Source organism: Mycolicibacterium rhodesiae, assembly GCF_002086695.1.
In the GTDB taxonomy this organism is placed as follows: Bacteria; Actinomycetota; Actinomycetes; order Mycobacteriales; family Mycobacteriaceae; genus Mycobacterium; species Mycobacterium rhodesiae.
Genome location: NZ_MVIH01000011.1, coordinates 55725 through 169253 on the forward strand (window position 1 = coordinate 55725; position 113529 = coordinate 169253).

A 113529-nucleotide genomic window follows, 5' to 3' on the forward strand; every position below is an offset into this window, starting at 1 on the left:
GGCCGTCCTGCGCGACTGGGTATAGTCCCCAACCAACCAGTAGGTCGAGCTATCTGAAGTATCTGAAAGGAAACCATTCGTGGAGATCAAGGACGCCGTAGCCGTCGTCACCGGCGGAGCCTCAGGTCTGGGCCTGGCCACCACCAAGCGGCTGCTCGACGCGGGCGCCTCGGTGGTCGTCATCGACCTCAAGGGTGAAGAAGTCGTCGCCGAGCTGGGGGAGCGGGCCAAGTTCGTCGCCGCCAACGTCACCGACGAAGAGGCCGTCACCAAGGCGCTCGACATCGCCGAGTCGCTCGGCCCGGTACGCATCAACGTCAACTGCGCAGGTATCGGCAACGCCATCAAGACCCTGGGCAAGGACGGTCCGTTCCCGCTGGACGGCTTCAAGAAGGTCGTCGAGGTCAATCTGATCGGCACGTTCAACGTCCTGCGCCTGGCCGCCGAGCGGATCGCCAACACGGACCCGCTCGACGACGGAAAGGGCTCAGCGGAGCGCGGCGTCATCATCAACACCGCCTCGGTCGCGGCGTTCGACGGCCAGATCGGGCAGGCCGCCTACTCGGCGTCCAAGGGCGGCGTGGTCGGCATGACCCTGCCGATCGCACGCGACCTGTCGCGCAGCCTGATCCGGGTGTGCACCATCGCCCCGGGCCTGTTCAAGACCCCGCTGCTGGGTTCGCTGCCCGAAGAGGCCCAGCGCTCGCTCGGCCAGCAGGTGCCGCACCCGGCCCGCCTCGGCGATCCCGACGAGTACGGCGCGCTGGCCGTCCACATCGTCGAGAACCCGATGCTCAACGGTGAGGTGATCCGGCTGGACGGCGCGATCCGCATGGCCCCGAGGTGATGAAGCGATGACGATCAAAACGAAGTTCACCGAGACCTTCGGGGTCGAGCACCCGATCGCCCAGGGCGGGATGCAGTGGGTCGGTCGCGCGGAACTCGTTGCCGCCGTTGCCAATGCCGGCGGACTCGGCTTCATCACCGCGCTCACGCAGCCGACCCCGGCGGATCTGGCCAACGAGATCGCCCGCACCCGGGACATGACCGACAAGCCGTTCGGGGTGAACCTGACGATCCTGCCGGCCATCAACCCGCCGCCGTACGACGAATACCGCCAGGTGATCGTCGACGCCGGGATCAAGATCGTGGAGACCGCCGGATCCAACCCGGCACCGCACCTGCCGATGTTCCACGACAACGGCATCAAGGTGCTGCACAAGTGCACATCGGTGCGCCATGCGGTCAAGGCCCAGAGCCTGGGGGTCGACGGCATCAGCATCGATGGGTTCGAGTGCGCCGGACACCCCGGTGAAGACGACGTCCCAGGTCTGGTGTTGATCCCGGCCGCCGCCGAGAAGATCGAGATCCCGATGATCGCCTCGGGCGGCTTCGCCGATTCCCGCGGCCTGGTGGCCGCGCTGGCGCTGGGTGCCGACGGCATCAACATGGGTTCGCGGTTCATGTGCACGGTGGAGTCGTGCATTCACCAGAACGTCAAGGAAGCCATCGTCGCCGGCGACGAGCGCGGCACCGAGCTGATCTTCCGCAGCCTGCACAACACCGCCCGGGTGGCGTCCAACGTCGTATCACGTGAGGTTGTGGAGATTCTGAAGGGCGGCGGTCAGTTCGAAGACGTCAAGGACTTGGTGGCCGGTGTGCGTGGCCGCAAGGTGTTCGACGACGGCGACATCGATGCCGGTATCTGGACCGTCGGCACCGCGATGGGCTTGATCAACGACATCCCGACCTGCGATGAGCTGATCTCGAGGATCGTCTCCGAAGCCGAAGAGATCATCAGCGGACGGTTGGCGGGAATGATCGCCGGCCAAGACGCAAAAGTGCCCGCCTGATCCCAGGCGGGCACTACCCACATCAAAGCTCCGGACGGCGCGTCACCGCATCATCGGTGGGGCGCCGTTTGGCGCTGAGCGCTAGCTCGCGTTGGCGAGCGGGGGCTTGTCCTCGAACTGCTCGGAGGTGTCACCCTCCACGAGGAAGTCACCGTGATACAGCGCGTCGAAATCGATCTTGATGACATCGGCACTGGTGTCGTCGATCCACATACCCAGGACTCTATGAGCCACCATTAAGGAATCTTTGAGCCCCGATTCGGAGTTTCCTGGCAATTGTTACTCGCGAGTCAGGTTGTGCCTTACTCAAAAGTCAGGTTGGTCACACGTGCGGCCAAAAACCACCTGCGACTAGGGTGGCTCTGAGCAGGGAGGACATCACAGATATGTCACAGCAGACCGTCGACAACCCGTTTTTCGCCCGCTTCTGGACCGTGCTGTCCGCGCACGAGTCGCAGGCCATGCGCAGGCTCCGCCGAGAGAATCTCGCGGGGCTGCACGGGCGTGTCCTGGAGGTGGGTGCGGGCACCGGAAGCAACTTCGAGTTCTACCCCGACACGGTGACCGAAGTCGTCGCGCTCGAGCCCGAGACCCGCCTCGCGCCGCTGGCCGAACAAGCTGCCGCGGCGGCCCGGGTCCCGGTCACCGTGATCGAGTCCACCGTCGAGACCATGCCGGCGGCCGAGCCGTTCGACGCGGTGGTGTGCTCGCTGGTGCTGTGCTCGGTCGCCGATCCCGAGGGGGTGCTGCGGCAGCTCAACTCGGTGCTGAAGCCGGGCGGCGAGCTGCGCTACTTCGAGCACATCGCCGAAGGCGGATGGCGCGGTCACGTGCAGCGGGTGGCCGACGCCACGATCTGGCCGCGGTTCGCAGGCAACTGCCACACCCACCGCGACACCGAGCTTGCGATCTCCGGGGCCGGGTTCGTCATCGAGACCGCACGCCGTGAAGCGCAGTTCCCGGCGTGGGTGCCGCTACCAGTGCACGAGGTCGCCTTGGGCCGGGCGACGAAGAACTAGTTCTTCAACAATTCGGGCAACTGCGCAAGCAGTGTCGGCAACGCGGTGCTGGCCGACTCCCGAATCGTGAGCGTCGCATTCGCCGACAGCGGCGTCGGCTCGGGGTTGACCTCCACGACGACGGCTCCACGGGCCAGCGCCACATCCGGCAGGCCGGCCGCCGGATAGACGATCCCGGACGTGCCGACCACCACCAGGACGTCGGAGGTGGCCGCCGCTTCAACGGCGGCCTGCCACGGCTCGTCGGGCAGCTGCTCGCCGAACCAGACGATGCCGGGACGGATCAGCCCGCCGCATTCGCAGTGCGGTGGCATCTTCTCCAGCTCGGGCTCCGGCATGTCCGGCAGCGGACCGTGGTAGCGCGAACCGCAGGTGTCGCACCAGAACTCGAACAGGCTGCCGTGCAGGTGGTGGACCGGGCCGCTGCCCGCCCGCTCATGCAGATTGTCGACGTTCTGGGTGATCACCGAAACCTCGGCGTAGTCCTGCCAGCTCGCCACCGCGCGATGCCCTTCGTTCGGTTCGACCTGCTGCACGAGGTGATGTCGCCACAGATACCAGGCCCACACCCGTTCGGGGTGGTTCTGCCAACCGTCGGTGCTCGACAGTTCGTAAGGGTCGTACTTGGCCCACAAACCGGTCTTGTCGTCGCGGAACGTCGGCACGCCGCTCTCGGCGGAGATCCCCGCCCCACTCAGCACCGCGATACGCACATCCCCCAAAATAGCCGGTCTAGGCGATACTTAGCATGTGTCGGATTTGGGGGTCTGGTTACGCGTCGACGGGCAGGCCACGCGTCCGCTGTTTGATCAGCTCAGAACACAGATCATCGAGGGGATCCGGGACGGGCGCCTTTCGCCCGGCACCAGACTGCCGACGGTGCGCGAGCTGGCCGGTCAGCTGAATCTGGCCGTCAACACCGTCGCGCGGGCCTACCGGGAACTGGAAACCGCAGGCATCGTCGAAACCCGCGGCCGCTTCGGAACGTTCGTGGCCCGCGCCGATCCCGCCGACGCCGCGATGGCCGCGGCGGCCCACGCCTACGTGGAAGCCGCGCGAGCGCTGGGATTGGGCAAGCAGGAGGCGCTGCAATACCTGGACAACGCGTTCGGCTGAGCCGTCAGCCGAATTCCAGCAGGGTGTAGGAGCCGCGGAAGCGCTTCGTCGGGCCGAAGTTCCAGATCGCCGGCCACACCTTGTCGAAGAAGAAGCCGCGGCCTTTCGGCATCGGGATGTCGTGGACCGCGGTGATCCCCGGCACCGTGTTGACCAGGTCGGCCAGTTGGACGGTGGTCAGGCTGAACGGCATCGGCGGGACGCGGTAATGCTTCGAGGACTTCATCCCCTTCGGTGCAAGCTTCTTGACGAACACCGGCGGCACGTCGAAGAACATCTGGCCGCCCGGAAAACGCTTGGCGCACTGGGCAATAAGATCCATCGCCTCGTTCGGCTGCAGATACATCAGCAGGCCTTCGGCGGTGATGAACACCCCGTTGGCGGTATCGACCCGGTCCATCCAGCTGTAGTCCAGCGCGGACTGCGCCAGCGCGGTGATTCGCGGAGACGGCGGAAGCAGGCGCTCGCGCAGTTCGATCACCGGCGGCAGGTCCACCGACATCCAGTGGAATTGGGGATCGGGGATGGCGTCGCTCAACCGCCAGAAGCTGGTCTGGAAGCCTTCGGCGAGCGCCACGACGGTGGCCTGCGGGTGCGCGCGCAGATAGCTGACCGCGCAGGAGTCGACGGCCAGCGACCGCAGCGCCATCTCCTGGCCCTTGCGGCCGAACTTGTCGAAGTCGAAGTCGATGGAGTCGACGACCTTGATGGCCATCGGGTCGCGCAGGATCGCGCCGGGCAGGCTCGCCTGATGTGCGCGGCCGTTGAGGGTCAGCAGCGCGGTTTCGGAGACACCACCGAGCTGGCTGGCGTCGATCTTCTGCGTTGTCATTTCAGTACCTTCGCCAGAGTGCGCAAGTTGCGCGTGGTGGTCGACGATTTGTAACGCTTCTTACCCATCGTCTTACCGACGGCCGAGTCCAGCGTGGAGGACTTGGGAACCTGCCAGTACAGGACGCCGTCACCGCGTTCGATCTTCTCGTCGGGTCCGGCGTCGCCGGCCAGATCGGCCAGCTCGTCGAGAACTTTCTCGTCGCTGACGAACGTCACGTACGAGTGATGGCCCTCGACCTCGCGTTCGAACGGATAGCCGTCGGCGATCGCGCGAAGAGTCTCGAGGTCGTAGACCAGAACCCAGGCTTCGTACCCGAACGCATCCCTAAGTGCCGCTTCGGCTTTCGTGCGCACCGTCTTGGCGGCGGCACCGCTGTCGAGCAACACGTTGCCGCTGGCCAGGATGGTCTTGACTTCTGTGAAGCCGGCGCCGGTGAGCGCCGCGGCGACGTCGGCCATCTTCATGGTCGTTCCGCTCACGTTCACACCGCGCAGGAAAGCCGCGTAGCGGGTCATGTTCTCGATGCTAGCGACGTAGGCTCGGGGGATGTCCCGTCAGGTGTTCGACGACAAACTGCTGGCGGTGATCGCGGGCAACTCACTGGGCGTGCTCGCGACCATCAAACGTGACGGCCGCCCGCAGCTGTCCAACGTGACGTATCACTTCGACCCACGCAATCTCGTCGTCGAAGTCTCCATCACCGAGCCGCGCGCCAAGACCCGCAATCTGCGCCGCGACCCGCGCGCTTCGATCCTGGTGTCCTCCGACGACGGCTGGTCCTATGCCGTCGCCGACGGCAACGCCGTCCTCAGCCCGCCCGCCGCGGAACCGCACGATGACACCGTCGAAGCGCTCGTCGCGCTGTATCGCAACGTCGCGGGTGAGCATCCGGACTGGGACGACTATCGACGCGCCATGGTCACCGACCGCCGGGTGCTGCTGAAGTTGCCGATCTCGCACCTCTACGGAATGCCGCCCGGCATCCGCTGACGCACCGGTTAGTCTGACCGCATGGCCGAATCAGAGTCCGAACCGCAGGACGACAACAAGCGCAAGTTCCGTGAGGCGCTCGAGCGCAAGAAGGCGAAGTCGGCGGGCGGCTCAGCGCACACCGACAGCGGCCCCAAGCAGCCCCGCTCGCACGGGCCGGCGGAGAACCGGCGGGAATTCCGTCGCAAGAGCGGCTAGCCGGCCGCCTGCTCGGAAAGCTCTGCCGCAGGGCGTGATTCCTGCCAGAGGATAGCCGCCAGGCAGGCCAGGGCCAGCACCCCGACCGCGACCGCGAACACGGTGCCGCCGGTGCGCAGCCCCCACGCCTGCGCGGCGAAACCCTCTCCGATCACCGGGATCGAAATCGCGATGTAGGCCACCACGAAATAGGTGGAGCTGACCTCGGCTCGTCGCTCCGCCGGAGTGCGTTCGGCGACCGCCGCCAGACCGCGGCTGAAGCTGATGCCTTGACCGGCGCCGGCCACCACGGCGGCGGCGATCAAGCCGGGCAGTGACGAATAGTGCAGGGCCACAACCAGAATGCCCATGCCAACTGCCAGGATGGCGCAGCCCAGCGCTACCGCACGCTGCGGTTCGATACGGGTTCCGGCGATCTGCGCGATCGCCGAGGCGCCGAAGATCGAGCCGGCCATCAGACCGGCCAGCGCATGATTGCCGATCCCGATGACGTTGGTCAGCAGCGACGGCGCCACCGAGGTGAACAGCCCGGTGACGGCAAAACCGGCGAAAGCCGCCAGCGCCGCGGTGATGAACACCGACCGCACCTCGGGCGGCACCGAAAGCCGTTGCAGGCCGAGCTTTCCGGTGCGGCTGGACGTCTCGGGCACCGACAGGATCGCGACAGCGGCCAGCACCATCAACCCGATGTGGACGAGGTAGGTGAGCTTCAGCGGGCTCGGCGCGTACTGCGCAAGGATGCCGGCCAGGATGGGCCCGGTGCCGAGGCCGCCGATGTTGGCGATGGTCGCCACCGCCGCCGCGCGGGTCCGCCAGCTCGCCGGCGCGGCTTCGATGACCGCCGCGGTGGCAGTGCCGGTGAACACGCCCGCCGACAACCCGGAGAGCACCCGGCCCACCAGAAGCTCGGGCACCGAGTCCGCGAACAGGAACATCACCGCACTGGCCAACGCGGCGCCGACACCGGCCAGCAGCACCGGGCGTCGGCCGATGGCGTCGGACCAGCCGCCGAACACCAGCAGCGCGAACAACACCCCGCCTGCGTACGTGGCGTAGATGACCGTCGTCGTCAGTACCGCGAAGTGCATCTGCTCGGAGTACAGCGCGTACAGCGGAGTCGGCAGCGTGGTGCCCACCATGATCGCGGCGAACGCGTAAGCCAACAGGGCGAAGGCGAACGATGTGCGGGTGGATGCCATGCGAATAGTCAACGCGAGCGCGCTGTGCACATTCCTGGCGAGCAGACACAAACTCGGGCGGATCGGTCCTCTGAAGCCCGAGTTTGTGTCTGCTCGGCGCTAGTGGTGCGTGGCTTTCTCCGCACCCACACCGGTCAGCGAGCGGACTTCCATCTCCGCATTGAGCTCCGGATCGCCGGCGTCTTTCGACGTCAGCGTTCCGACAACGCCGAGGATGAACGCCAGCGGAATCGACACGATGCCCGGGTTGGCCAGCGGGAACCAGTCGAAGTTCGCGCCGGGGATCATCGCGGCCTTGTTGCCCGAGACGGCCGGCGAGAAGATGATCAGCACCAGGCAGCTGATCAATCCGCCGTACATACTCCACAGCGCACCGCGGGTGTTGAACCGCTTCCAGTACAGGGAATACACGATCGTCGGCAGGTTGGCCGAGGCCGCGACCGCGAAGGCCAGCGCCACCAGGAACGCGACGTTCTGCCCGTTGGCCAGGATGCCCAAGCCGATCGCGGCGATACCGAGCACCACCGCGGTGATCCGGGAGACCTTGACCTGCTCCTCCTCGGTCACCTTGTGACTCTTGAGAACGCTGGCGTAGACGTCGTGGGCGAACGACGCCGATGCGGTGATCGTCAGGCCCGCGACGACGGCCAAAATGGTGGCGAACGCGACGGCGGAGATGACACCGAGCAGGATCACCCCACCGAGCTCGAACGCCAGCAACGGTGCGGCCGAGTTCTGTCCGCCCGGTGCGGCCAGGATCTTGTCCGGGCCCACCATGGCCGCCGCGCCGTAGCCCAGCGCCAGGGTGAACAGATAGAACGCCCCGATCAGGCCGATCGCCCACACCACCGACCGCCGTGCTTCTTTCGCGGTCGGAACGGTGTAGAAGCGCATCAACACGTGCGGCAGGCCGGCGGTGCCGAGCACCAGCGCCAGACCCAGCGACAGCAGGTTGATCTTCGAGGTGGTGTTGGCGCCGTACTGGGCGCCGGGCGCCAGCACGTCGCGGCTGGACACGCCCTTGGTGGTGGCCTGATGCACCATGTTCTGCGCCGAACCCAGAATGTCGGAGAAGTTCAACCCGAACTTCGCCAGCACCATCACGGTCATGATGGCGGCGCCGGCGATCAGCAGCACGGCCTTGATGATCTGCACCCAGGTGGTGCCCTTCATTCCACCGACCAGGACGTAGACGATCATCAGGACGCCGACGACCGCGATCACCAAAGATTGGGCGGTGCGGCCGTGCACGTCGAGCAGCAGTGCGACCAGGCCTCCCGCGCCGGCCATCTGGGCCAGCAGATAGAACAGCGACACCGTCAGCGTCGAGGTGGCCGCGGCCACCCGCACCGGGCGCTGCTTCAACCGGAAGCTCAACACGTCGGCCATCGTGAATTTGCCGGTGTTGCGCAGCAATTCGGCGACCAGGAGCAGAGCGACCAGCCAGGCCACCAGGAAGCCGATCGAATAGAGGAAGCCGTCATACCCGTACACCGCGATGGCGCCTGCGATGCCGAGAAAGCTTGCCGCAGAGAGATAGTCACCGGCGATGGCGATGCCGTTCTGCGGTCCGGAGAACGCCCGGCCACCGGTGAAGAACTCGGTGGCGTTGGTGTTGGTGCGGCTGGCGCGGATCACGATGAACAACGTGATGAGCACGAAGGCCACGAAGATGCTGATGTTGAGGACCGGATTGCCGATGCGGGCTGCCTCGGCGAGGACGGTGGTGCTCACTTGGCCGCACCTTCCATCTCGGCGCGGATGGCCTCGGCGCGCGGGTCGAGTTCCCGATTGGCGAACCGCACGTACAAGCCCGTGATGACAAACGTCGTCACGAACTGGCCCAGACCGATGAGCAGTCCGACGTTGACGTTGCCCCACACCTTGATGGCCATGAAGTCGTGGGCGAACGCGCCCAGCAGCACATAGGTGGCGTACCAGATCAGGAAGAACGCGGTGGTCGGGAACACGAAGCGGCGCAGCGTGCGGCGTAGCTCCTGAAACTCGGGACTGGCTTGCATGGCCAGGTATTGGGCGCCGCTGGGATGGGTCTCCCGTGGCGGCAGGTCGGTTGTGGACACCGCGTGCTCCTCAGCTCGAAAAGGTGTGAACTCCGGTCGTGTTCACAGGCTATTGAGAGGCACATCACAGTCCTAGAGCTCGCGCGGGCCATGCGTTGAACGGTTGGCGGTCGGCGCTGAACGGTTTGTGGTCAGCCGCGAGGGACTCGTTCCAGGCCCATCCCCAGGCGCTCCGGCACATGCATGCGGGCGAAGATGCGCGCCACATCGGGTGGTACGTCGGTCCGGGTGACGCGGCTGACGAGCACCATCGTCGCGAATGCCAGCGGAACGGTGATGGCGGCGGGGTAGCCGATCAGCGTGGTCAGCCAGCCGCCGAGCACGTCGTCGCCGACCCAGCCGGTGATCGAGATGAGGATGGCCAGACCCGAAGCCAGTGCGCCGACCACCAACCCGGCGATCGCCCCGGTCGCGGTCAGCCCGCGCCACCAGATCCCGAGAACCAGCAGCGGGCACAGGGTGGAGGCCGCGACGGCGAACGCCAGACCGACACCGCGCGACAGTTCGAGGACCGGCGCCACGACCGACAGGGGAATCGGGATGAGACCGGCGATCAGCGCCACCATCCGGAAGTCGCGGACTCGCCCGCGCAGCACGTCGGTGGACAGCGCGCCGGCGATACTGACCAGCAGACCCGACGAGGTGGCCAGGAATGCCGCGATCGCGCCGGCCGCGACCAGCGCGCCGAGCAACTCACCAGGGAGTCCGGCGACGGCGGCCGACGGCAGCAACAACACCGCGGCGTCGGCCTTGCCGGTGATGAGCAGCTGGGGCACGTACAACCGGGCGAACACCCCGAGCAGCACGGGGAACAGATAGAACAACGACAGCAGCGTGATCACGCTCAGCGCGGTGCGGCGCGCGGCGCGCCCGTCGGGGTTGGTGTAGAAGCGGACCAGCACGTGGGGCAGTCCCATGGCGCCGAGGAATGTCGCAACCATGATGGAAAAGACTTGGTAGAGAGGATGTTTCCCGCCCAATCCGCCGCCGCTGACGATCCACGCCGATCCGCTGGCGGGCGTGCCGACCACGACGGGGGTCTGCGCTCCGGCGGCCAGCGTCAGGGTGGTGCCCTTCTGCAGGCTGTACTCGCCGGGGCTGTGCAGGGCGCCGCTATGGGTCGGGCCGGTCACCGTCACGCCGGCCGGGTCGGCGACCGTGACCACCACGTCGGTGTCGATGCTGACGACGGTCGCCTGGTCCACCGTGGGTGGCAGCGGGCCACCGAGTGCGGGGTGTTCGTGCCCGAAATGCATGAGCAGAGCCAATGCCGGAATTGCGACCGCGGTCAGCTTCAGCCAGTACTGAAACGCCTGGACGAACGTGATCGAGCGCATGCCGCCACCGACGACGTTGGCGATCACGATTCCGCCGACCGCGAGCGGTCCGATCCAAACAGGCACGCCGAGAAGAGTTTTGAGGGCAAGCCCGGCCCCCTGATACTGGGGAATGAGGTAGAAGATGCAGACGGTGACGACGACGAGCATCGCGACCCGGCGCACCCTCGGCGAACCGAGGCGGAACTCCGCGAAGTCAGGGACGGTGTAGGCGCCGGAGCGGCGCAGGGGAGCGGAGACGAACAGCAGCAGACCGAGGTAGCCCGCGGTGAAGCCGACCGGATACCACAGCGCGTCGGCGCCATACTTGGCGATCAGCCCGGCGACCCCGAGAAATGAGGCCGCCGAGAGGTATTCACCGGAGATCGCGGCGGCGTTCCAGCGTGGGCCGACAGTGCGGGAGGCCACCAGGAAGTCGGATGTGGTGCGCGACAACCGAACCCCGTAGGCGCCGACGGCCACCGTGGCCACCGCGGCGGCGATCAGGCCGCCTGCGGTCAGGGCCGTCGCCGTCGATCCGCTCACGGCGGACTCTCGTCGTCGACCACGCCCATGAAGTCGCGTTCGGCTTGTTCGGCCAGTCGGATGAACAGCCGGCCGATGGCGTAGAGCGCCGGGTACACCAGGAGTGCCAGCGTCAGCCAGTTCAGCCGCATCCCGAATACGCTGGCATTCGACAACTCTGGGAACACCGCGTTGATCAATGGCAGCGCGGCCATCCCGCCGGCCACCACCGCCGCCAGTCGCAGCGCCAGCCCGAGCTGGGCCCGCACCAGCCCGCGCACCAGCGCGTCGCCGACCTCGGTCTGCTCCTGCACCTCCACCCGGGTGTGCACCAGACGGCTGCCGCGCCGATGGGCCAGCACGACGCGCTCGCGCTGCGGGCGGCCCGGCCTAGTCATCGGCCGCCCCCGGCCGGAAGGTCCGCATCGGATCACGGATCAGCCGGTCGCGGAGTTCCCGGGCCTGGCGGCGGCTGACCGGAAGCTCGACCGGCGCAGAGGCCCCGTTGGCGCGCAAGCGCACCATGGTGGACGCGCCGGAGGTGCGCAGCCCGGTCACCATGTTCAGCGCGACGAGATAAGACCTGTGCACCCGCTGGAACCCGCGGCTGCGCCAGCGGTCTTCCAAGGTGCTCAACGGAATTCGCACCAGATGCGAGCCGGAGGCGGCGTGCAGGCGGGCGTAGTCGCCTTCGGCCTCGACCCAGCCGATGGTGTCGCAGCGCACCAGCTGGGTGACCCCGCCGAGCTCGACCGGAATGGTGTCGGACTGCGGCTCGTCGGCGGGTGGGGCCGGCTCAGCGGCGCGCGCAGACACCACCCGCCGGATCGCCTCGTCCAGGCGCTCCTTGCGGATCGGCTTGAGCAGATAATCCAGTGCGCCGACCTCGAAGGCGGCCAGCGCCTTGTCGTCGTGCGCGGTGACGAACACGACCGCGGGCGGGTGAGCGAAATTGGCGAGCACACTGGCCAATTCGAGGCCCGACAGTCCCGGCATGTTGATGTCCAGGAAAATCGCATCCACGGTGCGCTCGTTGATGATGCGCAACGCGGACGTGGCGTCGCCGGCTCCGATCACCTCGGCGACGTCCGCGTGCTCGCCCAGCAGGTAGGTGAGCTCGTCGAGCGCCGGGGCTTCGTCGTCGACCGCCAACACCCAGAGCTGCACTGCCACTTCACCTCCTAGACGTGGACGCCCGCACGAAACTTGGGCACTCGCATGATCACCTTCGTGCCCGCCCCCGGGGCGGTCTCGACCACCAGACCGTAGTCGTTGCCGAACGCCGCGCGCAGGCGATGGTCCACATTGCTCAGCCCGACGTGGGCGGTCTGCTCCCCGTCGCCCAGCACGTCGCCGTGCCCGGAGCGCAGGGCGTGCGGATCCATGCCGACGCCGTCGTCCTCCACGCTGATGACGCAGTCGGAACCCTCGTTGCGAGCGATGATTTCGATCGATCCGCCCTGCCGTCCGGCCAGGCCGTGGCGCACGGCGTTCTCGACCAGCGGCTGCAACGCGAGGAACGGCACCACGACGGTCAGCACCTCGGGAGCGATCTGCAGAGTCACCGACAGGTTGGGCCCGAACCGGGCACGTTCGAGGGTCAGATAGCGATCGATGTTGCGCAGCTCGTCGGCGAGCACCGTGTAAGGGCCCGCGGAGCGGAACGAGTAGCGGGTGAAGTCGGCGAACTCCAGGATGAGGTCGCGGGCCCGATCGGGATCGGTCCGGACGAACGAGGCAATCGTGTTGAGCGCGTTGTAGATGAAGTGCGGGCTGATCTGGGCCCGCAGCGCGAGCACCTCGGCCCGGTCCAGGCGGGCCCGCGATGCGTCGAGTTCGGCGAGCTCGAGCTGGCTGGCGGCGTACCGCGCGACCTCGGCGACCGCACCCAGCATGCCCGGCGAGGGTTCAGCGGTGTTGACGACGACGAGCACGCCGATCACCACGCCGTCGTCGTCGAGCAGCGGCTGGGCCACCACGGCGGGGATCTGGTCGCGGGCGAGCACGCGGCGCTGCCCGGCTATCGCGTCCCGGGCCGTGTGGTGACAGACCTCGAGGATGGCCGGCGTCCACAACGCGGCCTCGGGCGGATCGAGCGCCAGAAGGGCGGTATCCCCGTCGTACAGCGCGACACCGTCGGAGCCGGTGAGGCCGCGCAGGTGCGGAGCGGCGCCGGTTGCCGAGTCGGCGTCCAAACCCTTACGCAGAGAGCGTGCCGCCAGCGAGGCGGTGTGCAGCGCGGCGTGCACGGTCCGCTCGGCCGGTGTGGTGACCACGCTGCGGGTCAGGACGGCGATCGCGCCGACGATCGATGCGACCGCGGCGAGCGCGACCGCCAGCGCGAGCGCTACCGCTCCCGACATCTCGGCGCCTCGCCTACTGGACGGGACAGGCGTACTTCCGGGCTACGTCGAACACCCGCTCCTGCGCTCCGGGACCGATCACGCCTTGGGCGGCAAGCTCCAGGCCGATGTATCCCGGTATGCCGCCGATGCACGCCTGGTGTGCGACGCGCCAGGCGGTGTCGGGATTCAGGTTGTAGCCGTTGCGGGCCAGGCCCTGCATGTACAGGTCGAATTCGGGGGTGCCCTGGTCCGGTATCGCGTGCGCGGCGCCGGCCAAGGCGAGAGCGGTCACGACCGCCGCGACCGCAGGAGCAATCACCCGTCTCATGCCGTTCACGATCGCACACCTGAGCGGCCCGGATACCCGAACCGATCCGATCGTCGTCCTAGACTGTCGCCATGGCGAGACTGCAGCTCACCGGAGATCCCGCGTCGGACGAGCTTTTGAGCGAGGATCCGTTCGCCCTGCTGACCGGGATGCTGCTGGATCAGCAGATACCGATGGAGACGGCGTTCGCCGGGCCCCGCAAGATCGCCGAGCGGATCGGCGGCATCGACCCCCGGCTGATCGCCGACTGCGACCCCGAGCAGTTCACTCAAGAATTCTCCAAAACTCCTGCCGTGCACCGATTTCCGGGATCGATGGCCAAACGTGTTCAGGACCTGGCCCGCGAGATCGTCGACCGCTACGACGGCGACGCCGCCCAGCTGTGGCTCGACGGCGATCCCGACGGCGCCGAGGTGCTGCGCCGGCTGAAGGCGCTGCCCGGCTTCGGTGAGCAGAAGGCCAGGATCTTCCTGGCCCTGCTGGGCAAGCAGTATGGCGTCACCCCGACGGGTTGGCGCGAGGCGGCCGGCGACTACGGCAAGGCCGGCACTCACATGTCGATCGCCGATGTGGTCGACAAGGGGTCGCTGGAGGAAGTCAGGGCGTACAAGAAGAAGATGAAGGCCGCAGCGAAGAAATAACCAGGAGGAACCATGAAGACTCACATCAACTGCCCGTGTGGCGAAGCGATCAGCGCCAAGGACGAGGACGAACTCGTCGACCTCACCAAGCAGCACCTCGCCGCAGCGCACCCCGGCATGGACTACGGCCGGGACGAAATCCTGTTCATGGCCTACTAGGCACTTCATCGAGTCAGAACTGAGAGCGACGATTCGCCGAGATATTCGCCCTCGGTTCTATCTCGATGCGATCAGGCCACCCCGACGGCGGCCTCGAGTTCCGCGAGCGCGGTTTCGGTCAGCGGAATGAGCTGGTCGACGTCGGCCATCACCTCACGGTCGGCGATGTAGCCGACGCCGATCTGGTCGGCGTAGGAGCACAACGTCACGTTGAGCGCCATGCCGTCGTACACCACTGACACGGGGTAGATCTCGTCGACGCTCGCGCCGTTGAGGTAACTCCGCCTGGGCGGCCCCGGCACATTCGAGATCGGCAGGTTGTAACTGGGCCGCACCCACGAGCTGAACGGCAGCAGCGGTCCCAGCGCCGTCGGTACGACTGACGGCATCAGGACCATCAGCATTGCGCCCGGGCCCCGCGCCGCAACCTGGTGCTTGACCCCCGCCATCGCCTCGTGCACCAGCCGTAGCCGCTCCGCGGGGTCGTCGCGATTAGTGGCCAGCGGACACAGCCCGAGGCCGAACTGGTTGCCGTGCCCGTTGTCGCCGGCGGTCGCGTCGCGGTCGCGCACAGTCACCGGGCACAGCGCCACGAGCGACTGCTCGGGCAGTTCGTCCTGCGCGGTCAGCCACTCCCGAAGCACACCGGCGACCAACGTCGTCACGACGTCGTTGCCGGTGACACCTGCTGCGTGCTGGATAGCTCGAATTCTGTTGTGGTCCAAGCTGGTTGCCGCAAAGGCGCGCTGGTGGCCCAGCTTGGTGTTGAACCGGGTGTGCGGCGCGCCGAACGGCGCCGCGATCGTGGGCGTGATCAGCCCGCCGACCAGGTTTGTCACTTCCGCCGATGCGACGTTGCGGGCCAGATTCAATCCGGACGCCGCGACACCCGCGACGTCACGCACCACCGACAGTGGATTGAGGCCGCGGCGGCGGGGCGGTTCGGGGGACGTGGCGTCGGCGTAGAACGGCGGCATGTCGCGCCGGTCCGGATCTTCCGACAGCGAGTCGGCGATCATCTTCATGCCCGCGACCCCGTCGATCACGATGTGATGGATCTTGATGTACAGGGCGAGCCGGCCGCCCTCGAGCCCGTCGATCAGATATGCCATCCACATCGGTGCCGACCGGTCGAGCGGCTCAGCGTGCAACTCCGACACCAGCTCCCAGAGTTCCGTCATGCCCGCATCGGGCGCCACGGTAAGCCGACGCACGTGGTGGCGCATGTCCAACTCGTCCACCTCGCGCCACACCCACAAGCCGCCGGTGTCCACGCCGCGGTACGGACGCCGGCGCAGCCGCGGGTCGACCGGGTCGGCGGCGGTCAGGGCCTGGTCGTAGAGCTCGTCGACGAACGCCGTGCTCGAGGTGCCGGCCGGCGGGGTCATGATCAGCGCGACGGCGACGTGCATCGGGCTGGAGATCAGCTCAGCCGTCAGCATCATCGCGTCAAGCGGGTCGAGCGTCTCCATGTGGTACCGACCCCCGTCGGGTTGGAATGCCGATCCCCAACCCTAGCGCGGCTTTTCGCGCATCATGGCACGACGGTCGAACCGATTGTCGGCATGAAGGTGCACTGCTTGTCGACAGTGGTGACCTGGCCGAAAATCGTCGACATGATGCTGCCGGAGCCGGTGTCGGCGATGGCGGTCAGCGTGGTCGGGCCCGCGGAGTTGATGTCCGGGTTCGGCTTCAGCGTGACGCTGCCCGACTTGCCGGTGGTCAGGTTGACCCAGGTGACGTTGAGCGGAAGCTTCTGCTCGGCGGCCGGGGCGGGAGTGCCGACCGCGGTGAAGACGTAGGCGGTCTGCCCGGCGGCCGGACCCGGGGTCGGGATCTTGGCCGGACCCGCCACGGAGATCGCGGTGGCGATCACATTGCCACCGTCCTTGAGACACCCGTTGCTGATCGACGGATACATGAAGTCCTGGGTGGGCGGGGTGGCCGGGTCGTAGTTCGGCGGGGTCGCCGCCGCGGGCGCCGGGGCCGGTGTCGCAACGTTGACCGAATTACCGGCAGGCGTCGCCGACGGGGTCGGCGGCGCGGCCGGATTCACCACGGTCACCGGGGTGGGCACCTCGGGCATCGCCTCCGGAGCAGGACCGACCGCATGCGCAGGGTCGATGCCGACCGGCAGGTGTGCTTCGGTGCCGAAGATCGAGCTGGGCGCGGCGCCGTCGGGCAGGTGTTCAGGCAGGGGAGCGGGGCCGTTACCCGTGCCCGGCGTCATCAGCGGCGTGGTGCCGTGTGCGACGCCGAGCGCCTGGGGGGCGGCGGGGGCAGCCGCCGCAGGCAATGCGGCCGACGGGCCTGCGGCCCCGCCATCCTGCACGAACTTGGTCACTTGCTGGGCCAGTGCCGCCGAGCCGCCCGGCGTGGTGGCACCACCAGCGAGTTGTGAAGCAGCCGCGAGTAGCAGCGACTGCGCCGATGAGGGGTTCCCCGCGGCCTGCTGGACGACCGGTCCGAGCATCTGCATGGCGTCGAGGCCGGGCAGCTGACCGGGGTCCAGCGGGATGGCCGGGTCCGCGGCCCCGACCGGGCTGAACGCCAGGCTGGTCGCGGCCACGAACGCGGCAGTGGTCAGCAGAAGAGCCGGCTTGGCGATCTGCGGCACGGTGAACTCCCTCATCGGGTGGTGGTTGGTCAGGGCAGAGCGGACAGCGGCAGCAGCTGGCCGAGGCCGGCGCCACCCGGTGTGGTCGGCGCGACCGGCGCGCTGGCCGGCGGTACACCGGCAGGTCCGGCGACCGCGGTGGCCACAGGGGCCACTGGCGCCGGGCTGCCGACCGCCAGGTTGTCGCCGACCTTGACCGGGAACGGCACATCCGACGGCGTCAGGTTGGCCAGGTCGCCGGGCACGCCGAGCTGGTTCAGCAGCGGGGCGACCGCTCCGGTGATCCCGCCGGGGGCGGGAGCCGCCGGTGCGGCCGCGGGCGCGGCCGGAGCAGGCATGCCCGGCAGCGTGGCGGTGGCCGGAGCGCCGCCGATCGGCGAGACCGGCAACGTCGACGGTGCGCCGGTGAGCGCCGACGCGCCGCCCAGTGCGGTCGCGGCGGATTGCAGGATCGCCGCGGCGCTGGCCGGGTTCGTGACGAACTGCTGCAACATGTTCAGCGCGGGCACGCCGGGAACAGCCGGCGAGACACCGGGGTCGGCGCCAGCCGACGGGCTCAGTGCGAGCGCGACCGAGCACAGCCCGGCAGCACCAATTATGTTGGCGGCGAATAACTTTGATCTACGTGACATGGTCATCCCAATCCCTCGAGTGCAGGTCTAACCCGAAGGTAGTCCGTTACTAGAGTTACTCAAGTGACACGTGTGGTGTTTATTCAACCGTTACGGCAGTGATGGTCTTGTGTGATGCCCGAGCCCGTGTGGGCCCGCTCGAAGTTCGGCGCGATAACCGGTGTACAGCCCCGGTTAGCGCGCCGAAGTTGGGAGCGTCGCTACAGTCGCCACGTGGACACGAAGGCCCGGGCGCGGCCAGTCTGGCTGGCCCCGGTTCTGCTGATCGTCAGCGTGGCCGCGCGGCTGGGGTGGACCTACCTGGCGCCCAACGGCGCCAACTTCGTCGACCTGCACGTCTATCTCGGCGGCGCCGGAGCGCTCGCCCACCCCGGCACGCTGTACTCCTACGTCTACGCCGACCAGACCCCCGACTTCCCGCTGCCGTTCACCTACCCCCCGTTCGCGGCGCTGGTGTTCTATCCGTTGCACCTGCTGCCGTTCGGAGTGGTCGCGTTCTGCTGGCAGCTGGGCATCATCGCCGCGCTCTACGGCGTGGTCCGAGTCAGCCAGCGGCTTCTGGGCACGCCAGCGACCGATGGCCGCGGCGTCGCGATGCTGTGGACGGCCGTCGCGATCTGGCTCGAACCACTGCGCAGCAACTTCGACTACGGCCAGATCAACGTGATCCTGGTGTTGGCGGTCCTCTGGGCGGCTTACAGCAGCCGCTGGTGGCTGTCGGGTCTGCTGGTCGGGCTCGCGGCAGGCATCAAGCTGACGCCGGCCGTGACCGGGCTCTACTTCCTGGGCATGCGCCGCTGGGGCGCGGCGGTCTTCTCCGCGGTGGTGTTCGCAGGCACCGTCGGGCTCTCGGTGGCGGTGATCGGTCAGCAGGCCCGCTTCTACTTCACCGATCTACTCGGTGACGCCCGGCGCGTCGGCCCGATCGGAACCTCGTTCAACCAGTCATGGCGCGGCGCGATCTCCCGCATCCTCGGCCACGATGCCGGTTACGGACCGGCGGTGCTGGCCGCGATCGCGGTGACCGCGGTGCTGGCGGTCCTGGCGTGGCGCGCGCTGGACTCGGACCGGCTGGGGTGTCTATTGGTGGTGCAGCTCTTCGGTTTGTTGATCTCGCCGATCTCGTGGACTCATCACTGGGTGTGGTTGGTGCCGCTGATGATCTGGCTCCTACAGGGACCGTGGCGAAATCGATTGGGCGCCAAGGTGCTCGGCTACGGCTGGCTGGCACTGACAGTGATCGGGGTGCCGTGGCTGCTCAGCTTCGCCCAGCCGACGATCTGGCAGATCGGCCGCCCCTGGTACCTGGCGTGGGCGGGGTTGATCTACGCCGTGGCGACGTTGGCCACGCTGGCCTGGATCGCGGCTACACCTCGCCGAGAAGCTCGTTGATATCGGCGGCCATCTGCACATCCTTGTCGGTGATTCCGCCCTCGGAGTGCGTCACCAGCACGAAAGTAACTGTGCGCCAACGGATATCGATATCAGGATGATGGTCTTTGCGCTCGGCGTGTTCGGCGACCCGGCGCACTGCCTCGATCCCGTCCAGGAACGACGGGAACTTCACCGAACGGCGCAGCGCACCCTCGGCATGCTCCCAGCCGTCGAGCTTCATGACAGCGGAGTTCACGTCTTCATCGGTCAGCACGGCCATACCGCGAGTCTTCTCCGGTCTGAACGCTGACGGAAGACCGAAAGAAAATCAGGGACATCTGTCTCAAATTCGGGACTCGACTCTCATTTGGATGTTAGGTTGCCAAAGTTGCTCGACCTGTCGTTCGCGACGCGTAGGCCGGCATCCAAGCAAATCGCACAAGCGACTCGGGGGCGCTGATGATTTCCACTGCCATGTCCACGATCACCGACGGCCGTCCGGATCTCCGGCGGCCTTTCTGGTTGCGGGCGCTGCCCGTGGAGTTCGGCGGCCTGGGTGTGCCGAAGCCTGACGCCCGCGTGCTGGCCTGGCTGGGTGCCTCGGCGATCACGCTGGGTGTGGGTGCGGCGCTGGCGTCGACGCCGGCGACGGCCGCCGCCGACGCCACCGGCTCGGCCGGCGGCAAGGGCCCGAGCACGTCGAGTGCGTCATCACCAACGGGTGCAACGAAATCCACCGGTCAGCATGGCCCGAAGACGCGGCTGAAGTCGCCGAGCGGATCGGCGGCGAGCAAGTCGTCCAGCGCGCGCGTTGCGACGCCGGCCGGCGCGGTCACCGAACCTGCCGCCGACCAAGTGGACACCACCGTCAAGTCCACGGTGAAGGCCAAGTCCACCTTGCCCAAGGCGGCGGCGGCGATGCCGACCCCGGATGCGGTGGTCAACTTCTTCTTCGGCAACGGAACTGCTGAGCATCCCAATGGCGGGATCATCGTCGGCAACGGCTACTCCTGGACGGTCGACACCTGCACCGGCGGCAAGGTTTGCCGCGGCGGCAACGGTGGCGCCTTCGGCAACGGCGGCAATGGCTTCAACGGTGGCAACGGTGGCGCTGCCGGATGGTTCGGCAACGGTGGCGCGGGTGGCGACGGCATCGCCGCGGTCAACGCAGGCCGGGGCGGCAAGGGCGGCTCCGGCGGGATGATCGCCGGTAACGGTGGCGCCGGTGGCCAGGGCGCCGACATCGTGTCGGCCGGCGCGACCGGTGGCGCAGGCGGCTCTGCGGGCCTGTTCGGTGTCGGCGGCCAGGGCGGTGACGGCGGGCAAGCCGCCGACTCCGTGATCGCGGGCGGAACGGGCGGCACAGGTGGTCGCGGCGGGGCCGGCGGTCTGCTGGCAGGCAACGGCGGTGCCGGTGGTGCCGGCGGTGCGGCGATACCCGAGGCCGGCACCGGAGGCGTCGGCGGGCACGGCGGCAACACCGGGTTGATGTCGATCTACGGCACCGGCGGCAAGGGCGGGGTCGGCGGTGACGCCGCGACCGGCGGGCGTGGCGGCGCCGGAGGAAACGGTGGCGCGCTGGCGATCTTCGCGAACGGTGGCGACGGCGGTGCGGGCGGCAACAGCCCAGACCAGGGCGACGGCGTCTACCTCGGTGGGCGGGGCGGTGACGGCGGCACCGGCGGTCTCTGGGCGGGCAACGGCGGCGACGGCGGCGTGGGCGGTCACGGCGGAGGCAACGGCGGCGACGGCGGCAACGTCGGGCTGCTGTCAGTTGTGGGCGCCGGCGGCGGAGGCGGTGACGGTGGCGTCGGCCAGAGCGGCACCCCCGGCAGCAACGGCGTGATCAATCGCATTGACGGACTTGACGGTGCGCCCGGTGAGAAGGGCGGCTCCGGCGGCAACGGAGGTAACGGCAGCCTCATCTTCGGTGCGGGCGGCGACGGTGGCTCCGGCGGCTCCGGCGGCACCGGCGGCAGCGGCGGCAAGGGCTACAACGTGACGAGCGCCGAATCGGTCAGCGTCGGTGACGGCGTGCCCGGTGGCGCAGGCGGAACGGGCGGACGTGGCGGTGACGGGGGAGCCGCAGGTGGCAGCGGCGGCGTCGGCCGGTACTTCTTCGTCTTCGCGTCGAATGGCAGCGCCGGTGCGGCAGGTGCCGGCGGTGCGGGTGGCGCCGGCGGCCTCGGCGGCTGGGGTGGCTCGAGCACGGACACGACCGCGACCGGCGGCAGCGGCGGCACCGGCGGCCAGGGCGGCGCCGGCGGTGACGGCGGCGCGGCGACCGCGATCAATCCCGCGGGTGAAGGCGGCATCGGTGGTGTCGGCGGCAACGGTGGTGCCGGCGGTTATGGATACGGCACCGGCGGCGCCGCGGGCACCGGAGGTCGCGGCGGCGACGGTGGATCCGGCGGGGCCGGCAGCACCACGCAAGACGGCGCCGACGGTGGCGCGGGCGGTGCCGGCGGCACGGGCGGAACCGGTGGCAACACTGTGGAGAACGGCACCGCTGCTGTCGGTGGTGGCGGCGGTGACGGCGGCAATGGCGGCGCCGGCGGACCCAACGGCGGCACGGGCGGCGACTTCGGCCAGGGCGGCCAGGGCGGCGAGGCCGGCCAGGACGGACCCCGGGCCGACAGCGGCCCGAACGGCACGGCCGGGCAGCCCGGAACTCCTTCCGCCGCCGCGGCATCGGCGAGCGCGGCCCGGCTCACCGCGGCTGCGCCGACGGCGTTCGCCTCGGCATCGGCACAGCCCACGTTGCAGTCGCTGTGGTCCGGTCTGGTCGACCGGCTCAACTACATCTTCTTCAACAGCTCGCCCACCTTCTCGAACGAGACCGATCCCCAGGACCAGGCCACCGGCGCCATCAACGGGCGCCTCGACGGGGTCAGCCACAACGGCTACAAGGTCACCTACTCGATCGGGACCGGACCCAAGTACGGCGAGCTGACGAACTTCGATCCGGAGACCGGGACCTACACCTACACGCCCAACTCGGCACTGGTCACGCCGGGCGTGACCGATAGCTTCACGATCGTCGCCGACAACGGTGCCGGTGCTCAGCTGTCCGGACCGCTGGGCTTGGTGCAGGTCACGCTGCACCAGTTGGCCATTGCGCTGGGACTGGCCAAGCCCGACACCGTCGAGGAGACGTTCACCGTCAAGGTGCTCGGCGACGGTGTCTACGGGCTGACGTCCAACTCCGAATACGCGATCGTCAACCAGAGCTACGAGAACTGCACGCTCAACGCCACCGGGGCGGCGATCGCGCAGGCAACCGGGGGACGCGAGCGGCCGACCGAGATCGACATGGTCAGACTGGCTCAGGCCACCAACAGTGTGGTCCGGCCTGGCGCGAAGATGTATCTGGACGAGAACACGGCCGACGGTGTCGCGGTGAAGGACGCGGTGGCGCTGATGGCCAAGGAGTTCGGGCTGACCGCGAACACCACGCATTACGACGACAGCCCGGACGCCATGGGTGATCTCCAGGCGAACCTCGCCTACGGCAACGCGACCATGGTGACCGTTTCCGCGTCCCTGATGTGGAATGCGATCCCGAACTCGTCGGAGTCGGCCAACCCGAACTACACCGACCTCGACCACGAGATCGTGGTGATCGCCGTTGATCTCAAGCGCGGCGTCGTGACGGTCAACGACAGTTCGGCGACCAACGCTCAGGACGAGCCGATGGGCGCCGGCATGGAGGTCTCACTGGCTGCTTTCCTGTCGTCCTGGAAGACCAGCAAGTACGAGCTCACGGTCGTCAACGCCAGCCTCGGGTAACCGGGTCACGGGCGGCGTGACCGTATACCGTTGCACGCCATGGCCGCCCAGATCGTCGTCGCCGGAGCGCTGATCTCCGGCGCGACGCTTCTGGTCGCCCAGCGACAGCGTCCGCCCGACCTGGCGGGACTGTGGGAGCTGCCGGGCGGGAAGGTCGTGCCGGGCGAGCTCGAAGCCGACGCGCTGGTGCGGGAGCTCAATGAAGAACTCGGGGTCGACGTCGTCGTCGGGGAACGTCTCGGCGCCGACGTGCCGATCGGTGAGTCGATGATCCTGCGGGCCTACCTCGTCACCCACACCGGCGGGGCCCTGCACCCGCACGACCACCGTGCCCTGCGGTGGGTCAGCGCCGCCGAGCTGGAATCGCTGGCCTGGGTGCCCGCTGACCGGGCGTGGCTGCCGGAGCTGGCGAAACGCCTTGGCGGGTGAGCCGGCCGCCCTATGATCTGGGGCGTGCTCACGGACGTCACCGCCGACGTTGATCTCACCGACGGCCGGTTCTACGCCAGCGGCCAGGCCCGCGAGGCGTATCGCTGGATGCGTGCCCATCAGCCGGTCTTCCGCGACCGCAACGGCCTGGCCGCCGCAGCGACGTACCGCGCGGTGATCGACGCCGAGCGGCAGCCGGAACTGTTCTCCAACGCGGGCGGGATCCGCCCGACGACCCCGCCGCTGCCGCACATGATCGACATGGACGACCCGCAGCATCTGCTGCGGCGCAAGCTGGTCAACGCCGGGTTCACCCGCAAGCGGGTCCGGGACAAGGCGAAATCCATTGACGCGCTGTGCGATACGTTGATCGACGCGGTGTGCGAACGCGGTTCCTGCGACTTCGTCCGCGACCTGGCCGCGCCGCTACCGATGGCGGTCATCGGCGACATGCTCGGGGTGGCCCCCGAGGACCGCGACACCCTGCTGGGGTGGTCCGACGACATGGTGGTGGCGCTGAGTTCGGTGGCCACCGAGGAGTCGCTGCTGGCCGCGGCCACCGCACTGACCGCCTACAACGAGTTCATGGCAGGCTTCGTCGCGCAGCGCCGCCGCGAACCCGCCGACGATCTGGTCAGCGTGCTGATCGCTGCCGACGTCGACGGTCAGCAGCTCACCGACGAGCAGATCTACGCCGAGACCCTGCTGATTCTGATCGGCGGTGACGAGACCACCCGGCACACGCTGTCCGGCGGAACCGCCGAACTGAGCCGACATCCCGAGCAGTGGCAGGCGGTGCGCGACGACCCCGACCTGTTGCCCGGGGCGGTCGAGGAGATGCTGCGCTGGACCTCACCGATCAAGAACATGTGCCGAACTCTGACCACCGACACCGACTTTCACGGCACGGCGCTGCACCAGGGCGAGAAGATCCTGCTGCTGTTCGAATCGGCCAACTTCGACGAGACGGTCTTCGATGATCCCGATACCTTCCGCATCGACCGCAATCCCAACAACCACGTCAGCTTCGGCTTCGGCACCCATTTCTGCCTGGGCAACCAGTTGGCCCGTCTGGAGCTGACCGCGATGACCCGCCGGGTGCTGGCCCGGCTACCGGATCTGCGGTTGGCCGACGGTGCGGAGCTCCCGCTGCGGCCGGCGAATTTCGTCAGCGGGTTGGAGGCCATGGAAGTCGAATTCACGCCGACCGCACCGGTTTTCCGCTGAGGAACCGTCGTGAGCGTGCTCCGGTTCGTCTGGCAGCGCGTCCTGGCGTTCGACTGGATCGGGTCCCGGGTTCCGCAACTCATCCAAATCTGGCTGCTGGAACTGTTTTTCGCGATGCCGCTGGCATTCTTCATCGGTAAGGCCATCGACATTCACGGCGCGCTCGGCGTGCCGGGCACGGGGGAGTCGATGCCCGGCGCCTTCTGGGGAGCGCTGGTCGTCGCCCTGATCGCCGGCTTCTTCTTCGTGCGCACACTGCTCAAACCCAGAATCGTGAAGGGTTCGTGGGCGCCGGTGGTGCACGCCGACGTCGGCGACGTCACGGTGTACGCCGCCAACAATCAAGCCCGGGTCGATTACGTCTACCTCAGCAGCCACCCGTCGTACGCGCTGCTGCTCCTGCTCACCGCACCCATCCCGGCGGTCATGGTCGCGGCCACCACCAATCAGGGCGACAGCACCTTCTACTGGCGCATCACCGGCATCGTCGGTCTGATCATTCTCGGCTGCATGGCGCTGGCGCGGGTATTGGCCTGGTACGTCTTGCGATTCGGTCGACGTCAGCTCGACGATCAGCTGTCCGGTCTGCGGGTGTCGGCACGCAGGCTGGGCTGGGAGATCGCCTGGAAACCGGTGCTGATGCTGGTGGTGCTGATGTACGCCATCGTCTGCATCCCGCTGGGCTGGATGTGGATCGCCGAGAAACGCACCATCGCGGGGCTGCCCGAGGTGACCGTTGCGGACGGCCGGGACCACGTCGGCGACTATCGCCGGGTGCGGGGCACACCGGCGTCGGCCCCGCAGTACTGGGCGCCTCGCGGTACCGGACGCGGCGGCAACAACTATGCCGGGGCCGGGATCCTCGTCGACCTCGACGCCGGAGGGCAGGCGCTGCTGCTCGCGGAATCGATGTCGGTGCCCGACTTCCGCGGCGTCATGCAGCACACCGGCGACGGCCGGCTGAAGGCCACCGGCAAGGTGATCGACCAGATCACCGACGACCAGCGCACGTATTACGGCTTCGACCCGGACGTGTTCGGCGCGGCACCGCCGGGCGGGCGCGTCATCCTGCTGCTGTCCTACCCCTAGTACTTGAGGGCGTCACCCGCGACCCGCACATCGGCGAACTGCCGCGGGTGATGCGCGGCATGCACCGGGTGCATGAGGACGGGGTGGCGGCAGTGGGGGCACGTCTCCGGCTGCCGGCGATCCGACGAGACCGTCAGGTGACGGCAACCCGCACACCGTACGACGTACGCCGCACCGATCCAGTTGAGCAGCCCGAGATAGATGGCGGCGGTGGCCGCTGTGCCGAGCACCACGATGAGGGCAACAGTGAGAACTTCATAGACCGTCATGTCCGAACCTCCTTTGACGGTATGCATTCACGGTAACTCCGCCGAGTTTGCGAATGGTGTGGAAAGCCTGTTGGAATGCCGTACGTGGGGACGCTGGCGACACTTTCGCGGCAATGTTGGCTGTTCGCGGTGGGTTCGGCGTTCTTCGCCGCAGCGACCGTTCCCGGTTTCTCCGCCGTTGCCGGTGCGGGCGCCGCCAACTGGCTCTGCTTCGCCGGCTCCTGCTTCTTCACCGCTGCGGCCTGGATGCAACTGATTCTCGCCACACCGCCCTGGAAGCTCGAATGGCTCTCGGCGGCAATCCAATTCGCGGGCACGGTGCTGTTCAACATCAGTACCGGTGCCGCGGTGTGGGCGCACGCGACCGGGGTGCGCCGGCACTACGTGTGGACGCCGGACGCGTTGGGGTCGGTCGCCTTCCTGGTGAGCGCGGCGCTCGGGGTGGCTGCGGCCACGATCGCGGTGGGGCTGATCGCGCTCGGTTCGCGCGACTGGCAGGCGGAGTGGATCAACATGATCGGCTCGATCGCGTTCGGTGTCTCCGCGGTGGGCGCATTCGTGCGGCGAACCGGAATCACCGAGGACGCGCTGGTAGCGAACCTGGGAACCTTCTTCGGAGCGCTGTGCTTCCTCGGCGCGGCGCTGCTGGTGCTTCCTCGTTTTCGCAAAAGGGCACCTGCGCTGCGAGAATCAGGGCCGTGAACAACCGAGACTTCCGCAATGTCGCCATCGTGGCGCACGTCGACCACGGCAAGACCACGCTGGTGGACGCCATGTTGCGGCAGTCCGGCGCCTTGACCCACCGTGGTGACGACACCATCGAACGCTTGATGGATTCCGGTGACCTGGAGAAAGAAAAGGGCATCACGATCCTGGCGAAAAACACCGCCGTGCATCGTCATAACCCCGACGGGACGATGACAGTGATCAACGTCATAGACACCCCCGGTCACGCTGACTTCGGCGGTGAGGTGGAGCGCGGCCTGTCGATGGTCGACGGTGTGCTGCTGCTGGTGGACGCCTCCGAGGGCCCGCTGCCGCAGACCCGGTTCGTGCTGCGCAAGGCGCTCGCCGCGCACCTGCCGGTGATCCTGGTGGTCAACAAGACCGACCGTCCCGACGCCCGGATCGCCGAGGTCGTCGAGGAAAGCCACGATCTGCTGCTCGACGTCGCCTCCGATCTCGACGAGGAAGCGCAGGCGGCCGCCGAGAAAGCACTGGACCTGCCGACGCTGTACGCCTCGGGACGGGCCGGCATCGCCAGCACCACCCAGCCCGCCAACGGTGAGAACCCCGACGGCGAGAACCTCGATCCGCTGTTCGACGTCCTGCTCGAGCACATTCCGCCGCCGCAGGGCGATCCGGAGGCGCCGCTGCAGGCGCTGGTGACCAACCTGGACGCCTCGGCGTTCCTGGGCCGGCTCGCGCTGATCCGCATCTACAAGGGCCGCCTCAAGAAGGGCCAGCAGGTGGCCTGGATGCGCGAGGTCGACGGCCACCCGGTGATCACGAACGCCAAGATCACCGAGCTGCTCGTCACCGAAGGCGTCGAACGCACCCCTACCGAGGAAGCCGTCGCCGGCGACATCGTCGCCGTGGCCGGCATCCCCGAGATCATGATCGGCGACACCCTCGCCGACCCCGACCACGCGCACGCGCTGCCCCGGATCACCGTCGACGAGCCGGCGATCTCGGTGACCATCGGCACCAACACCTCGCCGCTGGCGGGCAAGGTGTCCGGCCACAAGCTCACAGCGCGAATGGTCAAGAGCCGCTTGGACTCCGAACTGGTCGGCAACGTCTCGATCAAGGTCGTCGACGTCGGCCGCCCGGATGCCTGGGAAGTGCAGGGCCGCGGTGAGCTGGCACTGGCGGTGCTCGTGGAGCAGATGCGCCGCGAGGGTTTCGAGCTGACCGTCGGCAAGCCGCAGGTGGTCACCCGCACCATCGACGGCAAGCTGCACGAGCCGTTCGAGGCGATGACCATCGACTGCCCGGAGGAGTTCGTCGGCGCCATCACCCAGCTGATGGCCGCCCGCAAGGGCCGCATGGAAGAGATGGCCAACCACGCAGCCGGATGGGTGCGGATGGACTTCATCGTGCCCAGCCGCGGCCTGATCGGATTCCGCACCGACTTCCTGACGCTGACCCGCGGCACCGGAATCGCCAACGCGGTGTTCGACGGGTACCGACCGTGGGCGGGGGAGATCCGGGCCCGGCACACCGGCTCGTTGGTGTCCGACCGCTCCGGTCAGATCACCCCGTTCGCGATGATCCAGCTCGCCGACCGTGGGCAGTTCTTCGTCGAGCCCGGGCAGGAGACCTACGAAGGCCAGGTCGTCGGAATCAATCCGCGCGCCGAGGACCTCGACATCAACATCACCCGGGAGAAGAAGCTCACCAACATGCGGTCCTCCACCGCTGACGTGATGGAGACACTCGCCCGGCCGCTGGAGCTCGGCCTCGAACAGGCCATGGAGTTCTGCGCCGAGGACGAGTGCGTCGAGGTGACGCCGGAGATCGTGCGGGTGCGCAAGGTCGAGCTCGACGCCACGAGTCGGGCGCGGGCGAAATCCCGGGCCAAGGCCAGGGGCTGACCTGCGACCTATCGCTACTCTGAGGGGCGTGCCGAGGAGACTGCGCAGCCTTCGAGTGCTGGCTGTGCTGTTGTCCGTGCTGGTCACGGCCGCTTGCACGGTCAGCCCGCCGCCGGCTCCGCAGAGCACCGAGACGACGAACGTGCCCCCGCCGCCACCGGCCCGGCCAACTCAGATCATCATGGGCATCGACTCGATCGGCGCCGGGTTCAACCCGCACCTGCTCTCCGACCAGTCGCCGGTGAACGCCGCGATCAGTGCGCTGGTGCTGCCCAGCTCGTTTCGCCCGGTCCCGGATCCGGCGACGCCGACCGGCTCCCGCTGGGAGATGGACCCGACGCTGCTGGTCTCGGCGGAGGTGACCAACCAGAACCCGTTCACCGTCACCTACAAGATCCGCCCCGAAGCGTCGTGGACCGACAACGCCCCGATCGCCGCCGACGACTTCTGGTACCTGTGGCGCCAGATGGTCAGCCAGCCCGGCGTGGTCGACCCCGCCGGCTACGACCTGATCACCGGCGTGCAGTCGATCGAGGGCGGCAAGACCGCGGTGGTGACGTTCGCGCAGCCGTACCCGGCGTGGCGGGAGCTGTTCAACGACCTGCTGCCCGCGCACATCGTCAAGGATGTGCCGGGCGGGTTCCCGGCCGGCCTGGCCCGCGCGATGCCGGTGACCGCCGGCCAGTTCCGGGTGGACAACATCGACCCTCAGCGCGATGAGATCCTGCTGGCCCGCAACGACCGATTCTGGGGACCGCCGGCGCACCCCGACCAGATCCTGTTCCGCCGCGCCGGCGCGCCCGCCGCACTGGCCGACTCGATCCGCAACGGCGACACCCAGGTGGCGCAGGTGCACGGTGGCGCTGCCGCGTTCGCTCAGCTGTCGGCCATCCCGGATGTGCGTACCGCGCGGATCGTCACTCCTCGGGTCATGCAGCTGACGTTGCGGGCGAACGAGCCCAAATTGTCGGATCCGGCTGTCCGCAAAGCGATTCTGGGGCTGCTGGACGTGGATCTGCTGGCCGCGGTCGGCGCCGGCAGCGACAACACCGTCACCCTGGCGCAGGCGCAGGTGCGTTCGCCGAGCGATCCCGGCTACGTGCCCACCGCACCGCCGGCACTGGGCATGCAGCGGTCGCTGGCACTGCTCGAGCAGGTCGGCTTCCAGATCGACCGGACTCCCACCGAGTCGCCGGTGCCGTCGCCGCCGTCGGCCGGGTCGCGCACCGAGACGCCGCAGCCGGGTCCGCCGGAGATCACCCGCGGGCGGGTCAGCAAGGACGGCGAGATCCTGTCGCTGGTGATCGGCGTGGCCGCCAACGACCCGACGTCGGTTGCGGTCGCCAACACCGCCGCCGACCAGTTGCGCAGTGTCGGCATCGCCGCGACGGTGCTGGCGCTCGATCCGCCGGTGCTCTACGGGGATGCGCTGGTGAACAACCGCGTCGACGCCATCGTCGGCTGGCATGCCGCCGGCGGTGACCTGGCCACCTCGCTGGCCTCGCGCTACGGCTGCCCGGCCCTGGAGGCGACGCCCGTCTCGACGGCGGCTCCGACCAGCACGACCGCAAGCCCGTCGCCGACGGCCTCGTCCAGCCCGTCGCCGGTCACCACGACCATGACGCCGACAAGCCCGCCGCCGCCCGCGCCCGAGTCGGGTGCGCTGGTTCAGGCACCGTCGAACTTGACCGGGATCTGCGATCGCAGCATTCAGCCCAATATCGAAGCGGCCCTTGATGGTTCGGCCAAGATCGACGACGTCATCAACCTGGTCGAACCGCGGCTGTGGAACATGTCGACGGTCCTGCCGATCCTGCAGGACACCACGATCGTCGCAGTGGGCCCGAGCGTGCAGAACGTCAGCCTGAGCGGAGCGGTGCCGGTCGGCATCGTCGGTGACGCCGGCCGATGGGCCAAAGCCGCGCAGTAGACCTACCGGCCGGAGGCGGCCTTGTGCGCGCGCTTCGAACCGGCGACCCCGCCCTTCTTGGCGGTGGACGTGGCGCTGCCGGCTGTGGCCGGCTTCGTGGTGGTGGACTTGGCCAGGCGGCTTGCCGCTCCGCTCGGGGCCGGCACGGTGGGGATCGGCCGGGTGGTGGCCCCGGGGCCGGCGATGAGGTCGGCGTAGACCCGCGCTCGTCCGGTATCGATCTTGAAGGCGAGGTCGTTTGCCGCGGCGGTGACCGCCTGCTGGATCGGTGCCCGGCCCGCGGTCAATGCGGTGACGACATCGCCGGTTTGGGCCAGTGTCGAGGCGAACGCCGTCGCCCCGGCCACGGCGCCGCCGAGCACTGTCAACGGGCCTTGCACCAGCGCCTGGGCGGCGATCTGATACCCGGCGACGAGGGCGTCCTGGGATGCGGTGAAGGTTCGTTCGAGGGTGGCCTGCAGCTCGAAGCCGCCGAAGGGGATGCGCGATGCGGTGAGCAGGCTGAAGGTGTTGGTGATGGGCACCTGAATCGCGAGCAGTGCCACGCCGAGAGCTTGGGCGACGTCTCGGCCGGCCTGCAGCGCGCCGATGAACGCGACAGGGCTGCTGATCAGCCCCTTGCCCAGCCCGACCAGACCCCACCCGGTGAACGGCGCGTAGGTCGGCAACGGCGCCGGAGTATTCGGTCCCAGGCAGTAGGTGTCGCACTGCTGGGTGCTGCCGATCAGGATCGGGGTCGCGGCGAGGATGTCGCCGAGCAGGTTGATGCCGATCTGGTAGGGGATCGCGCCGAGCGCCGGGACGGACAAGTCGGTGAGCTGGATCTGGGGTAGGTGCACCGAGGTGACGGGCGCGCTGTGGCTGGGGATCAGCGGGCTGACGGCAATGACGCCCGCCCCCGCGAGCGCGATGCTGGTCCGGTAGAGCGAGGTGACAGCGGTAGGCATTTCTGGCTCCTTCGCCGAGGTGTACCGACCAGGCGAAACTTACCTGACAGCAAACTGGGAAACTGCGAGTTGGCAGAAGTTATGACCGGTGCTTGAGCGGTGAACCAGTTCGGCCCGCCCTGGGGAGTCAGTCGGCCGACGAGCCGCCGCTGGAAGAACTGGAAGAGGAGCTCTTCGAGTCCCGGGCCGAGCCCGCCGTCGAGCGTGTCGTCCCCGTCGACGCCTTGCTCTCGCTGCGGCCCTTGGTCGGGGTCGCCGAGCCCGTGCCCGAGTCGCTGGAATCGGTCGACTTGCTCGTGATGGTCGGCCGCAGGCTGGCCGCCGTCGGTGTCGTGTCGGGTTTACGAGCGGAGCCGGCCTTGGTGTTCAGGCCGGACGGAGCCGGTGTCGCGGTATCGGTGGCCGGCTCGCTGGTGACCGGTTTGGCCTCGGTCCCTGCGCCGGCAGTCGCCGAGGCGACCAGCTTCTTGAGTGCGGTGGGCGGCGGGATGGCCGGCGCCCGGCGTCCGTACAGAACGTCCCTGATGCCGTCGAGAATGATCAGCCCTGGACCCCAGAACGCCCGGATTGCGGCCTTGACGGTGTCCAGCGCACCGGTGATGTCGCCGTTGAGCAGGTCGAGGGCGGCGGTCACGACGAATTGCGGAACGCGGATGATCACCGCCACCACGGCGTAGGCCGCTTCGACGACTTTTCCGCCGAGATATGAGGTGTCCAAGACCAGGCCGTTGAGCGCCTGCACCACGTCGGAACTGACGACTGACGTGACGAATCCTGTGGTGGATGGGGCAGGAGTGGCGTTGGCCGACTCGACGAAGCCAGAACCTATAGGGTCGGGCCGATAAGCAGTTTGCTCGGGGAGGGCCGCGACCATCGACGGCTCCGGATTGATCGCCGAGCTGACCTCGCGGCTGATGCGATCGGCGTCCGCGGCCAGGGCGGCCAGGATCTGTGCGAGCGCAGGACCGATATCGGAACTCGGCAACTTCGGCGTCAGCGCGCTGAGCAGGGATTTATCGGACGGGCTGAGCAAATCGGGGCTGGTGGACAGCTGCGTCGTGGAGATCTGCATGTCCCTGGATGGAGGCGCGAGGGGGTTGGCCACGACCACAGTCGCCGCCACGAGTGCCACTCCTGTAGTAAGGAATGGCCCCAACGCCCGTCGCATGCCGTCTCCCTAATCCGTGTTTGCGGCACCGGCTAGGAGAACGATACCTGAGAATAGGCTGATAAGGGTAAAGACGCCGCCTGAGAATTTTTTTTAGCGAAAATTCCTGATGACCTGGGTGGGGGCCAGAAAATCGTTGCGGGCCAACCCAATTAGCACGGCCGGTACCTTAAGAGCGCCTGAGGAAATTTGCGTACGCACAGACTGGCTAATTTTGGTGCGTCATACCGGCAGCGCGCCCGGTTTTTCGTACACCAGCCACCGCATCTCGATGGGGCGTTGATCGCGGGGAACGTCGAACACGTCCTGTCCGCTGACCCACTCGGCGTACCAGCTCGTCGGCGGCCACGTGCCTGCAGGCAGATGGTCCTTCTCGTAGTCGTAGACCGACACGTCCGACACCAGTGCCAGCGACGACCCGGCCAGCGCCGCCGCCATCTGGGGTTGGGTGAAGATCGTGGTGTAGCACTGTTGGCCCAGTTGGAGCGCCCCGTCGTCGGGGGTGTAATCGCGGTGCGCGACGAATGCGTTGAACACCAGACGACCGCCCGGGGCCAGGCAGCGCGAGGCCAACTCGAAGATCCCGCGCAACTGATCCGTCGACCGGAAGTCCGACACCACCTCCGACAGCAAAATCAGGCGGTAGTCGCGACGCAGATCCTCCAGCGTCGCGAAGATGTCGCGCTGCAACACGCGGACGGCCAGTGACTCGCTCTGCGCGGCGGCGCGGATGCTCTCGGCGAACGACGCCGTCATCTCCACCACGTCGACCTCATGGCTGCGCCTCGCCAGCGCCAATGCGTTGCGGCCGGTTCCGGCACCCAGGTCCAGGATCGGACACGAGCGGGGATCGCCCGCTTCGCTCGCCAGTGCCCACACCCGGGCGTCGGGCTCGGATCCGAACAACGGCGGTTCGCGGGTGGCGATCCAGTTCTCGTACGCGCCCTCGACCGTCCACCAACGGCTTTTGACGTGATAGTTCAGCACCGTTCCCACCGGGGCCTCATACGAGATGACGATCTCCGAGCGCGGTGACGCGCCGAACGCCTCGGTCAGCTGCTCGTCCAGGATCGCGCGGAGTTCGTCGATCTGCTCGGCGCTGAATTCGCTGCCCAGCGCCGCGAACAGGGTGGCGCACATCGTCACGTACGCCTCGAGCAAGCCGGGTACGGCGGGCAGGCTGATCTCGCCCGTGGCGACCGAACGCCGCAGCAGCCGGCGCGTCATCGCGCTCCGAAGCGTTGGATCAGCGGTCGGGGACAGCGGCACGTTCTCCACCTGAGTCCTTCTACCCGATCCGGCGGCACTTGTCAGTGATCGGTTTGCTCGTTCACCTGAATTTCGCGGCGCCGCTCGAGCAGACGGTCGAGCACACTGGCGGCGCCCGCGGCGGCGGCGAAGACGATCAGCAGCCACCACGGGGGATGGGCCAGCTCCCACACGAACAACGCGGCCCAGGTGGGAGCGCCCTGAGTGACGGCCAGTACGCCCGCGGCACAGGCCAGGGACACCGCCGGGATGCTGACCGTCACCGGTGTCCAGGTATTGATCGCCAGCGCCACCAGCGAGCCGGTCGCCGCGCCGGTGGCCAGTGCCGGAGTCAGCATGCCGCCGACCGCACCCGCGCGCAGGAACAGCGCGGTCACCAAAGGTTTGAGCAGGAGTAGGGCACCGGCCGAGGCCAGTGTCAGCCCGGAGCCGACGCTCACGGTCAGCACGCTCCTGCCGTTGCCCGGCAGTTCGGGCCACCAGTGCGACAGCACACCGACGAGCAGGCCGGCGGCGGCGATGGCGGGGATCAGCAACCACGAGTCGCCGACCCGGTGAGCCTTGGCGTACTGCATCAGCCGGTTGAACCCCCGACCGACCGCGAGCGCCAGCGGGGCGATCAGTACGGCGAATCCGGTCAGCAGGTAGGACAGCTCGGGATTGGGCCAGTGCAACGGCACCTCCAGATGGGTGACCGGCGCGGCCACCGCCACCGCGATGCTGGAGGTGATCATCGCCGTCCCGACGGTGCGCAGGCTCCAGCTGCGCAGCACGATCTGGATGGCGAACAGGGCACCGCCCATCGGCACGCTGTACACCGCCGCCAAGCCTGCACCGGCCGCGCAGCCGAGCAGGACCCTGCGATCGCCCGCGGTCAGTGCCCACCTCGAGGTGCCCAGATCGCCGAGTACGGCGGCGAACTGGCGCGGCGCGCCCTCCCTGCCGAGCGACGCGCCGGCGCCCACCAACAGCACCTGCAGGCAGGCGTCGAGCGACAACGCGAGCCGAGGCAAGGGTCGGGGAGACGCGATGGCGTCCGACAATGACGGCACCCGGGTGCGTCGCCGCAGCAGCCACCAGCCGAGGCCGGCGAGCGCACCGCCGATCGTCGGGCCGACCGCTCGGCGCACCGGGCTCGAGCCCGTCACCCCGTCGAGCAGGGTCCCGAAGCTGTAGTGGAACGTGAGGTGCTCGACTGCGTGCAGCAGCAGGGTGGTCGCGGCGCCGGCGAGCCCGGCCAGCAGCCCGATCGCGACGACCGCACAGCCGAACTCCAGGGGGCGCCGGGTCACGCGCCGAATCTATGCCACCTGCGGCGGTAGGGTGGCCGACGTGGCTGAGCAGGAGACCCCGCGGTTGTTGTTCGTGCACGCCCATCCCGACGACGAGACGATGAACAACGCGGTCACCATTGCGCGCTACGTGCAACGCGGCGCCGAGGTCACCGTCGTCACCTGCACCCTCGGTGAAGAGGGCGAGATCATCGACGACCGCTGGCTGCGCCTCGCCGTCGACGAAGCGGATCAGTTGGGTGGCTACCGAATCGGCGAACTGACGACGGCCCTTGCGGCGCTGGGCCTGTCCGGTCCGCGCTTCCTCGGCGGCGCGGGCAGGTGGCGCGACTCGGGCATGCCCGGCACGCCGGCGCGCAAGCACACCAAGTTCGTCGACGCCGACGTCGACGAAGCCGTCGGTCTGCTGGCCGACGTCATCGACGAACTGCGCCCGCACGTCGTCGCCACCTACGACCCGGGCGGCGGCTACGGCCATCCCGACCATGTGCAGACCCACAAGATCACCACCGCCGCGGTCGCGGCCGCGACGTGGACTGTGCCGAAGTTCTACTGGGGTGTCATCTGCGCCAGCGCTTTTCGCGACGGCGTCAACGCGCTGCGGCCAGACGACGTGCTGGCCGACTGGATCATGCCGCCCGCGGATGTCGAGTTCGGTTTCCCCGACGACAAGATCACCACGATCGTCGAGGCGCCCGAGCATGTCGAAGCCAAGGTCGACGCGATCGCCGCGCACGCCACGCAGATGCTGGTCGGTCCGACCAGGCGCGCGTTCACGCTGTCCAACAAGCTCGTGCTGCCCGTATTGGCCGCCGAACACTACGTGCTCGTCGAGGGCACAGCGGGCCCGACCAACGAGCGCGGTTGGGAGACCGACCTTCTCGGCGGACTCGGCTTCGGCCAGTAGGTTGAACCGACCTCGATCGCGACCGGCAGGACCGGCCCGCACCACACCTTCCGTCGCCGACGATCCGGGCACGACCGATCCGGCCGTCCGCACGGTGGTGCTCGCCCTGCTGGCCGTCGACGGTGTCCTTTCGGCTGTCGGCGGCGCACTGTTCCTGCCGCTCTATCTGGGCGGCGTGCCGCTGCCGATCAGCGCGCTGGTCAGCGGTCTGGTGAACCTGGCCCTGGTGTGGGCGGCCGGGTACTGGACGGACTCCGACCGGCTTGCCGCGCTGCCGCTGATGACGTGGCTGGTCACTGTCGCCGCGCTGACCCTGGGCGGGCCAGGTGGCGACATCGTGTTCGGCGGCCCTGGAGTGATGGCCTACTCGGTGCTGATCTTCCTGGCGCTGGGCGCTACGCCGCCCGCGGTGTTCCTGTGGCGGCGCACCCGCAATTAGCTGCTGCCCTTCGCGGCTTTGCTTCGCGCCGAACCGCCCGTCGACTTCTTGGCGCCGGAATTGGTGCCCGACTTGGTCGAGCCACCCTTGGCCGAGCCCGCGCTGATGCCGGCCTTGGCGGACTTGTTGGTGGTGGCGGCCTTCGGGGCGGGGGTGTCCTGCGATGCGGTGGTGTCGGTGACCGCTTGGGCGGTGACCGTGGTGTCGTCGGCTGGGTCGGCCTTCTGGGATGCCGCCTGCGGACGGGCGGAATGGGCGAGGCCGGACTTGGCGGTCGTCGTTTCGGTCTTCTGCTCGACGGCGGCGCCTGCGCTCGCGGCCGCGGCGGGCGTCTTCAGCGCGGCGAACGGCAGCGGCGGCAACGGCGGGAGGGGGAACGGGAACCACTGCAGGCTCCAGAAGTACGCGACCTCCTGGGTGCCGACCACGCCGAGGCTGTTCAGGGTGGTCTGGGCGATCGCGGTCAGCCCGTTGCGCCAGACGGTCGGGTTCCAGAAGTCGTTGACCACCGGGTCCAGGAAGTCGTAGACGAAGCTGTTGGCCACCGGGACGGTGAAGTTGGGGTACCAGATGTAGATCTGGTCGCTGATCAGATAACCGAACGGGATCCATCCGAGTAAATACGGGCCCAGGTCCAGGGCGAAATAATTGCCCCAGTAGAGGACCCACTGATAGGCCGCATCGATGGCGTCCGAGACGTTGTTGTTCGCCTGCGCAGTCTTGGCTGCTGCGGGCTGGCCGGGGGACGGGGCGACGTGGGGCGCGCCGATGGTGGCTGCGGCGGTATTGACCTGGTTGACCAGCGGCTCGACCGCGGCTGACAGGCGGACGGAGTCCAGCGACATCGCGGTCGGCGCCGAGGGCTGCACGGGAGTCAGGGCCACGGCGCCGACGACTGCCGCGGCTATCCCAGCGGTCAGATATGAACGGACGGACACGGTCATGGCGAACCCCCTGCTTCAGGCACAGCTAATACTGACAATTTACGTTGCGTGCGCGTAAGTGTTACAGATTTCGCGGCCGTGTCCCGGTCACTGAGCGGGGCCGACGGGCACGGCCGCGCGGCCAGGCGCGAGGACTACTGTGTGCAGCATGTCGGTCGCCGGAGTTTCAGATTGTGGGACGTGCGGATGATTTCTCTGCTGTCGACGGTTACCGGGGAGTGGCCCTGAACTCGCAGCCAAGTAGCCCGTTGCCCACACCGGTGGTTCCGCAGCGGACTGATGCTCCGTCGCCCGCTGCGCTGAGGCGCGTCCTGCGTCGCGCCCGGGACGGTGTCGCCCTCAACGTCGACGAGGCGGCGATCGCCATGACCGCCCGCGGCGACGACCTTGCCGACTTGTGTGCCAGCGCGGCCCGGGTTCGGGACGCCGGCCTGGACTCCGCAGGCCGCCGCGGCCCCAGCGGGCGCCTGCCGGTCACCTATTCGCGCAAGGTGTTCATCCCGGTCACCCATCTGTGCCGCGACACCTGTCACTACTGCACGTTCGTGACGGTGCCGGGCAAGCTGCGTGCCGAGGGCAAGGGCATGTTCATGGAGCCCGACGAGATCCTCGACGTGGCACGTCGAGGCGCGGAATTGGGTTGCAAAGAAGCCCTTTTCACCCTCGGTGACCGTCCTGAAGCGCGTTGGGACGAGGCCAAGCAGTGGCTGGACGAGCGCGGCTACGACTCCACCCTGGACTACGTGCGTGCCATGGCGATCCGAGTGCTCGAAGAGACCGGCCTGCTGCCGCACCTGAACCCCGGGGTGATGAGCTGGACCGAGCTGTCGCGCCTCAAGCCGGTCGCGCCGTCGATGGGCATGATGCTCGAGACCACGTCGCGGCGGCTGTTCGAGACCAAGGGCCTGGCGCATTACGGCAGCCCGGACAAAGATCCCGCGGTGCGGCTGCGCACGCTCGATGATGCCGGCAGGCTTTCAGTTCCCTTCACCACGGGTCTGCTCGTCGGCATCGGTGAGACGCTGACCGAGCGCGCCGAGACGATGCACGCAATCCGGCGCTCGCACAAGGCGTTTGGGCACGTTCAGGAAGTGATCGTGCAGAACTTCCGGGCCAAGGACCACACCGCGATGGCGTCGGTACCCGACGCGGGCATCGATGACTTCCTGGCCACCATCGCCGTCAGCCGCCTGGTGCTCGGCCCGAAGATGCGCATTCAGGCGCCGCCGAACCTGGTGTCGCGGGAGGAATGCCTGGCGCTGGTCGGGGCCGGTGTCGACGACTGGGGTGGGGTGTCGCCGCTGACGCCGGACCACGTCAACCCGGAGCGGCCGTGGCCCGCCCTGGACGAGCTGGCCGATGTGACCGCCGCGGCGGGTTACGAACTGGTGGAACGCCTTACCGCGCAGCCGTCGTACGTGCAGGCGGGTGCGGCGTGGATCGATCCCCGGGTGCGTGGACATGTGGATGCGCTGGCCGATCCGGACACCGGATGGGCGCTGGACACCAAGCCGGTGGGCAGGCCCTGGCAGGAACCCGACGAGGCGTCGGAGTCTTTGGGCCGCACCGATCTTCATTCGGCCATCGACACCGAGGGCCGGCTGACCGAGACCCGCAGCGATCTCGGCAGCGCGTTCGGTGACTGGGAATCCATCCGGGAGAAGGTCTCCGAGTTGGCGGCCCGCGCTCCCGAGCGCATCGACACCGATGTGCTGGCTGCCCTGCGGTCGGCCGAGCGCAACCCGGGCGGCTGCAGCGACGACGAATACCTGGCCCTGGCCACCGCCGACGGCCCGGCGATGGATGCGGTTGCCGCCCTAGCTGATTCGCTGCGCCGCGAGGCGGTCGGTGATGACGTGACGTTCGTGGTGAATCGGAACATCAACTTCACCAACATCTGCTACACCGGCTGCCGGTTCTGCGCGTTCGCCCAGCGCAAGGGCGACGCCGACGCGTACTCGCTGTCCACCTCCGAGGTCGCCGACCGTGCCTGGGAAGCGCACGTCGCCGGAGCCACCGAGGTCTGCATGCAGGGCGGGATCGACCCCGAACTTCCGGTCACCGGCTACGCCGATCTGGTGCGGGCGGTCAAGGCGCGGGTGCCGTCGATGCACGTGCATGCGTTCTCGCCGATGGAGATCGCCAACGGGGTGACCCGCAGCGGCCTATCGGTGCGGGAATGGCTGACCTCGCTGCGGGAGGCCGGGCTCGGTTCCATTCCCGGTACCGCTGCGGAGATCCTCGACGACGAGGTGCGCTGGGTGTTGACCAAAGGCAAGCTGCCCACCTCGGAGTGGATCGACGTGATCACCACCGCGCACGAGGTGGGCCTGCGGTCGAGTTCGACGATGATGTACGGGCACGTCGACACCCCCAAGCACTGGGTGGGACACCTCAACGTGCTGCGGGGAATCCAGGACCGCACCGGTGGGTTCACCGAGTTCGTGCCGCTGCCGTTCGTACACCAGTCGTCGCCGCTGTACCTCGCAGGCGGCGCTCGTCCCGGCCCGACGCACCGGGACAACCGGGCCGTGCACGCCCTGGCGCGAATCATGCTGCACGGCAGGATTTCTCACATCCAGACGTCGTGGGTGAAGCTGGGGGTCGAGCGCACGCAGGTGATGCTGCAGGGCGGCGCAAATGACCTGGGCGGCACCCTGATGGAGGAGACCATCTCGCGGATGGCCGGCTCGGAGAACGGCTCGGCGAAGTCCGCGGAGGAGTTGATGGCCATCGCCGCCGGTATCGGCCGCCCGGCTCGTCAGCGCACCACCACCTACACCGACCTGGCGGCCTGAGGCTCACGCCTCCAGGTTCTGCGCTTTCAGCCAGGTGAGCGCGACGTCGGCGACTTCCGGCCAGTCTCGGTCGATGGTGAGCGAATGTCCCTTGCCGGTGAATTCGTGGAATTCGGTGACCGCCGACGATTTCGCGTACCGCTTGTAGGCGCCTCGTGCGGTGACCAGGGGCACGGTGTGGTCCTCGGTTCCCCCGGTGATCAGTAGCGGCCCGCGTGCGGTGTTCGCGGTGTCCGCGGTGGCGGCCGACTTCGGCACAAAGTTGGCCGTCCCCACTTCAAAGAGTGGCTTGCACGGCGACGGGATCGCCCATTGTTCCCACAGCGCATCGGATTCCGTCTCGTTCAGCGCATTGCCGAAACCGTAGCGCCATTGTCCGCGAGTCAGCCCTTTGGCGCGGCCATGGTTGAGTGGGTTACCCAGCACCGGGAACGCCGAGCGCAACTGCGTCAGCGGCAGTGCCCGGATGCCTTTGATCGGAGCGGGATCGATGGCGACCGCGGCGGCCAGCTTGTTCTGGCCGAGTAGCAGCTGGGCGATCAGGCCACCGAACGAGTGCCCGACCGCGATGGGCGGGGTATCGAACTGCTCGACGATCGCCCCGAAGTGATCGGTGATCTGACGCAAACCGAAACCGGCTTGCGCGTTCGGGTTTTCGCGGGTGGCGGCTACTGTCTCCGCTTCACCGGGCCAGCGCGGCGCGATCGCGTGGTAGCCCTCGGCGGCGAAGCGGTCGATCCAGGGCTGCCACGAAGTGTGGAATACCCAGAGGCCGTGGATGAAGACGACATCAGTCATGGCCACACGGTATGGGGGCGCTCTTGACTACAAGTGGATCATCACTGAAGAGCGTTAGTTGGCGGCGATGGCGGTCATCGACTGGCCGAACTGCGCACTCAGAAATCTCCGCGCGCGGTCCTCGGGCCAGCCCAGCACCGTGACGGTGAAGTGGTAGCCGCTCTGCGGGCCGTAGTGGTAGAGGGTGATGTCGGCGAAGTCCTCGTCGGTGAACGAGTCGGGGAAGTCACCCAGAGTGCGTACCTTGCGGGCGATTTCGTAGAGCGCGCCGCGATGGCGTGCCGTCGCCTGCCCCAATGACTCGGCCGCCGACTCGTCATGGACCGCGGTCGCGAGAACCAGTTGGACGATGTCGTCGTAGCGGCGCCAGAACTCCAGATACGAGTCGGCGAGTGCGGCGTACAGCTCGGCCAGCGACTCGCATTGTTCGACCTGGTCCAGGGTGCCCTGCACCAGATCCGACGTGGTCCAGCTGTCCATCAATGTGCGCAGCAGACCTTGCTTGCCGCCGCACTGTTGGTACACCGTCCCCGCGGACACCCGGCTGGCCGCGGCGATGTCGTTGATGGTCGTGGCGAAATATCCGCGCTCGGCGAAGAGGGTCCGCGCGGCGGCCACCACTGCTTCACGCGTTTGTTCGGCGTACTCGTCTCGGCGCGAGCGGCGACGTTCCGATGAGTGTTCGTTGGTGCCGGGCGGTGAAGTCATGAGAGACCGAATCCTACAACGGAGGGATGCTGAACCCAGTGAAGCGACTGTGGATCTATTGTAGCTTTGCTGTATTGACTGTAGTGTCACTGCAGTGAGATGGACTGCGGACGCTACCGCGTCGGGGGTGGGCGATCCGCAGCTGCGTGTGCAGATCCTCGGGCCACTGCGGGTGTGGCGGGGCGAGATCGAACTGGACGCCGGACCCCGCCAACAACTCTGTTTGCTCGCGGTGCTGCTGGCCCGGGCAGGTCAGCCGGTGAGCACCGGTGCGTTGATCGACTTGATCTGGGGCGAACACGCGCCGGACAGCGCCCTCAATGTCATTCATAAGTACGTGGGAGCGCTGCGCCGGGTCTTTGAACCTTCGTTGCCGCCGCGGAGTTCGGGAACCCATCTGTTCCGGCGGGGCAGCGGGTACATGTTCACCCCCGGAGCGGCAACTCTCGACCTGGCCGAGTTCGGCCAGGGCGTCGACGCCGCACGGCGCGCGCTGGGAGACAAGCAACCCGAGGTCGCCCTTGGGCATTACGACGGGGCGCTTGCGCTGTGGCAAGGCGCAGCCGGCGACGGCCTGGACTACGCGTCGTCGGCGGCGACGGTATTCGCCGAACTCAACAATCGATTCTTCGACGCGTGCGTTGCCGCAGCGGAATTGGCGCTGTCACTGTCCGCGCCGCAGCGCATCACCGCGCCCTTGCGGCTGGCCGCGGCGATGGCTCCGTTGAACGAGCCGGTCCACGCTGCGCTGGTCTCGGTACTGGCTGCGGAAGGGCAACAAGCGGAGGCGCTCAACCTGTTTCGCGTCACACGCCGCAGACTTGCCGATGAGCTCGGTATCGAGCCGGGGCAGGCCCTGCATCGCGCGCATCAGCGTGTGCTGCGCCAACAACCGGTGGCTGTCGACACCGCGGTTGCCGAGCCCATGCCGGCGCCGACGAGCGGGGTGGTGCGGTCGGCGGGGTTCGTCGGACGTCTACGGGAGGCCGCGGTCGTCGCCGGGGTGGTGAACGGTGCGATCGCGGGCGGCGCGGGACTGATGATCGTGGAAGGCGAGCCGGGGATCGGCAAAACCCGCTTGCTGGAAGAGGTTTGTGCCGCCGCGGAGCGGCACGCGGTGATCGCATGGGCCGACAGTCCGCCGTCGGCGGGCACCCCGGCGATGTGGCCGTGGGTACAGGCGCTCGGCGCGGTGCTGACAGCACTCCCCGACGATGCTCAGCGGCGCTGGCGCGCCGGGCAGATCGGCCACCTTCTGGATTCGGCCTCTGACGCGTTGCCGCCCCTGTTACCCGACAGCGGGGCGCGGTTCCGACTGTTCGAACGGGTCACCGCGCTGATCGGGGAAGCGGCCGCTGCACGGCCCGTCGTGCTGGTCGTCGACGACCTGCACTGGGCCGATCTGCCCTCACTGGAACTGTTCGCGCACTTGGCATCCAGACTGCCCGACGGCCTGGCACTCGTCGGTGCGCTGCGAGACAAAGCGCCCGCGCCGCATAACGACCTCACCCGGATGCTCGCGACCGTCAGCCGCGCATCCGGTGTGCGCCGAATCCGGCTCGAACCCCTGACCCAGTCCGATGTCGCCGATCTGATTCAGATCGAAACCGGGCGACACCACAACGACCAAGTGGTGAGCAGCATCCACCAGCGGACCGTGGGGAACCCGTTCTTCGTGCGGGAACTGTCCCGGCTGTTGGCACACCGTGAGACGGCTGGAATTCCCGTCGGCGCGGGGGTACCCGCCACCGTGCGCGACATCGTCCTGGATCGCATCACCCAGGTCGACGACGAGGACCAGCGTCTGCTGTTCACCGCTGCCTTGATCGGCCGCGACGTCGACCTGCGGGTGCTCGCCCACGCGTCGGGACTCGATGTTGAGGCCTGCCTCGATTTCCTCGAGCCGCTGGACGGGCTCGGCATTCTTGCCGCGACGATGGATCCGTTCCGGTTCCGGTTCGTCCACGACCTGGTACGCGAAGCGGTTGTGGAGCTGGTTCCTGCACACCGAACCGGCCCACTGCATGCCCGCATTTCCGATGCGCTGCAAGCATTTTCGCCGGAGGGCGACGAAATCCAGGAGCGCCTCGCCCACCACCTCTGGGCTGCCGGCCCGTGCGTGCGGCCGGATCGGACAGCCGCCGCGCTGATGCAGGCCGCCCGGCGCGCGGTGAGCAAGTGCGCATTCGAAGCGGCCGAGCAGAACCTTCGCGTCGCCATCGAACTGTCCAGGCAAGCTGCCGAGCCGGAACTGGAACTCGCTGCCCTGACCCAACTCACGGCGATGGTGGGCATGCAGTCGATGTACGGTGCGCGCGGACTGCGGGACATGTTGGAGCGCGCCGAACGACTGGCAGTCTCGCTCGGGCGGGAGCGCGATGCTGCCGGATTCCTCTATTCCCGGTGGGCGGCCCATGCGCAGGCCATCGAGCTCGACGTCGCGCGCCCCCTGGCGCAGCGGTTGCTCGAACAAGGATGCGCATCCGCAGATCCCGTGGTGCGCTCGTACGGTCTCCAGGCGTGGGGCATCCAGCAATGGAACGCCGGCCACATCGGGGAAGCATTTCGTTATCTCGTGCGCTGCAGGCAGTCGCTACTCGATGAGCTGCGCAACGACGATGACCCGGTATGCCGGGATCTGCAGTGGCTGATGACCGGAATGCTCGCCGAGACCACTGCACTGCATGGCGATATCGCCGCGGCGAAGGAGTTGTTCGACGTTCTCGAGTCCGCCGCGGGCGCCGAGCCCTACTTGATCACGGTGTGGGCGGCAATGGCGTGCCGGGCCGCCGCACTCGCCGGTGACCCGGACTGGGCGCTGCGGGTAGTGGCGCGCGGCCTCGAGGTGGATCCGGGTTTCGAGTTCGTCTTTCTCGGTACGTATCAGAGATTGGCCGGCTGCTGGGCGGCGGCAATGACCGGTGACCGGCCCGTCGATGTGGCCGCACGTGACGCCGAAGCGCTGATCGCGGCAAACCTGTTGAACCCGCCTCGTTCTTGTGTCGCGACGTGGTGTGCCCTGGTAGCCGAGATGTGGCTCGAGGCAGGCGAACCCGACTGCGCCGCGACCGCGCTCGAGCGAGCCGAGCGCTATCTGCGCGACCACGGCCAGCGGTACTCTGAGGGTCTTTTGCTCCTCATGCGCGCGCGGCTGGCACACGCCCGCGGTGCTCCGTCGGCTCAGGTTCGCCTCGCGGCGCAACACGCCAGGTCGGTGTCGATGGACCGTGAGGCACATCTGTTCGCCAAGCGCGCCGAGGCGTTTCTTGCCGAACTCGACTCCGCCGCCATGCAACAGGCGGTCTGAGCGCCTTGCGGTCCATTGCCAGTCCATTCGGTGTCAAGAAGGACCACCTAACTTGGCAGGCATTCCCGACTACAGGAGCCTGCCATGAGTCTTGTCCGCCATCACACCGTCACGATCGACGGGATCGACGTCTTCTATCGCGAGGCCGGCGACCCGTCCAACCCGACGATCCTTCTGCTGCACGGGTTTCCGTCCAGCTCGCACATGTTTCGCAATCTCATTGCCTCGCTTGCCGATTCCTACCACCTGGTGGCGCCTGACCATGTCGGCTTCGGCCAGTCGGCGATGCCGACGATTCACGAATTCGAGTACAGTTTCGACAATTTGACCGCTGTCACCGAGAAGCTGATCGCACACCTCGGGCTGGACCGGTTCGCCGTCTACATCCACGACTACGGCGCACCGATCGGGCTGCGGATCGCCAGCGCGGCCCCGGAGCGGATCACCGCGATCATCACCCAGAGCGGAAACGCCTACCTGGAAGGGTTCACTCCGTTCTGGGACATCCTGTTCGCCCACGCCAAGGACCGCGCCGCCAACGAGCGCGGCGTCCGCGAATACTTCACCGCGAGCAAGACGTACTGGCAGTACACCCACGGCGTACCCGAGGATCGGTTGGACCGCATCGCTCCCGAGGCGTGGCAGCTCGATCAGGCCGGGCTGGACCGCAAGGGCAACGACGAGGTCCAGTTGCAGCTGTTCTGGGACTACCAGTTCAACCTCGACGGCTATCCGGGATTCCAGGAGTACTTCCGCACCCATCAGCCGCCGCTGCTGGTCACCTGGGGCCGCAACGACGAAATCTTCGGCGCCGCAGGGGCGGAGGCTTTCCGGCGTGACCTGCCCGACGGGGAGTTCCATCTGCTCGACGCCGGCCACTTCGCGCTCGAGACCCACGGTGAGGAGATCAGTGGCTACATCCGGGAGTTCCTGGGCAAGGTGAGCCGGTAGGTCTCATCAGAGGTTGGCGGTGAGGAAAGTGCGGATCAACGGCAGGGTCTCGTCGAGCGCACTTTCCAACAAGAAGTGACCGCCGTCGATCAGATGAATCTCGGCGTTGGGTAGGTCGACCTTGAAGGCCGCCGCACCGTGCGGACCGAACACCGGATCATTGCGGCCCCATACGGCGAGCAGTGGGACACCGGACGCGCGGAAGTAGTCGTGGACGGCGGCGTACAGCGGGGGATTGCTGGCGTAATCGCGGAACAGTGCAAGCTGGATGAGGTCGTTTCCCGGCCGCGACAGTCGTGCGTGGTCGGTGATCCAGGTCGTCGGATCGATCAATGTCTCGTCATCGACTCCGGTCAGATACTGCCAGCGGGTCATCTCCAGCGTGAGCGCCTGACGGACCCCTTCCTCGGTCTGGGTGTTCTGGTGCGCCCAGTAGGCCCACACCACCCTGAAAAAATCGGGTTGAAAGCCTTCCTGGTAGGCATTGCCGTTCTGGGTGATGATCGCCGCGATCGACGCCGGGTCACGCAGTGCGAGCCGCCAGCCGATCGGCGCGCCGTAGTCGTGGACATACATCGCATACCGGTGCACACCCAGGTGGCGCAACAGTCCGGCGGTGAGGTCGGTGAGCGCATCGAAGGTATAGGTGAACTCGTCGGCCGGCGGGGCGTCGGAGAGCCCGAAACCGAGATGGTCCGGTGCGATCAGGTGCCACCGGTCGGCCAGCAGCGGCAGGAGGTTGCGAAACATCGATGAACTGGTGGGAAAGCCGTGCAGCAGGACGAGAATCGGCGCACCGACAGGCCCTGCCTCCCGGTAGAACACCCGATGCCCGTCGATGACCGCGAAACGATGGTGGATGGCGGGCATGGTGCGGATGCTACGAACGCTCAGTTGACGATCACTGGAGCGCGGAGTTCAGTGCCGATCCCACCGACGGTGTCGGCACGGTCTCCGCGGGTATAGCTCGCTAATATACGAAACGTCTAGTATCAGTAACCACTCGCAACACCTGTGCCCACCGGCACTCGGATGGACGACAAGTTAGGGCACACTGAGTCGGCTATCCGGTCACCGGCATCGGATACTAGGCGTTCCCAGCAGCCCCGCAGACGTACAGCCACCCCGAATGAGCAGACCGAGGAGAACCTCAAGTGACGTACACGATCGCCGAGCCCTGCGTCGACATCAAGGACAAGGCATGTATCGAAGAGTGCCCGGTCGACTGCATCTATGAGGGTGCGCGGATGCTGTACATCCACCCCGACGAGTGCGTCGACTGCGGCGCGTGCGAGCCGGTCTGCCCCGTCGAGGCGATCTACTACGAGGACGACGTCCCGGATCAGTGGGCCTCCTACACCCAGATCAATGCCGACTTCTTCGCTGAGCTGGGTTCGCCGGGCGGTGCCTCCAAGGTTGGCCAGACCGACAACGACCCGCAGGTGGTCAAGGACCTGCCGCCGAAGGAAGAGGCCTGACGGCTCACGTCCCGTTGCGCGCGCGGCGTCGTCCGGTATCCGGGGCGCTGCCGGTTTTTCCGTGGGACACCCTCGCCGAGGTGACAGCCACCGCGCGGGCTCACCCGGGCGGCATCGTCGACTTGTCGGTGGGTACACCGGTCGATCCGGTGGCGCCGGTGATCCGGGAGGCATTGGCTGCAGCCAGCGCGGCGCCGGGATACCCGACGACTGCGGGAACGCCGGCGTTGCGGGCCTCCGCGGTGGCCGCGCTGCACCGTCGTTACGGCATCACCGATCTGCCGGAGCACGCCGTCTTGCCGGTGATCGGCACCAAGGAACTCATCGCGTGGCTGCCGACTCTGCTGGGTCTGGGCGCCGACGATCTGGTCGTCGTTCCGGAGCTGGCGTATCCGACCTATGACGTGGCCGCGCGGCTGGCGCACGCCCGGGTGAGCCCGGCCGATTCGGTGACCCAGCTCGGGCCCGAGTCGCCCGCGGTGCTGTTCATCAACTCGCCGAGCAACCCGACCGGCAAGGTTCTGGGCCGCGACCACCTGCGCAAGGTCGTCGAATGGGCCCGCGAACGCGGCACGCTCGTGGTGTCCGACGAGTGCTACCTGGGCCTGGCCTGGGAGGAAGAGCCGACGTCGGTTCTGCATCCGTCGGTCAGCGACGGCGACCACACCGGGCTGCTGGCGGTGCACTCGCTGTCGAAGAGTTCGTCGCTGGCGGGGTATCGGGCCGGGTTCGTCGCCGGCGACCCCGATGTCGTCGCCGAGCTGCTCGCGGTGCGCAAGCATGCCGGGATGATGGTGCCGGGTCCGGTGCAGGCGGCGATGGTGGCCGCGCTCGACGACGACACCCATGAACGAGAACAGCGGCAGCGCTATGCGCGCCGCCGCGATGTCATGCTGGCCGCGATGCGGTCGGCGGGTTTCACCGTCGACCACTCCGAGGCCGGTCTGTATCTATGGGCCACCCGCGGCGAGCCGTGCCGGACGACGCTGGCGTGGCTGGCCGAGCGTGGCATCCTCGTCGCCCCTGGGGAGTTCTACGGAGCCCGTGGTGCACAGCATGTCCGGGTGGCTCTGACCGCGACGGACGAACGTATCGCCGCCGCGGTGGAGCGACTGGCCTGAGCCAGCCGCTCCACCCAAGCGGGGTCAGAAACGCAGCGTCAGTTCATGTTCCAGGGTTCGCCGTAGGTGGTGACGCTGTCGCCGGCCTTGGAGATCAGGCGGGCGAAGGGGCGCAGCAGCACGCCGCCGGCCGCGCCGGTGACGGTGCCGTGGGCGTTGGCCACCGCGACCGAGCCGTTGGGGCCCGAGACGTCGACGGAGAACGTGGCGACTTCCTGGATACCGGGGCCGTTGCCCAGGTCAGCGGAGATCGACACACCCGGGAACAGGTTCGGGGTGATCACCGAACCGAGCGGGTTGAAGCCCGTCGGGGAGATGTTGGCGTCGTCGAGCAGGATGTTGGGGGTGGTGTAGCTGAAGTTGATGCCCACACCCAGCGACCACGGGAAGCCCACCTGGTAGCCCAGCTCCAAGGTGCCCGCGAACTCATCGGCACCCGGGCCGACCACGCTGTAGACAGCCTTGCCGGAGTGGAACCACTCCCGGGTCAGCCGGTTGCGGTCCAAGGGGAACACCCCATTGAGGAAGGTGTCCCACTGCTGAATCGTCATCGTCCGGCCACCGCCGTCGACCAGACTCAGCTCATTGTCCAAACCTGCGTGCGACGTGCCTGTTCCGACGAAGAGTGCCGCGACGGCGGCGATCATCGCCACCAGCACTCGACCCACGTATTTCATGCTGACCCCTTGTGCTCAGTGGTTCGACGGTGATCGGGGGGCCCGGTTCACCGAGGTTTCTGGCGCCGTGACGGGCCTCACAGCCAGTCATGACAAAAGCCTCATCGGCAACAGATGCAACAGTGTTACCAGGTTGGTCAAAAAATTTCTCGATAAGTGCGGCGCGGCTGCTTGACTGCTCTGATCAAGCGGTTGCCCGCAGGCTCAATGACAGTAGTAGCCGGACGTCGGGGTCGCTCAGTGAAGTGGAAAGTGCCTGCTCGAGACGGCGCGCCCGGTAGCGAACCGTGTTCGGGTGGACATGGAGCGCCGCCGCAGCCGCCGCTACGTCGCCGAAGCAGTCCAGGTACACCCGCAGGGTCTCGGCCAGCATCGGGTCGGCCTCCCGCAAGGCGCGCACCCGCGGATCGATCAGCCGCTCGTCGGCGGCCACCAGCGTGACGATCTCGTCGAGCAGCACGGTGGTGCGCGCCTCGGCCAGCGTGGTCACCTTGCCGAACACCGGGTGCCGCTGGGCGCTGTCGAAGACGCGGTCGATCTCGCGGCGGGCGCCGGCGACGGCGGCCAGCCCGGCGATCGGGGCTGCGATCACCGCGTGCAGGTCCAGCCCGAGCTCGGCATGCAGCGTGCTGATCGTGCCGCGGATCCAGGACACCACCGCGGCGGTGCGCCCGGAGTCGGGCAGGACGACGTAGACCCGCGAACCGCCGGCAGCCACCTGCGCGTCGGGGCGAAAAGCGCTGGCGCTCAGTGCCAGAACGTCGGGCAGCCGGGGGTCGGCGCCGGTGCTGGCGAAGCCGATCACCGCGGCGCGGCCGTCGAGGGGGATGCGCAGTTCCCGAGCCGCGCCGGCCAGGTCAACCTCGTCGGGATCGGCGAGCCCGAGCAGTTGTTGCACGGCCAACAGGTGCGCCGACGGCCGTGCCGCCAGTCGAGCCATGATCCGGGCGGCCAAGACCGCCGCGCCGCGTAACACCTCGTCGGCGTCGTCGGCCAGGGGCCGGGTGCCCTGCTGCACCCAGATGGTGCCCTCGAATCCCGGCGGCCCGTCCTGGCGATGGATGCCGATCGCCAGCCGCGGCCGCAGGCCCAACTCGGGCCGCTCGTCGACAGCCACCACCTCGGGGCCGGCGCGCAACTTGTCGAAGATGCCCCACTGGGCGATCCACCCCAGATGTTCCGCCGGCCCGGCCCGGCCCAGGATGGACAGTCGCCGCAACTCGTCGGCCTCGTCGTTGGACGCCGAATAGGCCAGCACGTGCGACTGCGCATCCTCGATGCTGACCATGCCGTGGGTGCGATCCGCGATCGACTGCGCCAGCGCGAACAGATCGGTACCGGAATCGGTGAGCGAGTCGGTGCGACGGTGCTCGAAGACGTGGTTGACCAGACGGTACAGCCGTTCCCAGCGGGCCTTCGGGTCGACGGCGACGACCGCGGTGCCGGCCGCGACCGCCCGGGCGATGACGGTGTCGGACGGCTCCTTGACGAAGATCGCCGCGGGGGAGCCGTGTGCGGCGACCTGCCGGTCCAGCCACCGGACGGCGTCGCTGTCGGAGATGCCGAGAAGGAAGAACACGTCGGCCGAGCCGGCGCTGACCGCCAAGCCCAGCCGCACGTCGTCCGAGTCGATCAGGGCGGCCGAGCGGACCGGCCGGTCCAGCCCCCGAGGTGCCTCGACAAGCCGCACCAACGTCGCATCCAGGGCCAACACCAGCTGGCCCAGGCTGACGCCGGTCTCCCGCATGTTGTCCGATACTACTAGCGGGCTGGCACAACCTTGGCGGATCAGCCAACGGTTCGGGACGCGTCGGGCGTCATCCTGAGGTGCATGGACGCCCGCACCGATGTTCCCGCTCCGGCCAACGAGCCGGTTCACGACTACGCGCCAGGATCTGCTGAACGGGACCGCCTCACCGCGGCTCTGCACGACTTGTCCACCAACCCCGTCGACCTGCCGCACGTGATCGGCGGCGTTCACCGCCTCGGCGACGGCGATCGCATCGACGTGGTCCAACCGCACCGGCACAGCGCCCGGCTGGGCACGCTGACCAACGGCACCGCATCCGATGCCGCCGCGGCGGTCGATGCGGCGATGACCGCCAAACCCGACTGGGCTGCGACCCCGTTCGACGAACGGGCCGCGGTGTTCCTGCGCGCCGCAGACCTGCTGGCCGGCCCGTGGCGGGAGAAGATCGCCGCGGCCACCATGCTGGGCCAGTCCAAGACCGCCTACCAAGCCGAGATCGACGCGCCGTGCGAGTTGGTCGACTTCTGGCGCTTCAACGTCGCCTTCGCCCGGCAGATTCTGGCCCAGCAGCCGATCAGCGGTCCGGGCGTCTGGAACCGGACCGATTACCGCCCCTTGGACGGCTTCGTCTACGCCGTCACCCCGTTCAACTTCACCGCGATCGCCGCCAACCTGCCGACGGCGCCCGCGTTGATGGGCAACACCGTGGTGTGGAAGCCGTCGATCACCCAGACCTTCGCGGCATATCTGACGATGCAGTTGCTCGAAGCCGCCGGCCTGCCGCCCGGGGTGATCAATCTGGTGGCCGGCGACGGGCTTGCGGTGTCGGACATCGTGCTGGCCGACCGGCGGCTGTCCGGTATCCACTTCACCGGATCGACCGCCACTTTCCAGCACCTGTGGCGTGAGGTCGGCACTCGCATCGCCGACTACGACAGCTACCCGCGGCTGGTGGGTGAGACCGGCGGCAAGGACTTCATCGTCGCGCACAGCTCGGCCGATCCGGACGTGTTGCGCACCGCGCTGATTCGCGGGGCGTTCGACTATCAGGGCCAGAAGTGCTCGGCCGCCTCGCGGGCGTTCATCCCGCGCTCGGTGTGGCAGACCATGGGCGACGACTTCCTCGGCGCGACGGAAGCACTGACCTACGGCGATGTCACCGACCTGTCGAACTACGGCGGGGCCGTGATCGACGCTCGCGCGTTCACCAAGAACTCGCGTGCGATCGAGAGGGCCAAGAGTGCGCCCGGTGTCACCGTCGCCGTCGGCGGTGAATGTGACGACAGCGAAGGCTATTTCGTGCGGCCGACCGTTCTGCTGTCCGACGACCCGACGGATGAGGCCTTCGGCTGCGAGTACTTCGGACCGATCCTGGCCGTCCACGTCTATCCCGACGACGAATTCGAAGCCGTTCTCGACGTCGTCGACGGCGGGTCCCGCTATGCGCTCACCGGCGCAGTGATCGCCGACGACCGGGCCGCCGTCGCGACGGCAGCCGAGCGGCTGCGGTTCACCGCGGGCAACTTCTACGTCAACGACAAGCCGACCGGCGCGGTCGTCGGGCAGCAGCCGTTCGGTGGATCGCGGGCCTCGGGCACCAACGACAAGGCGGGCTCACCACTGAACCTGCTGCGCTGGACGTCGGCACGGTCCATCAAGGAGACGTTCGTTCCGCCCACCGACCACACCTATCCGCACATGGGGGTGGACTGATGAGCACCTTCACGCGCGTCGCACGTCCCGCCATCCTGGCCGCCAGCCGCTCGAATCGGTTGCGGCACAGCGCCGAGCGCCTACCGATCGCTCGTGACGTGGTCGGCCGGTTCGTACCGGGTGAGACGACAGACGACGCACTGGCGGCGGTCTGCGCGCTGCGCGACTCGAGACGACTGGTCAGCATCGACTACCTCGGTGAGGACGTCACCGACACCGACGCGGCCGAGGCGACCGTCAAGGCCTACCTCGACCTGCTCGACGCGTTGGGCGCCCGGGCCGAGAATGCCGCGATCGTCCGCCCGCTGGAGGTGTCGCTCAAACTGTCCGCGCTCGGCCAGGCGCTGGCGAAAGACGGCGACAAGATCGCGTTCGAGAACGCGCATACGATCTGCCAGCGGGCCCAGCAGGTCGGCGTCTGGGTCACCGTCGACGCCGAGGACCACACCACCACCGACTCGACATTGTCGATCGTGCGCGAGCTGCGTACCGAATTCGATTGGCTGGGAACCGTTCTGCAGGCCTACCTCAAGCGCAGCGAGGCCGACTGCGCCGAGTTCGCCGCAACCGGGGCCCGGATCCGGCTGTGCAAGGGTGCCTACGACGAGCCGGCCTCGGTGGCCTACCGCGATGCCGCCGACGTCACCGAGTCCTACCTGCGGTGTCTGCGAACGCTGATGGCAGGCAACGGGTATCCGATGGTCGCCTCCCATGATCCCGTCGTCATCGCGGCCGCCGCGGAGATGGCGATCGAATTCGGCCGGGATACCGACCGTTTCGAGTACCAGATGCTCTACGGCATTCGGGACGACGAGCAGCGCCGGCTCGCGGCAGAGGGCAACCAGGTTCGGGTGTACGTGCCGTTCGGCACGCAGTGGTACGGGTACTTCGTGCGCCGACTTGCCGAACGCCCGGCCAACCTGATGTTCTTCTTACGAGCCCTGACGCACCGCTAGAGAGACACCGACCTGAGCGCACTCGACGCCATCACCTTGCTGATCGCCGGTGTGCTCGGTGGGTTGACGGGCAGCATCGCCGGGCTGGCCTCGGTGGCCACCTACCCGGCCCTGCTGGCGATCGGTCTGCCGCCGGTGACAGCGAATGTGACCAACACCGTGGCTTTGGTGTTCAACGGTGTCGGCTCGGCGTGGGGATCTCGGCCCGAACTGGTCGGACAAGGACGCTTCATCACCCGGATGGCGCCGGTGACCATCGCCGGCGGAGCCGCAGGCGCGGTGCTGCTGCTGACCACCCCGGCCGACGCGTTCGAGAAGGTGGTTCCGATCCTGCTCGCCCTGGCCTCGGTGGCGATCGTCGCTCCGCGCGGCACGCCCCACCCCGGCCGCCGGCGCCGGCTCGTCGTGGTGGCCGAGGGCGTCGCGATCTTCGGAATCGCCCTCTACGGTGGCTATTTCGGTGCCGCGGCGGGCGTTCTGTTGCTGGCGTTGCTGCTCAACGCGAGAGCCGACAGCCTCGCCCACGCCAATGCCGCCAAGAACATCCTGCTCGGGCTGGCCAACACGGTTGCTGCGGTGCTGTTCGCGTTCCTGGCACCGGTGCACTGGCTCGCGGTCATCCCGCTTGGCGCCGGCTGCCTGATCGGCTCCCGGCTGGGACCTGTCGTGGTCCGACATGCGCCGGGCACGCCGCTGCGCATCCTCATCGGTGTCGCGGGGCTGGTGCTGGCGGTCAAACTCGGTCTCGACGCCTACTGACCGGCGCCAGCGCGACCAGCAGCACACCAACGGCGAAGGCAATGCTGAGGGCAAGGGGGAAGTGCCCGCCGGGGGCGAATCCCAGGGTCGCGAACACTGAGATGGTCACCGCGATCGTCACCGTGCCGGCGAACAACAACACCTCGCCGAACCGGGGCGGGATGGCCACTCCGACCGTGGGCAGCGGCGCCGAGAACACCCTGCGGCCCCACCACAACAACACCAGCTCGACCGCTGCCACCACGGCCAGGATCGCCACCCACTCCAGCCGGAACCACCACCAGGCCGCCGTGCCGAGGGTCGGTTGCGGCAGCAGCCCGGTGGGATACCCGACGACCGCCACGATCACCACCGGAACCATGTGCCAGAGATACAGCGCCATCACGTTGTCATTCGCGACAGCCAGGACACGCTGCGTCCGAACGGATTTCAGCATCCGGTTCACCGTGGGCGCCACCGCCAGCGCCACCCCGGCCTGCACCCCGCCGAGTCCCAGCAGTGCCAGGTTGGGCGGTCCGGTGTTGTTCACCACAGCGCCGGGCACCCCGATCATGCTGACCGGATAGGGTCCGACCGTGACCGCGAGCGCCAGCACGATCGCCGACAGGACGGCCACCGCGATCGCCGCACGCCGGCACAGTGTCCCGTCGTGCCAGGCGATCCCGAGCTGGTAGAGCACGCCCCAGACCAGTAGATAGTTCAGCCAGCCGACGTAGGGCAGGTGGGCGCCGATGGCCGCCACATCCACCGCCGCGACGGCGAGCGTCATCGCGAACGGCACCCACTTACCCCAGCGCCGGTGCGCGGCCACCGCGACCGGGGTCAGCGCGACCACCAGTACGTAGATGCCCAGGAACCACAGGTGCATCGCCACCGCCCAGGCCCCGAAGTCGAGCTCCGAGCCCGCCACCCCGATCCGGCCGAGGACCGTCACGACCAGCAGCGCGAACACAACGTAGACCGCGGTCGGTCCGATCGGTCGAACGAGCCTGCGCCGCAACCATTCCTGCCGTGATTCCGCTGCGCTTCGATGCGCCCAGGACACCGCGCTGGCGTAGCCGGCCACCACGAAGAACACCGGGACGACCTGGAAGATCCACGTCAACCACTGCGTCCACGGCAGGTCGACCAACGGGTTCTCCCGCCAGAACCCGCCGTCGGAGAAGGTCAGCGCCGCCGCCACCCAATGCCCGATGACGACGAACACCAGGGCGACCACCCGATAGAGGTCAAACGCATGGTTACGCGCCGCCGTCGTGGTCGCCGTGTCGGTCACGTTCTCCATTGTGCGGGCGATGTGGCCCCGGGTCAGGCGGGGACCGCTGAGACGGGCATGACGACGCTGCCCCGGCAGGGTCCCGACGCGATGTCGGTGTGCCACGTGCCGCGCAGAGACCCGTCGGGCTGCGGGGTATAGAACGCCCACGAGGTGGCCGGGCTCCACTGCTTCTGATAGCCGTCGCCGAGGAAACAGTCCCACACCCAGTCGTAGGTGGTGGCCCACTCGGAACCGTTCCAGGTGTAGCGCGTGGGCTGGGGGATCGTCGGGTTACTCGGTGCGGGTCCGTCGACGACGGTGGCCACACAGGCGCCACCCGAGCATGCTGTCGTCAGGGTGAACACCGCGCCGAAGTCGTTCTCCTTCTGGCGAGTCGCCGGGCTGGTGCCCGCCTTCTGCGAGGCGTAGGTCGTCATCTGATAGCGCCCGTTCCAGGCCAGCGGCTGACCGTGCGCCGAGGCGGGGGACAACAGTCCCGCGGCGCAGATCGTCGCGGCGGCCACCAGCGTGGCACCCCAACTGTGGCGGCTCATGACTCCTCGGAACGTCGTTGCGAGTTATCAGCGTAGCCGTCAGAAAACCTCACCTGTCACATCTGCCCCACGCGTGCCGGTCACGATTAGGACTCGAAACGCTCCTTGAGCAGCAGTTGCGCATACGCGGCGAGCGACTGGGCATCGGTGATCTCACCCGTGCGGATCATCTCCTCGAACCGGCTGCGCTCGAACCATTCGAAGTGCATGTCCTGTTCTTCGTGCTCGCGGTCGGGCTCGCCCTCGGCGACGTCGGTGGCCAGGAACACCCAGCCCCGCTGGCTCATGATCCCGGGAGCGACGTCGAGCCGGCCGATCAACATCAGTGAGGCTGCCGTGAGGCCGGTCTCCTCACGTAGTTCGCGGGACGCCAGATCGGCCGGTTCGATGTCGGGTTCTCCAGGGACGGTGCCCATCGGGAACTCCCAGCGACGGGCTCCCATCGGATAGCGGTACTGCTCGACCATCGCCAGACGGTCGCCGTCGACCGCGATGACCACCGCATAGTCCGGGCGGTCGACGACGCCGTGGATGCCGGTTGATCCGTCTGGCCGTTCAACGGTGTCCTCACGCACCGACATCCAGTGGTTGCGGTACACCTCGCGCGATGAGAGCTGGGTGATGGGCTTCACGAGCCCAGTATCTTCGTCTACCGTCGGCGGCGTGCTGCTGGCCTCCCTGAATCCCGCCACCGTCGCCGCCGGAGCCGACATCGGCGACGCCGTGCGGATCGACGGCGCCGTGTTGTCCCGCAGTGATCTCGTCGGGGCCGCCACGTCGGTGGCCGAGCGCATCGGCGGTGCCCGCCAGGTCGCCGTGCTGGCCACCCCCACCGCCACCACCGTGCTCGCCGTCACCGGCTGCCTGATCGCCGGCGTCCCGTTCGTACCGGTACCCGCCGACGTCGGGGTCGCCGAACGTGCGCACATCCTCACCGACTCCGGCGCTCAGGCCTGGCTGGGGGAGTTGCCCGCCGATCTCGGCGGCCTGCCGCACGTTCCGGTGCGGCTGCACGCACGGTCGTGGCATCGCTACGGCGAGCCGGCACCGTCGAGCACCGCGATGGTCATGTACACCTCCGGCACCACCGGCCTGCCCAAAGGCGTGCTGATCAGCAGGCGCGCCATCGCGGCCCAGATCGACGCGCTGGTGCAGGCCTGGCAGTGGACACCCGACGACACCCTCGTGCACGGGTTGCCGCTGTTCCACGTTCACGGCCTGATCCTCGGGCTGCTTGGGTCGCTGCGCGTCGGAAATCGCTTCGTGCACACCGGGAAACCGACCCCGGCCGGTTACGCCGCCGCCGGTGGCAGCCTGTACTTCGGGGTGCCCACCGTGTGGTCGCGGGTGGTCGCCGACACCGGCTCCGCGACCGCGCTGGCGTCGGCCCGACTGCTGGTGTCCGGAAGTGCGCCGCTCCCGGTACCGGTGTTCACCCGGCTGACCGAACTGACCGGCCAGCCGCCCGTCGAGCGGTACGGCAGCACCGAATCGCTGATCACGCTGAGCACCCGCGCCGACGGTGAACGACGGCCCGGCTGGGTTGGCTTGCCGCTCAACGGGGTTGACACCCGACTGGTGCACGAGGACGGTTCAGTGGCGCCGCACGATGGCGAGACCATCGGCAGTCTCCACCTCAAGGCCCCGACGGTGTTCGAGGGCTATCTCAACCGGCCCGATGCCACCGCCGAGGCGTTCGATGCCGACGGGTGGTACCGCACCGGAGACGCCGCCGTCATCGACAAGGGCGGCATGCACCGCATCGTCGGGCGAGAATCGGTGGACCTGATCAAGTCCGGCGGCTTCCGGGTCGGGGCGGGTGAGGTCGAGACGGTGCTGCTCGGTCACCCCGGCGTCGAGGAGGTCGCGGTGGTGGGCCTGCCCGATACCGATCTCGGCCAGCGGATCGTCGCGTTCGTGGTCGGCGATGCCGACCCCGACGATCTGATCACCTTTGTCGCCGAGCAACTTTCGGTGCACAAGCGGCCGCGGGAAGTGCGGTTGGTCGAATCGCTGCCGCGCAACGCGATGGGCAAGGTCGTCAAGAAGGAGTTGATGAAATGACGCTGCGGTTCAGCGAAGTCTGCATCGACGCCCACGACATTCACGCGCTGTCCGCGTGGTGGTCGACGGTGCTGGGCTGGCCCGCCGAGCCGACCGAGGACGGCGATGTGGCGCTGCGCGCACCCGCCGGCGCCGGGCCCGACTGGCTGTTCCTGACCGTGCCTGACGACAAGGTGGTCAAGAACCGCATCCACTTCGACTTCACCCCCGATGATCAGCAGGCCGAGGTCGACCGGGTGCTCGGGCTCGGGGCGCGTCATGTGGACATCGGCCAGGGCGACGAGAGCTGGGTGGTGCTGGCTGACCCCGAGGGCAACGAGTTCTGCATCCTGTCGGCGGAATAGCGCTGTGTAGAAGCGCTTTCAGCGCCGGAACGCGGCGATGATCTCCGCGACCCGCGGATCCGCCCGGAGCTCCTCGAGGGTTTCGGCCAGCGGTAGCCGCCAGTTCGGGTATTCATCGATCGTGCCGGGCAGGTTGGGCTGCCGGACCTCACCGATCACGTCGTAGGGTGAAATCAGCTTCAGCCGGCTCGGCGTCTTCGCCAGGAAGCGGTGCATCGCGACGATGATCGCCGTCTCGTCCGGCTCCGGCTCATCAAGCAGTCCTTCGGAGCGGAGTAGGGTCAGCCATTCGGCACGCTCCTTGTGCGCATTGGCTTCTTCGGCCGGGACGTCGTCGAGCAGGCCCAGCTCGGCGCGGGCGCGGACATGCTCGCCGCGGAGAAACCCTGCGGCGGTGGGCAGGTCGTGGGTGGACAGACTGGCCGCCGCCCGTTCGGGCCACGCCTTGGACTGGAGTAGCGGCTGGTCCGGGTCGGCCTCGTCGCGGGTGAACCACGAGACCGCCGAACCCAGCATCCCGTTGCGGGCCAACGCCTCGGTGACCTCCGGCTCCACGGTGCCCAGGTCTTCACCGACGACGACCGCACCGGCCCGGTGTGCCTCCAGTGCGAGCACCGCGAGCATCACGTCGGCGTCGTAGTGCACGTAGGTGCCGCGGTCGGGGGTGTCGCCGGGTGGGATCCACCACAGCCGCCACAGACCGGCCACATGGTCGATGCGTAAACCGTCCGCGTGAGACAGGATGGCGCGCAACATGTCCCGCAGCGCCGCGTATCCGGTCGCGGCCAGTCGGTCGGGGCGCCACGGTGGCAGTCCCCAGTCCTGGCCGCGAGGGGTGAAGTTGTCCGGCGGCGCGCCGACGCTCACCCCGCCGGCGAGTACGTCGGCGAGTGCCCACGCGTCCGCCCCGTCGGCGTCCACCCCGACGGGCAGGTCGTGCAGCACACCGAGCGCCATGCCCGCAGAACGCCCGGCCGTCCGTATCGCTCTCAACTGCTCGGCACACTGTTGCTGTACCCAGGCGTGAAAGTCGACTCTGGAGGCCAACTCCCGACGGGCAGCCAGGGCGGCGGAGCCCTTCGCATCGCGCAGTTCCGCGGGCCAGCGGCTCCACCGTCCGCCATGGCGCTCGGCGAGCGCGCAGTAGGTCGCCCAGTCGGTCAGCCCGTCGGTGCCCGAGGACCCGTCGAGAGGAGTGGGTCGGCCTGCCGCGCGCCAGAGTGCTTCCAGCGCAGAACGTTTGGCGGCCCACACCAGGTCATGGTCGATTCGCTCGGTGCTTGCCGAGACGCGCAGCGCGTCCACCTCCGCACGGGTCCCGGGGTCTGCCCTCTGATACGCCTCGAGATTTTCGATGCGCAGCGCCAGCGGATTGGAGAACCGCCGGCTCGACGGCGTGTAGGGCGACGGTTGCACCGGATGCGTCGGGCCGGGTGCGTGCAGCGGGTTGAGAAGTACCGCGCCCGCCCCGTGCTCTGCGACCGTCCACTCCAGGAATTCCCGCAGATCGCCGAAATCGCCGATGCCCCAAGACCGCGCCGACCGTAGTGCGTACAGCTGCAGCATCCAGCCCCACGTGTCGGGCGTCTGCGGCACCTGCGCAGGTGCGGCCACCAACGTCACCTGCTGGCCGTCGCGGGTGTGCAATTGGTACCAGCCCGGTGCCAGATCGGCGGGCAGCTCGTCGCTCACCTCGATGCGGCTGCCGTCCTCACCGACGAGCAGTTCGGCTCCGGGCACCGGATGCGGTGTGCCGGTCAGCCGGACGGCGATCGTCGGGGCCAGTCGCCCTGCCCGTCGGCGATCGGCGAGCGCGGCCAGTTCGGCGCGCCGGTCTGCCTCGGTGGCTGCCTCGACGTCGAGCAATCCGAGAACCCGGATCACCACATCGGCGTCGACCTCAACCGGCTCCCGTCGCTCGTTGCGATAGGAGGTTGCCACGCCATGCGCCGCGGCCAGCTGCCGCAAGTCATCTCCGAACACGCTGCTCCTATACCCGAGCAGTCGTCTTTCACACCCGGAGCTAGTTGGCGTGCAACGCCTCGTTCAGCGCGATGCCCTTGCCGTCGCGGCCGACCACCTCGACCGCTCCGGTCACTGAATTGCGCCGGAACAGAAGGTTGTTCGCGCCGGACAGCTCGCGGGCCTTGACCGTCGTCCCGTCCGGGGTGGCGACCTTGGTGCCCGCCGTCACATACAGACCGGCCTCGATGATGCAGTCGTCGCCCAGCGAGATACCCAGACCGGCGTTGGCGCCCAGCAGACAGCGCTTACCCACCGAGATGACCTGCGTGCCACCGCCGGACAGCGTGCCCATGATCGACGCGCCGCCCCCGATGTCGGAGCCGTCGTCGACGACCACACCGGCCGAGATACGGCCTTCGACCATCGATGCGCCGAGGGTGCCCGCGTTGAAGTTCACGAAGCCCTCGTGCATCACGGTGGTGCCCGGCGCCAGGTGCGCACCGAGGCGCACCCGGTCGGCGTCGGCGATCCGCACTCCGCTCGGCAGCACGTAGTCGACCATCCGCGGGAACTTGTCCACGCCGTAGACCGCCACGTGACCGCGGCTGCGCAGCCGCAGCCGGACGTCTTCGAACCCGTCGACCTGGCACGGCCCGAAGTTGGTCCACACCACGTTGGTGAGCACTCCGAAGATGCCGTCGAGGTTGCATCCGTGCGGTTCGATCAGCCGGTGCGAGAGCAGGTGTAGCCGTAGGTAGGCGTCATAGGTGTCGAGCGGCTTGTCGCTCAGGTCCGCGATCACCGTGCGCACCACGATGGTCTCCACCCCGCGGGCCGGATCGGGGCCGGTCGCGACCGCGAGATCGTCGGGCACCTCGGCGACGGAGAGCCGGGTGCTGCCCGACGGGCTGTAGGCGCCCAGTTCAGGGTCCGGGAACCAGGTGTCGAGGACGGTCCCGTCCTCGGTGATGGTGGCCAATCCAACGCCGGCAGCAGATGTCACGATGAATGAGGCTACTTCTGCGACGAGCAGACACAAAGTCGCCCCGACACGCCGCAGATTCGGGGACTTTGTGTCTGCTCGCGGGGGAAAGGTGACCCGCTAGCCTGGGGAGTTGTGGTGGATCTACAGGCTGACCCGATCGCGCTGACGGCCGCGCTCGTCGACATCCCGAGTGTGTCGCGCGACGAGGCCCGCATCGCCGGCGAGGTCGAGTCCGCTCTGCGCGCGCAGACGTCCGGCTACGAGATCATCCGCAACGGCGACGCCGTGCTGGCCCGCACGAACTTCGGCCTGCCGTCTCGGGTGGTGCTGGCCGGTCACCTCGACACCGTTCCGATCGCCGACAATGTGCCGTCGCGGTTCGACGCCGACCACCTGTACGGGTGCGGCACCTCGGACATGAAGTCCGGTGATGCGGTGTTCCTCCATCTGGCCGCCACCATCGCCGAGCCGGTTCACGACATCACCCTGATCTTCTACGACTGCGAAGAGATTGAGGCCTCGGCCAACGGGTTGAACCGGATCCAGCGCGAGCTTCCGGACTGGCTCGAGGCCGACGTCGCGATCTTGGGCGAACCCTCCGGCGGCTACATCGAGGCCGGCTGCCAGGGCACCCTGCGGGTGGTGATCTCGGCGACCGGAACGCGGGCGCACTCGGCGCGATCATGGTTGGGCGACAACGCGATTCACAAACTTGGACCGGTCCTCGACCGGCTTTCGGCCTACGACGCCCGGATGGTCGACATCGACGGCTGCACCTACCGCGAAGGCCTGTCGGCGGTGAAGATCGAGGGCGGCGTGGCGGGCAACGTCATTCCCGACGCCGCCGAGCTGACGGTGAACTTCCGGTTCGCGCCGGACCGTTCGCCGGAGAACGCACTGGCCCACGTGCGGGAGGTGTTCGACGGCCTCGACGTGCACCTGGAACAGACCGATGTCGCCGCAGGCGCGCTCCCCGGGCTGAGTCACCCGGCAGCGGCGGCGCTGGTGGCGGCTGCCGACGGGATGGTGCGTGCCAAGTTCGGCTGGACCGACGTCGCCCGGTTCGCGGCGCTGGGTATCCCGGCCGTGAACTACGGACCCGGCGACCCGAACCTGGCGCACAAGCGCGACGAACGGGTGGCGCTGGCCCAGATCACCGCCGTCACCGAGACGTTGCGGCGCTACCTCACCGGGTGAACGCGCAGTCCACGGTCTCGCCCAGCTTCGAGATCGCACCGGCGGCCTGCGCATCACCGAGGCGGGCGGCCTCGTTCCAGGCCCACACCGCGACCCCCAGCTGACCGCTGCGTTCGGCGCCGCGGGCGGCTTCGCGTGCCGCGTCGATCGCGGCGTGGGTGCCGTCGCCGACGGTGGCCAGCCGCCACGCCCGCGCCACCCCCAGCTCGGGGGCGAACAGCGCGGACTTGGTGCCGTGCCGGGAGTCGGCCCGGCTCAGCGCTTTCGCCGAATCGGTGATCTCACCCTGCTGGGCCAGCGCGGTCGTCAGATACATCAGCGACAGCGGGCCCCACGAGTAGCCGGTGCGCTCCAGCGTCGCCGCGGCGGGGCGGAGCAGTCGCGTCGCACCCGCCGGATCACCTTGGGCCAGAAGCACCTGCGCCAGCAACACCTCCCCGATCGCGCGGCCCGGCTGGGCCAGCTCCGCGAAGTCGGTGAACTCAGCCGCCACCTCCAGCGCGGCGTCGGGCTGCCCGGTCATCAACAGCGTCGTGGTCTGCGCCAGGCCGACGGTGAAGCGCAGCAGGCCGGGATGCTCGGCGTCCAGCGCCCGTTTCACCAGGGTTTCCACCTGATCGAAGCGACCCATCCGCGCCGAGCACAACGCCGCGGCGCTGGCCGCCCACGCCACCGCCATGTCCTCGGCCTCTGGGGCCGCCAGCACGCCTGCCGCGATCTCCAGCGCGCGCGCCACATTGCCTGCGTTCATCGCGAACGTCGCCGACAGTGCGTCCAGGGTCAGCCTGGCCGTCGTCGTGCTGATCCGCTTGCGGGTGTTCTGCAGGAACGCGGTGGCGCGCTCGGGCTCGGACAGCATCCAGAATTGGTTGGCCGCCCGTGGCAATGCCCATGCCATCACCTCGTCCTCCGACAATGCGGCGGCGTCGACCTCGCCCAAAGCCGAATCCGCTTCCCGGCCGCGCCCCTGCCACGCCAGCGCGTAGCTGAGCGCGAGCCGCGCGTCGAAGCGCTCGCAACGCGCCAAGGCCGCCCCGGCGAGACGTTCGCTCAGGGTCAGGTCGCCGAGCCGCAGTGCCTGCTGTGCCGCGGCGACCACGTCGTCGACCGGTTCGGGGGAGTCGCTGTCCAGCGCGAGCACCGCGCGGCCGAGGCGGTCACCGAGGTGGCGGTGGGGCTGGGCCGCGAGTTGGGCCAGGATCTCGGTCCGCAGCCGCCTGGTGTCGGCCGGATCGGCGTCGGCGGCCATCCGCTCGATGTACAGCGGGTGACCGGCATACACAGCCTCACCGAATAGTTCTGCAGCACCGGCTGTTTCGGCCTCGGCGACGGCATCCTCACCGGTGAGTGCGGCCAGGTCGTCGCGTGACAGTGGCTCATGCACGGCCAGGTAACTCAGCACAGTGCGGGCCCCGGCCGGCAGCTCGGCCAGATACGCATCGACCAGGCCGGCCAGTGACGTTGCCGCCGAACGGGTCTGCAGGTGTAACCGCAGTTCCAGCGGATTGCCGCCGGTACGCCGGTACTCGTCGTCCAGCGGTTGCCCCAATTGCGCCAGCACGGCCTGGGTTTCGTCCTGGTCGAGGGGGCCGACGTCGAACGTGGCCAGCAAGCCGTCCTCCCACATGGCGGTCACCGCAGACGGGAACGTCGCCCCGGCACGGGCCGTGACGATCAGCCGTCCCGAACCGCATCTCGCCAACTGGTAGACCAGACTGGCCGACAGTGGGTCGAGCAGCTGAGCGTCGTCGACGATGATCAGCGTGCTATCTGCTTGAGCGAGTAGAGATTCGAGCGCCGCGTGGATCAGCGCGGCCGGCTTGCCCACCTCATGGACCTCGACCAGCGGGCCGAATGCCCCGAACGGCACGGCGGCCTGGGTGGCGGTGGCTTTAACCCGGACCGGCGTGGCTTCCCCGAGTCGCTCGGCGATCGTCGCGGCCAGGGTCGTCTTGCCGACCCCGTCAACGCCCACCAAGGCCAGGCCGCGATGATCGCCGAGCAGCTCGATCGCGCGGTCGCAGGACTGGCGCGGCACGAGCGGCCACCGATTGGGCATAGCCGGACTGTATTTGCCTCCACCGCACCGGCACGGCAATAGCCGCAAATCCGCTGCGTTAGGTTTGCCGGTGTGGAACCCGAGAACCGCGACGGCGAGTGGGCGGTCTGCGTGTACTGCGCGTCCGGCCCGCGTCACCCCGACCTGCTCGACCTCGCCCGACAGGTGGGGGAGGCGATTGCCGACCGCGGCTGGACGCTGGTGTCCGGCGGCGGCAACGTCTCGGCGATGGGTGCGGTGGCCGAGGGTGCCCGGTCCCATGGCGGGCGCACCGTGGGGGTGATTCCCAAGGCGCTGGTGCATCGGGAGTTGGCCGACGTCGAGGCCGACGAGCTGATCGTGACCGACACCATGCGTCAGCGCAAACAAGTCATGGAAGACCGCAGCGACGCCTTCCTGGCCCTACCCGGCGGGATCGGCACGCTCGAGGAACTTTTCGAAACGTGGACCGCGGGGTACCTGGGTATGCATGAAAAGCCGGTGGTGCTCCTCGATCCCACCGGCCACTATGACGGTCTGCGGACCTGGCTGGGCTCGCTCGTCGAGCCCGGCTTCGTCGCGCAGGCAGCCCTGGACCGGTTGGTGGTGGCCGACGCCGTCGAGGTCGCCCTCGACGTCTGCGCACCGCGGTTGTGACCAGGGTTACGCTGACCCGCGGGACGGGCGAGATACGGGAGGTGGCACGAATGGCCAATAGCGACTCCGGTGATTCCGGCGCGGACAAGTCGGGTGCGAAACACTCGGTAGGGCTACTCGACCTGGCCACCCGGTTGCCTGCGGTGGTGATGGACGCGCCGGTGATCGTGCGCGGTGCACTGACCGGTCTGCTGGCTCTGCCGACCACGAAGACCTCCATCGGCAAGGTGTTCCAGGACCGCGCCGCCAAGTACGCCGACAAGGTCTTCATCCGGATGGGTGACGACAAGATCACCTACCGCGAAGCCAACGAGACCGCGAACCGGTTGGCGGCGGTGTTGGCCGACAAGGGAGTTGGCCGCGGCGACGTGGTCGGCATCATGCTGCGCAACTCACCCAATGCCGTCCTGATGATGCTCGCCGCGGTCAAGTGTGGCGCGGTGGCCGGCATGCTGAACTATCACCAGCGCGGAGATGTGTTGTCGCACAGCATCGGTCTGCTGGATGCGAAAGTCGTCATCGCCGAGTCCGACCTGATCGATGCGATCACCGAAAGTGGCGCCGAGGTTGCCGACCTGGTGACGATCGAGGATTTCGAAGAGCAGGCCAAGGGCAAGCCGACCGACAACCCGGCGTCGGCGTCGCAGGTCCAGGCCAAGGACACCGCGTTCTATATCTTCACGTCGGGGACCACCGGGCACCCCAAGGCCAGTGTCATGACCCACCACCGGTGGCTGCGCGCGCTGGCCGCGTTCGGCGGATTGGGGTTGCGGCTCAACAGCAATGACACCCTGTACTGCCCGCTGCCGCTCTACCACAACAACGCCCTCACGGTCGCGGTGTCGTCGGTGATCAACGCGGGCGGCACTCTGGCACTGGGTAAGTCGTTCTCGGCATCGCGGTTCTGGGACGACGTGATCCAGATGGAAGCCACCGCGTTCATCTATATCGGTGAGGTGTGCCGCTATCTGCTGAACCAGCCTGCCAAGGACACCGACCGCGCCCACAAGATCCGCGTCATCGCAGGCAACGGCTTGCGCCCGGAGATCTGGGATGAGTTCACCCGCCGGTTCAACATCGGCCGGGTTGCCGAGTTCTACGCCGCCAGCGAGGGCAACACCGCGTTCATCAACATCTTCAACATCCCCAAGACCACCGGCATCAGCCCGATGCCACTGGCCTACGTCGAGTACGACGCGGAAACCGGCGAGCCGGCTCGCGACGAGAACGGCCGGGTTCGGAAGGTGGCGCCCGGTCAGCCCGGCCTGCTGATCAGCCCGGTCAACAAGCTCTCACCGTTCGACGGCTACACCGACAAGGAAGCCAGCGAGAAGAAGCTGGTGCGCAACGCGTTCAAAGAGGGCGACGTCTGGTTCAACACCGGCGACGTGATGAACCCGCAGGGCATGCGCCACGCGGCGTTCGCCGACCGGCTCGGCGACACCTTCCGGTGGAAGGGCGAGAACGTCGCCACCACCCAGGTCGAGGCCGCGCTGGGCCAGGACAAGAACGTCGAGGAGTCGACGGTGTTCGGCGTCGAGGTGCCCGACACCGGCGGCCGCGCCGGGATGGCGGCGGTCAAGCTGCGTGACGGGGCGGAATTCGACGGCAAGGCGCTGGCCGACACCGTCTACGGCAACCTGCCGGGCTACGCCGTCCCGCTGTTCATCCGGATCGTCGAATCACTCGAGACCACGTCGACGTTCAAGAGCCGCAAAGTGGACCTGCGTAAGCAGGGCTACGGGGCCGACGGCGAGAAGATCGAGGACCCGCTGTACGTGCTGAAGGGCCGCGACGAGGGCTACGTGCCGTTCTACGACGAGTACCCCGAGGAAGTGGCGGCCGGCTCCCGGCCGAAGTAGTTCGGTCGCCCAATCCGACGGTTCGCTGAGGAAGTGCGAGTGGGCGCCTGCATTTCGTCGATTTCGGCGCCACCAGGCACCATGGTGGAGTGAAGTCGACGTTCTGCGGACGGCCGGTGGCCGGTGATCGCGCGCTGATCATGGCGATCGTCAACCGCACGCCCGACTCGTTCTACGACCAGGGCGCCACCTTCTCCGACGACGCCGCCAAGGACGCCGCCCACCGGGTGGTCGCCGAAGGGGCCGACGTGGTCGACGTCGGGGGAGTCAAGGCCGGGCCCGGGATCGTGGTCGACGCCGACGAGGAAATCGCCAGGGTGGTGCCGTTCATCGAATGGCTGCGCGGCGAGTACCCGGATCAGCTGATCAGCGTCGACACCTGGCGATCCTCGGTGGCCAAGCAGGCCTGCGCGGCCGGAGCGGACCTGATCAACGACACCTGGGCCGGTGCCGACCCGGCGCTTCCTGAGGTCGCCGCCGAATTCGGGGTGGGGCTGGTGTGCTCGCACACCGGGGGAGCGACGCCGCGTACCCGGCCGTTCCGGGTCAGCTACGGCACGACCGTGACCGGCGTGGTCGACGACGTCATCGCCGAGGTCACCTCCGCGGCCGAACGCGCCGTAGCTATCGGGGTGGCTCGGGACGCGATCCTCATCGATCCGACCCACGATTTCGGCAAAAATACTCATCACGGTCTTACTTTGTTGCACCACGTAAAAGATCTTGTTAACACCGGATGGCCCGTCCTGATGGCACTGAGCAACAAAGATTTCGTCGGGGAGACTTTGGGTGTGGAGCTCACTCAACGACTCGAGGGCACGCTGGCAGCGACCGCTCTGGCCGCCGCCGACGGAGCCCGGATGTTCCGGGTGCATGAGGTGGGACCCACTCGGCGCGTGCTGGAAATGGTCGCGTCGATCCGTGGGGAGCGTCCGCCGGCGCGGACGGTGAGGGGCCTGGCATGACCGAACTCGCCAACGACACACTTCCCGGCGACACCTGGCTGTCTGACCACAGCTGGAGCCGGCCGACCTGGACCATCGCTGAACTGGTGGCCGCCAAACGCGGCCGCACCATCTCCGTCGTCCTGCCTGCGCTCAACGAGGAGGAGACCGTCGGATCGGTGGTGGACACCATCCGTCCGCTGCTTGGCGGCCTGGTCGACGAACTGATCGTGCTGGATTCCGGCTCCACCGACGACACCGAGATCGAAGCCATCGCCGCCGGCGCCCGGGTGGTCACCCGCGAACAGGCGGTGCCCGAGGTCGAACCGCAGCCCGGCAAGGGTGAAGTGTTGTGGCGCTCGCTGGCCGCCACCACCGGCGACATCATCGTCTTCGTCGACTCCGACCTGATCGATCCCGACCCGATGTTCGTGCCGCGGCTGGTCGGTCCGCTGCTCACCGGCGACGGCATCCACCTGGTCAAGGGCTTCTACCGGCGACCGCTGAAGGTCGGCAAGGGCGAGGACGCCAACGGCGGTGGCCGGGTCACCGAGCTGGTCGCCCGACCGCTGCTGGCCGCGCTGCGCCCCGAACTGGGGTGCGTACTGCAGCCGTTGGGCGGCGAGTACGCCGGCACCCGTGAGCTGCTGACCTCGGTGCCGTTCGCGCCGGGTTACGGCGTGGAGATCGGTCTGCTGGTCGACACCTACGACCGACTCGGCCTGCAGGCGATCGCGCAGGTGAACCTCGGCGTGCGCAGTCACCGCAACCGGCCGCTGATCGAGCTGGGCGCGATGAGTCGTCAGGTGATCGCCACCCTGCTGTCCCGGTGCGGCATCACCGACTCGGGCATCGGGCTGACGCAGTTCCTGCCCGACGGCCACGACGGCTACCTGCCGCAGACGACCAAGGTCTCGTTGGCCGACCGGCCGCCGATGAACACCCTGCGCTGAGCGCGTCTCTCGCCGACACGACATTTCGCAGCAGAAATGCGAGTGCAACCGTGCAGAACGTCGATCTCGGCGCAAGTAATCTCGTGACGTGACATTGATCCTGCTGTACCTGGTGGTGCTGATCCTGATCGGCATCGTCCTGTTCGGGGTGGCCAGCCTGGTCTTCGGGCGGGGCGAGCAGCTGCCGCCGCTGCCGCGGGCCACCACAGCCACCGTGCTGCCTGCCTCCGGGGTCACCGGCGCAGACGTCGAGGCCGTCAAGTTCACTCAGGTGCTGCGCGGCTACAAGACCAGTGAGGTGGACTGGGTGCTGGACCGCCTCGGTGCCGAACTGGACCAGCTGCGCGGCGAGCTCTCCGCGGTGCGCGCGGCCGCCGGGCTCGACGAGCCGGTACACACCCACCACGCCGCGCCCGGCGCCGACGAAGAACAGCCGTGACGGAACCGGCCGAGGACGACGGCCGCATCCGCTGCGGCTGGGCACAGATGCAGTCGCAGCTCTACCGCGACTACCACGACGACGAGTGGGGCCGGGTACTGCGCGGCCAGGTGGCGCTGTTCGAGCGGATGAGCCTCGAAGCGTTCCAGAGCGGTCTGTCGTGGCTGATCATCCTGCGTAAGCGGGACAACTTCCGGCGCGCGTTCGACAACTTCGACATCGAGACGGTGGCCACCTACACCGACCGTGACGTCGCCCGGCTGATGGCCGACGAGGGCATCGTGCGCAACCGCGCCAAGATCGAGGCCACCATCGCCAACGCCAGGGCCGTCGCCGAACTCGACGTCGACCTGTCCGACCTGCTGTGGTCCTACGCCCCGCCGCCGCGCCCGCGGCCCAAGACGATGGCCGACGTGCCGGCGATCACGCCGGAGTCCCAGGCGATGGCCAAGGACCTCAAGAAGCGCGGTTTCCGCTTCGTCGGCCCCACCACCGCCTACGCGCTGATGCAGGCCACCGGGATGGTCGACGATCACCTGGCGTCGTGCTGGGTTCCTCGCCCGACCGCTGCGTGACGTCGCAAATCGGACCCCTTAATCGGCCCTTTCACACCAATGCCCGCCGATAAGGAACAATAGAATCGAAAACAAGCAGTTCAGTGCCGACGCACCAGCCAAGTGCCCGGCGCTGGACCGGGTCCGTGAGCACGGGCCGGCTCGAATCTGGAGGGAGCACTCGATGGCGGCGATGAAGCCCCGGACTGGTGACGGTCCGCTGGAAGCAACCAAGGAGGGGCGCGGCATCGTGATGCGAGTACCGCTGGAAGGCGGCGGACGACTGGTTGTCGAGCTGACACCCGACGAGGCGGCCGCCCTTGGCGACGAACTCAAAAACGTCACCAGCTAACAGATCCACCCTCGAAACCCCGCGACCCGCGGGGTTTCTCCTCTGCCGGTGGCCCTACGCCGACACCTTGCGGTAAATCTCGAGCGTCTGCTCGGCGATGTGTGCCCACGAGAACTCGTCGATGCAGCGCTGCCGGCCGGCCGCACCGAAGCGGCGCGCCTTCTCCAAATCGCCCACCAGCGCATTGACGGCCTCGGCGAGACCGGTCTCGAAGCCCACCGGGTCGCTCGACTCGTAGTGCACCAGAGTGCCGGTCACCCCGTCGTCGACCACCTCGGGTATGCCACCCACATCGGACGCCACCACGGCCGTTCCGCAGGCCATCGCCTCCAAATTCACGATCCCTAGTGGCTCGTACACCGATGGGCACACGAAAGCTGTTGCTGCCGAGAGTATTTCGCGGATTTTTCCGATCGGCAGAAACTCCTGCACCCAGAACACGCCGCTGCGGCGCCCGGCCAGCTCCTGCACGGCCGCGCTCACCTCGGCGGCGATCTCCGGGGTGTCCGGCGCACCGGCGCACAGCACCACCTGGATCTCCGGATCGAAGCGGTGCGCCGCGGCGATCAGGTGCGGGACACCCTTCTGCCGGGTGATCCGGCCGACAAAAGCCACCATGGGTCGCGACGGGTCGACGCCGAGTTCGGCGAGCACCGACTCACCCCGCTCGGGCGGTGCCGGGTACCAGACATCGGTGTCGATTCCGTTCTTCACCACATGAACCCGGTTGGGGTCCAACGCCGGATACACCGACAGAACGTCGTCGCGCATGCCGGAACTGACTGCGATCACCCCGTCCGCCGCTTCGACCGCGGTGCGCTCCACCCACAGCGACACCCGGTAGCCGCCGCCGAGCTGCTCGGCCTTCCACGGCCGCAACGGTTCGAGGGAGTGCGCGGTGAGCACGTGGGGGACGTCGTAGAGCAGCGACGCGAGGTGACCGGCCACCCCGGTGTACCAGGTGTGCGAATGCACCACCGTCGCCTCGGCGGCCGCATTGGCCATCACCAGATCCGCGGACAGCGTCGACAGCGCCGGGTTGGCCCCCTTGAGCGCCGGGTCGGGCTGATGGACGAAGGCGCCCGGGCGCGGGGCGCCCATACAGTGCACGTCCACCTCACACAGCCGCCGCAACTGTGCGACGAGTTCCGTCACGTGTACGCCCGCCCCGCCGTAAACCTCGGGTGGATACTCCCGAGTCATCATCGCCACCCGCATAGGCCCGACCGTAGTGGCCCGCGCTGCGCGGCGCATCCCCCATCCCGTCGCTTCGCTCGCCCCGACCTTGTCGGTCAACGTGCTTGCGCGCGACCCCAAGTCGCTTCGGCCGCGACACGACGACCTGCAATAGAGCCGTTGGTCTAGCCGTCGGTTGCGTGTGCCGATAGGTTTGCAGGATGAGGGAATTGCCACACGTGCTGGGCATCGTCCTGGCGGGCGGAGAGGGCAAACGGCTCTATCCGCTGACCGCAGACCGGGCCAAGCCGGCGGTTCCCTTCGGCGGCGCGTACCGCCTCATCGATTTCGTGCTCTCGAATCTGGTCAACGCGCGCTACCTCCGCATCTGCGTGCTCACCCAGTACAAGTCGCATTCGCTGGACCGGCACATCTCACAGAACTGGCGATTGAGCGGCCTGGCCGGTGAATACATCACGCCGGTTCCCGCCCAGCAGCGACTCGGCCCGCGCTGGTACACCGGCTCGGCTGACGCGATCTACCAGTCGCTGAACCTGATCTACGACGAGGATCCGGACTACATCGTGGTTTTCGGTGCCGACCACGTGTACCGGATGGACCCCGAGCAGATGGTGAAGTTCCACATCGAGAGCGGGGCAGGCGCCACCGTGGCCGGTATCCGGGTGCCCCGGGCCGAGGCGCACGCCTTCGGATGCATCGACGCCGACGAGTCCGGCCGCATCCGGGAGTTCGTCGAGAAGCCGGCCGACCCGCCGGGGACGCCCGATGATCCCGAGCAGACCTTCGTGTCGATGGGCAACTACATCTTCACCACGAAGGTGCTCATCGACGCCATCCGTGCCGACGCCGACGACGACAACTCCGATCACGACATGGGCGGCGACATCATCCCGCGGCTGGTGTCCGACGGCATGGCCGCGGTGTACGACTTCAGCAACAACGAAGTCCCCGGTGCCACCGAGCGCGACCACGGCTACTGGCGCGACGTCGGAACGTTGGATGCGTTCTACGACGCCCACATGGATTTGGTGTCGGTGCACCCGGTGTTCAACCTCTACAACAAGCGCTGGCCGATCCGCGGGGAGTCGGAGAACCTGGCGCCCGCGAAGTTCGTCAACGGCGGCTCGGCGCAGGAGTCCGTGGTCGGCGCCGGGAGCATCATCTCCGCGGCGTCGGTACGCAATTCGGTGCTGTCGAGCAACGTCGCGATCGAGGACGGCGCCATCGTCGAAGGCAGCGTGTTGATGCCCGGCGTGCGGGTGGGCCGCGGCGCGGTGGTCCGGCACGCCATCCTGGACAAGAACGTGGTCGTCGGCCCCGGTGAGATGGTCGGCGTGGATCTGGAGAAGGACCGCGACCGGTTCGCGATCAGCGCAGGCGGTGTGGTGGCCGTCGGCAAGGGCGTCTGGATCTAACCGGCCGGAAGCAGCTGCGGGCCGATGATCTGGACGCTGCTGTCGCCACCCCCGTCGCTGCCGGTCACCACGAGGGTGCCGGAATTCGGTTCGACGGCAACGGAGTTGGGCTGACGTACGGTGGTCACATCACCGAGGGTCCGGCTTTCCGCCGGGTCTGCGATATCGACCACCCGCACCACGTTCCGTTCGGTCAGCGTGGTGTAGAGCCGGTGGCGCCGGGCATCGTAGGCCAGCCCATAGGGTCTGCCCGGTGCGTCGATTCTGGCTACCTGGCTGATCTTCGGATCGACGCGTTCGATGAAGACGGCACCACCGTCGGTGTCGGCGAAGGCGGCCAGACCACCGGACAGCGAGATCGCGTGGGTGAGCTTGGCCCCCACCGGGGCCTGGGTGAGCAGCTCGTGGGTCGAGCCGTCGTACACCCACACCCCGTTGCCCTGGACGTCGGCGACGGCCGCGTAGTTGCCGACGGCCGCGACCCCACCGGGCTGCGGCGGGCCGGCGGGCAGCGACGCGACCACCCGACCGTCGCGGACGAACAGCACACCACCGCCGCCTTCGTTGGTCACCACGATCGTCCCCGATGATGTGGCCGCCGCGTCGTGCGGTTGCCGTCCGACGCCGGTGACGGTCGTGGTGATGCGGCCGTCGGCGAGGTTCAGTTCGAGTAGCTCATCGGTCCCCTCCAGCGGGGCCAGCACGGGGCCGTCCGGTCCGGCCAGGCTCAGGTGGCGCGCGGCGCTCGGCGTGGGGATCCGCTGGCGCTGCGTGCCGGTGGCGGCGTCGAACAGCACCACCTCATTGGGATCACGCGTCGCGACGGCCGCGATTCCCGACGCTCCGACGACGACGCCTTCCGGTGCGTTGCCCAGCGGGACGACGATGCCGACCGGCGCCGCGGTGGGTGGACCCGCCCTGGCCGGCTCGGCAGGCGGGGCGTGTGTCGTGGTGACCGGCTGGGGTTGACCGGCGCACCCGGCCGCCACCGAGCATCCGATCGCCAGCACGCACAGAGAAGTTCGGATGCGGTGACCCACGTGCGCACAGTGCCCCACCCAGGTGTCGGCTAAACCGGGCGTCGCGCAGCCTTGCGCCGTCGTCGGCGCCGCCACAGCGCGACCGCAGCCCACGCCAGCGCGATCATCACCACGAGCACCAGCGCCGGGATGAGTATCGCGATGAATACCAATGCGACGCTGACGATGTCCTCGATCGTGCTCAGCACCGGCGCAGCGGTGCCTGCCGAGGCGACGTTGGCCGCCGGGCGGACCGCCGTCTTGGTCAGGTGGACGACCAGGGCCGTGACGACACCGATCGCGACCGGAACCCACTGACCGGTTCGGGCGAACTCACCGGGGTCGGTGACCGCGGCGGTCTGCGCGGCGGTGCCCGACCCGAAGACGATGCCGCCGGCCGTCGGGCGGACGAAGGTCTGGACGGCGTCGTTCACCGAGTCGAGGGCCGGGATCTTGTCGGCGACGATCTCGATCAGCAGCAGGATCGCGACAATCGCGATCACCCAACCGTTCTCCAACCACGACCACCCGGCGGGCAAGGTGACGAGGTCGGTGAACCGGGCCAGCAGCGCAAGCGACAGCAGCGGGATGTAGGCGTTGAGGCCTGCGGCGGTGGCCAGCCCGAAGCCGGTCATCAGCTCCATCGCGCCTCCTCACGGCCGTGACGGTCTTCCCGTACAGGATGACGCGTCACCGCGCGGGGCGTCAGGCGTCGGTGAGATCCATGTCCGCGGGGCTGGCGCCACCGATGGGTTGTGAGATGAAGCTGCGAGTGGTCAGCGGTCCGCCGAACTGCTGCAGCAGACCACCCTGGTCGTTGCGCCCGAGGTCGATCGCTTCGAATCCGAACTGTTCGATGAGTGCGGCCACTTCGGCGTTGGCCTCCGCGTCATTGCCGGACACGAACAGCACGCGCCGACCACCGTGACCGTCGGCCGGTTCGTGGGCCAGCACTTTGGCCCAGGTGTGTCCGAACGCCTTGACCACCCGGGCGTTGGCCGACCACTTCTCGATAAGGTCCGAGGATGCCTGCCCGCCCAGGTCGGCCGGCGAAAAGGTGCTGTAGTCAATCGCATTGGTGGCATCGACGATGATGCGGCCGTTCCAATCGGGCACCTGTGCGACCAGACCCTCGACCGCGTCGAACGGCACGGCCAACACGACGACATCGGCAAGCAGCGCATCGGAGACTTCGGTGGGCACGATGTGCGAGCCCAGGGTGTCGGCCAGCGCCGTCACGCCTGCCGGTCCTCGCGAGGCGGCCACCGCGACGTCGAGGCCGATCCGCGCGAAGTGACCCGCGACGGCCGATCCGATATTGCCCGAGCCGATGATGGCATAGGTCATGTCAGCGCCCCACAGTTTTGTAGTAGTCATTAAAGTTATTTGTTGCGACGTTAGCAGAATCAGCGAAGAGGCGACGCCTAGTATCGACGCCATGGCTCGGCCCCCGAAGTTCGACCGCGCAGAAGCGTTGCGTCGCGCCATGCACCTGTTCTGGGAGCACGGATTCGAGGGCGCCTCCGTCAACGACCTCACCGAGGCGATGGGCATTTCCGCCCCGAGCCTTTATGCGGCCTTCGGTGACAAGCAAGCTCTCTACGACGCGGCGGTCGATCTCTACGAGCTGACCGCAGTGGTCCCACCCGCGCTGGAAGCGGCTACCGCCCGTGCGGCGTTCGAGATGATGTTGGATCGGGCGGTCGAGCTGTATACCCGGCCCGGTCACCCGCGCGGCTGCTTTGTGATCGCCGACCCATTGTTGCAGCAGCGCAGGGCAGTTGGGCGCTCGGCCATCGCCGATCGGTTGCGCCAGGCGCAACGAGCCGGCGACCTCGACCGGGAGGTGGACGTCGAGGCGCTCACCGATTACATCGACATGGTCCTGCGGGGTTTGTCGGCCAAGGCGCGAGATGGCGCCAGCCGCAAGCAACTGCGGGCCGCCGCAGATCTCGCGCTGCGTGCCTGGCCTAAGCGGGCGAAGCGCCGGGTTCCTTCGTCACCACCGTGAACAACTGGGCGATGCGCTCGTTCTCGACGATTGCGACGTCGAAGCCGGAGATCAACGGCTCGGTCCCGTCCGAATCGGGGGCGAAGACATCGAAGGCGAGAAACCCCATGTTGGCGGTCTGGTACACGGGTCCGGACTGGACGAAACTCAAGCCCGCAAGTGGGCCGTCAAGCAGTGCTTGAGCCTTCTCGTGCAGGCGATCCTGGCCGATGACGGTCTCGTCGGCATCCGACCACCGCACGTCCTGAGCATAATTGCGGCGAACGACCTCGAGTCGTTGTTGTGCATCGCGCTCGTTGAACACCGCCAGGAGATTCTCCTGCATGAGCCGAGTGATGGTCGGATTCAACGAGTTTCCTCTCCAGCGGACGCAAGGGATACTCGCTAAATTAAATGACCATGCAAGTTGGGTCAAGTGATCACCAGATCAGGGGCACCAGCCGGTAACGCACCTTCTGGGTGTACTGCCGATAGCCGTCCAGTTCCTCGGTGAGCATCTTCTCCTCGTCGACGATCCGCGCCGCCATCAACAACAACCCGACGATGACGAGCAGCAGGGCCCAATACGAGCCGAGCGCCAGCGCGATCCCGATCATCAGGATCACATTGCCGAAGTACATCGGATGGCGCACAACGCCGTACAGGCCGGTGCTCACCAGCGGTTGACCCTCCTCGACGGTGATGTTGGCCGAGGCGTAGTGGTTCTGAACCACCACCCACATCGCCAAGCCCAGACCGGCCGCCACCAGCACATCGCCGACAATCGACAACCAGGCAGGCACCAGCGACCAACCGAAGCGGTAGTCCAGGGCGGGCACCACCAGCATCGCGGCGAACACCAGGAACGTCCCGGCGATCACGACCTTCTGGACGGGCCGGGTCTCCGCCCTCACCCCGGCATGGGTGCGCCGTTCGAACGCTTCGGGATACTTGCGGCCCAGATACAGCGTCGGGCCAAGGCTCGCGACGCTGAACACCGCGAGGAAAGCCCAGCCCTGCCAATAGCTCAACGTCCCCGCGGGCACGAACAACAGCACAGCGAAGGCTGCGATGCCCACGATGGACGAGATCGCGATGCGAAGTGAGGTTCCCATGGTTCTCCTAGACGACGTCGCGGCGGCGATAGACGACACCGGCGATCAACGTGACCGCGACGGCGACCGCCACCATCACGCCCAGTGCCGCAACGGAAACCGATGACGGTGCGGTGGTACGCCCGACCGGCGAGGCCTCGATCAGCCATCGCGGCAACCGGAGCAGCGCACCGAGATACAACGCGACGACCACGAATGTCACTGCCAGCCAGCCGATGCCGGGATGACGCAGCGCGACACCGAGGGCGGCAATGGCGGCCATCACCGCCATCGCGGGCAGGAAGGCCAGCGCAGCCAAGGTCAACCGGAGGATCGTGGCGGGCTCGCCCAACGTCAGACCGGCACCGATGCCGTTGCCCAGGCCCGCGCAGGCCAGCAGCACTGCCGCACCGGTCAGGCCCGCCCCGACCGCAGACAACAACCACGCCCAGCGCGACACCGAACCCGCCAGCACGGCTTCGCCGATCCCGGACTCCTCGTCGCGGCGCAGCCGCACCACCACCGTGACCACATAGGCGGTGGTCGCCGCGGCAAGGAACTGCGTCATCGTGGTGTACACGCCGTTGGTGCCCTGCGTTGACAGCACCCGGGCCAGAAGCTCATTGCCTCTGGCCGCGTCCAGCAGTGACTTGGTCATCGAACCGAACGCCGCCCCGGCGATGAGCAGACCGACCGCCCAGCCCACTGTCAGGCCGCGGTGAATCACCAGCTGTAGTCCGAAGACCCCGCCGACCGGGCGCGCACGGGAGTGCTCGCCGGAGGACGCCAGGACGCCATCGTCGTACTGGCGGCGGCTCTCCAGCGCCACGGTGGCTGCGACCAAGATGACCGCCAGCGCGGCCAGGAGCCCCAGCGGCCACCAGCGCAACGCGACGAATGGGCGCATCTGCTGTGCCCACGCGATGGGGGAGAACCAGCTCAGCGCGCTGCCGGAGTTGTCGATGACATCGCCCGCGCCTCGCACCAGGACGGCCGCGGCGAGCGCCGCGAGTGCGGCGCCGCTGGCTGTTCTTGCCTGTCGCCACAATTGCGCGCTCAGCGCCGCGACGGCGCCGAAAACCGTTGCGACTGCGGTTATTCCCAAGCACATCGCTGCTGTGTCGACCACCGCGAAGCCGCTGGCGGCCATGGCGATCGTCATCGTCACCGACAGCACGGCGTTCACCAGTACGACGAGGATCAGGGCGGCGGCGGTGCGGGCGTGCCGACCGACGATCGAGGACAGCACGAGTTCGGCGGCGCCGCTCTCCTCTTCGGCACGGGTGTGGCGAATAACGGTCAGTATCGCCAGGATCGATGCCGCCACCATCAACGTCAGGGTCAGCTCGTTGGCCATCATGACGCCGAGGTCGGTCTCGTTGACCCCGAACATCGGACCGCCCAGCATGATTCCGGCGGGGGTCTTGAGTAGATCCACCCGGGCCTGGCGCTGCGCCACATCCGGGTATGCGAGTTTGATCGCATTGGGGGCGTACACCAACATCAGGGTCAGGGCCGAGATCCACGCGGTCAGCCGAACGCGGTCGCGACGCAGTGCGAAGCGAACCAGCGTGCCGGTCCCGGTCAGCCGGGTCGGGGCGGGGGCAGTCGCGATCATGATGCCGGCGTCCGGTATTCGCGCAGGAACAGGTCTTCCAGGGAGGCCGGTGTGACCGTCAGGTCCGCGATCCCGAGCTGGGTGAGATGCAGCATCGTCGCGTCCAGCACGTCGCGGCCGACGGTGAACCGAACCTGACCGTCGGCGATGTTCACATCGTGCAGGCCCGGCCATCGCGTCACGACGGTGGGATCGCGGTGGGTGCGTGCTGTCACGGTGGTGCGCATCAGGTGCTGGAGCTGGGCCAGTGGCCCGGATTGCACAGTGCGTCCGGCGCGGATGATGGTGACTGTGTCACAAACCTTCTCGACCTCGGCCAGGACGTGGCTGGAGAGCAGCACCGCCGCGCCGCGACCGGCGACTTCGCGGACACATTCCTGAAAGACGTTCTCCATCAACGGGTCGAGGCCCGACGTCGGCTCGTCGAGAATGTAGATGTCGGCGTCAGTGGCGAAGGCGGCCACCAGCGCCACCTTCTGACGGTTGCCCTTCGAGTACGTGCGGGACTTCTTGTTCGGGTCGAGTTCGAACCGCTGGATCAGCCAGTCCCGCCGGCGGGGGTCCGCACCACCGCGCAGTCCGCACAGGAAGTCGATCACCTGACCGCCGGTCAGGTTCGGCCACAGCGTCACATCCCCGGGAACGTAGGCGATGCGCCGGTGCAGCGCCACAGCGTCGTGCCACGGGTCACCGCCCAGCAGGCGCACGTGACCGCCGTCGGCGCGCAGCAACCCCAGCAGGATGCGGATGGTGGTGGACTTGCCCGCACCATTGGGACCAAGGAAGCCGGCGACCGAACCGGCCCGGACGGTCAAGTCCATGCCGTCCAGGGCCCGGGTTCGACCGAAAGTCTTGACCAGACTGTGGATTTCGACCGCCGCGGTGTCAGTCCGCGCTGTCGGTGCCGATGCCGTCGTCATGCTGTTCTCCCTCGGTGTGGGTCACAATCTCGCCGTGTGCGGCGAAGCTGTCGAACATCGTCGAATCGGTGAGCAGGCCCTCGGTGTAGATCTCGAGGGCGGGCAACATCATCTCGTTGGCGTAGTCGTGCAGAACGGCCCGTAAATCTGTTGGGTTGTCGTGCAATTGGAGGTAGAGCAGGAAAGCGCCGCCGCCTGCCATGCCGAGGTACTTCGCTCGCGCGGCCGGGTCGCGGCTCGGCCTGATGGTGCCGGCCCGGACGCCCTCGTCCAGGTAGCCCTCGACATTGGCGAACATGGTGCGCCAGAGGTTTCTGGCCAGCTCGCCGCCGGTCTGCATGCTGCGCACCAGGTAGGCCATCATCGGCGCGAACGACTCGATCTCGGCCGCCGCGGCCAGCCAGGTGGCCGGGTCGGTGGAACGGATCGTCTCGGATTTCTCGCTGCGGATCTCTTCGGCGATGAAGTCGTCGCACGCTTGGCGCAATCCGTCCTTCGACCCGAAGTGGTGGATGACGAGGCCCGGGCTCACCCCGGCCGCCTCGGCGATCGCCCGCACCCCGACGTCGAACCCGCGCGCGCCGAACAACTCGATGGCGGCGTCGCGAATCCGGGCCACCGTCGTCAGGTCCGTTGAACGCATGTTTAGGATGCTAAACACTTGTTCAATCGTTGGTCAAGCATCGACTGCGTCGACGTGTGGAGCCGGCGGTGGGGCGGTCGCCCGGTGCGGACGCCTCTCAGGCGGCAGTGCGCAAAGCGACTGTCTCGACAGCCACCGGTGCGGGCCGCGCTGCGCGGTTGAGCAGGATCTCGAATGTTCGGGCGGCGCCGATCGACCCGTAGGAGTACGGCTGGACGCGGTGCAGCGATGCGCCCGGAACACCGTCGATGTCGACGTGGACGCGATGAGTGCCGGGGTCGCCGGCCGAACCGGTCTCGGTCACAGTGGCCGCCAGGCCCGCCAGCGGGATTCGGACCGCGTCCCGGCGGTTGCCGACGATGAGCGAACTCTTCGTGATGCGCAGGTCACCCCACATTGCCAACACGCCCTCGCGGCGATTACGGCGACTTTGCGAGAGATCGAAAAACATCGCGGCAATTCCGAGGAGCGCAAAGGGCGCGAAGAATGTCGCCATCATCACGGGGCTTATCCGTGGATCCATGTTCTCCCCCCAGAAACACCGTGCGCTGTCGGCCGTTAACGGCTGGACATATCCCCGCAATATTTCTGCCTCACACCAACTTTGGCGTGAGGGTGCCCATGTGAGCTGCGCGGCAAACGTGTATCCGATGACCTTTGTCGATCGGAGTCGCCTGCAATCGCGATGACATCACGTTGCAAATCCTATTAATTCACAGGCGCGGAAAAGTGCACTTTAGGATAGTTTGCTGTAATTGCACCTGGTGGACTTATAGCAACGATTATCCGGCTGAGAAATTGCTTTGATGCGGGTAGTCGTAAACGCCAACCTGCCAAAATGTGGGTGGTTATCGCTGGTGAGATGGGTTTCTCGCGCCCCATTGAACGCGTGGTCATTGCCCAGTCTGCGCGGTCGACAGATTTCAGCAAACTTGGAACGGAAAGCGTCCGCGCACCTATCCGATCAGTCGCGGGCGGCGACCAGGATTCCGTCGCCCAGCGGAATCAGCACAGGGGTGAGGCGCTCGTCCTCGGCGATCAGCCGCGCGGCCTCACGCACGGCGGCGACCTCGGCGTCGTTGGCTGCCGGGTCGCCGGCGCGGCCGCCGAGCGCGGAACGATGCACGACGATGGCCCCGCCCGGGCGCAGCAGGCGGATGCCCTCGACGATGAAATCGGCCTGATCCGATGGCGCGGCGTCGAGAAACACCAGGTCATAGGACTCGTCGGCCAACCGGGTGAGGACTTCCTGGGCGCGTCCGGCGATCAGCCGGGTGCGCGACGGGCCGATGCCGGCCTCGGTGAACGCCTGCTTGGCGATGCGCTGATGCTCGGGCTCGATGTCGATGGTGGTCAGGACACCGTCGTCACGCATTCCCGACAGCAGCCACAGCCCACTGACGCCGGCACCGGTGCCCACCTCGACAACTGCTTTGCCGCCAGACAGCCGGGCCAGTACGCTGAGCAGCGCTCCGACCGCCGGTGTCACCGCTCCGGCGCCGGCGTCCACGGCTCGCTCCCGGGCAGCCGCGACGATGGCGTCCTCGGAGATCGAGCCCTCGGCATGGGCGAGTATCCGGTCGGCGCGGCTGGCCTCCGGCTGGCCTGTTTGGTCCTCGGTGGTGGCCATTCTCAGCAGCGTAGGCGCAGTTGGATCGGCGGGTGGGCAGGCGCGCCCGGCGCCGGTGAGTACCGAACCGGCCGGTCCGAGGTGTGCGGGCTGGACGTCAAGGGTGACGCGCCGTCCGGCAGTGAAAGAGCTGGACACGAATAGATAACAAAAGTATTTCTTAGTCAAACCTTAGTTAGCTCAAATCGCCCCCACACCGGACTGGGGAACGGTAGCGGGCATGGAACAGAGCCCCCGCTGGTCGGGGAATATGCCCGACAACGGTCGCGTTGTCAGGCTTGATGCGGTCGACGGCACCCAGCCGTCAACGCAGGTCAACCAGGAGGATCCGACGACCACCACATTGATGGCTCCGGCGCATATGTCGCACCCCGAGCAGTTGGGGGAAGCCGAGTGGGTTGAACCGTCCGAGGAACTGCAGGGCACCGCGGTGTTCGATGCCACCGGCGACCGGACGGCCATGCCGTCCTGGGACGAGCTGGTTCGGCAGCACGCCGACCGGGTGTACCGGCTGGCGTATCGCTTGTCGGGCAATCAGCAGGATGCCGAGGACCTCACCCAGGAGACCTTCATCAGGGTGTTCCGCTCAGTGCAGAACTACCAGCCCGGCACGTTCGAAGGCTGGCTGCACCGCATCACCACCAACCTGTTCCTCGACATGGTCCGTCGCCGCGGCCGCATCCGTATGGAGGCGTTGCCGGAGGATTACGACCGGGTTCCCGCCGACGAGCCCAACCCCGAGCAGATCTTCCATGATTCGCGCCTGGGTGCGGATCTGCAGGCTGCACTCGATTCGTTGGCGCCGGAGTTCCGCGCCGCCGTCGTTCTGTGCGACATCGAGGGTCTGTCCTACGAGGAAATCGGTGCGACGCTCGGCGTCAAGCTGGGCACCGTGCGCAGCCGCATCCACCGCGGTCGCCAGGCGCTCCGCGACTACCTGGCGGCCCATTCCGGCCAGCGGACATTGGCTGACTTCACCGCCGAATCGGCGTAGACCGACGGGCAGCGGCCAAACTGTGGCCGGCATGTCATGTCACCGAGGGTTTCGCGCGCTACATTCGATCTAGCGGCGCAGCACCAGCGAGGTATCAACTCGTGCTGACGCGAACCCCGAGAGGAGCGCAGTGATGGTCGACCGTGGACACATGTTCCGTCGAGCATTTTCCTGGTTGCCCTCACAGTTCGCCTCCCAGAGTGACGCGCCCATCGGGGCACCGCGGCAATTCGGCTCCACCGAGCATCTGTCCATCGAAGCGATCGCCGCGTACGTCGACGGCGAGTTGCGGATGAAGTCGTACCTGCGGGCGGCGCACCATCTGTCGCTGTGCCCGGAGTGTGCGGCCGAGGTGGAGGGCCAGAGTCAGGCCCGCACGGCGTTGCGGGATTCCCTTCCGATCAATATGCCCAGCAGCTTGTTGGGGCTGTTGTCGCAGATCCCGCAGGCGGCGCCGGACGCCACGGGCGCGCCGGACGGCCGGAGCAGCCCCGGCGGTGACATCGACTCCGGACTCGCCGATCAGTTAGCTGAACGCACAGACCGTGACCGGCGTAAGCGCCGGTAGGGTGGATGTGAAATCGGGCAGAGTCGTGCCCGGTCCCACAGCGCGCGCTCGCGGCTGAGCGCTTGGATAGAGGTTGAACTTGAGCCCCAATCAGGACAACTCCGGCAGCAGCCCCCGGCTGGCACCGCGTCCGGTCTCCCGGCCTGCGGTCGATCCGGCCGCCACCCGCACGTTCGGGCGCCCCCAGGGTGTCGACGGCTCGTTCGTGGCCGAGGAGTTGCGTCCCGCCAAGTTCCGCGGGCAGGTCGAATTCCAGCCCAAGGACCACGTCCCGGACCCGGTGCTGGGGGAGGCGTTCGGCAGGCCCTACCCGGGCGGCGACTCGCTTCAGCGGCACCCCGCCGACGCCGGGGCGCTCGACGCTGAGCGCGATGACGATTCCGACGACGTCGACGATCCCTGGCGGGATCCGGGCGCCGCGGCCGCTCTCGGTACGCCGGCACTGCAACAGGCGGCACCCGCCGTGGCGGCCGGGCCCACCGGCAAGCTCGGCGTGCGTGACGTGCTGTTCGGCGGGCGGGTGTCCTACGTCTCGCTGGCGGTGTTGGGCATCATCGCGCTGCTGATCGGGTTCGCCGGCGGCTGGGTGGGCCGCAAGACGGCAGAGGTCGTCGAGGCGTTCACCACGTCGAAGGTCTCGCTGGCCACCAACAGCACCGGTGAGGTGCCGCCCGGCCGGTTCGCCAAGGTCGCCGCGTCGGTCGCCGATTCCGTCGTCACCATCGAGGCCGTCAGCGACGACGAGGGCGCCCAGGGCTCAGGCGTCGTCGTCGACGGCCGCGGCTACATCGTCACCAACAACCACGTGATCTCCGACGCGGCCAACAATCCGAGCAAGTTCAAGATCTCGGTCGTGTTCAACGACGGGAAATCGGTGCCTGCCAACCTCGTCGGCCGTGATCCCAAGACCGACCTGGCCGTGCTCAAGGTCGACAACGTCGACAACCTGACGGTGGCCCGCTTCGGGGACTCCGACAAGGTTCATGTCGGTGACGAGGTGATCGCCGCCGGCGCACCGCTGGGGCTGCGCAGCACCGTCACCCACGGCATCATCAGCGCGTTGCACCGGCCCATCCCGCTCTCGGGTGAGGGTTCGGACACCGACACCGTCATCGATGCCATCCAGACCGACGCCTCGATCAACCACGGCAACTCCGGTGGCCCGCTGATCAACATGAACTCTGAAGTGATCGGCATCAACACCGCCGGAAAGTCGTTGTCCGACAGTGCAAGTGGCCTCGGGTTCGCGATCCCGGTCAACGAGGTCAAGCAGACCGTCGAGGCGCTCATCAAGGATGGCAAGGTCGCGCACCCGACGCTCGGGCTCTCGGCGCGCTCGGTCAGCAACGACCTCGCGCAGGGCGCTCAGGTGGCCAACGTCAAGGCGGGCAGTCCCGCCGAGAAGGCCGGCATCCTCGAGAACGACATCGTGGTCAAGGTCGGCAATCGCACGGTGGCCGACGCCGACGAGTTCGCGGTCGCCATCCGTCAGCTCAAGATCGGTCAGGACGCGCCCATCGAGGTCATCCGCGACGGCCGCAAGGTCACGCTGACGGTGAACCCCGCGCCGGACAACTGACCCGATGTTCGCGAACGTCGGCTGGGGCGAAATGCTCGTGCTGCTGGTCATCGGGCTGGTGGTCCTCGGCCCCGAGCGGTTGCCGGGCGCCATTCGGTGGACGTCGAATTCGTTGCGGCAGGCCCGCGACTACATCAGTGGCGCCACCAGCCAGCTCCGCGACGACCTCGGGCCCGAGTTCGAGGATCTACGCCAGCCGCTGAGCGAGCTGCAGAAGCTTCGCGGTATGACGCCGCGGGCCGCGCTCACCAAACACCTTCTCGACGGCGATGATTCGTGGATTGGTGAGGCTTTCCAGTCACCGGAGAAGCCGCACAGCGCGCCGCCACCGCAGGCGGTGGCACCCAAGCCCGAGCCGTTGCCGCCCGGCACGCCCGCGCCTTTCGACGCCGACGCCACCTAGCCGGCGACAGTCGCCTACAGGTGGCGCGTGGTGTCCAGGCCCAGCGACATCCCGGCCAGCCCGCGCCGTCGTGCCGCCAGCTTGTCGGCGATGCCGCGCAATTCCTTGCCGGCCGCCGAATCGGGCGCTGAAAGGGCAAGCGGGACACCGGAATCGCCGGCAGCCACCAACGCCGGGTCCAGCGGCACCTGTCCGAGCAACGGCACATCGGCGCCGACCGAACGGGTGAGACTCTCGGCGACCTGGCGGCCGCCGCCTTCGCCGAAGATCTGCATCGTGGTGCCGTCCGGCATCAGCAGCCCCGACATGTTCTCCACCACGCCGACGATGCGCTGGCGGGTCTGCAGCGCGATCGCCCCGGCGCGTTCGGCGACCTCGGCGGCGGCGAGCTGCGGCGTCGTCACCACCAGGATCTCGGCGCCCGGAACCAGCTGAGCCACCGAGATCGCCACGTCGCCGGTACCCGGCGGCAGGTCGAGCAGCAGCACGTCGAGATCGCCCCAGTACACATCGGCAAGGAACTGCTGCAGCGCCCGGTGCAACATCGGGCCCCGCCACACCACCGGGGCGTTGCCCTGGGTGAACTGGGCGATCGAGATGACCTTCACGTCGTGGGCGACCGGGGGCAGGATCATCGACTCGACCTGGGTGGGACGGTCGTCGGTGCCCATCATGCGCGGCACCGAGTGGCCGTAGATGTCGGCGTCGAGCACGCCGACCGACAGGCCGCGAGCCGCCAGCGCCGCGGCCAGGTTGACCGTCACGCTCGACTTGCCGACACCGCCCTTCCCGGAGGCGACGGCGTACACCCGGGTCAGCGAGCCGGGCTGGGCGAACGGGATCACCGGTTCGGGCGCATCGCCGCGCAGCTGCTTGCGAAGTTCGGTGCGCTGCTCGTCGTTCATCACATCGAGCGCGACAGTCACCGCCGCGGTGCCCGGGACATCGGCGACGGCCTGGGTCACCCGCTCGGTGATCTCGGTCTTCTTCGGGCACGCCGACGTGGTCAGGTAGACCTCGACGTGCACGGCGCCGTCGTCGGCGACCGAGATGCTCTTGACCATGTTGAGCTCGGTGATCGGCTTGCGCAGCTCGGGATCGATCACTTTGCCCAGCGCAATGCGCACCTGGGTCTGCAGTTCGTTCTTTTCGGACATCAGGGCCGAGTCTAGGTTGTGCGACTCCTGTCAGCGGAAACGGCCTGAGTACCGACGCGGCGCCCGACGATGATGGTCGCCATCACCAGGACGCCGATGACGACGATGGTGATCACCGAGTTGACGCCGTTGGCGGTGTCGACTGAGAACATGCCGATGACGATCAGCCGGATCGCGACCTCGAGCAGGAGACCGAGACCCCACATCGCGGAGAGCCGGACATGGATGCGGCGGCGGCGGTCGGCGTCTGCGCCCTCGGGTTCCTCGTCGGGGTTGCCGAATCGGTCACTGACGACTTGCGTCAATGGCGTACCGATCACGCAGCTGCCCAGGAAGATCAGTCCGCCGATTCCGTTGACGACGGTGTTGCCGACCAGCACCAGTTTGGGATCTGTCGTGGACAGTCCGACGGCAAGGCTGAGCCCGAAGGTCAGCAATAGATAGACGGCGAACGGGTCGAGGCGCCGGGCTCTGACCACGCTGTAGATCACTCGCAGCCCGGACAACACCGTGGCCGACAGCAGGGCGATGTACTCGGACACTCCCGCTGCGCGCAGTCCGTAATACGCAATCAGCGGCGGTGCGACGTCAGTCACGACGGTCGTGAGCACGGGGCTCATCGACCGCCGTTGCGCCGGGTTGCGTTGGCTCACAACGCGTTAGGTTATCGCCGCTGTCTGTCGGGTCGCTGTGCGAACCCGGACAGCGGGTGGGTGGCTAGCTGGCCGGGCCCGGAAGCGCGCCGTGCACGGCAGGCAGCGGCGCCACCGGTACCTCGGCGACCGGCTCGGGAGCGGGCGGCGGGGGCGGCAACAGCCAGGGCGGCTGCCACGGGGGCGGAGCGTCCGGCATCGCCTGAGGCTGTGCGGCCACCGGCGGGGGAGCCTGCGAGCCAAGGCAGATCACCTGGCACGGCTGCGACGGCAGCTCGCTGGCCGGGCCGGGCAGCGGGCCGAGCGCCAGCGATCCGGCGGTCTCGGTGTTGTTGATGCTCAGCTGCGCCAGCGGATCGGTCGGCGGCAACCCGATGGCATTGAGCGGCAGGCCCGGACCCAGGCCCTCCGGGTTCTCCAGGTGGGCGTCCCCGAGAGCGGGCGCAGGCCCGACGATCGGCGGCAGGTTGATCGGCTCGACGCCGGTGGCGTAGGCGGCGGCCCAACCCAGCACGTTCTGGGCGTAGGCCATCGAGTTGTTGTAGCGCAGGATCGCGGTCAGCACCTGCGACTGGTTGCGCAGGTTCAGCCCGCCGCTGCACAGGTAGCGGGCCGCGGCCAGCGCGGCGTCGTAGACGTTCTGCGGATCGGCCTTGCCGTCGCCGTCGCCGTCGGCGGCGTACCGCGACCAGGTACCCGGCAGGAACTGCATGGGGCCCATCGCACGCGCGTACACCGGGCGGCCGGCCTGGACCGTCTGCACGATGACTTCGTTGCCCGACAGGGTGCCGTCCAGCGTCGGGCCGTAGATCGGGTTGATCGCGGTGCCCCGGACGTCGGTGGCGCCGCCGTTGGCGTGCATGGACTCGATGCGCCCGATGCCGGCCAGCAGGTTCCAGCTCAGCCCGCAGCCCGGGGCGGCCACGGACATCTTCTGTTCGGCATTGCGGTAGGCCGCCAGCGGAACCGACGGGATGCGCAGCGATCCGATGGAGCTGACCACCATCGCCGGCGGCGGAGCCGACGGAGTGGCCGCGGCGAAGTGAAAGTTGGTGGGCTGCTTGGTCAGAGCGACGACGGTGACACCCGAGGTGTCGACTTGCGGTGACACCGCGGCCAGCGGCATGACTTCCTTGCCGACCACCGGCGCGTGCGGCAGGTCGGGGGCCGCGCTCACCGCTCCGGCAAGCACGACCGGGGTGAGCACAGCAATTCCGAACGCAGGCTTCCGCACCATCCGGCTGACGCGGTTTCCTATCCCCACTCGTCCGTCCTCAGATCATGCCGCCTGTGTGAACCAAGTCACCATACATATCTTCGTGACCTCAGTGGTATCCAATGGTCACCTTTGTCACTAACTCACCTCGTCGCCGACGGGCTCGACGGCCGGCCGGGCCTTCTTGGCTTTGTCCTTCTTGGCCTTGCCGCCGTTGTCGGACTGCAGCGATTCCAGCAATTCGCGAATTTCTTCGAGCTCGCGGCGCAGGTAGTCGCGGGTGGCCACCTCACCGACCGCCAACCGCAGCGATGCCAGCTCGCGCGCCAGGAACTCGGTGTCGGCTTTGGTCTGCTGAGCGCGCCGGCGGTCTTCCTCCAGCGACACCCGGTCGCGGTTCTCCTGCCGGTTCTGCGCCAGCAGGATCAGCGGGGCGGCGTAGGCGGCCTGGGTGGAGAACGCCAGGTTGAGCAGGATGAACGGGTAAGGATCCCACCGCACGCTCACCGCGAACAGGTTCAATGCGATCCAGACGACGACCAGGATCGTCTGCCAGGCGAGGTAGCGTCCGGTGCCGAGGAAGCGGGCGATCGATTCACTGAACCGGCCGACGGCCTCCGGATCGACGTTGAACGACAGCCGGCGCGACGAGCGGGGGGTGTCGAGGCGTTGGCGCGCGGACAGGTCGCTCACGTCGTCCCCTCTGCGCTGGTCGCCTGCTCGGACAGTTGTGGATCCTCGTAGCTTTCCCGCCAGTCGTCGGGCAGCAGATGGTCGAGCACGTCGTCGACGGTCACCGCGCCGAGCAGGTGGTTCTCCTCGTCGACCACGGGACCGCAGACCAGGTTATAGGCGGCGAAGTAGCGCGTCACCCCGGCCAGGGACGTGTTCGGGGTGCAGCTGGGCAGGTCGGTGTCCACGATTCCGCTGACCAGATTGGCAGGCGGTTCGCGCAGCAGCGCCTGCAGGTGCACACAGCCCAGGTAGCGGCCGGTGGGGGTGGCCGTCGGGGGCCGCACCACGAACACCAGCGACGCCAGCGCCGGGGTCAGGTCGGGGTCCCGCACCCGGGCCAGCGCTTCGGCGACCGTGGTGTCGGGCGCGAGTACCACCGGGTCGGAGGTCATCAGACCGCCCGCGGTGTCCGGGGAGTGACTCAGCAGGCGGCGCACCGGCTCGGAGTCCTCGGGATCCATCCGGCGCAGCAGCACCTCGGCCTCGGTCGGATTCAGCACACCGAGAAGGTCGGCGGCGTCGTCGGGATCCATCGCCTCCAGCACGTCGGCCGCTCGTTCGGTGTCCAGCTGCAGCAGCAGGACGGTCTGGTCGTCCTCGGGCAGCTCCTGGAGGATGTCGGCCACTCGCTCGTCGTCGAGCGCGTTGATCAGCTCGGTGCGGCGCTTGGCGGGCAGATCGCGGATCGCGTCGGCCACCTCGATCGGGCGCTGGCCTTCGAACTGGTGCAGCAGCTGGGCCACGCCCTGGCCGGGCATCGACAGCGCCGACGGGGTCAGGCCGGCCACGTTGTGCCAGTCCACCACCTGGATCGTCGAGCGTCGGCCCAGCCTGCGGTGGCTGCGCACCGCGACCCGGGTGACCACCCAGTCCCGGACGCGGGACTGCTCGATACCCAGGTCGACGACGATGACGTCCACACCGGACATCTGCGGCAGCTCGGGATCGTTGACCCGCACCCGGCTGTCGAGGACCTGGCCGAGCACCAGAACCTCGCCGGGCCGCTGCGCGAAGCGGCGCAACGACACATTGCCGGTGGTGAGGGTGACGGCGTTCGGCTCGATCGCGGTGACTCGCAGTATGGGAACGAAAATTCTTCGGCGAGTGAGCATTTCGACCACCAGGCCCAGGACGCGCGGTTGCTGGCGGACGATGCTCATACTGATGACGACGTCGCGAACCCGGCCGAGGGATTCGCCGTCCGGACCGAGCACGGCCAGTCCCGCCAGCCGCGCCGCGTACACCCTGTTCACCGACGCCATGAGTCAAAGGGTAGGAGTGTAAGCGTGGAGAACGCGTATCGGCCCCGTCGAACCTGCTTGTCGGTTCCGGGCAGCAGTCTCAAGATGATCGAGAAGGCCAAGGCGTTGCCTGCCGACGAGGTGTTCCTCGACCTCGAGGACGCGGTCGCGCCAGATGCCAAGGCGCAGGCCCGCAAACAGGTCGGCGCGGCGTTGGCGGGCCCGGGCTGGGCGGGTCAGCTGCGGGGCGTGCGGGTCAACGACTGGACCACGCCGTGGACCTACTCCGACGTGATCGACGTGGTGTCCGAGGTGGCCTCGGCCCGCGACGGGCACCTCGATGTCATCGTGTTGCCCAAGGTGACCGAGGCCGCCCACGTCCACGCCCTCGACCTGTTGCTGACCCAGCTCGAGCGCACCCACGGTCTGCCGGTCGGGCGGATCGGTGTGGACGCGCAGATCGAAGATGCCAAGGGGCTGGCCAACATCCACGCGATCGCCGCCGCGCCGCGGGTGCAGGCGCTGGTGCTCGGCCCGGCCGATTTGATGGCCAGTCTGAACATGCGCACCCTGGTGGTGGGTGAGCAGCCGGAGGGTTACGACGTCGGTGATGCGTATCACCACGTGTTGATGACGATCCTTATCGCCGCCCGCGCGCACGGCATCGCCGCGATCGACGGACCGTATCTGAAGGTGCGCGACGTCGACGCGTTCCGGCGGGTGGCCGGGCGGGCGGCGGCGCTGGGATACGACGGCAAATGGGTGCTGCATCCGGATCAGATCGAGGCCGGCAACGAGATCTTCAGTCCGCGCCAAGCCGAATACGACCGCGCCGAGCTGATCCTGGAGGCGTACGACTGGCACACATCGACGGCGGGCGGGGCCCGCGGCGCGGTGATGCTCGGCGACGAGATGATCGACGAAGCCAGCCGCAAGATGGCGCTGGTGGTCGTCGGCAAGGGCCGGGCGGCCGGCATGCAACGCCAGGGCGAGCGGTTCGTCCCGCCGAGCTAATAGCTGCTGGGTGACGTCGTGGTACTGGCCGCGAGGATCACGACGAACGCGATGTAGAGCACGATCAGGGCGATGATCACGGCGCCGATGGCCACGCCGGCGACCGCGAGCCCGAAGCCGTCCTGCCCGGTGCGCTTGGTTTCGCGCATCGCGACGATCCCCAGGATGATGCCGGCGATCGAAGGCAGCCCGCAGAGCAGCAGACCGGCCAGCGAGGTCACCAACGCCGCGATGGCTTTTCCGTTGGTGCCGGGCGGCTTGGTCGGCCGGTACGGGTCGTAGGGATCGCCATAACCGGGGTAGCCGGGGTAGCCGGGCGGCGGGTAGGGGTAGCCCGGGTACGCCGCCGGCGCGGGGTAGGGCGCCGGATACACCGGCGGTGGCATCGCGGGGAAGTTCGACGGATAGTCCAGCGGCGCGTACGGATCAGCCGGTGGCGGTGTGCCTTCCGGGTGCGGGGGATAGGTCATCGGGTCAGCGCCAGGCGTGGATGGCCCAGATCATGCTGATGATCAGGGTTGCGACGCCCACCACGATCCCGGCGATGGCCAGGCCGTAGCCGCCCTGACGGGTGCGCTTGATCTGATTGAGCGCGATGATGCCGCAGACGATCCCGACGATCGAGCCGATCCCGCACAGCAATCCGATGACCGAGGCCACCAGCGACGAGATCGCCAGAGTGTTGGTGCCCGTCGCCGGGGCCGGGTACCCGTAGCCGCCCTGGTACGGCGCTGCGCCGTACTGCGGCGGCGGCGGGGGCGGGTAGGCGCCGGGTTGCGGCGGCGGATAGGCCGACGGTTGCTCGGCGTAGCCGGGTGCCCCGTAAGCGCCGGGCGACGGCGGCGGGTAACCCGGTTGCGGACCGTAACCCGGCGGCGGATAGCCGGGCGCGCTGTACCCCGGCGGCGGCGGGTAGGCCCCTGGCGCGTCGTAGCCGGGATAGGCCGGCGGCGTGGGCTCGTAGCCCGACGGGGTGGTCTCGTAGCCGGGTGACGACGGGTTCTGTTCGATGGGCGGGGCTTCGTGCGTGCCCTCGGACGGGCCCTGTTCGCCCGCGTTCTGCGGCTTTTCGCCGGAGTCGCCGCCGGAAGCTGTCATGCTGTTCAACCTAGCGTATGTGCAGGTGGCGCGGGGCTGGCTTGCTGTTGGGGCACCAACGTCCGCGGTACCACGTTGATCAGGTTGATCAGGAATCCGGCCCGCTTCGAGCGGGCGCGATACGACGCGACAAACGCCGCGCACGACAGGAGAATGAGCAGTTATGACCAGCCCTTTCCAGGGTCAGAACCCCGGTGGCGCCGCCGCCGCGTCACGCCGCGGTCCGGTCGGCCTGCCGACCCCGCCCAAGGGGTGGCCCATCGGTTCGTATCCGACCTATGCCGAGGCCCAGAAGGCCGTCGATTACTTGTCCGACGAGCAGTTCCCGGTGGAGCAGGTGACCATCGTCGGCGTGGACCTGATGCAGGTCGAACGTGTCACCGGCCGGCTGTCGTGGCCCAAAGTGCTGGGGGGTGGTGTGATCACCGGCGCCTGGCTGGGCATCTTCATCGGCCTGGTGTTGGGATTCTTCAGCCCCAACCCGTGGGCGTCGCTGATCACCGGCGTCGTCGCCGGCGTCATATTCGGATTGATCACCTCATCGGTCCCGTACGCGATGGCGCGTGGGACAAGGGATTTCAGCTCAACCATGCAACTGGTGGCGGGCCGCTACGACGTGTTGTGCGATCCGCAGAGCGCCGAGAAGGCGCGGGACATGCTGGCGCGCTTGAAGATCTGACGCGCTGATCACGGCGGATGCGGTCACGATCTGGCCGCATCCGGCGTGGGAGTGTTGCACATCACGGCAGGAGAGCTCTACGGTTTGGCCGCGGGGCATTGCCCTGCCGTGATGCAGCCTGCGCCGAGCGCGGACAGTTGCCGCACGTACCGGTGAAGGCGGGTGAAGGCAGGAGGCGGTTGGGAGATGGCTTGCCCAGGCGCACGCGCTCGGCGGGTTGGGGCGGCCGCGATTGCCGCACTGACGTGCGCCTCGTTGGTCTCGTCGTGCAGTTCCGGCGAGCAGGGTCTGGTGGTCAGCTTCTACACCCCGGCCAGTGAGACGGCGACGTTCACCGCGGTGGCCAAGCGCTGCAATGAGGAACTCGGCGGCCGCTTCCGCATCGAACAGCGCAGCCTGCCCAAGGCGGCTGACGATCAGCGGCTGCAGTTGGCGCGCAGGCTGACCGGAAACGACCGCACGCTCGACGTGATGGCCCTCGACGTGGTGTGGACCGCGGAGTTCGCCGAGGCAGGCTGGGCGCTGCCGCTGTCCGACGACCCGGCCGGTCAGGCCGAGTCCGATGCGACCGACAACACCCTGCCCGGCCCGCTGCAGACGGCCAAGTGGCAGGACAAGCTGTACGCCGCACCGGTCACCACCAACACCCAATTGCTCTGGTATCGAGCCGATTTGGTGGCACCGCCGCCGGACACCTGGGACGGCATGGTCGCCGAGGCCACCCGGCTGCACGCCGAGGGTAAGCCCAGCTGGATCGCGGTGCAGGCCAAGCAGTACGAAGGTCTGGTGGTCTGGTTCAACACTTTGCTGGAAAGCGCTGGGGGACAGGTACTTTCCGACGACGGCAAGCGGGTCACGTTGACCGACACGCCCGAGCACCGGGCGGCGACGGTCAAAGCGCTGCAGATCATCAAGGCCGTCGCCACCGCACCGGGGGCCGACCCGTCGGTCACCCAGACCGACGAGGGCACGGCGCGACTGGCCCTCGAACAGGGCAAGGCGGCGCTGGAGGTCAACTGGCCCTTCGTGTTCGCCTCGATGCTGGAGAACGCCGTCAAGGGCGGGGTACCGTTCCTGCCACTCAACTCCAAGCCGGAGCTGGGCGGCAGCATCAACGACGCCGGAACCTTCTCGCCGAGCGACGACCAGTTCACCGTCGCCTTCGACGCGTCCAAGGAAGTCTTCGGGTTCGCCCCCTACCCGGGTGTGATCCCGGGCCGGCCCACCCGGGTCACCCTGGGCGGGCTGAACCTGGCGGTGGCCAAGACCACCAGGCACGCGGCCGAGGCGTTCGAAGCCGTGCGCTGTATCCGCAACCTGGAGAACCAGAAGTACACCTCGATCGAGGGTGGTCTGCCGGCCGTACGCGCGTCGCTGTACGACGATCCGGAGTTTCAGAAGAAGTATCCGCAGTACGCGATCATCCGCGATCAGCTGACCACCGCGGCGGTGCGCCCGGCGACGCCGAACTATCAGGCGGTGTCGACCCGGATTTCGGCGACGCTCGCCCCGATCACCCAGATCGACCCGGACAAGACCGCGGATGAGCTTGCCGAGCAGGTGCAGAAGGCGATCGACGGAAAGGGGTTGATCCCGTGACCGCGCCCGCCCGCACGTCAGCGAATACTGCGACCCGCAGCGATGACCGCCGCTCACAACGCAAGCTGGCCTACCTGCTGATCGCCCCGGCCGTGATTCTCATGCTCGCGGTGACCGCCTACCCGATCGTGTACGCGCTCTGGCTGAGCCTGCAGCGCTACAACCTGGCCAGCCCGGCCGACACGAAGTTCATCTGGTTCGAGAACTACCAGACCATCTTGAGCGACAACTACTGGTGGACGGCGTTCGTCATCACGCTGGTCATCACGGTCGTCTCGGTTGCCATCGAGTTCGTGCTCGGCATGGCGCTCGCACTTGTCATGCACCGCACCATCTTCGGCAAGGGACTGGTGCGGACCGCGATCCTCATTCCGTACGGCATCGTCACGGTCGCCGCCTCCTACAGCTGGTACTACGCGTGGACGCCGGGCACCGGCTATCTGGCCAACCTGCTTCCGGACGGCAGTGCGCCACTGACCCAGCAGATCCCGTCGTTGGCGATCATCATCCTGGCGGAGGTGTGGAAGACCACTCCGTTCATGGCACTGCTGCTGCTGGCCGGGCTGGCGCTGGTACCGGAGGATCTGCTCAAGGCCGCCGAGGTCGATGGGGCGGGTCCGTGGACCCGGCTGGTCAAGGTGACGTTGCCGTTGATCAAACCGGCGATCCTGGTGGCGCTGGTGTTCCGCACGCTTGACGCGTTCCGCATCTTCGACAACATCTACGTGCTGACCGGTGGCGCCAACGACACCGCATCGGTGTCAATCCTTGGCTACGACAACCTGTTCAAGGCGTTCAACATCGGCCTTGGCTCGGCGATCAGCGTGCTGGTGTTCCTGTCCGTGGCCGTCATCGCGTTCGTCTACATCAAGCTGTTCGGCGCGTCCGCGCCGGGCACGGACAACGAGGTGCGCTGATGGCTGAGCGGGTCGGCACACGGCGAGCGGTGAGTTGGGTCGTGATCGATGCGATCGTGGTGATCTACGCACTCTTCCCGGTGTTGTGGATCCTCAGCCTGTCGCTCAAGCCCACGTCAACGGTCAAGGACGGCAAGCTCATTCCGTCGGAGATCACCTTCGACAACTACAAGGGCATCTTCAGCGGCGATGCGTTCAGTTCCGCGTTGATCAACTCGATCGGCATCGGGCTGATCACCACGGTGATCGCGGTGGTGATCGGGGGCATGGCGGCTTACGCGGTCGCTCGGCTGGAGTTCACCGGTAAGAAAGCGCTGATCGGTGCCGCGCTGCTGATCGCGATGTTCCCCCAGATCTCGCTGGTGACACCGCTGTTCAACATCGAGCGCCGGCTCGGGCTGTTCGATACCTGGCCGGGATTGATCATTCCCTACATCACGTTCGCGCTGCCGCTGGCGATCTACACGCTGTCGGCGTTCTTCCGGGAGATTCCCTGGGACTTGGAGAAGGCCGCCAAGATGGACGGCGCAACACCGGCTCAGGCGTTTCGCCGGGTGATCGCACCGCTGGCCGCGCCCGGCATCGTGACGGCGGCCATTCTGGTCTTCATCTTCGCGTGGAACGACCTGCTGCTGGCGCTGTCGTTGACTGCCACCGACGCCGCGATCACCGCGCCGGTGGCCATCGCGAACTTCACCGGCAGTTCGCAATTCGAGGAGCCGACCGGGTCGATCGCGGCAGGCGCGATGGTGATCACGGTTCCGATCATCGTGTTCGTTCTGATCTTCCAACGACGGATCGTCGCCGGGCTGACCTCCGGCGCGGTGAAGGGGTAGCGAGGTTTTCGATGGCCGAGATAGTCCTGGACCATGTCAGCAAGAATTATCCGGACGGCGCTGTCGCCGTGAAGGATCTGAGCCTGACGATCGCCGACGGCGAGTTCGTCATCCTGGTCGGACCGTCCGGCTGCGGAAAGTCCACCACTCTCAACATGATCGCGGGCCTCGAGGAGATCAGCGCAGGCGAGCTGCGCATCGGCGGTGACCGGGTCAACGAGAAGGCGCCCCGCGACCGTGACATCGCGATGGTATTCCAGTCCTACGCGCTCTACCCGCACATGACCGTCCGGCAGAACATCGCGTTCCCCTTGACATTGGCCAAGGTGAACAAGGCCGACATCGCCAAGAAGGTCGAGGAGACCGCGAAAATCCTTGACCTGACCGAACTTCTGGACCGCAAGCCCTCGCAGCTGTCCGGCGGTCAGCGCCAGCGGGTGGCGATGGGTCGGGCGATCGTCCGCCAGCCCAAAGCGTTCCTGATGGACGAGCCGCTCTCCAATCTCGACGCCAAGCTGCGTGTGCAGATGCGCGGTGAGATCGCCCGGCTGCAGAACCGGCTGGGCACCACCACCGTCTACGTCACACACGACCAGACCGAGGCGATGACACTCGGTGATCGGGTCGTCGTCCTGCGCGGCGGTGAGGCCCAGCAGATCGGCACGCCGGGTGAGCTCTACGAACGGCCGGCAAACCTGTTCGTGGCCGGCTTCATCGGGTCCCCGGCGATGAACTTCTTCCCGGCGACGCTCGACGGTATGAGCCTGCGGTTGCCGTTCGGCGAGGTGACGCTGAGCCAGGACGTGCAGAACGTCCTGGCTCGACATCCCAAGGCCGCCAACGTGATCGTGGGCATCCGGCCTGAGCACTTCGAGGATGCGGCACTGCTCGACGCCTACGAACGCATCCAAGCCTCGACCTTCGAGGTGACGGTGGATCTGGTCGAGTCGCTGGGCGCCGACAAGTACGTCTATTTCACCACCGCCGGCGACAGTGCGAAGGCGGCTCAGCTGGCCGAACTGGCCGCCGAGTCCGGTGCCGGTGAGAATGATTTCGTGGCACGGCTTTCCGCGGATTCGAAGGCGGCGATCGGGCAGTCGATCGAGTTGGCGTTCGACACCGCCAAGCTGCACATCTTCGACGCCGACAGCGGAGTGAACCTCACCATTCCGCCCGCTCAGTGAGCCAGCCCCTGGATTCGGTCCGCGCGCACCTGCGCGGCCACTTCGCCGACGCCGGACTCGACGCCGAGCCGGATTCGGCCAGCGTGACATTCCTCGGACTGGAACGCATCGAGGTGTTGCGGTTCGGGCCCGACCCGAACGGCGTCGCTCACTATGTGACGCTTGGGTGTTCGCGTCACCCGATGACCGAGGCCTCGTCCGGTGTCGCCGACCCGCTGCACGGCCCCCGGGCCGAGGTCGTATTGACCCTGCGGGCTACCACACCGCCCCCGGGACTGGCCCGCAGTCTGGCCGTGGTGGCGGCCACTCCCGCCGTCGAAGGGGTGGTTCTGGTCGCCGATGCGCTGATCGACCTATCCGCGCCGCTATGGGACGGTGCCGCGTTCACCGCTGTGCTGCTGGGAGATTCGGCTCTTCCCGACCTGCCGTTGGAGGCACCCCGCGACCCGGTGCACTTCCTGACCGCGACACCACTCACCCAGAATGAAGCCGCCTGGGTGCGGCTCAAGGGTGCCGACGCGATGCGTCAGGCCTGGCTCGACGACGGAGTCGACGTGCTGGACCCGAACAGGCGTGCAGCGCAACCTGGTTGACGCGCACACCCTGTCCCCGCGAGCAGACGCAAACGTCCCGGAATCCTCGGCGTGTCGGGCACCTTTATGTCTGCTCGCGGGACGAACGAGGTGCCGCTACAGCCAGTTGTTGCGCCGGAAATTGAAGTAGAGAAACCCACATACCGTCGCCATCAGTGTCAGCACCGCCGGATAGCCCCACGTCCACGACAGCTCCGGCATGTGCTCGAAGTTCATGCCGTAGATGCCCGCGATCATCGTCGGAACCGCCGCGATCGCGACCCACGCCGAGATCTTGCGCATGTCGACGTTCTGCTGCATCCCCACCTTCGCCAGCGCGGCCTGCACCAACGACGACAGCATCTCGTCGTAAGACTCGATCCGGTCCGCCGCCTGCGCTGCGTGGTCCAGGACGTCGCGCATGTAGCGCAGCACCTCTTTGGACATCAGGTCCTTGAAGTCCGGATTGAAACGGCCGAGTGCGACGGTGAGAGGTGATACGGCCCTTCGCAATTCGACGACTTCACGCTTGAGCAGATAGATCGGCTCGATGTCGGTCTTGGTGAGCGGCGAGAACGTCTCCGACTCGATGGCGTCGATATCGCATTCCATCAGCTCGCTGACATCCCGGTAGGTGTCCACGACGTGGTCGGCGATCGCGTGCATCACCGCGTACGGGCCCAGCGCCAGGTGCTGGTGCTCTTCTTCCAGATGCTTGCGCAAACCGGCCAGTCCGGTGTGGTCGCCGTGACGCACCGTCACGACGAAGTCCGCTCCGACGAACACCATGATCTCGCCGGTTTCGACGATTTCGCGGGCCAACTCGACCGACTCGTGCGCCACGTACGTCACCGTCTTCAGCACCAGGAACAGCGTGTCGTCATAGCGTTCGACCTTGGGACGCTGGTGGGCGTGCACCGCATCCTCGACGGCCAGCGGGTGCAGGCCGAACACCTCGGCCACCGCCTGCATCTGATGTTCGTCGGGTTCATGCAGACCGATCCAGACGAACGCCTTCTGGCCGCCGGCCTCCAACTCGCGAACCCGCTCCAACGCCGCGGCGTGGGTGAACTTGCCGGTGAGCCGGTCACCCTCGACATAGACCGCGCAGTCGACCATGGCCCGCGCGACGGGCACGTGAATGCGTCTGGCATCGACCGGGGCGGAGGGGCGGGAGCGAGTTCCACCGAGCAATGACGGTGGCAAAGCGCGAAACGACGGCATGACCCGACCTCCCCTCAAGCGGCAGGCGGGGCCCTGACGGGCCCCGCGGAAATGTTACGCGCCGGTAGTGTCGTCGGCGTAGTTCACGCCGGGGAGACCCTGGTCGGTGCGGTTTCGGGGGCGAGTACCCTGACGCCGTGTCCGAAACAGTGAGTACCCCCCGCGTCGTTATCGACGACGAAGAGATCTTCGCCGCTCACGTGGGCGGCAAGCTGTCCGTCGAGTTGAAGGCGCCGCTGGACACCCAGCGCGCACTGTCGATCGCCTACACCCCCGGCGTAGCCCAGGTCAGCCGCGCGATCGCCGCCGACCACACGCTGGCTGCGCGCTACACCTGGTCCAATCGACTGGTCGCGGTGATCAGCGACGGCACCGCCGTGCTCGGCCTCGGGGACATCGGTCCCGCGGCGTCGCTGCCGGTGATGGAGGGCAAGTCCGCGCTGTTCAAGACCTTCGGCGGGCTGGACTCGATCCCGATCGTGCTGGACACGAAGGACCCCGACGAAATCGTCGAGACGATCATCCGGCTGCGCCCGACGTTCGGCGCGGTCAACCTCGAGGACATCTCCGCGCCACGCTGCTTCGAGATCGAGCGCCGCCTGATCGAGGCACTGGACTGCCCCGTCATGCACGACGACCAGCACGGCACCGCGATCGTCGTACTCGCGGCATTGATCGGCGCCACCAAGGTGCTCGATCGCGACATGCATTCGCTGAAGGTGGTCATGTCGGGTGCCGGCGCCGCGGGCGTCGCGTGCACGAACATCTTGCTTGCCGCCGGCATCACCGACATCACGGTGCTGGACAGCCAAGGCATCTTGCACACCGGTCGCGACGACATGAACTCGGTCAAGGCGGAGCTGGCCACCCGGACCAACCCGCGCGGGCTCACCGGTGGGATCGCCGAGGCGCTCAACGGCGCCGACGTGTTCATGGGGGTCTCGGCCGGGCTCGTCCCCGAGGAGTTGATCGCGACGATGACCCCGGGCGGCATCGTGTTCGCGATGTCCAACCCGGACCCCGAAATCCACCCGGATGCTGCGCGCAAGCACGCCGCGATCGTGGCGACCGGGCGAAGTGACTTCCCGAACCAGATCAACAATGTTCTGGCGTTCCCTGGCGTATTCCGTGGTGCGCTGGACGCCGGGGCGCGGCGGATCACCGAGAAGATGAAAGTCGCAGCAGCAGAGGCGATCTTCTCCGTCGTCGGCGACGATCTGGCGGCCGACCACATCGTGCCCAGCCCGCTGGATCCGCGGGTCGGGCCCGCGGTGGCCGCAGCGGTGGCGGCGGCATCCGAAGCCTGAGCGAAATTTGTTGAGGCCGACGATGTTTCGCCGGCTCATTCTGGGGCTTCTGGTCCTGGCGGCGGTGGCCTGCGGGTCGCCGGCGCCGGGACCGTCGATGGCCGTCGGCGCCACAGCCGACCCGGAATACACGCTGCTGGCCAATCTGTACGCCGCCGCACTGCGCTCTTATGGGACGGGCGCGCACGTGGAGATTGTCGACGATCCCTTGAAAGCGCTGGATTCCGGAGCGGTCAGCGTGGTGCCGGGATTCACCGGGAGACTGCTGCAGAAGTTCGCGCCGGGCACCAAGGCCCGCTCGGATTCCCAGGTGTACCGCGCGCTTCTCGGGGTGCTGCCCGAAGGGCTGGGTGCCGGTGACTACACCACCGCCGCGGACGACAAGCCCGCGCTGGCCGTCGCCGATGCGACGGCGTCGGCATGGGGTAGCCGAGATTTGACCGCTCTGGTGAGCCATTGCGCCGGGCTGCGCCTCGGAGCCATCGCTTACGCCCGGGGGCTGCCGACCACGGTAGGGGGCTGCATGCTCCCGCCTGCGCGCGAATTCCCGGACAAGGCAACGATGTTCGCCGCGCTACGGGCGGGGGATATCACCGCGGGCTGGACAGGAACCGCCGACACCGGTGTACCGAATGATGTGGTCGTCCTGGCCGACCGCAAGCCGGAACTGGTGATGGCCGAGAACATCGTGCCGCTCTACCGTCGTAATGAACTCGACGATCCGCAGGTGCGCGCGATCAACGAACTCGCCGGCGTGCTCGACACCGGCTCGCTGGTGGACATGCGCCAGCACGTCGCCGAGGGGCGCGACCCGCGGTCGGTCGCCGAGGAATGGCTGTCCGCGCACCCGCTGGGGCGCTGAGCAGATTCAGCGCATCGGGGGAGCGAGCTTGGGCAGCACGGTGGAGAACAGCTGCTGGTAGCCCGAACCGGTGATGCGCACGATCACGTCGAGGATCTTGGCGTCGGCGCCCACCAACACCCGCGCCTTGTTCTTGCGAACGGCGTCGAGGATGATCTGGGCCGCGCGCTCCGGCGACGTCTTGGCCAGCTTCTTGTCGAAGGCGCTCGCCATCGCGGCCTGATCGAGTCCTTCGGCCACAGTGGAATTGCGCGCGATCGCGGTCTTGATCCCGCCCGGGTGCACCGTGGTCACCTTCACCGGATGCTTGGCCAGGATCATCTCCTGGCGTAGCGCCTCGGTGAAGCCGCGCACGGCGAACTTGGCCGCGTTGTAGGCGGCCTGGCCGGGTACGGAGAAGATCCCGAACAGGCTGGAGACGTTGACGATGTGGCCGTCGCCGGACTCGATGAGGTACGGCAGGAAGACCTTGGTGCCGTTGACGACGCCCCAGAAGTCGACGTCCATGATCCGCTCGATGTCCTTGAACTGGCTGATCTCGACGTCACCGGAGAACGCGATGCCGGCGTTGTTGTAGATCTGGTTGACCTTGCCGAAGTGCGCCTTGACGCCGTCGGCGTAGGCCTGGAAGGCCTCCCGCTCGGTGACGTTCAGCCGGTCGGCTTTGACGTCAACGCCGATCGCCTTGAGGCGCTGCTCGGTGATCGCCAGACCCTCGGTGTCGATATCGCTGATGGCCAGCTTGGCACCCGACCGGCCCAGCTCGATCGCCAGTGCCTGACCGATGCCTGACCCGGCTCCGGTCACCACCGCTACCTTTCCGGCGAACCCCTGCATGAACGACTCCTCGCGTTGTTTGACGTGTGTCGAATGGGCTCAGGTTATCGGGTAGGCACCCCGCGGGTAACAGCGGGATGGTCGACCGCGATGCTTAGAGCATGACATTTCGCCGTATGGCCAGTGCCGGGGCAGTTGCCGGACTGATCGCCGGGGCTGTCGCATTGGCGGCGCCCGCGCAGGCCGACACCACTTCCGACGACTTTCTGGCCGCGCTGGGCAATGCGGGTATCACCGGGATGGACCCCGCGCAGGCCGTCGAGATGGGTCAGTCGATCTGCCCGCTGCTCGCCGACCGCAGCCAGAACACCGCCGACATCGCTTCCACCGTCGCCGACCGGATGGGCCGCCCGCTGGGCGCGGCCACCATGTTCACGGGTCTGGCCGTGTCGTACTTCTGCCCGCGCGCCATGCAGGACCTGGCGAACGGCACCTCGCCGATCCCGCTGGATCTGCTGAACAACTTCGGCTTCTAGGCGTAGGCGAGCGTCGAGTGTGTGGGGGTTATGCACGCGAATGTGCCAAATAGCGTGCATAAGCCCCACAGCCGAGGCGTTCAGCTCGCGCTGACGCGGTCCCCTTCTAGCCGAACGCCTCGTCGATGATCTCCTGCTGCTCGACGGCATGCACCTTTGACGAGCCCGACGACGGCGCCGACATGGCACGCCGCGAGATCCGCTTGATCCCGGTCAGCTTCTCCGGCAACAACTCCGGCAGCGTGAGGCCGAACGTCGGCCACGCACCCTGGTTCGCCGGCTCCTCCTGCACCCAGAAGAACTCCTTGGCGTTCGGATACGAATCCAAGGTGTTGCTCAGTCGCCGCTTGGGCAGCGGCGCCAGCTGCTCGACCCGGACGATCGCGACGTCGTCGCGCTTGTCCTTGTCCTTGCGGGCCACCAGCTCGTAGTAGATCTTGCCGCTGGTCAACAGGATTCGGGTGACCTTGTTGCGGTCGCCGTCGCCGTCGGTGTAGGTCGGCTCCTCCATGATCGACCGGAACTTCTGCTCGGTGAAGTCCCGGATGTCGCTGACGGCAGCCTTGTTGCGCAGCATCGACTTCGGCGTGAACACGATCAGTGGACGGTGCACGCCGTCGAGGCCGTGGCGGCGCAGCAGGTGGAAGTAGTTCGCCGGGGTGGACGGCAGTGCGATCGTCATCGACCCCTCGGCCCACAGCTGCAGGAACCGTTCGATGCGGCCCGACGTGTGGTCGGGTCCCTGGCCCTCGTGGCCGTGGGGGAGCAGCAGCACCACATCGGAGAGCTGGCCCCACTTGGCCTCACCGGAGCTGATGAACTCGTCGATGATCGACTGCGCGCCGTTGACGAAGTCGCCGAACTGCGCCTCCCACAGCACGAGTGCGTCCGGGTTGCCCACCGAATAGCCGTATTCGAAGCCGACGGCGGCATACTCCGACAGTGCCGAGTCGTACACCATCAGCCTGCCGCCGGTCGGTGTGCCGTCCGGGTTGACGGTCAGCAGGTCCAGCGGGGTGAACTCCGCGCCGGTCTTGCGGTCGATGATCACCGAGTGCCGCTGGGTGAACGTGCCGCGGCGGGTGTCCTGACCGGAGAACCGGATCAGCTTGCCCTCGGCCAAAAACGTTCCGAGCGCCAGCAATTCGGCGAACGCCCAGTCGACCTTGCCCTCGTAGGCCATCTCGCGACGCTTCTCCAGCACCGGCTTGACGCGCGGGTGCACGCTGAAGTTCTCCGGGAACGCCAGGTGGGCATCGCCGATGCGGGCCAGCAGCGACTTGTCCACCGCGGTGGTCATGCCGCGCGGGATCATCTGGTCTTCTTCGACCGACTCGCTGGGTTCGACCTCATGTTTCTCGAGATCGCGAACTTCGTTGAACACCCGCTCCAGCTGACCCTGGTAGTCGCGCAGCGCGTCCTCGGCCTCTTTCATCGAGATGTCGCCACGGCCGATCAGGGCTTCGGTGTAGGTCTTGCGCACACCGCGCTTGGTGTCGATGACGTCGTACATATAGGGCTGGGTCATCGACGGGTCGTCACCTTCGTTGTGCCCGCGACGGCGGTAGCACAGCATGTCGATGATGACGTCCTTCTTGAACTTCTGCCGGAAGTCCACCGCGAGGCGGGCCACCCAGACGCAGGCCTCGGGGTCGTCGCCGTTGACGTGGAAGATAGGCGCTCCCACCATCTTTGCGACGTCGGTGCAGTACTCGGAGCTGCGCGAGTCCTGCGGCGAGGTGGTGAAACCGATCTGGTTGTTGACGATGATGTGGATCGTGCCGCCGGTGCGGTAGCCGCGCAGCAGGGCCAGGTTCAGCGTCTCGGCCACGACGCCCTGGCCGGCGAAGGCCGCGTCGCCGTGCAGCATCATCGGCATGACGGTGAAGCCGTCATCGCCATCACCCTTGTCCAGCAGATCCTGTTTGGCCCGGACGATGCCCTCCATCACCGGGTCGACAGCTTCCAGGTGCGACGGGTTCGCGGTCAGCGACACCTCGATGTCGTTCTCGCCGAACATCTGGATGTAGTTGCCGCTGGCACCGAGGTGGTACTTGACGTCGCCGGAGCCGTGCGCCTGCGACGGGTTCAGGTTGCCCTCGAACTCGCTGAAGATCTGTGAGTAGGGCTTGCCGACGATGTTGGCCAGCACGTTGAGCCGGCCGCGGTGTGGCATGCCGATCACGACCTCGTCGAGCGCGTGCTCGGCGGCCTGGTCGATCGCGGCGTCCATCATAGGGATGACGGTTTCCGCGCCTTCCAGCGAGAAGCGCTTCTGCCCAACGTATTTGGTCTGCAGGAAGGTCTCGAAGGCCTCAGCGGCGTTCAGCTTGGACAGCACATACTTCTGCTGCGCGACCGTCGGCCCTTCGTGCTTGACCTCGATGCGCTCCTGCAGCCACTTCTGCTGCTCGGGTTCGAGGATGTGGGTGTACTCGACACCGATGTGGCGGCAGTAGGCGTCGCGCAGCAGCCCGAGCACATCGCGCAGCTTCTTGTATTCCTTGCCCGCGAATCCGCTGACCTTGAACACCCGGTCCAGATCCCACAGCGTGAGGCCGTGGGTGTTGACGTCGAGGTCGGGGTGGCTGCGGAACCGGGTCTTGTCCAGACGCAGGGGGTCGATATCGGCCATCAGGTGACCGCGGTTGCGGTAGGCCGCGATCAGCTCCATCACCCGGGCGTTCTTGTCGACGATCGAATCCGGGTTGTCGGTGCGCCAGCGGACCGGCTCGTAGGGGATGCCGAGCTCGAAGAAGATCTCGTCGAAGAAGTCGTCGGAGAGCAGCAGCTCGTGGATGGTGCGCAGGAAGTCGCCGGACTCCGCGCCCTGAATGATGCGGTGGTCGTAGGTCGACGTCAGCGTGATCAGCTTGCCGATGCCGAGCTCGGCGATGCGCTCCTCGCTGGCACCTTGGAACTCCGCCGGGTACTCCATCGCGCCTGCGCCGACGATCGCGCCCTGCCCGGCCATCAACCGGGGCACCGAGTGCACGGTGCCGATGGTGCCGGGGTTGGTCAGTGAGATCGTCACGCCGGCGAAGTCCTCGGCGGTGAGCTTGCCGTCGCGGGCGCGCCGCACGATGTCCTCGTAGGCGGCGATGAACTGGCCGAACCGCATGGTCTCGCAGTTCTTGATCGCGGCGACGACCAGCGATCGCTGTCCGTTCTTACCCTGCAGGTCGATCGCCAGGCCCAGATTGGTGTGCGCGGGGGTGACCGCATTGGGCTTGCCGTCGATCTCGGCGTAGTGCCGGTTCATGTTGGGGAACTTCTTGACCGCCTGCACGATGGCGTAGCCCAGCAGGTGGGTGAAGGAGACCTTGCCGCCGCGGGTGCGCTTGAGGTGGTTGTTGACGACGATCCGGTTGTCGATCATCAACTTCGCCGGGATGGCCCGCACGCTGGTCGCCGTCGGGATCTCCAGCGAGGTGTTCATGTTCCGGACGACGGCCGCTGCCGCGCCGCGCAGCACCTGGGTCTCGTCGCCGTTGTCCGAGGACGACGCCGGGGCAGGCTTGGCCGCCGGCTCCTTGGCCGGGGCTTTGGCCGGTGCCGCCTTCGCCGCGCCGTTGTCAGCGGGTGCGGGCTTCGCGGGGGCCGGCTTGGCCGGAGGGGGAGCCGGTGCGGGTTCCGGAGGGGCGACGGGTGCCGCCGTCGCGGTGGACTGCCCGTTGCCGCCGGCGGCCGAGTCGGTGGTCGGCTCCGGGTTGTAGTCGACCAGGAACTCGTGCCAACTCGGATCGACCGAGGAGGGGTCGTCGCGGAACTTCCGGTACATCTCCTCGACCAGCCATTCGTTCTGCCCGAATGGTGAACTAGTACTGCTCACGGCAGTTCCTCGCCTCAATTCCTTCGTCCCCGGCAACCGTGCTCGGACGGTTTGCCCCAATTTTGGTGCCCCCACGGCCGCCGCCTAAAAGGCTATCGCTTCTTAGGCGTTCCCGAAGCACGTCAGCTCCATGCCCGAAGCTGCTGCGATAACCGGTCGTCGGAGGTCGGCGAACGGTTATCCGCCCGGCTCGATCGCCGGCAGCAGGTGCAGGCTGACCGGCCACCGGCTGGGCGCAGGCCCAAATGCCGCGCGGGCATTGTTCACTATCTTTTTGCCCATCATTCGGTTGCCGCCGCCACCCACCGCCGCACCGATACCGACGGGCAGCATCTTGCCGAAGGCCATCGCCGACCGCTTGAGGGTGAATCGCTTGACGAAGTACCGCATCAAGCGGGTGTTCAACTGGGCCAGCGCGGGCAACGGCAGCATGTCCGCACCCTCGGCCAGCCACGCACCGCTGGTGCGGCTCGGGCCGATCAGGTCGGCGATCGCGCCCCTGCTCTCTTCCCCGACGAGCACCGCCAGCACCAGCGCGCGACGACGCTCGCGCTGCTCGAGCGGAATGCCGTGGACGTCGGCGACGGCAAGGACGAACACCGTGGTGGCCTCCAGGAACACCAGCGTCTCGCCGGCCACCGCCGACAACGCCGCCAGTGTGCCGATGCCGGGGAATGCCGCCGCCGATCCGACGGCGGCACCGCTGGCCATCACCGCGGCCAGATAGCGCTTCTCGAGCTTGGTGACGATCTCGGCGGGGGTCGCTTCCGGGTTGGATCCGCGCAGCCGCGCGACGTAGGCGCGGACCGCCGGTGCCTGCGCACGCGTGCTGCGCTCGAGGATCTGGGAGAGCACCCGCGCGGACATGGTCGAGTCGTCTTCGACTTGGGCGGGCAGGTTTTCGGACGGAGCCGCTCGGCCGGCGACATCGGAACGAGACCCTCGGCGGACCTTCATGGCTGTGCCTTCCTGGTCAGGTGCTTCCAGGCTAACGAACGACCACCGCGCAAAGGTGCCCCGCGGTGATCCCGGTCACCACGGGTGGGATAGCCGCAGGAGGAACAAATAATCGGCTGCGCGTGCTGTGGGTGTGCATGGCAACATCGCGAACTGTGACTGCCACCCGCAAACCGCCGCCACTGAGCACGGCCGTCGCGGGTCCGAGCCGGCTGCGGATGATCGTGGTGTTGGGCGCGCTGGTGGCGCTGGGACCGCTGACCATCGACATGTATCTGCCTGCGCTTCCGCGGATAGCCGACGAGCTCGGGGTGTCCTCGTCGGTGGCGCAGTTGACGTTGACCGGAACGCTGGCCGGGCTGGCTCTCGGGCAGCTGATCGTCGGTCCGTTGTCGGATTCGCTGGGCCGCCGCCGCCCGCTGATGGCCGGGATCGCGTTGCACATGCTGGCGTCGCTGCTGTGCTTGTTCGCACCCGACATCGCGGTGCTGAGCCTGGCCCGCGGTCTGCAGGGGATGGGCGCGGCCGCCGCGATGGTGGTCGCGGTCGCCGTCGTCGGTGACTTGTTCGACGACAGCGCCGCGGCAACTGTCATGTCGCGGCTGATGCTGATCCTCGGGGTTGCGCCGATCGTCGCGCCGTCGCTGGGGGCGGCGGTGCTGCTCAAGGCGTCCTGGCACTGGGTGTTTGCGCTGCTGATCGTGCTGGCGGGCGCACTGCTGTTGGTCGCCGCGCTCGCACTGCCGGAAACCCTCCCGGTCGGCAGTCGTCGGCCCTTGCGGGTCCGCTCGATCGTCGCGACCTACGGAAGCCTGCTGCGCGATCTGAAGTTCGTCATCCTGGTGATCGTCGGTGCGCTCGGGATGGCCGGGCTGTTCGCCTATATTGCCGGTGCGGCCTTCGTCCTGCAGGGCCGCCACGGTCTGGATCAGCAGACGTTCGCATTGGTGTTCGGGGCGGGGGCGATCGCGTTCGTCGTCGCCACCCAACTCAATGTTGTTCTGCTGCGCCGGTTGTCCCCGCAACGCATCCTGATGATCGCGTTGACCGTGGCGACCGGGGTGGGTGCGGTGTTCGTCGCGCTGTCGGTGACCCACACCGGCGGTATCTACGGCTTCCTGGTCCCGGTCTGGGCTGTCCTGGCGATGATGGGCTTCGTCATCCCGAACGCTCCCGCGGTCGCGCTGTCGCGCCACCATGAAGCGTCCGGAACCGCCGCCGCCCTGCTGGGTGCTGCGCAGTTCAGTGTCGGCGCGGTGATCGCACCGGTCGTCGGCTTGATGGGCAACGACGAGGTCGCGCTGTCGGTGGTGATGACCGGCGGTGTGGCGATCGCGTTGGTGGCACTGCTGTTCGTCGGGGGCACCGATGCACCAACCGACGCCGGGCATTAAGCCGAGCTGTTCTCCGCGTATCGCAGCACCGCGCCCACGCCGTCGGCCGGGCTGATGCGCTCGTCGGTGCGAACCAGCGCGGCGTCGGTGGCGACCGCCTTGATCGGCAGGGCCTCGTCGGCGCGCAGCGTGTGTTCGGGGGCGACGCCGAGATCGGACAGCGTGTCGGGGTCGGCGGCGATCAGCGCCAGTCCCGCGTCGGCGACGACGGTGGCGTCCCCGATGTCGCCGATGATCAGGGTGTCCACCGCCCCGTCCCGCAGAGCGGCCGTCACATCGGCGAGGCCCTCCACGGAGAGCCCGGTGCCCCGGCCGGCGGCGAATCGCGCAGCAGCGTCGTCGATGGTCGCCAGCCGGCGTTTGAGGAACTCCTGCCCGATCTCGTGATGCACTTCAGCCTCGTCGGTGCCTGCGGCGCGCCCGCCGCCCTCGAGCTGGACGGCCTTGTCGGCAACCCGTTCGGGCAGCGCGGACACCAACTCGGTGCGTGCGGTGTTCACTCCCTCGATGAAAACCAATCCCGCGCCGGTCTCGTCGACGAGCTCGGTGACGCGGTCGGCAACCTCACGGATGTTCTTGCGGACAGCCTCTTCGACGGCGTGCTCCTTGCCATATTCGTGGCCCTCGGACGACTTGGCCTTGTGAACCGGGTAGCCGTCGCCGTCCACGTTTTCTGACGTGACCCGCGCGATGCGATGCACGCTGATATCGGCACCGGTCTGATCGACGGCGACACGCAGATAGGTGGTGTGCAGCATGCCGTGCTCGACGATCGGCACCAGGTACGGCAGTTCGGATACCCGCACCACGGTGGTGGTCGGCGGGCGGATGAGGTGCTCGTCGAGGACGACCGTGTCGCCCGCGGCGATCACGGCGCGGCCGCTGCGGCCGACCGGCGGCTGGGCGCCGCGCACCGCACCCTCGACGGCCTCGATCACCGACGTGTCGACGGAGTGCTCTTCAAGCTGTTTGCGAATGTCGCGCAGCCGCGCGTCGAGCTGCGCGGTCGCGTCCTCGGTGTCGTGAGAATCATCAAAATAGATCGAGACGAACGGACCCGTCGCGTCCACCAATTGCCGGAAACGATCCGAATGCATAGCTCCTCCTACCGATGATTCTGCGCTGAAAACTGGCTTGCCGGGCCGGTTCTGGACAGGCCCACCGCCGGGTACCCGTCCGGCGCCCCGATAGTCTCGATCCGGTACGCGTGACTGTCAGCCGGAAGCACCTGGGGTGCCACGGCGTTACGCACGTGGTGTTGCTGCCGATCGATGAGGCGCGGGGGCCGACAGACGGTTCGTCAGCGCATGCCGACACCATCGCAGTAGCCGAAACGAGGTAGTGGATATGACCAGGAACATGGCCGGCCCGGTGCCGGACGTGGACTTGGACCCCCATCCGGTCACACCGCCCGACCTGCCGGCCAACCCGTGGCCCGCGCTGTGGGCGATGCTGGTGGGCTTCTTCATGATCCTGGTCGATTCGACGATCGTCGCCGTCGCGAACCCCAGCATCATGGATGGGCTGCAGATCACCGACTACGACACCGTGATCTGGGTGACCAGTGCCTACCTGCTGGCCTACGCCGTGCCGTTGCTGTTGGCCGGCCGTCTCGGCGACCGCTTCGGGCCGAAGAACCTCTATATCGTCGGGCTCGCGATCTTCACCGCGTCGTCGTTGTGGTGTGGTCTGGCCGGCTCCATCAGTACGTTGATCGCGGCCCGCGTGGTGCAAGGGCTCGGCGCGGCGTTGCTGACACCGCAGACCCTGTCGACGATCACCCGGATCTTCCCGCCTGAGCGTCGCGGCGTGGCGATGAGCCTGTGGGGCGCAACGGCCGGGGTGGCCACCCTGGTCGGCCCGCTGGCAGGCGGAGTCCTCGTCGGCCGGTTGGGCTGGGAGTGGATCTTCTTCGTCAATGTGCCCGTCGGTGTTGTCGGTCTGGGGTTGGCGGTCTGGCTGATCCCGGCGTTGCCCACCCGCAGACACCGGTTCGACATCGTCGGGGTGGCGCTGTCCGGGATCGGGATGTTCTTGGTGGTGTTCGGCCTGCAGGAAGGCCAAGCCCATCACTGGGCGGCGTGGATCTGGGCCGTGATCGTCGCCGGCATCGGGTTCTTCACCGCGTTCGTGTACTGGCAGTCGATCAATCGCAACGAGCCGCTGATCCCGCTGCAGATGTTCGCCGACCGTGACTTCAGCCTGTCCAACGTCGGCGTGGCCGTGATCGGTTTCGTCGTTACCGCGATGATGCTGCCGGTGATGTTCTACGCCCAGGTGGTGTGCGGGCTGTCGCCGACGCGCTCGGCGCTGCTGATCGCACCGATGGCGGTGTCCAGCGGTGTGCTCGCCCCGTTCGTGGGCCAGTTGACCGATCGGGTGCACCCTCGCCCGATCCTCGGCTTCGGGTTCTCGGTGGTGGCGATCGCGCTGACGTGGCTGTCGATCGACATGACGCCGACGACGCCGATCTGGCGGCTGGTGCTGGCGCTGACCGCGATGGGGGTGGGGATGGCGTTCATCTGGGCGCCGCTGGCGGCCACCGCCACCCGCAACCTGCCTGCGCATCTGGCCGGCGCGGGGTCGGGCGTGTACAACGCGACCCGTCAGGTGGGCTCGGTGCTGGGCAGCGCCGGGATGGCCGCATTCATGGCGTCCCGGATCAGCGACGAGATGCCTGCCGCGCCGGCCGATGCCGCGCCGAGCGACCTTGCGGTGCTGGCGCTTCCGTCGTTCTTGCGCGAACCGTTCTCCGCCGCCTTGTCGCAGTCGATGCTGTTGCCGGCGTTCGGGGCGTTGTTCGGCATCGTCGCCGCTCTGTTCGTGGTCGGCGGGTTCGGTGCGCCGCGCCGGGTCCCGGCCGACGACGAGGTCACCGACGAGATCCCGGTTTACGACGACGGCTATGACGACGACGATTACCTGGAGTACGTGGTGGACCGGGAGCCGGTCGCCCCGTCGGCTCGCGACGAGCGCGACGACGAGACCGAGGTGATCAGGTGGCACCCGCCGGCCGCCCGGCCGGAGCCGGTTGCCGAGCCGGTTGATCTGGTGCACAACGGCTTTCCTGTGGACCGGGACGGGTCACGCCACCGTCTCAGCGAACCGGGCGAGCCTCGGCGGGCGCGCCACTACCGCGACGAGCCTGCGGAGGTCCAGAGCTACGGACGTCACTCGCGGCCGGGCGACTGACAGCCTTTTCGGCTATTTGGGATCGGTAGCGTCGCCGAGCGTCTTCACTGACCTCATGACGATCAAGCACGCGTTGACGGTGGCGGCGGTGAGTGTCGCGGCCGTCTCGTGGTCGCCGCTCGTGCACGCCGACAACCCGCCGCCGTGCGATTCGGGGCAGCTCGTCGTCACCGCGGGGCCGGTGCGGGCGGGAGCCGGCCACCGCGGGGTGCCGCTGATGTTCACCCTCTCGCCCGGGGCCGGGGCCTGCACGCTGACCGGTTATCCGGGCGTCGATTCCGGTGCCGGGGGACCGCTGCTCCACGCCGAGCGCGCGCCGCGTGGATACCTGGGGGGCCTTCCCGGCGGTGTGGACATCCCGCCCACCGTCACCGTCGAGCCGGGGCGCGGCGCCCAGGCCGTCGTTGAGGGCCTGGCCGTCGACGCCGATGGCAACCAGTGTCCGACCTACTCCGACCTGCTGGTCACCGCGCCTGACACCACTGCCACAGTGACGGTCCCGGCCACCATCGGCACCTGCCGGCTGCAGGTGCATCCGGTCACCGGCCCGGATCCCGTCACCCCAACGGGCTCGCACCCGTGCGACTGGGTGACCGCCGACGAGGCGGCCGCCCTGCTCGGCGGCCCGGTGACAACCCGGTCAGTCGGCGATGACGCCGGCTCCGCCCGCATGTCCTGCAGCTATGACCGCGGGCTCGGTGACACCGGCATGGAGTCCGAACTCCGCCTGCCGCAATCGTTTCCGGTCTCGGCCGCAGCGCAGTTCGCGCA

The 113529-nt window shown here is 67.8% G+C and carries 112 protein-coding genes (2 of these 112 running past the window's edge); 56 read left to right on the top strand and 56 right to left on the bottom strand.

Going from position 1 to position 113529, the window contains the following annotated elements; all coding sequences use genetic code 11:
* The 3 genes in view from BST42_RS20665 to BST42_RS20675 are tightly spaced (at most 54 nt apart) and all read left to right on the top strand, a layout consistent with a single transcriptional unit that may run on beyond the window.
* Positions 1-25, top strand: partial view of a CaiB/BaiF CoA transferase family protein gene (locus BST42_RS20665; RefSeq protein ID WP_083121194.1) — the final stretch only. Its footprint begins 1061 nt before the window's first position; only the last 25 of its 1086 coding nucleotides appear in the window; the start codon falls outside the window, past its left edge; the stop codon is at positions 23-25.
* Positions 26-79: 54 nt separating this feature from the next.
* Positions 80-847 (top strand): 3-hydroxyacyl-CoA dehydrogenase, encoded by a 768-nt coding sequence (locus BST42_RS20670; RefSeq protein ID WP_083121195.1) that lies wholly within the window; start codon positions 80-82, stop codon positions 845-847.
* 7 nt (positions 848-854) lie between these two features.
* Positions 855-1853: an NAD(P)H-dependent flavin oxidoreductase gene (locus tag BST42_RS20675; RefSeq protein ID WP_083121196.1), complete on the top strand. Its 999-nt coding sequence runs from the start codon at positions 855-857 to the stop codon at positions 1851-1853.
* A gap of 81 nt (positions 1854-1934) precedes the next feature.
* Here the strand turns inward: BST42_RS20675 and BST42_RS30335 are convergent, their stop codons facing one another.
* Positions 1935-2066 (bottom strand): hypothetical protein, encoded by a 132-nt coding sequence (locus tag BST42_RS30335; protein ID WP_096312721.1) that lies wholly within the window; start codon positions 2064-2066, stop codon positions 1935-1937.
* A 173-nt stretch (positions 2067-2239) separates the two neighbouring features.
* Between BST42_RS30335 and BST42_RS20680 the strand changes: the two genes are divergently transcribed.
* Positions 2240-2872 carry a class I SAM-dependent methyltransferase gene (locus BST42_RS20680; RefSeq protein WP_083121197.1) on the top strand — a complete coding sequence of 211 codons (633 nt, stop codon included), beginning with the start codon at positions 2240-2242 and terminating at the stop codon, positions 2870-2872.
* On the opposite strand, the gene BST42_RS20685 is transcribed toward BST42_RS20680, so the two are convergent.
* Entirely contained in the window at positions 2869-3585 is a 717-nt protein-coding gene (locus BST42_RS20685; RefSeq protein WP_083121198.1) for an NAD-dependent deacylase, read from the bottom strand. The two genes, BST42_RS20680 and BST42_RS20685, sit on opposite strands and share 4 nt — an antisense overlap.
* Before the next feature lie 37 nt (positions 3586-3622).
* Between BST42_RS20685 and BST42_RS20690 the strand changes: the two genes are divergently transcribed.
* On the top strand, positions 3623-3988 hold the full coding sequence (locus tag BST42_RS20690) for an Rv1152 family transcriptional regulator (protein ID WP_083121199.1): 366 nt from the start codon (positions 3623-3625) through the stop codon (positions 3986-3988).
* 4 nt (positions 3989-3992) lie between these two features.
* Here BST42_RS20690 and BST42_RS20695 read toward each other — a convergent pair whose 3' ends face one another.
* A complete protein-coding gene (locus BST42_RS20695; RefSeq protein ID WP_083121200.1) occupies positions 3993-4820 on the bottom strand; it encodes a class I SAM-dependent methyltransferase in 828 nt (275 codons plus the stop codon).
* Positions 4817-5338: a DUF1697 domain-containing protein gene (locus BST42_RS20700; protein ID WP_083121201.1), complete on the bottom strand. Its 522-nt coding sequence runs from the start codon at positions 5336-5338 to the stop codon at positions 4817-4819. The genes BST42_RS20695 and BST42_RS20700 overlap by 4 nt, the downstream gene beginning before the upstream one ends.
* 31 nt (positions 5339-5369) lie before the next feature.
* Between BST42_RS20700 and BST42_RS20705 the strand changes: the two genes are divergently transcribed.
* On the top strand, positions 5370-5813 hold the full coding sequence (locus BST42_RS20705) for a PPOX class F420-dependent oxidoreductase (protein WP_083121202.1): 444 nt from the start codon (positions 5370-5372) through the stop codon (positions 5811-5813).
* 21 nt (positions 5814-5834) lie between these two features.
* Positions 5835-6011: a DUF5302 domain-containing protein gene (locus BST42_RS29685; RefSeq protein ID WP_165760891.1), complete on the top strand. Its 177-nt coding sequence runs from the start codon at positions 5835-5837 to the stop codon at positions 6009-6011.
* Here the strand turns inward: BST42_RS29685 and BST42_RS20710 are convergent.
* The 8 genes from BST42_RS20710 to BST42_RS20745 form a co-directional block, all read right to left on the bottom strand.
* A complete protein-coding gene (locus BST42_RS20710; protein ID WP_083121203.1) occupies positions 6008-7210 on the bottom strand; it encodes an MFS transporter in 1203 nt (400 codons plus the stop codon). The two genes, BST42_RS29685 and BST42_RS20710, sit on opposite strands and share 4 nt — an antisense overlap.
* Before the next feature lie 99 nt (positions 7211-7309).
* Complete coding sequence (locus tag BST42_RS20715) at positions 7310-8944, bottom strand: monocarboxylic acid transporter (protein WP_083121204.1); 1635 nt, start codon at positions 8942-8944, stop codon at positions 7310-7312.
* Entirely contained in the window at positions 8941-9291 is a 351-nt protein-coding gene (locus BST42_RS20720) for a DUF485 domain-containing protein (RefSeq protein ID WP_083121205.1), read from the bottom strand. Before BST42_RS20720 ends, BST42_RS20715 begins: the two co-directional genes overlap by 4 nt.
* Positions 9292-9422: 131 nt before the next feature.
* Entirely contained in the window at positions 9423-11153 is a 1731-nt protein-coding gene (locus BST42_RS20725) for a sodium/solute symporter (RefSeq protein ID WP_083121206.1), read from the bottom strand.
* Positions 11150-11530: a hypothetical protein gene (locus tag BST42_RS20730; RefSeq protein WP_083121207.1), complete on the bottom strand. Its 381-nt coding sequence runs from the start codon at positions 11528-11530 to the stop codon at positions 11150-11152. Before BST42_RS20730 ends, BST42_RS20725 begins: the two co-directional genes overlap by 4 nt.
* Positions 11523-12305: a LytR/AlgR family response regulator transcription factor gene (locus BST42_RS20735; RefSeq protein WP_083121208.1), complete on the bottom strand. Its 783-nt coding sequence runs from the start codon at positions 12303-12305 to the stop codon at positions 11523-11525. Before BST42_RS20735 ends, BST42_RS20730 begins: the two co-directional genes overlap by 8 nt.
* An 8-nt stretch (positions 12306-12313) precedes the next feature.
* A complete protein-coding gene (locus BST42_RS20740; protein ID WP_083121209.1) occupies positions 12314-13495 on the bottom strand; it encodes a sensor histidine kinase in 1182 nt (393 codons plus the stop codon).
* A gap of 13 nt (positions 13496-13508) precedes the next feature.
* Entirely contained in the window at positions 13509-13805 is a 297-nt protein-coding gene (locus tag BST42_RS20745; protein WP_083121308.1) for a DUF732 domain-containing protein, read from the bottom strand.
* A gap of 71 nt (positions 13806-13876) precedes the next feature.
* Here BST42_RS20745 and BST42_RS20750 point away from each other — a divergent pair, with 71 nt between their 5' ends.
* Positions 13877-14446: an HhH-GPD-type base excision DNA repair protein gene (locus tag BST42_RS20750; RefSeq protein ID WP_083121210.1), complete on the top strand. Its 570-nt coding sequence runs from the start codon at positions 13877-13879 to the stop codon at positions 14444-14446.
* Between the two features lie 12 nt (positions 14447-14458).
* Complete coding sequence (locus BST42_RS20755; RefSeq protein WP_005147085.1) at positions 14459-14605, top strand: hypothetical protein; 147 nt, start codon at positions 14459-14461, stop codon at positions 14603-14605.
* 71 nt (positions 14606-14676) lie between these two features.
* Here BST42_RS20755 and BST42_RS20760 read toward each other — a convergent pair whose 3' ends face one another.
* The 3 genes from BST42_RS20760 to BST42_RS20770 all read right to left on the bottom strand — a co-directional run bounded on the left by BST42_RS20760 (position 14677) and on the right by BST42_RS20770 (position 17854).
* Positions 14677-16077 (bottom strand): wax ester/triacylglycerol synthase family O-acyltransferase, encoded by a 1401-nt coding sequence (locus BST42_RS20760; protein WP_083121211.1) that lies wholly within the window; start codon positions 16075-16077, stop codon positions 14677-14679.
* 62 nt (positions 16078-16139) lie between these two features.
* Positions 16140-17237 (bottom strand): Rv1157c family protein, encoded by a 1098-nt coding sequence (locus tag BST42_RS20765; RefSeq protein WP_083121212.1) that lies wholly within the window; start codon positions 17235-17237, stop codon positions 16140-16142.
* 14 nt (positions 17238-17251) lie between these two features.
* Positions 17252-17854, bottom strand: a complete 603-nt coding sequence (locus BST42_RS20770) for a hypothetical protein (RefSeq protein WP_133057492.1) — start codon at positions 17852-17854, stop codon at positions 17252-17254.
* Between the two features lie 213 nt (positions 17855-18067).
* Here BST42_RS20770 and BST42_RS20775 point away from each other — a divergent pair, with 213 nt between their 5' ends.
* A complete protein-coding gene (locus tag BST42_RS20775) occupies positions 18068-19246 on the top strand; it encodes a mannosyltransferase (RefSeq protein WP_237159531.1) in 1179 nt (392 codons plus the stop codon).
* Here BST42_RS20775 and BST42_RS20780 read toward each other — a convergent pair.
* Positions 19221-19508 (bottom strand): 4a-hydroxytetrahydrobiopterin dehydratase, encoded by a 288-nt coding sequence (locus BST42_RS20780; protein ID WP_083121215.1) that lies wholly within the window; start codon positions 19506-19508, stop codon positions 19221-19223. The genes BST42_RS20775 and BST42_RS20780 overlap by 26 nt on opposite strands.
* A gap of 179 nt (positions 19509-19687) precedes the next feature.
* Here BST42_RS20780 and BST42_RS30340 point away from each other — a divergent pair, with 179 nt between their 5' ends.
* From BST42_RS30340 to BST42_RS20800, 4 genes are read left to right on the top strand one after another with little or no spacing between them, the layout of a single operon-like run.
* Complete coding sequence (locus BST42_RS30340; protein ID WP_165760893.1) at positions 19688-23017, top strand: hypothetical protein; 3330 nt, start codon at positions 19688-19690, stop codon at positions 23015-23017.
* 39 nt (positions 23018-23056) lie between these two features.
* A complete protein-coding gene (locus BST42_RS20790; RefSeq protein ID WP_083121216.1) occupies positions 23057-23446 on the top strand; it encodes a (deoxy)nucleoside triphosphate pyrophosphohydrolase in 390 nt (129 codons plus the stop codon).
* 12 nt (positions 23447-23458) lie between these two features.
* Complete coding sequence (locus tag BST42_RS20795) at positions 23459-24673, top strand: cytochrome P450 (protein WP_083121217.1); 1215 nt, start codon at positions 23459-23461, stop codon at positions 24671-24673.
* 9 nt (positions 24674-24682) lie between these two features.
* Complete coding sequence (locus BST42_RS20800; protein WP_083121218.1) at positions 24683-25762, top strand: hypothetical protein; 1080 nt, start codon at positions 24683-24685, stop codon at positions 25760-25762.
* Here the strand turns inward: BST42_RS20800 and BST42_RS20805 are convergent.
* Positions 25759-26031 carry a hypothetical protein gene (locus BST42_RS20805; RefSeq protein WP_036343782.1) on the bottom strand — a complete coding sequence of 91 codons (273 nt, stop codon included), beginning with the start codon at positions 26029-26031 and terminating at the stop codon, positions 25759-25761. The genes BST42_RS20800 and BST42_RS20805 overlap by 4 nt on opposite strands.
* Before the next feature lie 75 nt (positions 26032-26106).
* On the opposite strand from BST42_RS20805, the gene BST42_RS20810 reads away from it, so the two are divergent.
* The 3 genes from BST42_RS20810 to BST42_RS20820 are packed head-to-tail and all read left to right on the top strand — an operon-like array spanning position 26107 to position 30558.
* Positions 26107-26733 carry a hypothetical protein gene (locus tag BST42_RS20810; RefSeq protein WP_083121219.1) on the top strand — a complete coding sequence of 209 codons (627 nt, stop codon included), beginning with the start codon at positions 26107-26109 and terminating at the stop codon, positions 26731-26733.
* Positions 26730-28628: a translational GTPase TypA gene (gene typA / locus BST42_RS20815; RefSeq protein WP_083121220.1), complete on the top strand. Its 1899-nt coding sequence runs from the start codon at positions 26730-26732 to the stop codon at positions 28626-28628. Before BST42_RS20810 ends, typA begins: the two co-directional genes overlap by 4 nt.
* Positions 28629-28647: 19 nt before the next feature.
* Entirely contained in the window at positions 28648-30558 is a 1911-nt protein-coding gene (locus tag BST42_RS20820) for an ABC transporter family substrate-binding protein (protein ID WP_110918696.1), read from the top strand.
* A gap of 2 nt (positions 30559-30560) precedes the next feature.
* Here the strand turns inward: BST42_RS20820 and BST42_RS20825 are convergent, their stop codons facing one another.
* The 4 genes from BST42_RS20825 to BST42_RS20840 form a co-directional block, all read right to left on the bottom strand.
* Positions 30561-31505, bottom strand: coding sequence for a hypothetical protein (locus BST42_RS20825; RefSeq protein ID WP_083121222.1), 945 nt, complete (start codon positions 31503-31505; stop codon positions 30561-30563).
* A gap of 127 nt (positions 31506-31632) precedes the next feature.
* Positions 31633-32628, bottom strand: coding sequence for a hypothetical protein (locus BST42_RS20830; RefSeq protein ID WP_133057493.1), 996 nt, complete (start codon positions 32626-32628; stop codon positions 31633-31635).
* A gap of 267 nt (positions 32629-32895) precedes the next feature.
* Complete coding sequence (locus BST42_RS20835) at positions 32896-33951, bottom strand: class I SAM-dependent methyltransferase (RefSeq protein WP_083121224.1); 1056 nt, start codon at positions 33949-33951, stop codon at positions 32896-32898.
* 32 nt (positions 33952-33983) lie between these two features.
* Positions 33984-35234: a chloride channel protein gene (locus BST42_RS20840; RefSeq protein WP_083121225.1), complete on the bottom strand. Its 1251-nt coding sequence runs from the start codon at positions 35232-35234 to the stop codon at positions 33984-33986.
* 40 nt (positions 35235-35274) lie between these two features.
* On the opposite strand from BST42_RS20840, the gene mshB reads away from it, so the two are divergent.
* Together mshB and BST42_RS20850 are read left to right on the top strand one after the other, a co-directional pair.
* The gene (gene mshB / locus BST42_RS20845; protein ID WP_083121309.1) at positions 35275-36141 is read left to right on the top strand and encodes an N-acetyl-1-D-myo-inositol-2-amino-2-deoxy-alpha-D-glucopyranoside deacetylase; all 867 of its coding nucleotides are present in this window, start codon (positions 35275-35277) and stop codon (positions 36139-36141) included.
* 94 nt (positions 36142-36235) lie between these two features.
* The gene (locus BST42_RS20850; RefSeq protein WP_237159538.1) at positions 36236-36580 is read left to right on the top strand and encodes a hypothetical protein; all 345 of its coding nucleotides are present in this window, start codon (positions 36236-36238) and stop codon (positions 36578-36580) included.
* On the opposite strand, the gene BST42_RS20855 is transcribed toward BST42_RS20850, so the two are convergent.
* Complete coding sequence (locus tag BST42_RS20855; protein WP_083121227.1) at positions 36577-37524, bottom strand: hypothetical protein; 948 nt, start codon at positions 37522-37524, stop codon at positions 36577-36579. The genes BST42_RS20850 and BST42_RS20855 overlap by 4 nt on opposite strands.
* A 248-nt stretch (positions 37525-37772) precedes the next feature.
* Between BST42_RS20855 and BST42_RS20860 the strand changes: the two genes are divergently transcribed.
* On the top strand, positions 37773-40322 hold the full coding sequence (locus BST42_RS20860; RefSeq protein WP_276009479.1) for a bifunctional FO biosynthesis protein CofGH: 2550 nt from the start codon (positions 37773-37775) through the stop codon (positions 40320-40322).
* A gap of 3 nt (positions 40323-40325) precedes the next feature.
* Here BST42_RS20860 and BST42_RS20865 read toward each other — a convergent pair whose 3' ends face one another.
* Positions 40326-41120, bottom strand: coding sequence for an alpha/beta hydrolase (locus BST42_RS20865; RefSeq protein ID WP_083121310.1), 795 nt, complete (start codon positions 41118-41120; stop codon positions 40326-40328).
* Between the two features lie 54 nt (positions 41121-41174).
* A complete protein-coding gene (locus tag BST42_RS20870; protein WP_083121229.1) occupies positions 41175-41828 on the bottom strand; it encodes a TetR/AcrR family transcriptional regulator in 654 nt (217 codons plus the stop codon).
* A 94-nt stretch (positions 41829-41922) separates the two neighbouring features.
* On the opposite strand from BST42_RS20870, the gene BST42_RS20875 reads away from it, so the two are divergent.
* Both BST42_RS20875 and BST42_RS20880 read left to right on the top strand, forming a co-directional pair.
* The gene (locus BST42_RS20875; RefSeq protein ID WP_207569546.1) at positions 41923-45135 is read left to right on the top strand and encodes an ATP-binding protein; all 3213 of its coding nucleotides are present in this window, start codon (positions 41923-41925) and stop codon (positions 45133-45135) included.
* Positions 45136-45219: 84 nt separating this feature from the next.
* A complete protein-coding gene (locus BST42_RS20880) occupies positions 45220-46086 on the top strand; it encodes an alpha/beta fold hydrolase (protein ID WP_083121230.1) in 867 nt (288 codons plus the stop codon).
* Positions 46087-46092: 6 nt separating this feature from the next.
* On the opposite strand, the gene BST42_RS20885 is transcribed toward BST42_RS20880, so the two are convergent.
* Positions 46093-46956 carry an alpha/beta fold hydrolase gene (locus BST42_RS20885; RefSeq protein ID WP_083121231.1) on the bottom strand — a complete coding sequence of 288 codons (864 nt, stop codon included), beginning with the start codon at positions 46954-46956 and terminating at the stop codon, positions 46093-46095.
* Between the two features lie 284 nt (positions 46957-47240).
* Here BST42_RS20885 and fdxA point away from each other — a divergent pair, with 284 nt between their 5' ends.
* Both fdxA and dapC read left to right on the top strand, forming a co-directional pair.
* Positions 47241-47564: a ferredoxin gene (gene fdxA, locus BST42_RS20890; protein ID WP_036343792.1), complete on the top strand. Its 324-nt coding sequence runs from the start codon at positions 47241-47243 to the stop codon at positions 47562-47564.
* A gap of 14 nt (positions 47565-47578) precedes the next feature.
* The gene (gene dapC / locus BST42_RS20895) at positions 47579-48685 is read left to right on the top strand and encodes a succinyldiaminopimelate transaminase (protein WP_083121232.1); all 1107 of its coding nucleotides are present in this window, start codon (positions 47579-47581) and stop codon (positions 48683-48685) included.
* 38 nt (positions 48686-48723) lie between these two features.
* Here the strand turns inward: dapC and mspA are convergent, their stop codons facing one another.
* Complete coding sequence (gene mspA / locus BST42_RS20900) at positions 48724-49362, bottom strand: porin MspA (RefSeq protein WP_083121233.1); 639 nt, start codon at positions 49360-49362, stop codon at positions 48724-48726.
* Positions 49363-49546: 184 nt separating this feature from the next.
* Positions 49547-51109, bottom strand: a complete 1563-nt coding sequence (locus tag BST42_RS20905) for a PucR family transcriptional regulator (RefSeq protein ID WP_083121234.1) — start codon at positions 51107-51109, stop codon at positions 49547-49549.
* Between the two features lie 84 nt (positions 51110-51193).
* On the opposite strand from BST42_RS20905, the gene pruA reads away from it, so the two are divergent.
* The 3 genes from pruA to BST42_RS20920 are packed head-to-tail and all read left to right on the top strand — an operon-like array spanning position 51194 to position 54540.
* Positions 51194-52825, top strand: coding sequence for an L-glutamate gamma-semialdehyde dehydrogenase (gene pruA / locus BST42_RS20910; protein WP_083121235.1), 1632 nt, complete (start codon positions 51194-51196; stop codon positions 52823-52825).
* A complete protein-coding gene (locus tag BST42_RS20915; RefSeq protein WP_083121236.1) occupies positions 52825-53781 on the top strand; it encodes a proline dehydrogenase family protein in 957 nt (318 codons plus the stop codon). The genes pruA and BST42_RS20915 overlap by 1 nt, the downstream gene beginning before the upstream one ends.
* 36 nt (positions 53782-53817) lie before the next feature.
* A complete protein-coding gene (locus BST42_RS20920; RefSeq protein WP_237159532.1) occupies positions 53818-54540 on the top strand; it encodes a sulfite exporter TauE/SafE family protein in 723 nt (240 codons plus the stop codon).
* Here the strand turns inward: BST42_RS20920 and BST42_RS20925 are convergent.
* The 3 genes from BST42_RS20925 to BST42_RS20935 all read right to left on the bottom strand — a co-directional run bounded on the left by BST42_RS20925 (position 54515) and on the right by BST42_RS20935 (position 56984).
* Positions 54515-55825, bottom strand: coding sequence for an acyltransferase family protein (locus BST42_RS20925; RefSeq protein ID WP_083121237.1), 1311 nt, complete (start codon positions 55823-55825; stop codon positions 54515-54517). The genes BST42_RS20920 and BST42_RS20925 overlap by 26 nt on opposite strands.
* A 23-nt stretch (positions 55826-55848) precedes the next feature.
* On the bottom strand, positions 55849-56352 hold the full coding sequence (locus BST42_RS20930) for an Rv2253 family sensor-like surface protein (RefSeq protein ID WP_083121238.1): 504 nt from the start codon (positions 56350-56352) through the stop codon (positions 55849-55851).
* Positions 56353-56438: 86 nt separating this feature from the next.
* The gene (locus tag BST42_RS20935) at positions 56439-56984 is read right to left on the bottom strand and encodes an NUDIX domain-containing protein (protein WP_083121239.1); all 546 of its coding nucleotides are present in this window, start codon (positions 56982-56984) and stop codon (positions 56439-56441) included.
* A 31-nt stretch (positions 56985-57015) separates the two neighbouring features.
* On the opposite strand from BST42_RS20935, the gene BST42_RS20940 reads away from it, so the two are divergent.
* Together BST42_RS20940 and BST42_RS20945 are read left to right on the top strand one after the other, a co-directional pair.
* On the top strand, positions 57016-58416 hold the full coding sequence (locus tag BST42_RS20940) for an acyl-CoA synthetase (RefSeq protein WP_083121240.1): 1401 nt from the start codon (positions 57016-57018) through the stop codon (positions 58414-58416).
* Positions 58413-58760: a VOC family protein gene (locus BST42_RS20945; protein WP_083121241.1), complete on the top strand. Its 348-nt coding sequence runs from the start codon at positions 58413-58415 to the stop codon at positions 58758-58760. The genes BST42_RS20940 and BST42_RS20945 overlap by 4 nt, the downstream gene beginning before the upstream one ends.
* An 18-nt stretch (positions 58761-58778) precedes the next feature.
* Here BST42_RS20945 and malQ read toward each other — a convergent pair whose 3' ends face one another.
* The gene (malQ, locus tag BST42_RS20950; protein ID WP_110918698.1) at positions 58779-60743 is read right to left on the bottom strand and encodes a 4-alpha-glucanotransferase; all 1965 of its coding nucleotides are present in this window, start codon (positions 60741-60743) and stop codon (positions 58779-58781) included.
* 40 nt (positions 60744-60783) lie between these two features.
* A complete protein-coding gene (gene dapD, locus BST42_RS20955) occupies positions 60784-61728 on the bottom strand; it encodes a 2,3,4,5-tetrahydropyridine-2,6-dicarboxylate N-succinyltransferase (RefSeq protein WP_083121242.1) in 945 nt (314 codons plus the stop codon).
* 114 nt (positions 61729-61842) lie between these two features.
* Here dapD and dapE point away from each other — a divergent pair, with 114 nt between their 5' ends.
* A complete protein-coding gene (dapE, locus tag BST42_RS20960) occupies positions 61843-62907 on the top strand; it encodes a succinyl-diaminopimelate desuccinylase (protein ID WP_083121243.1) in 1065 nt (354 codons plus the stop codon).
* Here dapE and BST42_RS20965 read toward each other — a convergent pair.
* Positions 62897-64966: an ATP-binding protein gene (locus BST42_RS20965; protein WP_083121244.1), complete on the bottom strand. Its 2070-nt coding sequence runs from the start codon at positions 64964-64966 to the stop codon at positions 62897-62899. The two genes, dapE and BST42_RS20965, sit on opposite strands and share 11 nt — an antisense overlap.
* 72 nt (positions 64967-65038) lie before the next feature.
* On the opposite strand from BST42_RS20965, the gene log reads away from it, so the two are divergent.
* The 7 genes from log (at position 65039) to BST42_RS21000 (ending at position 70706) form a co-directional block, all read left to right on the top strand.
* Positions 65039-65602, top strand: coding sequence for a cytokinin riboside 5'-monophosphate phosphoribohydrolase (gene log, locus BST42_RS20970; protein WP_083121245.1), 564 nt, complete (start codon positions 65039-65041; stop codon positions 65600-65602).
* A gap of 50 nt (positions 65603-65652) precedes the next feature.
* Complete coding sequence (fadD6, locus tag BST42_RS20975; protein ID WP_083121246.1) at positions 65653-67464, top strand: long-chain-acyl-CoA synthetase FadD6; 1812 nt, start codon at positions 65653-65655, stop codon at positions 67462-67464.
* A gap of 89 nt (positions 67465-67553) precedes the next feature.
* Positions 67554-68429, top strand: coding sequence for a dihydropteroate synthase (folP, locus tag BST42_RS20980; RefSeq protein WP_083121247.1), 876 nt, complete (start codon positions 67554-67556; stop codon positions 68427-68429).
* Positions 68426-69361, top strand: a complete 936-nt coding sequence (locus BST42_RS20985; protein ID WP_083121248.1) for a glucosyl-3-phosphoglycerate synthase — start codon at positions 68426-68428, stop codon at positions 69359-69361. Before folP ends, BST42_RS20985 begins: the two co-directional genes overlap by 4 nt.
* Before the next feature lie 88 nt (positions 69362-69449).
* Positions 69450-69800 (top strand): DivIVA domain-containing protein, encoded by a 351-nt coding sequence (locus BST42_RS20990; protein WP_083121249.1) that lies wholly within the window; start codon positions 69450-69452, stop codon positions 69798-69800.
* Positions 69797-70375 carry a DNA-3-methyladenine glycosylase I gene (locus BST42_RS20995; protein WP_083121250.1) on the top strand — a complete coding sequence of 193 codons (579 nt, stop codon included), beginning with the start codon at positions 69797-69799 and terminating at the stop codon, positions 70373-70375. Before BST42_RS20990 ends, BST42_RS20995 begins: the two co-directional genes overlap by 4 nt.
* Before the next feature lie 163 nt (positions 70376-70538).
* Positions 70539-70706: a DUF3117 domain-containing protein gene (locus BST42_RS21000; protein WP_005059648.1), complete on the top strand. Its 168-nt coding sequence runs from the start codon at positions 70539-70541 to the stop codon at positions 70704-70706.
* Positions 70707-70760: 54 nt separating this feature from the next.
* Here the strand turns inward: BST42_RS21000 and glgA are convergent, their stop codons facing one another.
* Positions 70761-71924, bottom strand: coding sequence for a glycogen synthase (gene glgA, locus BST42_RS21005; RefSeq protein ID WP_083121251.1), 1164 nt, complete (start codon positions 71922-71924; stop codon positions 70761-70763).
* 179 nt (positions 71925-72103) lie between these two features.
* Between glgA and glgC the strand changes: the two genes are divergently transcribed.
* Positions 72104-73318, top strand: a complete 1215-nt coding sequence (gene glgC, locus BST42_RS21010; protein ID WP_083121252.1) for a glucose-1-phosphate adenylyltransferase — start codon at positions 72104-72106, stop codon at positions 73316-73318.
* Here the strand turns inward: glgC and BST42_RS21015 are convergent.
* The 3 genes from BST42_RS21015 to BST42_RS21025 all read right to left on the bottom strand — a co-directional run bounded on the left by BST42_RS21015 (position 73315) and on the right by BST42_RS21025 (position 75684).
* Entirely contained in the window at positions 73315-74358 is a 1044-nt protein-coding gene (locus BST42_RS21015; protein ID WP_237159534.1) for an NHL repeat-containing protein, read from the bottom strand. The two genes, glgC and BST42_RS21015, sit on opposite strands and share 4 nt — an antisense overlap.
* A 29-nt stretch (positions 74359-74387) precedes the next feature.
* Positions 74388-74981, bottom strand: coding sequence for a DUF4126 domain-containing protein (locus BST42_RS21020; RefSeq protein WP_083121253.1), 594 nt, complete (start codon positions 74979-74981; stop codon positions 74388-74390).
* A 61-nt stretch (positions 74982-75042) separates the two neighbouring features.
* Positions 75043-75684 carry an NADPH-dependent F420 reductase gene (locus BST42_RS21025; RefSeq protein WP_083121254.1) on the bottom strand — a complete coding sequence of 214 codons (642 nt, stop codon included), beginning with the start codon at positions 75682-75684 and terminating at the stop codon, positions 75043-75045.
* A 91-nt stretch (positions 75685-75775) separates the two neighbouring features.
* Here BST42_RS21025 and BST42_RS21030 point away from each other — a divergent pair, with 91 nt between their 5' ends.
* The gene (locus BST42_RS21030) at positions 75776-76348 is read left to right on the top strand and encodes a TetR/AcrR family transcriptional regulator (protein ID WP_083121255.1); all 573 of its coding nucleotides are present in this window, start codon (positions 75776-75778) and stop codon (positions 76346-76348) included.
* Here BST42_RS21030 and BST42_RS21035 read toward each other — a convergent pair.
* From BST42_RS21035 to BST42_RS21065, 7 genes are all read right to left on the bottom strand, one after another.
* Positions 76308-76673 carry a hypothetical protein gene (locus BST42_RS21035; RefSeq protein WP_083121256.1) on the bottom strand — a complete coding sequence of 122 codons (366 nt, stop codon included), beginning with the start codon at positions 76671-76673 and terminating at the stop codon, positions 76308-76310. The two genes, BST42_RS21030 and BST42_RS21035, sit on opposite strands and share 41 nt — an antisense overlap.
* Before the next feature lie 94 nt (positions 76674-76767).
* On the bottom strand, positions 76768-77442 hold the full coding sequence (locus BST42_RS21040; protein ID WP_083121257.1) for a methyltransferase family protein: 675 nt from the start codon (positions 77440-77442) through the stop codon (positions 76768-76770).
* Between the two features lie 7 nt (positions 77443-77449).
* Entirely contained in the window at positions 77450-79039 is a 1590-nt protein-coding gene (locus BST42_RS21045) for an ABC transporter permease (protein WP_083121258.1), read from the bottom strand.
* On the bottom strand, positions 79036-79959 hold the full coding sequence (locus BST42_RS21050) for an ABC transporter ATP-binding protein (protein WP_083121259.1): 924 nt from the start codon (positions 79957-79959) through the stop codon (positions 79036-79038). Before BST42_RS21050 ends, BST42_RS21045 begins: the two co-directional genes overlap by 4 nt.
* Positions 79925-80602: a TetR/AcrR family transcriptional regulator gene (locus BST42_RS21055; RefSeq protein WP_083121260.1), complete on the bottom strand. Its 678-nt coding sequence runs from the start codon at positions 80600-80602 to the stop codon at positions 79925-79927. Before BST42_RS21055 ends, BST42_RS21050 begins: the two co-directional genes overlap by 35 nt.
* Before the next feature lie 97 nt (positions 80603-80699).
* Complete coding sequence (locus tag BST42_RS21060; RefSeq protein WP_133057495.1) at positions 80700-81125, bottom strand: hypothetical protein; 426 nt, start codon at positions 81123-81125, stop codon at positions 80700-80702.
* A gap of 441 nt (positions 81126-81566) precedes the next feature.
* Complete coding sequence (locus tag BST42_RS21065) at positions 81567-82232, bottom strand: O-methyltransferase (protein ID WP_083121262.1); 666 nt, start codon at positions 82230-82232, stop codon at positions 81567-81569.
* Between the two features lie 220 nt (positions 82233-82452).
* On the opposite strand from BST42_RS21065, the gene sigE reads away from it, so the two are divergent.
* The 4 genes from sigE to tatB all read left to right on the top strand — a co-directional run bounded on the left by sigE (position 82453) and on the right by tatB (position 85776).
* Entirely contained in the window at positions 82453-83226 is a 774-nt protein-coding gene (gene sigE, locus BST42_RS21070) for an RNA polymerase sigma factor SigE (RefSeq protein ID WP_083121263.1), read from the top strand.
* Between the two features lie 133 nt (positions 83227-83359).
* Positions 83360-83794, top strand: coding sequence for an anti-sigma E factor RseA (gene rseA, locus BST42_RS21075; protein WP_083121264.1), 435 nt, complete (start codon positions 83360-83362; stop codon positions 83792-83794).
* 79 nt (positions 83795-83873) lie between these two features.
* Positions 83874-85373 (top strand): serine protease HtrA, encoded by a 1500-nt coding sequence (gene htrA / locus BST42_RS21080; RefSeq protein WP_083121265.1) that lies wholly within the window; start codon positions 83874-83876, stop codon positions 85371-85373.
* A 4-nt stretch (positions 85374-85377) separates the two neighbouring features.
* Complete coding sequence (gene tatB / locus BST42_RS21085) at positions 85378-85776, top strand: Sec-independent protein translocase protein TatB (protein WP_083121266.1); 399 nt, start codon at positions 85378-85380, stop codon at positions 85774-85776.
* Between the two features lie 14 nt (positions 85777-85790).
* On the opposite strand, the gene BST42_RS21090 is transcribed toward tatB, so the two are convergent.
* The 5 genes from BST42_RS21090 to BST42_RS21110 form a co-directional block, all read right to left on the bottom strand.
* The gene (locus tag BST42_RS21090; protein ID WP_083121267.1) at positions 85791-86933 is read right to left on the bottom strand and encodes an Mrp/NBP35 family ATP-binding protein; all 1143 of its coding nucleotides are present in this window, start codon (positions 86931-86933) and stop codon (positions 85791-85793) included.
* 11 nt (positions 86934-86944) lie between these two features.
* On the bottom strand, positions 86945-87586 hold the full coding sequence (locus BST42_RS21095; protein ID WP_133057496.1) for a VC0807 family protein: 642 nt from the start codon (positions 87584-87586) through the stop codon (positions 86945-86947).
* A 64-nt stretch (positions 87587-87650) separates the two neighbouring features.
* On the bottom strand, positions 87651-88823 hold the full coding sequence (locus tag BST42_RS21100) for a lytic transglycosylase domain-containing protein (RefSeq protein WP_083121269.1): 1173 nt from the start codon (positions 88821-88823) through the stop codon (positions 87651-87653).
* Between the two features lie 117 nt (positions 88824-88940).
* The gene (locus tag BST42_RS21105; protein ID WP_083121270.1) at positions 88941-89495 is read right to left on the bottom strand and encodes a DUF1003 domain-containing protein; all 555 of its coding nucleotides are present in this window, start codon (positions 89493-89495) and stop codon (positions 88941-88943) included.
* A complete protein-coding gene (locus BST42_RS21110; protein ID WP_083121271.1) occupies positions 89492-90799 on the bottom strand; it encodes a magnesium transporter MgtE N-terminal domain-containing protein in 1308 nt (435 codons plus the stop codon). The genes BST42_RS21105 and BST42_RS21110 overlap by 4 nt, the downstream gene beginning before the upstream one ends.
* Positions 90800-90823: 24 nt before the next feature.
* On the opposite strand from BST42_RS21110, the gene BST42_RS21115 reads away from it, so the two are divergent.
* On the top strand, positions 90824-91792 hold the full coding sequence (locus BST42_RS21115) for an HpcH/HpaI aldolase/citrate lyase family protein (protein ID WP_083121272.1): 969 nt from the start codon (positions 90824-90826) through the stop codon (positions 91790-91792).
* Here BST42_RS21115 and BST42_RS21120 read toward each other — a convergent pair.
* Both BST42_RS21120 and BST42_RS21125 read right to left on the bottom strand, forming a co-directional pair.
* Entirely contained in the window at positions 91789-92262 is a 474-nt protein-coding gene (locus BST42_RS21120) for a DUF4190 domain-containing protein (protein ID WP_083121273.1), read from the bottom strand. The two genes, BST42_RS21115 and BST42_RS21120, sit on opposite strands and share 4 nt — an antisense overlap.
* Positions 92263-92266: 4 nt before the next feature.
* Positions 92267-92899, bottom strand: coding sequence for a DUF4190 domain-containing protein (locus tag BST42_RS21125; protein WP_083121274.1), 633 nt, complete (start codon positions 92897-92899; stop codon positions 92267-92269).
* Positions 92900-93053: 154 nt separating this feature from the next.
* Here BST42_RS21125 and BST42_RS21130 point away from each other — a divergent pair, with 154 nt between their 5' ends.
* The 6 genes from BST42_RS21130 to BST42_RS21155 all read left to right on the top strand — a co-directional run bounded on the left by BST42_RS21130 (position 93054) and on the right by BST42_RS21155 (position 98698).
* Positions 93054-93569, top strand: coding sequence for a general stress protein (locus BST42_RS21130; protein ID WP_083121275.1), 516 nt, complete (start codon positions 93054-93056; stop codon positions 93567-93569).
* 186 nt (positions 93570-93755) lie between these two features.
* The gene (locus BST42_RS21135; protein WP_083121276.1) at positions 93756-95168 is read left to right on the top strand and encodes an ABC transporter substrate-binding protein; all 1413 of its coding nucleotides are present in this window, start codon (positions 93756-93758) and stop codon (positions 95166-95168) included.
* Positions 95165-96085 carry a carbohydrate ABC transporter permease gene (locus tag BST42_RS21140; protein ID WP_083121277.1) on the top strand — a complete coding sequence of 307 codons (921 nt, stop codon included), beginning with the start codon at positions 95165-95167 and terminating at the stop codon, positions 96083-96085. Before BST42_RS21135 ends, BST42_RS21140 begins: the two co-directional genes overlap by 4 nt.
* The gene (locus tag BST42_RS21145; RefSeq protein WP_083121278.1) at positions 96085-96921 is read left to right on the top strand and encodes a carbohydrate ABC transporter permease; all 837 of its coding nucleotides are present in this window, start codon (positions 96085-96087) and stop codon (positions 96919-96921) included. The genes BST42_RS21140 and BST42_RS21145 overlap by 1 nt, the downstream gene beginning before the upstream one ends.
* A gap of 11 nt (positions 96922-96932) precedes the next feature.
* Positions 96933-98105 (top strand): ABC transporter ATP-binding protein, encoded by a 1173-nt coding sequence (locus tag BST42_RS21150; RefSeq protein ID WP_083121279.1) that lies wholly within the window; start codon positions 96933-96935, stop codon positions 98103-98105.
* Positions 98102-98698 carry a suppressor of fused domain protein gene (locus BST42_RS21155; protein ID WP_083121280.1) on the top strand — a complete coding sequence of 199 codons (597 nt, stop codon included), beginning with the start codon at positions 98102-98104 and terminating at the stop codon, positions 98696-98698. Before BST42_RS21150 ends, BST42_RS21155 begins: the two co-directional genes overlap by 4 nt.
* A 96-nt stretch (positions 98699-98794) precedes the next feature.
* On the opposite strand, the gene corA is transcribed toward BST42_RS21155, so the two are convergent.
* Positions 98795-99901: a magnesium/cobalt transporter CorA gene (gene corA / locus BST42_RS21160; RefSeq protein ID WP_083121281.1), complete on the bottom strand. Its 1107-nt coding sequence runs from the start codon at positions 99899-99901 to the stop codon at positions 98795-98797.
* Between the two features lie 137 nt (positions 99902-100038).
* Here corA and BST42_RS21165 point away from each other — a divergent pair, with 137 nt between their 5' ends.
* Positions 100039-101208 (top strand): NAD(P)-dependent malic enzyme, encoded by a 1170-nt coding sequence (locus BST42_RS21165; protein WP_083121282.1) that lies wholly within the window; start codon positions 100039-100041, stop codon positions 101206-101208.
* A gap of 22 nt (positions 101209-101230) precedes the next feature.
* Positions 101231-102070: a glycine betaine ABC transporter substrate-binding protein gene (locus BST42_RS21170; protein ID WP_083121283.1), complete on the top strand. Its 840-nt coding sequence runs from the start codon at positions 101231-101233 to the stop codon at positions 102068-102070.
* Positions 102071-102076: 6 nt separating this feature from the next.
* Here BST42_RS21170 and BST42_RS21175 read toward each other — a convergent pair whose 3' ends face one another.
* A complete protein-coding gene (locus BST42_RS21175; RefSeq protein ID WP_083121284.1) occupies positions 102077-102907 on the bottom strand; it encodes an SDR family NAD(P)-dependent oxidoreductase in 831 nt (276 codons plus the stop codon).
* 101 nt (positions 102908-103008) lie between these two features.
* Between BST42_RS21175 and BST42_RS21180 the strand changes: the two genes are divergently transcribed.
* Complete coding sequence (locus BST42_RS21180; RefSeq protein WP_083121285.1) at positions 103009-103383, top strand: DUF732 domain-containing protein; 375 nt, start codon at positions 103009-103011, stop codon at positions 103381-103383.
* A gap of 106 nt (positions 103384-103489) precedes the next feature.
* Here the strand turns inward: BST42_RS21180 and BST42_RS21185 are convergent, their stop codons facing one another.
* Both BST42_RS21185 and BST42_RS21190 read right to left on the bottom strand, forming a co-directional pair.
* On the bottom strand, positions 103490-107215 hold the full coding sequence (locus BST42_RS21185; RefSeq protein ID WP_083121286.1) for a multifunctional oxoglutarate decarboxylase/oxoglutarate dehydrogenase thiamine pyrophosphate-binding subunit/dihydrolipoyllysine-residue succinyltransferase subunit: 3726 nt from the start codon (positions 107213-107215) through the stop codon (positions 103490-103492).
* Positions 107216-107392: 177 nt separating this feature from the next.
* A complete protein-coding gene (locus tag BST42_RS21190; RefSeq protein ID WP_083121287.1) occupies positions 107393-108172 on the bottom strand; it encodes a hypothetical protein in 780 nt (259 codons plus the stop codon).
* 137 nt (positions 108173-108309) lie between these two features.
* Between BST42_RS21190 and BST42_RS21195 the strand changes: the two genes are divergently transcribed.
* Entirely contained in the window at positions 108310-109566 is a 1257-nt protein-coding gene (locus BST42_RS21195; RefSeq protein WP_083121315.1) for a multidrug effflux MFS transporter, read from the top strand.
* On the opposite strand, the gene BST42_RS21200 is transcribed toward BST42_RS21195, so the two are convergent.
* Positions 109563-110663, bottom strand: coding sequence for an Rv2629 family ribosome hibernation factor (locus BST42_RS21200; protein ID WP_083121288.1), 1101 nt, complete (start codon positions 110661-110663; stop codon positions 109563-109565). The genes BST42_RS21195 and BST42_RS21200 overlap by 4 nt on opposite strands.
* Positions 110664-111015: 352 nt before the next feature.
* Here BST42_RS21200 and BST42_RS21205 point away from each other — a divergent pair, with 352 nt between their 5' ends.
* Together BST42_RS21205 and BST42_RS30490 are read left to right on the top strand one after the other, a co-directional pair.
* Positions 111016-112758, top strand: a complete 1743-nt coding sequence (locus BST42_RS21205; RefSeq protein WP_083121316.1) for an MFS transporter — start codon at positions 111016-111018, stop codon at positions 112756-112758.
* A gap of 55 nt (positions 112759-112813) precedes the next feature.
* Positions 112814-113529, top strand: partial view of a DUF4232 domain-containing protein gene (locus tag BST42_RS30490; protein ID WP_083121289.1) — the 5' portion only. It continues 208 nt past the right edge of the window; only the first 716 of its 924 coding nucleotides appear in the window; the start codon lies at positions 112814-112816; its stop codon lies off the right edge, out of view.

What these genes read in the sequence shown, in the direction of transcription:
- corA (WP_083121281.1), bottom strand. Translation starts at nt 99,901, where the DNA reads ATGCCGTCGTTTCGCGCTTTGCCACCGTCATTGCTCGGTGGAACTCGC.
- BST42_RS21110 (WP_083121271.1), bottom strand. Translation starts at nt 90,799, where the DNA reads ATGGCGTCGGTGAACAGGGTGTACGCGGCGCGGCTGGCGGGACTGGCC.
- BST42_RS21190 (WP_083121287.1), bottom strand. Translation starts at nt 108,172, where the DNA reads ATGAAGGTCCGCCGAGGGTCTCGTTCCGATGTCGCCGGCCGAGCGGCT.
- BST42_RS20675 (WP_083121196.1), top strand. Translation starts at nt 855, where the DNA reads ATGACGATCAAAACGAAGTTCACCGAGACCTTCGGGGTCGAGCACCCG.
- BST42_RS21055 (WP_083121260.1), bottom strand. Translation starts at nt 80,602, where the DNA reads ATGCGTTCAACGGACCTGACGACGGTGGCCCGGATTCGCGACGCCGCC.
- BST42_RS21135 (WP_083121276.1), top strand. Translation starts at nt 93,756, where the DNA reads ATGGCTTGCCCAGGCGCACGCGCTCGGCGGGTTGGGGCGGCCGCGATT.
- BST42_RS21120 (WP_083121273.1), bottom strand. Translation starts at nt 92,262, where the DNA reads ATGACCTATCCCCCGCACCCGGAAGGCACACCGCCACCGGCTGATCCG.
- BST42_RS21025 (WP_083121254.1), bottom strand. Translation starts at nt 75,684, where the DNA reads ATGACCTATGCCATCATCGGCTCGGGCAATATCGGATCGGCCGTCGCG.
- BST42_RS21200 (WP_083121288.1), bottom strand. Translation starts at nt 110,663, where the DNA reads ATGCATTCGGATCGTTTCCGGCAATTGGTGGACGCGACGGGTCCGTTC.
- BST42_RS20925 (WP_083121237.1), bottom strand. Translation starts at nt 55,825, where the DNA reads ATGGAGAACGTGACCGACACGGCGACCACGACGGCGGCGCGTAACCAT.
- BST42_RS20865 (WP_083121310.1), bottom strand. Translation starts at nt 41,120, where the DNA reads ATGACTGATGTCGTCTTCATCCACGGCCTCTGGGTATTCCACACTTCG.
- BST42_RS20985 (WP_083121248.1), top strand. Translation starts at nt 68,426, where the DNA reads ATGACCGAACTCGCCAACGACACACTTCCCGGCGACACCTGGCTGTCT.
- BST42_RS21050 (WP_083121259.1), bottom strand. Translation starts at nt 79,959, where the DNA reads ATGACGACGGCATCGGCACCGACAGCGCGGACTGACACCGCGGCGGTC.
- BST42_RS20710 (WP_083121203.1), bottom strand. Translation starts at nt 7,210, where the DNA reads ATGGCATCCACCCGCACATCGTTCGCCTTCGCCCTGTTGGCTTACGCG.
- BST42_RS20870 (WP_083121229.1), bottom strand. Translation starts at nt 41,828, where the DNA reads ATGACTTCACCGCCCGGCACCAACGAACACTCATCGGAACGTCGCCGC.
- fadD6 (WP_083121246.1), top strand. Translation starts at nt 65,653, where the DNA reads ATGGCCAATAGCGACTCCGGTGATTCCGGCGCGGACAAGTCGGGTGCG.
- BST42_RS21205 (WP_083121316.1), top strand. Translation starts at nt 111,016, where the DNA reads ATGCTGGTGGGCTTCTTCATGATCCTGGTCGATTCGACGATCGTCGCC.
- BST42_RS21150 (WP_083121279.1), top strand. Translation starts at nt 96,933, where the DNA reads ATGGCCGAGATAGTCCTGGACCATGTCAGCAAGAATTATCCGGACGGC.
- BST42_RS20740 (WP_083121209.1), bottom strand. Translation starts at nt 13,495, where the DNA reads ATGTCGGGAGCGGTAGCGCTCGCGCTGGCGGTCGCGCTCGCCGCGGTC.
- BST42_RS20770 (WP_133057492.1), bottom strand. Translation starts at nt 17,854, where the DNA reads ATGTCACGTAGATCAAAGTTATTCGCCGCCAACATAATTGGTGCTGCC.
- BST42_RS20745 (WP_083121308.1), bottom strand. Translation starts at nt 13,805, where the DNA reads ATGAGACGGGTGATTGCTCCTGCGGTCGCGGCGGTCGTGACCGCTCTC.
- mspA (WP_083121233.1), bottom strand. Translation starts at nt 49,362, where the DNA reads ATGAAATACGTGGGTCGAGTGCTGGTGGCGATGATCGCCGCCGTCGCG.
- BST42_RS20705 (WP_083121202.1), top strand. Translation starts at nt 5,370, where the DNA reads ATGTCCCGTCAGGTGTTCGACGACAAACTGCTGGCGGTGATCGCGGGC.
- BST42_RS20805 (WP_036343782.1), bottom strand. Translation starts at nt 26,031, where the DNA reads ATGACGGTCTATGAAGTTCTCACTGTTGCCCTCATCGTGGTGCTCGGC.
- BST42_RS21170 (WP_083121283.1), top strand. Translation starts at nt 101,231, where the DNA reads ATGTTTCGCCGGCTCATTCTGGGGCTTCTGGTCCTGGCGGCGGTGGCC.
- pruA (WP_083121235.1), top strand. Translation starts at nt 51,194, where the DNA reads ATGGACGCCCGCACCGATGTTCCCGCTCCGGCCAACGAGCCGGTTCAC.
- BST42_RS21145 (WP_083121278.1), top strand. Translation starts at nt 96,085, where the DNA reads ATGGCTGAGCGGGTCGGCACACGGCGAGCGGTGAGTTGGGTCGTGATC.
- BST42_RS21065 (WP_083121262.1), bottom strand. Translation starts at nt 82,232, where the DNA reads ATGGCCACCACCGAGGACCAAACAGGCCAGCCGGAGGCCAGCCGCGCC.
- BST42_RS20810 (WP_083121219.1), top strand. Translation starts at nt 26,107, where the DNA reads ATGCCGTACGTGGGGACGCTGGCGACACTTTCGCGGCAATGTTGGCTG.
- BST42_RS21045 (WP_083121258.1), bottom strand. Translation starts at nt 79,039, where the DNA reads ATGATCGCGACTGCCCCCGCCCCGACCCGGCTGACCGGGACCGGCACG.
- BST42_RS21030 (WP_083121255.1), top strand. Translation starts at nt 75,776, where the DNA reads ATGGCTCGGCCCCCGAAGTTCGACCGCGCAGAAGCGTTGCGTCGCGCC.
- BST42_RS20750 (WP_083121210.1), top strand. Translation starts at nt 13,877, where the DNA reads ATGGCGAGACTGCAGCTCACCGGAGATCCCGCGTCGGACGAGCTTTTG.
- BST42_RS20885 (WP_083121231.1), bottom strand. Translation starts at nt 46,956, where the DNA reads ATGCCCGCCATCCACCATCGTTTCGCGGTCATCGACGGGCATCGGGTG.
- BST42_RS21180 (WP_083121285.1), top strand. Translation starts at nt 103,009, where the DNA reads ATGACATTTCGCCGTATGGCCAGTGCCGGGGCAGTTGCCGGACTGATC.
- BST42_RS21195 (WP_083121315.1), top strand. Translation starts at nt 108,310, where the DNA reads ATGGCAACATCGCGAACTGTGACTGCCACCCGCAAACCGCCGCCACTG.
- BST42_RS20945 (WP_083121241.1), top strand. Translation starts at nt 58,413, where the DNA reads ATGACGCTGCGGTTCAGCGAAGTCTGCATCGACGCCCACGACATTCAC.
- BST42_RS20855 (WP_083121227.1), bottom strand. Translation starts at nt 37,524, where the DNA reads ATGACCGTGTCCGTCCGTTCATATCTGACCGCTGGGATAGCCGCGGCA.
- BST42_RS21060 (WP_133057495.1), bottom strand. Translation starts at nt 81,125, where the DNA reads ATGGATCCACGGATAAGCCCCGTGATGATGGCGACATTCTTCGCGCCC.
- BST42_RS20730 (WP_083121207.1), bottom strand. Translation starts at nt 11,530, where the DNA reads ATGACTAGGCCGGGCCGCCCGCAGCGCGAGCGCGTCGTGCTGGCCCAT.
- glgC (WP_083121252.1), top strand. Translation starts at nt 72,104, where the DNA reads ATGAGGGAATTGCCACACGTGCTGGGCATCGTCCTGGCGGGCGGAGAG.
- BST42_RS20790 (WP_083121216.1), top strand. Translation starts at nt 23,057, where the DNA reads ATGGCCGCCCAGATCGTCGTCGCCGGAGCGCTGATCTCCGGCGCGACG.
- BST42_RS20915 (WP_083121236.1), top strand. Translation starts at nt 52,825, where the DNA reads ATGAGCACCTTCACGCGCGTCGCACGTCCCGCCATCCTGGCCGCCAGC.
- glgA (WP_083121251.1), bottom strand. Translation starts at nt 71,924, where the DNA reads ATGCGGGTGGCGATGATGACTCGGGAGTATCCACCCGAGGTTTACGGC.
- BST42_RS29685 (WP_165760891.1), top strand. Translation starts at nt 5,835, where the DNA reads ATGGCCGAATCAGAGTCCGAACCGCAGGACGACAACAAGCGCAAGTTC.
- BST42_RS21090 (WP_083121267.1), bottom strand. Translation starts at nt 86,933, where the DNA reads ATGTCCGAAAAGAACGAACTGCAGACCCAGGTGCGCATTGCGCTGGGC.
- BST42_RS30340 (WP_165760893.1), top strand. Translation starts at nt 19,688, where the DNA reads ATGATTTCCACTGCCATGTCCACGATCACCGACGGCCGTCCGGATCTC.
- BST42_RS20930 (WP_083121238.1), bottom strand. Translation starts at nt 56,352, where the DNA reads ATGAGCCGCCACAGTTGGGGTGCCACGCTGGTGGCCGCCGCGACGATC.
- BST42_RS21035 (WP_083121256.1), bottom strand. Translation starts at nt 76,673, where the DNA reads ATGCAGGAGAATCTCCTGGCGGTGTTCAACGAGCGCGATGCACAACAA.
- BST42_RS20700 (WP_083121201.1), bottom strand. Translation starts at nt 5,338, where the DNA reads ATGACCCGCTACGCGGCTTTCCTGCGCGGTGTGAACGTGAGCGGAACG.
- BST42_RS20825 (WP_083121222.1), bottom strand. Translation starts at nt 31,505, where the DNA reads ATGCCTACCGCTGTCACCTCGCTCTACCGGACCAGCATCGCGCTCGCG.
- BST42_RS20880 (WP_083121230.1), top strand. Translation starts at nt 45,220, where the DNA reads ATGAGTCTTGTCCGCCATCACACCGTCACGATCGACGGGATCGACGTC.
- BST42_RS21020 (WP_083121253.1), bottom strand. Translation starts at nt 74,981, where the DNA reads ATGGAGCTGATGACCGGCTTCGGGCTGGCCACCGCCGCAGGCCTCAAC.
- BST42_RS30335 (WP_096312721.1), bottom strand. Translation starts at nt 2,066, where the DNA reads ATGTGGATCGACGACACCAGTGCCGATGTCATCAAGATCGATTTCGAC.
- BST42_RS21000 (WP_005059648.1), top strand. Translation starts at nt 70,539, where the DNA reads ATGGCGGCGATGAAGCCCCGGACTGGTGACGGTCCGCTGGAAGCAACC.
- BST42_RS20680 (WP_083121197.1), top strand. Translation starts at nt 2,240, where the DNA reads ATGTCACAGCAGACCGTCGACAACCCGTTTTTCGCCCGCTTCTGGACC.
- BST42_RS20760 (WP_083121211.1), bottom strand. Translation starts at nt 16,077, where the DNA reads ATGGAGACGCTCGACCCGCTTGACGCGATGATGCTGACGGCTGAGCTG.
- BST42_RS20765 (WP_083121212.1), bottom strand. Translation starts at nt 17,237, where the DNA reads ATGAGGGAGTTCACCGTGCCGCAGATCGCCAAGCCGGCTCTTCTGCTG.
- BST42_RS21175 (WP_083121284.1), bottom strand. Translation starts at nt 102,907, where the DNA reads ATGCAGGGGTTCGCCGGAAAGGTAGCGGTGGTGACCGGAGCCGGGTCA.
- BST42_RS21100 (WP_083121269.1), bottom strand. Translation starts at nt 88,823, where the DNA reads ATGGTGCGGAAGCCTGCGTTCGGAATTGCTGTGCTCACCCCGGTCGTG.
- rseA (WP_083121264.1), top strand. Translation starts at nt 83,360, where the DNA reads ATGGTCGACCGTGGACACATGTTCCGTCGAGCATTTTCCTGGTTGCCC.
- BST42_RS20905 (WP_083121234.1), bottom strand. Translation starts at nt 51,109, where the DNA reads ATGCGGGAGACCGGCGTCAGCCTGGGCCAGCTGGTGTTGGCCCTGGAT.
- tatB (WP_083121266.1), top strand. Translation starts at nt 85,378, where the DNA reads ATGTTCGCGAACGTCGGCTGGGGCGAAATGCTCGTGCTGCTGGTCATC.
- BST42_RS20795 (WP_083121217.1), top strand. Translation starts at nt 23,459, where the DNA reads ATGATCTGGGGCGTGCTCACGGACGTCACCGCCGACGTTGATCTCACC.
- BST42_RS21130 (WP_083121275.1), top strand. Translation starts at nt 93,054, where the DNA reads ATGACCAGCCCTTTCCAGGGTCAGAACCCCGGTGGCGCCGCCGCCGCG.
- BST42_RS21040 (WP_083121257.1), bottom strand. Translation starts at nt 77,442, where the DNA reads ATGGGAACCTCACTTCGCATCGCGATCTCGTCCATCGTGGGCATCGCA.
- BST42_RS20755 (WP_005147085.1), top strand. Translation starts at nt 14,459, where the DNA reads ATGAAGACTCACATCAACTGCCCGTGTGGCGAAGCGATCAGCGCCAAG.
- sigE (WP_083121263.1), top strand. Translation starts at nt 82,453, where the DNA reads ATGGAACAGAGCCCCCGCTGGTCGGGGAATATGCCCGACAACGGTCGC.
- BST42_RS20780 (WP_083121215.1), bottom strand. Translation starts at nt 19,508, where the DNA reads ATGGCCGTGCTGACCGATGAAGACGTGAACTCCGCTGTCATGAAGCTC.
- BST42_RS20965 (WP_083121244.1), bottom strand. Translation starts at nt 64,966, where the DNA reads ATGCCCAATCGGTGGCCGCTCGTGCCGCGCCAGTCCTGCGACCGCGCG.
- BST42_RS20695 (WP_083121200.1), bottom strand. Translation starts at nt 4,820, where the DNA reads ATGACAACGCAGAAGATCGACGCCAGCCAGCTCGGTGGTGTCTCCGAA.